The 115,343-nt window shown below is 41.5% G+C and carries 100 protein-coding genes and 1 pseudogene (2 of these 101 running past the window's edge); 16 read left to right on the top strand and 85 right to left on the bottom strand.

Translation table 11 applies throughout. The annotated features are described in order from the left end of the window. The 3 genes and pseudogenes from ACSR9O_RS12045 to ACSR9O_RS12035 all read right to left on the bottom strand — a co-directional run. Window positions 1-716 (bottom strand): annotated as a pseudogene (locus tag ACSR9O_RS12045) (CDP-glycerol glycerophosphotransferase family protein) (its annotated part extends 490 nt beyond the left edge of the window); the annotation flags it as partial. Between the two features lie 139 nt (window positions 717-855). After that, window positions 856-2,394, bottom strand: coding sequence for a glycosyltransferase family 2 protein (locus ACSR9O_RS12040; RefSeq protein ID WP_491724454.1), 1,539 nt, complete (start codon window positions 2,392-2,394; stop codon window positions 856-858). A gap of 102 nt (window positions 2,395-2,496) precedes the next feature. Beyond that, window positions 2,497-5,826: a CDP-glycerol glycerophosphotransferase family protein gene (locus tag ACSR9O_RS12035; protein ID WP_101223783.1), complete on the bottom strand. Its 3,330-nt coding sequence runs from the start codon at window positions 5,824-5,826 to the stop codon at window positions 2,497-2,499. A 928-nt stretch (window positions 5,827-6,754) separates the two neighbouring features. Here ACSR9O_RS12035 and tagD point away from each other — a divergent pair. The 4 genes from tagD (at window position 6,755) to ACSR9O_RS12015 (ending at window position 10,844) form a co-directional block, all read left to right on the top strand. Beyond that, complete coding sequence (gene tagD / locus ACSR9O_RS12030) at window positions 6,755-7,153, top strand: glycerol-3-phosphate cytidylyltransferase (protein ID WP_057278149.1); 399 nt, start codon at window positions 6,755-6,757, stop codon at window positions 7,151-7,153. Further along, the gene (locus ACSR9O_RS12025; RefSeq protein ID WP_491724453.1) at window positions 7,146-8,309 is read left to right on the top strand and encodes a CDP-glycerol glycerophosphotransferase family protein; all 1,164 of its coding nucleotides are present in this window, start codon (window positions 7,146-7,148) and stop codon (window positions 8,307-8,309) included. The genes tagD and ACSR9O_RS12025 overlap by 8 nt, the downstream gene beginning before the upstream one ends. A gap of 280 nt (window positions 8,310-8,589) precedes the next feature. Further along, a complete protein-coding gene (locus tag ACSR9O_RS12020) occupies window positions 8,590-9,630 on the top strand; it encodes a C40 family peptidase (protein ID WP_101223785.1) in 1,041 nt (346 codons plus the stop codon). A gap of 287 nt (window positions 9,631-9,917) precedes the next feature. Next, window positions 9,918-10,844: an LCP family glycopolymer transferase gene (locus ACSR9O_RS12015; protein WP_491724452.1), complete on the top strand. Its 927-nt coding sequence runs from the start codon at window positions 9,918-9,920 to the stop codon at window positions 10,842-10,844. Window positions 10,845-10,865: 21 nt separating this feature from the next. On the opposite strand, the gene ACSR9O_RS12010 is transcribed toward ACSR9O_RS12015, so the two are convergent. The 3 genes from ACSR9O_RS12010 to secA form a co-directional block, all read right to left on the bottom strand. Continuing rightward, complete coding sequence (locus tag ACSR9O_RS12010; protein WP_491724451.1) at window positions 10,866-12,662, bottom strand: LTA synthase family protein; 1,797 nt, start codon at window positions 12,660-12,662, stop codon at window positions 10,866-10,868. 244 nt (window positions 12,663-12,906) lie between these two features. After that, entirely contained in the window at window positions 12,907-13,356 is a 450-nt protein-coding gene (locus ACSR9O_RS12005; RefSeq protein WP_491724450.1) for an SLAP domain-containing protein, read from the bottom strand. A gap of 6 nt (window positions 13,357-13,362) precedes the next feature. Continuing rightward, complete coding sequence (secA, locus tag ACSR9O_RS12000) at window positions 13,363-15,738, bottom strand: preprotein translocase subunit SecA (RefSeq protein ID WP_491724449.1); 2,376 nt, start codon at window positions 15,736-15,738, stop codon at window positions 13,363-13,365. A 256-nt stretch (window positions 15,739-15,994) separates the two neighbouring features. Between secA and ACSR9O_RS11995 the strand changes: the two genes are divergently transcribed. Then, a complete protein-coding gene (locus tag ACSR9O_RS11995) occupies window positions 15,995-17,410 on the top strand; it encodes an alkaline phosphatase (RefSeq protein WP_491724448.1) in 1,416 nt (471 codons plus the stop codon). A 60-nt stretch (window positions 17,411-17,470) separates the two neighbouring features. Further along, a complete protein-coding gene (locus ACSR9O_RS11990; RefSeq protein ID WP_491724447.1) occupies window positions 17,471-17,689 on the top strand; it encodes a hypothetical protein in 219 nt (72 codons plus the stop codon). Between the two features lie 61 nt (window positions 17,690-17,750). Here the strand turns inward: ACSR9O_RS11990 and ACSR9O_RS11985 are convergent, their stop codons facing one another. The 3 genes from ACSR9O_RS11985 to ACSR9O_RS11975 all read right to left on the bottom strand — a co-directional run bounded on the left by ACSR9O_RS11985 (window position 17,751) and on the right by ACSR9O_RS11975 (window position 23,896). After that, window positions 17,751-19,820, bottom strand: coding sequence for a SpoIID/LytB domain-containing protein (locus ACSR9O_RS11985; protein ID WP_491724446.1), 2,070 nt, complete (start codon window positions 19,818-19,820; stop codon window positions 17,751-17,753). A gap of 258 nt (window positions 19,821-20,078) precedes the next feature. Next, window positions 20,079-22,085, bottom strand: a complete 2,007-nt coding sequence (locus ACSR9O_RS11980; RefSeq protein ID WP_491724445.1) for a penicillin-binding transpeptidase domain-containing protein — start codon at window positions 22,083-22,085, stop codon at window positions 20,079-20,081. 374 nt (window positions 22,086-22,459) lie between these two features. Next, complete coding sequence (locus ACSR9O_RS11975) at window positions 22,460-23,896, bottom strand: magnesium transporter CorA family protein (RefSeq protein ID WP_230176132.1); 1,437 nt, start codon at window positions 23,894-23,896, stop codon at window positions 22,460-22,462. Window positions 23,897-24,355: 459 nt separating this feature from the next. Here ACSR9O_RS11975 and ACSR9O_RS11970 point away from each other — a divergent pair, with 459 nt between their 5' ends. Further along, window positions 24,356-24,499, top strand: coding sequence for a hypothetical protein (locus tag ACSR9O_RS11970; protein WP_157831067.1), 144 nt, complete (start codon window positions 24,356-24,358; stop codon window positions 24,497-24,499). Window positions 24,500-24,527: 28 nt separating this feature from the next. On the opposite strand, the gene ACSR9O_RS11965 is transcribed toward ACSR9O_RS11970, so the two are convergent. Next, on the bottom strand, window positions 24,528-24,845 hold the full coding sequence (locus tag ACSR9O_RS11965) for a hypothetical protein (protein ID WP_101223795.1): 318 nt from the start codon (window positions 24,843-24,845) through the stop codon (window positions 24,528-24,530). 548 nt (window positions 24,846-25,393) lie between these two features. Here ACSR9O_RS11965 and ACSR9O_RS11960 point away from each other — a divergent pair. The 3 genes from ACSR9O_RS11960 to ACSR9O_RS11950 all read left to right on the top strand — a co-directional run bounded on the left by ACSR9O_RS11960 (window position 25,394) and on the right by ACSR9O_RS11950 (window position 31,577). Next, on the top strand, window positions 25,394-26,287 hold the full coding sequence (locus ACSR9O_RS11960; RefSeq protein WP_101223796.1) for a helix-turn-helix domain-containing protein: 894 nt from the start codon (window positions 25,394-25,396) through the stop codon (window positions 26,285-26,287). 699 nt (window positions 26,288-26,986) lie between these two features. Next, the gene (locus ACSR9O_RS11955) at window positions 26,987-28,612 is read left to right on the top strand and encodes a hypothetical protein (RefSeq protein WP_101223797.1); all 1,626 of its coding nucleotides are present in this window, start codon (window positions 26,987-26,989) and stop codon (window positions 28,610-28,612) included. Then, window positions 28,605-31,577, top strand: coding sequence for a DEAD/DEAH box helicase (locus tag ACSR9O_RS11950; RefSeq protein ID WP_491724444.1), 2,973 nt, complete (start codon window positions 28,605-28,607; stop codon window positions 31,575-31,577). The genes ACSR9O_RS11955 and ACSR9O_RS11950 overlap by 8 nt, the downstream gene beginning before the upstream one ends. Before the next feature lie 158 nt (window positions 31,578-31,735). On the opposite strand, the gene ACSR9O_RS11945 is transcribed toward ACSR9O_RS11950, so the two are convergent. After that, window positions 31,736-32,344: a LysE/ArgO family amino acid transporter gene (locus ACSR9O_RS11945; RefSeq protein WP_491724443.1), complete on the bottom strand. Its 609-nt coding sequence runs from the start codon at window positions 32,342-32,344 to the stop codon at window positions 31,736-31,738. A 31-nt stretch (window positions 32,345-32,375) separates the two neighbouring features. Between ACSR9O_RS11945 and ACSR9O_RS11940 the strand changes: the two genes are divergently transcribed. After that, window positions 32,376-33,938, top strand: a complete 1,563-nt coding sequence (locus ACSR9O_RS11940) for an aminotransferase-like domain-containing protein (RefSeq protein WP_491724442.1) — start codon at window positions 32,376-32,378, stop codon at window positions 33,936-33,938. A 134-nt stretch (window positions 33,939-34,072) separates the two neighbouring features. On the opposite strand, the gene ACSR9O_RS11935 is transcribed toward ACSR9O_RS11940, so the two are convergent. The 9 genes from ACSR9O_RS11935 to ssb form a co-directional block, all read right to left on the bottom strand. Then, window positions 34,073-34,489: a hypothetical protein gene (locus ACSR9O_RS11935; RefSeq protein WP_402943391.1), complete on the bottom strand. Its 417-nt coding sequence runs from the start codon at window positions 34,487-34,489 to the stop codon at window positions 34,073-34,075. 149 nt (window positions 34,490-34,638) lie between these two features. Then, window positions 34,639-34,968, bottom strand: coding sequence for a hypothetical protein (locus tag ACSR9O_RS11930; RefSeq protein ID WP_491724441.1), 330 nt, complete (start codon window positions 34,966-34,968; stop codon window positions 34,639-34,641). Between the two features lie 248 nt (window positions 34,969-35,216). Next, complete coding sequence (locus ACSR9O_RS11925) at window positions 35,217-38,954, bottom strand: S8 family serine peptidase (RefSeq protein ID WP_491724440.1); 3,738 nt, start codon at window positions 38,952-38,954, stop codon at window positions 35,217-35,219. Window positions 38,955-39,160: 206 nt separating this feature from the next. Next, window positions 39,161-40,063 carry an ABC transporter permease gene (locus ACSR9O_RS11920; protein WP_101223804.1) on the bottom strand — a complete coding sequence of 301 codons (903 nt, stop codon included), beginning with the start codon at window positions 40,061-40,063 and terminating at the stop codon, window positions 39,161-39,163. A gap of 12 nt (window positions 40,064-40,075) precedes the next feature. Next, window positions 40,076-41,080 carry an ABC transporter permease gene (locus ACSR9O_RS11915; protein WP_137016483.1) on the bottom strand — a complete coding sequence of 335 codons (1,005 nt, stop codon included), beginning with the start codon at window positions 41,078-41,080 and terminating at the stop codon, window positions 40,076-40,078. Window positions 41,081-41,195: 115 nt separating this feature from the next. Continuing rightward, the gene (locus ACSR9O_RS11910; protein WP_101223806.1) at window positions 41,196-42,812 is read right to left on the bottom strand and encodes an ABC transporter substrate-binding protein; all 1,617 of its coding nucleotides are present in this window, start codon (window positions 42,810-42,812) and stop codon (window positions 41,196-41,198) included. 42 nt (window positions 42,813-42,854) lie between these two features. Continuing rightward, entirely contained in the window at window positions 42,855-43,823 is a 969-nt protein-coding gene (locus tag ACSR9O_RS11905) for an ABC transporter ATP-binding protein (protein ID WP_491724439.1), read from the bottom strand. Further along, on the bottom strand, window positions 43,804-44,808 hold the full coding sequence (locus ACSR9O_RS11900; RefSeq protein WP_157831068.1) for an ABC transporter ATP-binding protein: 1,005 nt from the start codon (window positions 44,806-44,808) through the stop codon (window positions 43,804-43,806). Before ACSR9O_RS11900 ends, ACSR9O_RS11905 begins: the two co-directional genes overlap by 20 nt. A 464-nt stretch (window positions 44,809-45,272) precedes the next feature. Beyond that, window positions 45,273-45,635 (bottom strand): single-stranded DNA-binding protein, encoded by a 363-nt coding sequence (ssb, locus tag ACSR9O_RS11895; protein WP_101223809.1) that lies wholly within the window; start codon window positions 45,633-45,635, stop codon window positions 45,273-45,275. 360 nt (window positions 45,636-45,995) lie between these two features. On the opposite strand from ssb, the gene ACSR9O_RS11890 reads away from it, so the two are divergent. Continuing rightward, the gene (locus ACSR9O_RS11890; RefSeq protein ID WP_101223810.1) at window positions 45,996-46,430 is read left to right on the top strand and encodes a YwpF family protein; all 435 of its coding nucleotides are present in this window, start codon (window positions 45,996-45,998) and stop codon (window positions 46,428-46,430) included. A gap of 114 nt (window positions 46,431-46,544) precedes the next feature. On the opposite strand, the gene ACSR9O_RS11885 is transcribed toward ACSR9O_RS11890, so the two are convergent. The 8 genes from ACSR9O_RS11885 to spoIIQ all read right to left on the bottom strand — a co-directional run bounded on the left by ACSR9O_RS11885 (window position 46,545) and on the right by spoIIQ (window position 53,148). Then, on the bottom strand, window positions 46,545-46,838 hold the full coding sequence (locus ACSR9O_RS11885) for a hypothetical protein (RefSeq protein WP_101223811.1): 294 nt from the start codon (window positions 46,836-46,838) through the stop codon (window positions 46,545-46,547). Between the two features lie 289 nt (window positions 46,839-47,127). Then, entirely contained in the window at window positions 47,128-47,556 is a 429-nt protein-coding gene (gene fabZ, locus ACSR9O_RS11880; RefSeq protein ID WP_230176123.1) for a 3-hydroxyacyl-ACP dehydratase FabZ, read from the bottom strand. 129 nt (window positions 47,557-47,685) lie between these two features. Next, window positions 47,686-47,940 carry a DNA-directed RNA polymerase subunit beta gene (locus ACSR9O_RS11875; RefSeq protein ID WP_101223813.1) on the bottom strand — a complete coding sequence of 85 codons (255 nt, stop codon included), beginning with the start codon at window positions 47,938-47,940 and terminating at the stop codon, window positions 47,686-47,688. A 163-nt stretch (window positions 47,941-48,103) separates the two neighbouring features. Continuing rightward, window positions 48,104-48,946 (bottom strand): flagellar hook-basal body protein, encoded by an 843-nt coding sequence (locus ACSR9O_RS11870; RefSeq protein ID WP_491724438.1) that lies wholly within the window; start codon window positions 48,944-48,946, stop codon window positions 48,104-48,106. Window positions 48,947-48,999: 53 nt separating this feature from the next. Then, a complete protein-coding gene (locus ACSR9O_RS11865; RefSeq protein WP_260358782.1) occupies window positions 49,000-49,839 on the bottom strand; it encodes a flagellar hook-basal body protein in 840 nt (279 codons plus the stop codon). Between the two features lie 284 nt (window positions 49,840-50,123). Then, window positions 50,124-51,125, bottom strand: a complete 1,002-nt coding sequence (locus tag ACSR9O_RS11860) for a rod shape-determining protein (RefSeq protein ID WP_101223816.1) — start codon at window positions 51,123-51,125, stop codon at window positions 50,124-50,126. 307 nt (window positions 51,126-51,432) lie between these two features. Continuing rightward, window positions 51,433-51,705, bottom strand: a complete 273-nt coding sequence (gene spoIIID, locus ACSR9O_RS11855) for a sporulation transcriptional regulator SpoIIID (protein WP_034315767.1) — start codon at window positions 51,703-51,705, stop codon at window positions 51,433-51,435. 435 nt (window positions 51,706-52,140) lie between these two features. Beyond that, window positions 52,141-53,148, bottom strand: a complete 1,008-nt coding sequence (gene spoIIQ, locus ACSR9O_RS11850) for a stage II sporulation protein SpoIIQ (protein ID WP_491724437.1) — start codon at window positions 53,146-53,148, stop codon at window positions 52,141-52,143. Window positions 53,149-53,270: 122 nt separating this feature from the next. On the opposite strand from spoIIQ, the gene ACSR9O_RS11845 reads away from it, so the two are divergent. After that, a complete protein-coding gene (locus ACSR9O_RS11845) occupies window positions 53,271-53,696 on the top strand; it encodes a VanZ family protein (protein ID WP_101223818.1) in 426 nt (141 codons plus the stop codon). Between the two features lie 19 nt (window positions 53,697-53,715). Here the strand turns inward: ACSR9O_RS11845 and spoIID are convergent, their stop codons facing one another. The 46 genes from spoIID to ACSR9O_RS11615 form a co-directional block, all read right to left on the bottom strand. Beyond that, on the bottom strand, window positions 53,716-54,753 hold the full coding sequence (gene spoIID / locus ACSR9O_RS11840) for a stage II sporulation protein D (protein WP_230176120.1): 1,038 nt from the start codon (window positions 54,751-54,753) through the stop codon (window positions 53,716-53,718). A gap of 205 nt (window positions 54,754-54,958) precedes the next feature. Beyond that, window positions 54,959-56,260, bottom strand: coding sequence for a UDP-N-acetylglucosamine 1-carboxyvinyltransferase (gene murA / locus ACSR9O_RS11835; RefSeq protein WP_098371638.1), 1,302 nt, complete (start codon window positions 56,258-56,260; stop codon window positions 54,959-54,961). A gap of 32 nt (window positions 56,261-56,292) precedes the next feature. After that, on the bottom strand, window positions 56,293-57,042 hold the full coding sequence (locus ACSR9O_RS11830) for a YwmB family TATA-box binding protein (RefSeq protein ID WP_230176119.1): 750 nt from the start codon (window positions 57,040-57,042) through the stop codon (window positions 56,293-56,295). 158 nt (window positions 57,043-57,200) lie between these two features. Then, a complete protein-coding gene (locus ACSR9O_RS11825; protein ID WP_101223821.1) occupies window positions 57,201-57,443 on the bottom strand; it encodes a DUF1146 family protein in 243 nt (80 codons plus the stop codon). A 149-nt stretch (window positions 57,444-57,592) separates the two neighbouring features. Beyond that, entirely contained in the window at window positions 57,593-59,119 is a 1,527-nt protein-coding gene (nuoN, locus tag ACSR9O_RS11820) for an NADH-quinone oxidoreductase subunit NuoN (protein WP_491724436.1), read from the bottom strand. Window positions 59,120-59,122: 3 nt separating this feature from the next. Then, window positions 59,123-60,646 carry an NADH-quinone oxidoreductase subunit M gene (locus tag ACSR9O_RS11815; protein WP_491724435.1) on the bottom strand — a complete coding sequence of 508 codons (1,524 nt, stop codon included), beginning with the start codon at window positions 60,644-60,646 and terminating at the stop codon, window positions 59,123-59,125. Further along, the gene (gene nuoL / locus ACSR9O_RS11810) at window positions 60,643-62,514 is read right to left on the bottom strand and encodes an NADH-quinone oxidoreductase subunit L (RefSeq protein ID WP_491724434.1); all 1,872 of its coding nucleotides are present in this window, start codon (window positions 62,512-62,514) and stop codon (window positions 60,643-60,645) included. The genes ACSR9O_RS11815 and nuoL overlap by 4 nt, the downstream gene beginning before the upstream one ends. A gap of 34 nt (window positions 62,515-62,548) precedes the next feature. Continuing rightward, window positions 62,549-62,863: an NADH-quinone oxidoreductase subunit NuoK gene (gene nuoK / locus ACSR9O_RS11805; RefSeq protein ID WP_101223825.1), complete on the bottom strand. Its 315-nt coding sequence runs from the start codon at window positions 62,861-62,863 to the stop codon at window positions 62,549-62,551. Next, window positions 62,860-63,378: an NADH-quinone oxidoreductase subunit J gene (locus ACSR9O_RS11800; protein ID WP_101223826.1), complete on the bottom strand. Its 519-nt coding sequence runs from the start codon at window positions 63,376-63,378 to the stop codon at window positions 62,860-62,862. Before ACSR9O_RS11800 ends, nuoK begins: the two co-directional genes overlap by 4 nt. Continuing rightward, the gene (gene nuoI, locus ACSR9O_RS11795; protein WP_101223827.1) at window positions 63,375-63,794 is read right to left on the bottom strand and encodes an NADH-quinone oxidoreductase subunit NuoI; all 420 of its coding nucleotides are present in this window, start codon (window positions 63,792-63,794) and stop codon (window positions 63,375-63,377) included. Before nuoI ends, ACSR9O_RS11800 begins: the two co-directional genes overlap by 4 nt. 33 nt (window positions 63,795-63,827) lie before the next feature. Then, window positions 63,828-64,835: an NADH-quinone oxidoreductase subunit NuoH gene (nuoH, locus tag ACSR9O_RS11790; RefSeq protein WP_427573438.1), complete on the bottom strand. Its 1,008-nt coding sequence runs from the start codon at window positions 64,833-64,835 to the stop codon at window positions 63,828-63,830. Next, a complete protein-coding gene (locus ACSR9O_RS11785; RefSeq protein WP_101223829.1) occupies window positions 64,836-65,933 on the bottom strand; it encodes an NADH-quinone oxidoreductase subunit D in 1,098 nt (365 codons plus the stop codon). 5 nt (window positions 65,934-65,938) lie between these two features. Further along, window positions 65,939-67,171: an NADH-quinone oxidoreductase subunit C gene (locus ACSR9O_RS11780; RefSeq protein WP_491724433.1), complete on the bottom strand. Its 1,233-nt coding sequence runs from the start codon at window positions 67,169-67,171 to the stop codon at window positions 65,939-65,941. Next, window positions 67,172-67,648 (bottom strand): NuoB/complex I 20 kDa subunit family protein, encoded by a 477-nt coding sequence (locus ACSR9O_RS11775; RefSeq protein WP_170946902.1) that lies wholly within the window; start codon window positions 67,646-67,648, stop codon window positions 67,172-67,174. Between the two features lie 26 nt (window positions 67,649-67,674). Next, on the bottom strand, window positions 67,675-68,049 hold the full coding sequence (locus ACSR9O_RS11770; RefSeq protein WP_076368347.1) for an NADH-quinone oxidoreductase subunit A: 375 nt from the start codon (window positions 68,047-68,049) through the stop codon (window positions 67,675-67,677). Window positions 68,050-68,394: 345 nt separating this feature from the next. Beyond that, window positions 68,395-68,796, bottom strand: coding sequence for a F0F1 ATP synthase subunit epsilon (locus ACSR9O_RS11765; RefSeq protein WP_048685840.1), 402 nt, complete (start codon window positions 68,794-68,796; stop codon window positions 68,395-68,397). Between the two features lie 25 nt (window positions 68,797-68,821). Then, a complete protein-coding gene (gene atpD, locus ACSR9O_RS11760; RefSeq protein ID WP_101223832.1) occupies window positions 68,822-70,219 on the bottom strand; it encodes a F0F1 ATP synthase subunit beta in 1,398 nt (465 codons plus the stop codon). An 87-nt stretch (window positions 70,220-70,306) separates the two neighbouring features. Continuing rightward, the gene (locus ACSR9O_RS11755; RefSeq protein ID WP_101223833.1) at window positions 70,307-71,167 is read right to left on the bottom strand and encodes a F0F1 ATP synthase subunit gamma; all 861 of its coding nucleotides are present in this window, start codon (window positions 71,165-71,167) and stop codon (window positions 70,307-70,309) included. A gap of 37 nt (window positions 71,168-71,204) precedes the next feature. Next, the gene (atpA, locus tag ACSR9O_RS11750; RefSeq protein ID WP_048685849.1) at window positions 71,205-72,713 is read right to left on the bottom strand and encodes a F0F1 ATP synthase subunit alpha; all 1,509 of its coding nucleotides are present in this window, start codon (window positions 72,711-72,713) and stop codon (window positions 71,205-71,207) included. 24 nt (window positions 72,714-72,737) lie between these two features. Next, complete coding sequence (locus ACSR9O_RS11745) at window positions 72,738-73,274, bottom strand: F0F1 ATP synthase subunit delta (RefSeq protein ID WP_491724432.1); 537 nt, start codon at window positions 73,272-73,274, stop codon at window positions 72,738-72,740. Continuing rightward, window positions 73,271-73,792, bottom strand: a complete 522-nt coding sequence (gene atpF / locus ACSR9O_RS11740) for a F0F1 ATP synthase subunit B (protein WP_048685855.1) — start codon at window positions 73,790-73,792, stop codon at window positions 73,271-73,273. The genes ACSR9O_RS11745 and atpF overlap by 4 nt, the downstream gene beginning before the upstream one ends. 167 nt (window positions 73,793-73,959) lie before the next feature. Further along, window positions 73,960-74,184 carry a F0F1 ATP synthase subunit C gene (atpE, locus tag ACSR9O_RS11735; RefSeq protein WP_048685857.1) on the bottom strand — a complete coding sequence of 75 codons (225 nt, stop codon included), beginning with the start codon at window positions 74,182-74,184 and terminating at the stop codon, window positions 73,960-73,962. 64 nt (window positions 74,185-74,248) lie between these two features. Further along, window positions 74,249-74,944 (bottom strand): F0F1 ATP synthase subunit A, encoded by a 696-nt coding sequence (gene atpB / locus ACSR9O_RS11730; RefSeq protein ID WP_101223835.1) that lies wholly within the window; start codon window positions 74,942-74,944, stop codon window positions 74,249-74,251. Window positions 74,945-74,966: 22 nt separating this feature from the next. After that, a complete protein-coding gene (locus tag ACSR9O_RS11725; protein WP_101223836.1) occupies window positions 74,967-75,335 on the bottom strand; it encodes an ATP synthase subunit I in 369 nt (122 codons plus the stop codon). Between the two features lie 459 nt (window positions 75,336-75,794). After that, window positions 75,795-78,020, bottom strand: a complete 2,226-nt coding sequence (locus ACSR9O_RS11720; protein ID WP_491724431.1) for a S8 family serine peptidase — start codon at window positions 78,018-78,020, stop codon at window positions 75,795-75,797. 86 nt (window positions 78,021-78,106) lie between these two features. Then, window positions 78,107-79,249: a non-hydrolyzing UDP-N-acetylglucosamine 2-epimerase gene (wecB, locus tag ACSR9O_RS11715; RefSeq protein ID WP_452444705.1), complete on the bottom strand. Its 1,143-nt coding sequence runs from the start codon at window positions 79,247-79,249 to the stop codon at window positions 78,107-78,109. A 23-nt stretch (window positions 79,250-79,272) separates the two neighbouring features. Next, window positions 79,273-79,902 (bottom strand): uracil phosphoribosyltransferase, encoded by a 630-nt coding sequence (upp, locus tag ACSR9O_RS11710; RefSeq protein WP_101223839.1) that lies wholly within the window; start codon window positions 79,900-79,902, stop codon window positions 79,273-79,275. 237 nt (window positions 79,903-80,139) lie between these two features. Next, on the bottom strand, window positions 80,140-81,381 hold the full coding sequence (glyA, locus tag ACSR9O_RS11705; protein ID WP_434168148.1) for a serine hydroxymethyltransferase: 1,242 nt from the start codon (window positions 81,379-81,381) through the stop codon (window positions 80,140-80,142). A 370-nt stretch (window positions 81,382-81,751) separates the two neighbouring features. Further along, window positions 81,752-82,345 (bottom strand): TIGR01440 family protein, encoded by a 594-nt coding sequence (locus ACSR9O_RS11700; protein WP_101223841.1) that lies wholly within the window; start codon window positions 82,343-82,345, stop codon window positions 81,752-81,754. 69 nt (window positions 82,346-82,414) lie between these two features. After that, complete coding sequence (gene rpiB, locus ACSR9O_RS11695; RefSeq protein WP_101223842.1) at window positions 82,415-82,861, bottom strand: ribose 5-phosphate isomerase B; 447 nt, start codon at window positions 82,859-82,861, stop codon at window positions 82,415-82,417. An 84-nt stretch (window positions 82,862-82,945) separates the two neighbouring features. After that, on the bottom strand, window positions 82,946-83,071 hold the full coding sequence (locus ACSR9O_RS11690) for a hypothetical protein (RefSeq protein WP_260358792.1): 126 nt from the start codon (window positions 83,069-83,071) through the stop codon (window positions 82,946-82,948). 165 nt (window positions 83,072-83,236) lie between these two features. Continuing rightward, complete coding sequence (locus tag ACSR9O_RS11685; RefSeq protein ID WP_260358793.1) at window positions 83,237-83,680, bottom strand: low molecular weight protein arginine phosphatase; 444 nt, start codon at window positions 83,678-83,680, stop codon at window positions 83,237-83,239. Between the two features lie 144 nt (window positions 83,681-83,824). Beyond that, a complete protein-coding gene (locus ACSR9O_RS11680) occupies window positions 83,825-84,391 on the bottom strand; it encodes a manganese efflux pump MntP (RefSeq protein ID WP_101223844.1) in 567 nt (188 codons plus the stop codon). A gap of 75 nt (window positions 84,392-84,466) precedes the next feature. Further along, window positions 84,467-85,516: an L-threonylcarbamoyladenylate synthase gene (locus ACSR9O_RS11675; protein ID WP_491724430.1), complete on the bottom strand. Its 1,050-nt coding sequence runs from the start codon at window positions 85,514-85,516 to the stop codon at window positions 84,467-84,469. Between the two features lie 289 nt (window positions 85,517-85,805). Further along, on the bottom strand, window positions 85,806-86,738 hold the full coding sequence (gene spoIIR, locus ACSR9O_RS11670) for a stage II sporulation protein R (protein WP_101223845.1): 933 nt from the start codon (window positions 86,736-86,738) through the stop codon (window positions 85,806-85,808). A 152-nt stretch (window positions 86,739-86,890) separates the two neighbouring features. Next, window positions 86,891-87,760 carry a peptide chain release factor N(5)-glutamine methyltransferase gene (prmC, locus tag ACSR9O_RS11665; RefSeq protein ID WP_286141427.1) on the bottom strand — a complete coding sequence of 290 codons (870 nt, stop codon included), beginning with the start codon at window positions 87,758-87,760 and terminating at the stop codon, window positions 86,891-86,893. Further along, the gene (prfA, locus tag ACSR9O_RS11660) at window positions 87,753-88,823 is read right to left on the bottom strand and encodes a peptide chain release factor 1 (protein WP_101223846.1); all 1,071 of its coding nucleotides are present in this window, start codon (window positions 88,821-88,823) and stop codon (window positions 87,753-87,755) included. The genes prmC and prfA overlap by 8 nt, the downstream gene beginning before the upstream one ends. 160 nt (window positions 88,824-88,983) lie before the next feature. Further along, entirely contained in the window at window positions 88,984-89,439 is a 456-nt protein-coding gene (locus ACSR9O_RS11655) for a hypothetical protein (protein WP_101223847.1), read from the bottom strand. A gap of 210 nt (window positions 89,440-89,649) precedes the next feature. Then, window positions 89,650-90,255, bottom strand: a complete 606-nt coding sequence (locus ACSR9O_RS11650) for a thymidine kinase (RefSeq protein WP_101223848.1) — start codon at window positions 90,253-90,255, stop codon at window positions 89,650-89,652. Between the two features lie 138 nt (window positions 90,256-90,393). Further along, window positions 90,394-90,594 carry a 50S ribosomal protein L31 gene (gene rpmE / locus ACSR9O_RS11645; protein ID WP_034315847.1) on the bottom strand — a complete coding sequence of 67 codons (201 nt, stop codon included), beginning with the start codon at window positions 90,592-90,594 and terminating at the stop codon, window positions 90,394-90,396. Window positions 90,595-90,743: 149 nt separating this feature from the next. Continuing rightward, window positions 90,744-92,033, bottom strand: coding sequence for a transcription termination factor Rho (gene rho / locus ACSR9O_RS11640; RefSeq protein WP_034315849.1), 1,290 nt, complete (start codon window positions 92,031-92,033; stop codon window positions 90,744-90,746). 318 nt (window positions 92,034-92,351) lie between these two features. After that, window positions 92,352-93,314: a class II fructose-bisphosphatase gene (gene glpX / locus ACSR9O_RS11635; RefSeq protein ID WP_101223849.1), complete on the bottom strand. Its 963-nt coding sequence runs from the start codon at window positions 93,312-93,314 to the stop codon at window positions 92,352-92,354. 99 nt (window positions 93,315-93,413) lie between these two features. Then, on the bottom strand, window positions 93,414-94,697 hold the full coding sequence (gene murA, locus ACSR9O_RS11630; protein ID WP_101223850.1) for a UDP-N-acetylglucosamine 1-carboxyvinyltransferase: 1,284 nt from the start codon (window positions 94,695-94,697) through the stop codon (window positions 93,414-93,416). A 209-nt stretch (window positions 94,698-94,906) separates the two neighbouring features. Further along, window positions 94,907-95,557 (bottom strand): fructose-6-phosphate aldolase, encoded by a 651-nt coding sequence (gene fsa / locus ACSR9O_RS11625; RefSeq protein WP_063234171.1) that lies wholly within the window; start codon window positions 95,555-95,557, stop codon window positions 94,907-94,909. Between the two features lie 172 nt (window positions 95,558-95,729). Continuing rightward, window positions 95,730-96,587, bottom strand: a complete 858-nt coding sequence (locus tag ACSR9O_RS11620) for a class II fructose-bisphosphate aldolase (RefSeq protein WP_101223851.1) — start codon at window positions 96,585-96,587, stop codon at window positions 95,730-95,732. A gap of 246 nt (window positions 96,588-96,833) precedes the next feature. After that, window positions 96,834-97,205 carry a response regulator gene (locus ACSR9O_RS11615; RefSeq protein ID WP_101223852.1) on the bottom strand — a complete coding sequence of 124 codons (372 nt, stop codon included), beginning with the start codon at window positions 97,203-97,205 and terminating at the stop codon, window positions 96,834-96,836. Window positions 97,206-97,505: 300 nt separating this feature from the next. On the opposite strand from ACSR9O_RS11615, the gene ACSR9O_RS11610 reads away from it, so the two are divergent. Then, on the top strand, window positions 97,506-98,033 hold the full coding sequence (locus ACSR9O_RS11610; RefSeq protein ID WP_491724429.1) for a DUF2529 domain-containing protein: 528 nt from the start codon (window positions 97,506-97,508) through the stop codon (window positions 98,031-98,033). Between the two features lie 47 nt (window positions 98,034-98,080). Here ACSR9O_RS11610 and pyrG read toward each other — a convergent pair whose 3' ends face one another. The 10 genes from pyrG to ACSR9O_RS11560 form a co-directional block, all read right to left on the bottom strand. Beyond that, the gene (gene pyrG / locus ACSR9O_RS11605) at window positions 98,081-99,688 is read right to left on the bottom strand and encodes a CTP synthase (RefSeq protein ID WP_101223854.1); all 1,608 of its coding nucleotides are present in this window, start codon (window positions 99,686-99,688) and stop codon (window positions 98,081-98,083) included. A gap of 402 nt (window positions 99,689-100,090) precedes the next feature. Beyond that, window positions 100,091-100,681: a DNA-directed RNA polymerase subunit delta gene (gene rpoE / locus ACSR9O_RS11600; protein ID WP_402943309.1), complete on the bottom strand. Its 591-nt coding sequence runs from the start codon at window positions 100,679-100,681 to the stop codon at window positions 100,091-100,093. 210 nt (window positions 100,682-100,891) lie between these two features. Beyond that, window positions 100,892-101,053 carry a hypothetical protein gene (locus ACSR9O_RS11595; RefSeq protein WP_157831069.1) on the bottom strand — a complete coding sequence of 54 codons (162 nt, stop codon included), beginning with the start codon at window positions 101,051-101,053 and terminating at the stop codon, window positions 100,892-100,894. 138 nt (window positions 101,054-101,191) lie between these two features. Beyond that, window positions 101,192-104,458: a fused isobutyryl-CoA mutase/GTPase IcmF gene (gene icmF / locus ACSR9O_RS11590; RefSeq protein ID WP_491724428.1), complete on the bottom strand. Its 3,267-nt coding sequence runs from the start codon at window positions 104,456-104,458 to the stop codon at window positions 101,192-101,194. Between the two features lie 11 nt (window positions 104,459-104,469). Next, window positions 104,470-105,120 (bottom strand): TetR/AcrR family transcriptional regulator, encoded by a 651-nt coding sequence (locus tag ACSR9O_RS11585; RefSeq protein WP_101223857.1) that lies wholly within the window; start codon window positions 105,118-105,120, stop codon window positions 104,470-104,472. A gap of 112 nt (window positions 105,121-105,232) precedes the next feature. Next, window positions 105,233-106,372, bottom strand: a complete 1,140-nt coding sequence (locus ACSR9O_RS11580; protein ID WP_101223858.1) for an acyl-CoA dehydrogenase — start codon at window positions 106,370-106,372, stop codon at window positions 105,233-105,235. Between the two features lie 27 nt (window positions 106,373-106,399). Then, on the bottom strand, window positions 106,400-107,536 hold the full coding sequence (locus ACSR9O_RS11575; protein ID WP_491724427.1) for an acyl-CoA dehydrogenase: 1,137 nt from the start codon (window positions 107,534-107,536) through the stop codon (window positions 106,400-106,402). Window positions 107,537-107,571: 35 nt separating this feature from the next. Continuing rightward, entirely contained in the window at window positions 107,572-108,423 is an 852-nt protein-coding gene (locus ACSR9O_RS11570) for a 3-hydroxybutyryl-CoA dehydrogenase (RefSeq protein ID WP_402943298.1), read from the bottom strand. A gap of 39 nt (window positions 108,424-108,462) precedes the next feature. Beyond that, window positions 108,463-109,650 (bottom strand): acetyl-CoA C-acetyltransferase, encoded by a 1,188-nt coding sequence (locus tag ACSR9O_RS11565; protein WP_491724426.1) that lies wholly within the window; start codon window positions 109,648-109,650, stop codon window positions 108,463-108,465. A 200-nt stretch (window positions 109,651-109,850) separates the two neighbouring features. Beyond that, window positions 109,851-111,980, bottom strand: coding sequence for a (Fe-S)-binding protein (locus ACSR9O_RS11560; RefSeq protein ID WP_101224012.1), 2,130 nt, complete (start codon window positions 111,978-111,980; stop codon window positions 109,851-109,853). A gap of 293 nt (window positions 111,981-112,273) precedes the next feature. On the opposite strand from ACSR9O_RS11560, the gene cls reads away from it, so the two are divergent. Beyond that, on the top strand, window positions 112,274-113,476 hold the full coding sequence (gene cls / locus ACSR9O_RS11555; RefSeq protein ID WP_260358798.1) for a cardiolipin synthase: 1,203 nt from the start codon (window positions 112,274-112,276) through the stop codon (window positions 113,474-113,476). Window positions 113,477-113,505: 29 nt separating this feature from the next. Then, a complete protein-coding gene (gene uvsE / locus ACSR9O_RS11550; protein ID WP_101223862.1) occupies window positions 113,506-114,459 on the top strand; it encodes a UV DNA damage repair endonuclease UvsE in 954 nt (317 codons plus the stop codon). Window positions 114,460-114,507: 48 nt separating this feature from the next. On the opposite strand, the gene argS is transcribed toward uvsE, so the two are convergent. After that, window positions 114,508-115,343, bottom strand: the 3' portion of a protein-coding gene (gene argS / locus ACSR9O_RS11545) for an arginine--tRNA ligase (protein ID WP_260358799.1). Its footprint extends 835 nt past the window's final position; the window shows 836 of its 1,671 coding nt (coding positions 836-1,671); the start codon falls outside the window, past its right edge — the gene reads right to left on this strand; its stop codon occupies window positions 114,508-114,510.

Here is a 115,343-nt window from a genome sequence, read left to right as displayed (position 1 = left end):
TTGCTATAAAACTCATCGTCCCTCCAAGTTGGTGCATATAAAACGATCCTTTTCTCTATTGGTATACCCAACTTCTGTTTCAATGAGTCGATTGTATCACGATTATTCCCATTGTAAAGTATATCATTGCGAGGATAACCGGTTTCCAGAATTTTAGCAGTATCGACATTGAAGGCACGTGCAAAAATTTCACTTGAATAAGCGTTCGGTGAAATTAAATAATCCCATTTACTTGATTCGGCATGGAAATTTTCTTTATATTTATCCGTCGTTGTTCCAGGCATATGAACCTCATTCATATCCGCCGCAAGTTTCTTTAATGGAGTACCATGCCACGTTTGCAGATAGATCGTGTGCTTCGGCTTCGGAATCCAAAGCGGGAGCCTGCTGTTCGTTACCCAATACTGGGCTCTTGTCATTTTGAGCAACCAACTAATTGAAAAGCGATTGAGATATGGGATGCCTGCCTCTTCGAAATGAGCTGCATATCTTTTATCTACGCTCCAATACATTTTATATTCAGGATGGTTACTCTGCAAGTATTCATAAATCGCCCGGGGATTGCAGCTATACTGCTTGCCCAAAAAGCTCTCAAAAATAACCAGCTTCCGGTCCACTGGCAATACTGTCCCCACCAATGCAAAGGCCCTTTTATATCCTCTTAAAATAATTGCTTTAGCCTTATTTTTAACTAGCGATAGAAAGGAAGGTCTCTTTGAGGTTTGTATTTTTTCATTTGACATATCCGATCTCCCTTTTTATTGATTAATGATAAGTGAACCATGTTAATAAATCGAATTAAAAATAAGCTCGCCCAATAGAAGGGAGAGCTTATTTTTGGTGTGCTTCTAACAGCTACTCCAAAGACTTTATTGCCAGTCCCAAATTATTTGCCACTGTTGTATAAAACTCCACATTTTTCTTATTATACGTCATCTTATTTTTCAGGATCCTTTTAATATTCACCAATTGATAATCATTGTAGCGAATGAACAACGTAAATAAGGACTTTTCCATTTTATCAATTTCATCCAATGAAACAGTGAAATGGCCTCTATTACCTTCTATTTGAACTCCGCAATTGATTTCATTGTCGATTCTTGTCCTATCACGTATCAATACAGAATCTATGTTGTTTATATCATCACCATAAATCTCAAAACTTTGGTGGTAGACATTATCCATAATATAAGAATCCAGTGCACGGGCAAGCATCGGTATCCTGACAAAGCGATATTCACCTTCCAGAAATGGAAGTTCGTAATAAGGTAAACCATCTTTTATATGATATTTTTTATTGGAATCTCGCTTTAACCATTCAAACAACTTTATGAAATCATTAACACGATCCTCCATGAATAATTCAAGTGCCAATTTATAAATAGGTACTTTAAATTCATTCTTGAAGTCATATGACAAGTTTTTCGCTGTTTCGACAGCTTCCTTTAATATTTCTATAAAATCTTCTTTATTCTTGGCTTTCACAAAGGTTTGACTGTCGAACGTTTTTACAATATCGTACTCATAAATCCGGTTAAGAGCCACCTTTTTCAATTCAATGGCAATATCCTTGGATTGAATATACTTTATTATTTCAATATCCGCTTTCCTTTTGTCCAACACATTCGTGACACGTGTTAAAGAAGAGGGGTTTTCAGCCGTTCTATTGACATAATAAATAGGTTTTTTAGTAGTTGATACTGCACTAACTTTAAAGAAAACATCAGTAAAGAACCATTTATCCTCACCGAATTTCATATTCGGAAAACCAATTTCATTTTCTTTAACCATAGGCAGATTCATCATCCTTGCCGTTGGACCCATATGATAAAAAAAGTGCGGAACATCCAGAGGGGTGATGCTTCTTCTTTCTTTAATGGAAGCAAACTCACCGATGACGCTCTCTGACCCGGATTCGACTTTTACCGTTTTGCCCACCACATAATCATCACCGGTTTCCTCCAGGATGTTATAGAGGCTTTCCAATCCATCATGTGCAAGCCAGTCATCCGCGTCTAAAAAAGTTATATATTTGGATGTTCCCAATTCTATTCCAATGTTTCTCGGAGTCCCGGGTGACCCATTATTTTCTTGAAGGGTAACTGAACAGATATTCTTATATTTGGCTGCATACTCTTGAATGATTTTATTGGTGCCATCTGTCGAACAATCATCAATAATGATGTATTCAATCTGATCAATACCGATGGTTTGATTGATTACTGATTCAATCGTTTTTCTGATGAATTTTTCAGCATTATATGCAGCAGTGACTACCGTGACTTTTTTTTCTTTTCCTAAAAATTTATTTCTTAAGCTTACAGGACTATTTTTCAATTGAATATTACCGCTCTTTAAAAGTTCCCTCGCTTTTTGACGTACCAAGAAATTCATACGATTCCTCTCTCCTTTTATGTCTAGAGGTAACATAGACGTTTCGACTTGGGCAGCCAAATTCACCAGTTACTTAAGCAACAATACCCTTTATTTTAGGAATCAATCATTAAAAAATTTATCCACGATTCTCCGGGTAGCTTTACCGTCCTCTATTCCACAATACTTCTCTCTAAATAAACCATATCTTTCTTTATATTGCATGTTTATATCATCGATATTGGTAATAGTTTCGATAATCTCCTCAGTTGTACTTAAAAATGGACCTGGTGCTTCCTTTTCAAAATCCATATAGAATCCACGGATGTTATCTCGGTAATCTTCCAAATCATAAGTGTAGTACAAAATCGGCCGAGCAGTATTAGCAAAATCGAACATTACTGAAGAATAATCCGTGATCAATATATCAGAAATCAGGTAAAGTTCCTGAATATCTGAATAATTGGATACATTTATCACGAAATCCTCAAATTCACTCGGGATGCTTAGATTATTACTTATAACAACATGCATCCTTAACAACAGGATATATTCATCCCCTAATTCTTCCTTCATTCTTTCCAAATCAAATTTCAGTTCGAAAATGAATTTATTGTTTTTGGAAGTTTGATTATCCCGGAATGTAGGAGCATATAAGATGACTTTTTTTCCTTTTGGTATCTTCAGTTTTTCCATCACTGACTTGGAAATCATTGAAGCATCTTCCCTGTAAAACAAATCATTTCTTGGATATCCCGTTTCTAAAATTTCCCCTTCATACTTGAAGGCGCTTCTGAATGCATTGGATGCGTATGGACTTGGTGATATTAAATAATCCCAAGTTCTCGTTGCACCATGCACTCGATCTAAGTACCCATCGTCTCTTCCCTGAATATTATCTATATCAAATAGCATTTTTTTCAAAGGGGTACCATGCCAAGTCTGGATATATGTCGTTTCCTTCCTTTTGCTTAAATAGGTAGGGAAGTTTTGATTATTTATCCAATAACCTGCTTTGGCTAAATAATAATAGTATTCCGGACTTAAGCGTTTAATCAGCTTTGTGTTCTTGCCTTTTATTGGTAAATTACCATTATACACCCAAACTTTTTTATATTTATTATCCCTTTTGACCAGTTCTTCATAAATATACTTCGGGCTATCGGCGAATTGCTTCCCTATCCCACTTTCAAAAAGAATAAGGTTCCGGTCAACCGGGATAACCTTGGACATGATTTTATAAACCTTTTTCATGACAGGGAAATACTTATCACTTTTCCTGAACCGATTCATAATGAGTTTCGATATCGGATGGTTATATAATTTAATTATTGAATTTTGATCTTTTTCTGCATTTTGAATCACTTCGAATATCCTTGAATTAGAATGGACATCGCGATATTTAATAAAACGATTGGCCTTATCCATATACTTTTTCTTCATGACAAAATCAGTGTTGGCATATTCGGCTAATACACCTAACAATTCATCCAATTCATCAACGATTTCACCCGGAAGATCGTTATCCAAATCCAAATGTGACGGTCTTTTCCCTATGAAACGGTCTCTATCAAATTGATAGTAAATTACCGGTTTATGCAGAAAACTAAAATCAAACGCTACACTTGAATAGTCCGTGATCATAATCGCGCTTTCCTTAATTAATCTTTGGACATCCACTTCACCCTGACTGATCACCCTGACAGGGGCATCCTTGAAATAAGACGTGAACTTCTGCATATTAGGGTGAAGGCAAAAAATGATTTCGAATCCATTGTTTTTAGATAACTCATGTAAAACCGGGTGATTCACTAATTTCTGATACCGTTCAAAATACTCGCTTTCCAAAAAGATTTCATCGGATGTAATCCAATCTCTCCATGTTGGAATGATCAATAATTGCCGCTTAGTTAAAACATCATCCTTGAACAGCGAGTCGAACCTCGAAAGTCCCGTCGTGAATACTTCTTTTTCGTTGTATCCAAAATCTGTTACAATCATATCCTTTTCGAAATCTGAACTTACCAGAAAAACATCTGTACTAAAGCCTGAGACTGCATTTTTCCCGTAGTTTGCCACCATATTCTTCGTGCCCATAACACCATGTTGAAGAAATACCTTAACTCCCTTAACACGATTTTTAAATTCAGAAGTTCTTAAAGGATATAAATAATCCGGATGATGTGATGAAATGATACGGGTCGATTCCATAGTCTTTTTAATATGATCCTTTGATTTGAAATAAAGTATATTTCCAAAGGGCTCGACGTTCTTGGCTTCCACTGAATTTTCTTCTATTACATAATACACTTCTTTTTCTGGGTGATTTTCCCTCATATATTTAAAAAAGTGATATCCGGTATCCTGGGCTTTATACGTTCTTTCTCCAATTAGCCAGACATCCTTTTTCTTTTTAAATAAGGCCAAAAACCGCCTCCACCCCATCATCCTTTTTAAATATCGATAACTTTCCGTAGAGAAGTTAAACACTTCCAATGATAAATTGGATGCTTTAAAGGTATAGTATGGATTGACGATAGCAACTCCATTATTCGAGCTGACATCGGTCTCTTTAGTAAATAATTTAGTTCTGGTGGTTGGTCTTCCGACGCGTACCATTTTCGGCTCTTCCTGATCATGCAAATGTAATTTCATGTAAATGTCATATACATCATCTTCCAAATCCGCACTGACTAATTGTTCTAAATCCACTCTCAAATCATATATATAACGATTCAGTCCATATTTCTTAATATTCATTTCCTTATTATGAATAAAAGAGATATTTGCCTGATATTCTTTGTCACTTTGTCTTCCTTTTACAAGGCCCTCACCTTTTATGATCCTTGAATGCTTGGTGAAAATTTGACCATTAATTTGCATGGCCTTCGATTTGCTTTTGATTTTTTCAATTTGAGACTTAATCGAAATTTTAGGGGTTTTATTGAAGTAAAGAGATAAATTCCCTTTATTTGTTATAGAGAATATACTTTGTTTATCTTCATAGTTATAAATACTCAAATTGTTCATGTGCGTTTCCTGGAAACGCCCTAGACGAATTGGATATTCGATATTAACCTGTTCGTTCTCTTCTACATATTCAGCTTTATGCTCGATACTAAGTATCGCTTTTTTGCTCAGCTTTTCAACTGGAACGGAAACCTTTATATAACAGTCATAAACAGTCGGTTCATCACCGTCTAATTTCCGCATTAAATCTTTCAAATCTACTTTAAACTCAAATTTAGATGAACTCACCGATTCAGCTATTTTTATTTTTTGATCTTCGTACTCCCTAGAATATAACCATAGTTCTTTTGCGCAATAATGTTCTATTGAAAATTCCCCTTTTATCAACAGTGTATCTTTCTCTTGCGCAATGGTCAGAACTTGTTTCAGCTTAATTTTAGGAGTTTTTTTTGCTTTCCCTTTTCCAAGAAGCTTTTTAATCATTTTAGACCACCTATTACAAATTATTTAAATAAAAACGAATCATTCAATGTACATTAAAATCATAAACTTTTTTGGGTTTTTCCTCAATATCATTAAACAGACAGGCGAACTGCCCATATATTTACTATAAATCCTCTAATGAACAAAAAAGACAATATTGGTTAGTGCATAGTCGAAAACGAACATACTAAAACTTAAAAACATTCGTAAATATAAGACTTCCAAGGAGGTACTGCCGTTCTTCCATGTTGCCAGAATGGAAAGGGAATAGCAAAAACAATTCTCTTTATTGCAAAGAAGTCTTCATGACATCAAAGTTAACGCTTTCAAACCAATACTTGCACTTCATTAATTGGATACTTAAAAAATGTTAGGCGATAGATTTATGGCCAATATATGCCCATCATCTGTCCTTCATACAATCCTGTCGCTTCACCTACACCATTAGAAAACAGGGATTAATGAAGCTCCTCTAGTTGTTCTCTCCTAAACGTGGTAAAATTGTGGATGGCTTATTCTGATTGCAGCAAGAATATGAAATTTTTCTTATCAATCGTTCATCAGCTTACTTTAAGTAAAGTGAAGAGAAATTATTTTTAAATACCATTCAGTATAAACCATACATTCATATAGACACCTTATTATGCCCTACAAAATAGTCAACATTTAATTTTAGCTTAAAAAATAATATTTACAATAATCATCAATGTAAAAATTGTGGTTTATTTGTAAAAAAATTGTGGTTTATTTGTAAAGCTATTAAGTTATAATTAGTTAGAGAATGTCATTGCCTAAAAATATAGGAAAACAACAAGCAGAAATTTAAATGCCAGTTGCCTGTTTTATTGTTCCATTTCATATTCTAATAGACCAAATATATATTAATTTGATTGAATAACAGTTTAAGAGTCTTAAAGGAGGAATAAAGATGAAGAAAGTAATCACTTACGGAACCTTTGATTTGCTTCATTGGGGTCATATCAATCTATTAAAACGCGCTAAAGATTTAGGGGATTATCTGATCGTTGCCATTTCCACGGATGAATTCAATGCTTTAAAAGATAAAAAAGCTTATCATAGCTTTGAAAACAGAAAAATGATCCTTGAATCAATCCGCTATGTGGATGAAGTCATACCGGAAGACAATTGGGAACAAAAGAGGGAAGACATCGTTCGTGAAGGTGTAGATATCTTTGTAATGGGCGATGACTGGAAAGGCCAATTCGATGAATTATCCGAAGTTTGTGAAGTGGTCTACCTTCCAAGAACTATCGGCATTTCGACTTCCCAAATTAAAGATGACCTTTTACAAGTTACTAATGGCTAAAGAATTCGCGATAGGGATTTATCTTTTTTGTTTCAAAGTTTTATTCTCTATCTTTAAACTTTTCCCTTTATATGACAAAACGACCTTTGTCACATCATTCGGGGACAATTGCCAATATATCGCAGATGAAATGGACAAGCAGGATATTTCCGTTCAAAAAGTATTTTTAATGAAATCGAGCAGTTCCATGCAAGTTAAGGACGATGGGGAAACCATCGTCCTTCCGTTTGAATCAAAAAATATCATGGCCATGATCCGATCGATTTATCATCTGGCTACATCAAAATGGATCATCATCGATAATTATTTTGGCTTTCTTTCAGCCATTGCATTCAAAAAGCAAGTGACATGTGTCCAAGTGTGGCATGCAGCCGGTGCCGTTAAGCAATTCGGGGCAAAAGACCCTTCCATTCAAAACCGCTCAGCCGGTGCAAGGAAAAGATTTTTTGAGGTATATAAAAAATTCGATTATGTAACGGCAGGTTCAGAGAGAATGGCCGAGATTTTTCAAGAAAGTTTTCAACTGCCGGCATCGCATATCCTAAGGACCGGGATACCTCGGACCGATTTCTTTTTCAATGATGAATCAAAAAGAAATGCCCGTAATGCTTTGCTGGACAGGTATCCAGAACTTGAGCATAAGAAAATCATGCTGTATGCCCCTACATTCCGTAATGACGGTTTGAACAGCGGAGAGATTGCACTTGATTTGGAATTGCTCTACAAGGAACTTCAGGGCGAAAATTATGCGTTATTACTAAAACTGCATCCAGCAGTTAAAGCAGAGCATGATTTACAAGATAAATTTCCGGGATTCATTTATCCTGTCGATAGTGAATTTCACGTTAACCAACTGCTTATCAGTACGGATCTTTTAATAACCGATTACTCATCGATACCATTTGAATTCTCTTTCTTGGAAAGACCCATGATATTCTTTGCATATGACTTAGAAAAGTATGTGCAGGAACGGGGATTCTGGGAGGATTACTCCTCTTCCATGCCCGGACCCGTGGTATCTACCACAGTAGATCTCTTAAAGAAAATCCGTGCCGCCGATCATTCATTACTGAAGATCGCTTCCTTTAACCAAAAATGGAATGAATACTCCACAGGAAATTCAAGCAGGAATTTAGTTGATTTCCTTTTTAAATAAAAAACCCACTTCGTTTTACGAAGTGGGTTTTCATTTTTTAAACGGAAATGCGCATCCAAAAACAGGGTTATTTTTACATATAATTACAAACCAAAACGCAAAACCCCTCAATGTGAAAAAAGACTCACAATATAGAAAATATTGTAGATTACATTACTCAAAGTTCGCCAATATAAACCAGTAAAATACTACTATTTTCCCCTTGTAACAAAAATGTAATATGTTTAAACCTGTTTATTTTGTTAGAATAGGGAAAAAGACATATTAGAGGTGGAAAATTGTGAAAAAAAGTGTTGTCGCATTTTCGACATTAGCCATTTTATCTTCGACTTTTGTTTCTCCTGCCCTTGCCGGTACATATACTGTCAAAAGCGGTGATAACTTAAGTAAAATCGCCCAGAAGCATCATACGACGGTAAAAGACTTAAAACAGCTTAATAACTTAAAATCAGACTTTTTGAAAATCAATCAAAAATTAATTACACCCAACTCCAAAACAACATCCAATGCTTCTTCAGTTTCCGTGAAAAAAACAAAGAAAACCACATATACCATTGTTTCAGGTGACACCTTAACCAGGATAGCAAACAAGCATAACCTTACACTTGCTGAATTGATGAAACTGAATAACTTAAAATCCGATAGAATTTATGCAGGTAACAAACTTATCGTATCTAAATCAACCACTACCACTACCATTGATTTACCCGGCAGCTCCAAACCGTCCAATGTTACACAGACCCCAGTCAATTCGTCTACATACATTGTGGTAAAAGGTGACACTCTTTCCAAGATATCCAGAAAAACCAACTTGACTGTAACTCAGCTTAAATCAATCAACTCTTTAAAGTCCGATTTAATCAGAGTGGGTCAAAAGCTAAAACTAAGTAAATCGGCAAGTACTGCCCCAGCGGATAAAAACGATGAGGGAAAAGTGGAAGCCCCAAGTTCGGGGAACAAAGTGGCCAAGCTCGTTTCCGAAGCAAAAAAATTAATTGGTACACCATATTCATGGGCGGGTTCCTCCCCATCAGGTTTCGATTGCAGCGGATTCATTTACTATACATTCAAGAAGGCTGGGTATGACGTGCCGAGGCTTTCATCTTCCACATATTATGATATGGGTAAAAAGGTTACTTCACCGAAAAGCGGCGATCTTATCTTCTTTGCAACGGGTTCCAATAAATCAGTGATAAGCCACATGGGAATCTACTTGGGCGGCGGGGAATTCATTCATGCCTCATCAAGCAAGGGAGTAACAATCAGTACTACTTCAAACTCTTATTTCAAGAGTAAAATCATCGGTTATAGAAGTCTATAAGATTTACTTGCCAGACTTTCCCTTAAAGTCTGGCAATTTCATGTAAAAGAATCATAGCTTCTTTATCTCTGGCTATACAAATTACGAAACAATCGAATGATGTGCCAACGAAGGAATTCGGTTTCTCTAGAATCCTTCGTTTTTTTGGATAAAAAATGGTAAATATGCACTCTAACTACAAAAAGAAACTATTCTATTTTTGACAAAAAAAAGGTATAGTTAAAAATACCGACTAGGTACTTTTTCACACCTTCCATTTTGTGGGATGGTTAAGGGAGGAATATTAAATGAGATCCGAACATAAAAAAAAGAAAAAGAAACGCAAAACGTTTAAAATAATCGGCTTCACCCTTCTTATCCTTTTCATTGGCGCAGGTGTTTATGGCGCTTCAGTATATCAATCATTAGCCGGTGCGATCAGCACTATGCAGGGGACAGCCCATAAAACGGATAAACGGGTAGAGGACATCAAGTTCAAGAGCAAAGATCCATTTTCATTGCTGATTCTTGGTGTGGATGAAAGAGAAAATGACTCAGGTCGATCAGATACGATGATTGTCATGACGGTTAATCCTAAAAAAGAATCGATCGAGTTATTGAGTTTACCGAGGGATACGCGTACAGAGATCATCGGTAAAGGTATAAATGATAAAATGAACCATGCCTATGCATATGGCGGAGTTGCCATGTCGATAAATACAGTGGAAGCCTATTTGGATATTCCGATTGATTATTACGTCAAAATGAATATGGAAGGCTTTCAGGATATTGTGAATGCTGTTGGTGGCGTCACAGTCGATAATGATATGGACCTTGCCTATAAAGGCTATACTTTCAATAAAGGCACAATAGACTTAAATGGTAAGGAGGCCTTGATTTATTCCCGAATCCGTAAGGAAGATCCCCGCGGGGATTATGGACGGCAAATGCGGCAACGCCAGGTTATCCAAGCTGTCATGAAAAAAGGGTCAAGCCTATCGACACTTACCAATTATGACGATATATTCGAAGCTTTAGGTAAAAACGTGGAAACCAATTTAAGTTTCAATGAAATGTTGAGCATCCAAAATAACTACAAATCATCCCTCAAAAATATTGAACAATATACACTTGAAGGTGACAATCAACGGGTAGATGGCGTTTGGTACAACATCGTTCCGGGAGATACAAAGCTTGAAGCCCAAAATCGTGTGAAAACGCATTTGGGATTATAATGAAAGGGAGGATGGCTTTTATCAGTCATCCTCTTTTTTTTCACCTTTTTTCTCTTCCTTCATTTGTTTAAAGTAATCAGAGCGTATCACTTGATCACTCAGATCAATCTCCTTTTGGTCTTCAGGTGAAAATTCTTCGACCTTACCTTCCCCATTTATTTTCATTTGAGTACCATAATCCCCTTTTAATATCAAAGCATCACCATTTTCGCCATTCAGCATGCTCTCTCCAAAGTATGAAGAACTCTTAATATTGAACAGATCATATAGAGTTGGTAAAATATCGATTTGGCCCGCTACCTTATCAATCGTTCTCCCTTTCATATCCTCCTGATAAATGATCACAGGAATTGGCATATATTTTTCAATCCACTCTTCATCGCTAATTTTACTACCGTAATACGCTTCTACCTCGTGTTTATCTTTTAAAAATAGCCCATCATGATCTCCGTAAATGACAATCACGCTGTCTTTCAATTTCCCGTCATCCTTCAACCTCTTTACGAAATCCCCGATGGCTGAATCTGTATAATGAATTGCTTCAAAATATTTAGTCAGGTAACTGTTCTCTTTTCCAACTTCAGACTTCAATGTTATCTGTTCCTTTGGCAGTGAAAAAGGTACATGGCTGGTCAATGTAACGAAAAAAGCGTAATAGGGATTTTGTTTATCTTTTAGGAAATCATAGCTTTGATTGAAGAAACTGCGGTCTCCCAACCCCATCGAAATCATCTGATCTTGCGACATATCCTCTATGGAAAGATAGTCATCAAACCCTAGCGAGGGATATGCATGCTGCCTATTCCAAAAGTCTTCTTCATCTCCGTGGAAAGCAAAACTTTGATAATCCGACTTTTTTAATTCCTTAGCAAGACCCGGAAAATCATTATATGGGAATCGAAAAAAGGTCGCACCCTGCTTTAAAGGAAATAATCCGGTATTCACGATAAGCTCTCCGTCAGATGAATTCCCAAATACCGTCTGTGGATAAACATGGGGGAAGTACAACCCACCTTTCGCCAGTTCATTCATGAATGGCGTGACCTCCTGCCCGGCACTGCTTTGAAATAGCGGAAACGCCTGTAAAGATTCCACCTGGATGATAATGAGATTCTTCCCCTCCAAGGAGCCTGAATGCCCGTTTCCCTTTCTTTTCTTTTTATTGAAGTAATCAGAAACGGCCATCTTTTCTTGTGAAGACATTCCATGCCTTCCCGAGTCAGTAAAGTAGGCATACGTATCCAATGCGTGATGACCGATCGGGCCCCAGTTTCGCAAGAAGGTATTTGCCTCATAACGCCTGGTTATATCTACTTTGTCGATAAAGATGTTCTTGACCGGCTTCAAACCTGCTATCATCAGGAATATTACGACCGGTACAAGAGCCATATGCTTGAGGGGGTATTTTTTCTTCACAAATGACTCAGCAATTGGAATGCCTACCAGAAGAAAGATTGCATCCTTCACTTCCTTCATACTGAATATACTTTCACCAAGCCCATTCAGGTTGCTTTTTTGCATCCACATATAAGATGTTATAGGTGTCGAATAATAACGGTAAAACCAGATGTCCCCAAGGAAAAAGACCATGATCGAAAGAAGGAAAACTGAAAAAATGATGCCCTTTACGATTTGATTCGGTATCCATTCCTTCAGATAAACAATAAAACCGGCAACACCGATGATTATCGTAATTATCCCAATAGAAAGATCGTTACCCATCCTATCATTCGTATAAATGAAAAGTATGGCCACGATTGAGAATGACAATAACTCAAATAGTCTCTCCTTCAATCGTTGATTACGGTTATTCTTCATGCTCCTGCCACTTTCCTCTTCATTATTTCCAAGCCTTAGTTAAGCCTGATTGCGGAAGATTACTTATAAATATTACTTAGCGTTGCCATTTATGAGAAATTGCACACAGAAAACGGCATAAATATTTGGTACTAATGACTTCCTTTATAAACAAAAAGCCTTCATCACTAACAGGATGAGGGCTTTGCTTTGGATCTCCGGCAAAATAGCTGCCGGTTGCCGCTAGACTCATGCTGGTACTTCCCTATTTTCTCTTCCATTCGAAAGCAATCTTCCAACCTTCATCAGGAATCGATTCCGCCAACATATCCCCTTCCTCGAATAAGAAACGCCAGGGGGTGCTTGAAAGTGCTGGAAGCTCACCAAGCTCTGAAAGATCGAATGCCTTTTTTGCGAGGAATTTTCCATCTCCATCAACTAACAGTAAATCCACGATATCAAAACTGACAGCTTTTCCTATTGAATTTCGTAGAAAAGCCTCTATGATTACATCATCTTCCACCCTAGTCAGCTTGATGCCGGATAATGAAATTTGGTTCGGTTTTAATGCAGGAAGCCTTTGATGGTGGAATTTATATACATATTCCTCTTGCTTGGAAACTTCCCACCCCTTGTGAAACATCAAGGAAGTATGAACGGTGTCATCCTGATCTGATAACTTTTGTGTATTATCCCTTTTTTCAAATAAACTCATCACTCATCACTCCTCACCCTCCAAAGCAGCTTCATCTTCCTGATTGCTATTCATATATTCCATAAAGCGGATGCTTATCTCCGACTCAATTTTACTTAATAGAAGGTTAAATTGATTGAGAGCTTCTTTTTCAAACAACGTATATGGGTCCTGCTGACCATATCCGCTTAAACCAACGCCTTCCTTCACACTGTTCATTTGATCCAGGTGGTTCATCCAATTTGTATCGATATGCTGCAGCATGAAAGCGCGCAACTGGTTTCCCCATTCTGCATCGTCCTGAAAGATCACCAATCTCGATTCCAATTCACCTAAAGCATCCAACGCTTTTCCTTGGATCTGGCCATCTAAATCCTGCAAATCACTTGCCTGCCAACCTAACGCCTGGAAAACAGGGGAAAGCTCTTCAATTAAGGCAGAGGAATCAGGTTCCATCTTATGTTCAGGGGAATATTTCACTGTGAGCCGAGTAATGTATTTTTTGATATATTCAAGTAAAATGGCCGACATCCGTTCAGGCTCCATATCAAGAATACGATCTCTCATTGCATAGATGATTTTACTCTGCTCATTTAATGCATGCTCTAACTTCAATAAATGGTAACGGCTTGATTGATGCATTTGCTCTACCGTTTCCTGAACCAATTTAACGAATTTATCGGGTGCAGGGCTCAGCACCAATCCATTTTCATCCGTTTTGATTTTCTTGATATAACGTCCGATTTCTTCTTCATCATAGTAATCAAACAAATCATCTTCCAAACAAATGATGAATTGTGTTGAACCAGGATCACCCTGCCGGCCGGAACGTCCTCTTAGCTGCATATCGATCCGACGGCTCTCGTGTCGCTCCGTACCGATAATATGAAGGCCGCCCAATTCCTTGACATCATTTCCAAGTATTATATCCGTTCCTCTACCAGCCATGTTCGTAGCCAGCATCACTTGATTTTTTTGCCCGGCATTCGCGATGATTTCCGCTTCATCCTCTTCCGTCTTCGCATTAAGGATTTGATGTTTAATTCTCCCCTTCTCTAGTTGAACCGAAATTTTTTCAGATTGCTCAATGGAGGTCGTCCCGATCAGAATGGGTCTGCCTCCATCATGAATCCGTTTTACTTCCATGACGATTTTGTTGATTTTGCTTGTTTCATCTTTATAAATCAAATCAACCTCATCAACTCGAATAATAGGCTCATTAGTTGGAATTTCAATGACTGGGAGCTGATATATTTCCCAGAATTCAGACTTGGATGGCATGGCACTGCCTGTCATCCCAGACATTGAATGATATAATCGAAAATAATTTTGGACAGTAATCATAGCCTGTGTTTCATTCTCTTCGGAAATCTCCAAGCCCTCTTTTGCCTCAATCGCTTGATGAAGCCCTTCACTGAAACTTCGCCCTTCCATCACCCTGCCTGTGAATTTATCGATGATTGCAATCTTTTCATCGACGACAATGTAGTCGACATCCAATTTCATGATTGCATGGGCTTTTAGCGCCTGTGTAACATTATGTAATAGCTCTTGATGCTCCATCCCATACAGATTGTCGATACCAAAGGCCGCTTCAATCCTGGAAGCCCCTTGATCCGTGAAAAAGACGGACTTTGAATCGATGTAAATCTCGTAATCCTCATTTTCTACAAATGACTTCATGATTTGTGCCGTGATCTGGTGAAGCTCGGTTCCGTCGCTTGCCCTGCCCGCAATGATTAATGGTGTCCTCGCTTCATCAATCAAGATGCTGTCAATCTCATCGACAATGGCAAATCGGTGTCCTCTTTGAACCTTGTCTTCTTTTCGGTAGACCATATTATCACGCAAATAATCAAAACCGAACTCTGTTGCCGTCCCATACGTGATATCTGCGGCATACGCATTACGTTTTGCAGAAGTCTCCATTTGGGAAATGTTCAAACCAACCGTCAGTCCTAGATATTCTAGAATTTTTCCCATCAACTCTTTATCACGTCTGGCCAAATATTCATTGGCCGTAATAATATGCACACCATTACCGTACAGTGCATGTAAATAGCTAGGCAAAGTGGAGACAAGCGTCTTCCCCTCGCCCGTATTCATTTGTGCAATGCCCCCTTCACTCAGGACAAAACCGCCTGCAATCTGAACATCATGGTGCCTAAGATTCAATACTCGCTTGGAAGCCTCCCTCACGACCGCAAAAGCTTCGGCTTGTATATCCAATATATTGTCACCAGCATCCAATTTGCTTTTAAATTTATCCTTCATTCCGCTTAATTCCAGATCTGAATATCTTTCATATTTACCCTCTAGCCGATTCACTTCTTCTACCAACTTATAAATTCTCTTCAAGTCTTTAGAACCTTCTTTGAAGAACTTTTTCATACTGGATAGCATAGGGTTCTCTCTCCCATTATTTGAATTGACCTTTAGTGAAATTATATCAGTTAAGTATTTACTGTTTATAAATTATCAACTTCATATTGTAATTATATAGAAATTCTTTCTTTTTTTGAAAGATAAATTACGCAAAAACCGACTGGTTGCCGGTAACAGTGCTAAAAAGATTAGCTCCATCCTGAATATCAGGGAGGGGTTTTTTTATCGATTTAGACAAATAATAGGAAGACTTTCACCCAATGGAGGATTACAGATGAATAAAACATCCAGACATAAACCACATCGCTTTGGATTATTCGTTCTTATGATTTGTTTTATTTGCATGAGCTCCCCTATTCAAGCAGAATCAAAAAACACCCCCAAGAATGTCATATTGCTGATTGGCGACGGCATGGGGTTAGGGGCGATAGAAATTGCCCGGCAATTGGAATATGGAAAGACAGGTGCACTGCATTTGGAAAAACTGGAGCATGTTGCCCTGATGCGCACGTATTCCGCCAATAATTACGTCACTGACTCGGCAGCAGGAGGATCCGCGATTGCCACTGGTATAAAAACGAACAATGAATCGATCGGAGTCGATGCCAATGGTTCCGAGGTCGATAGTGTATTGGATGCCTTTCAGAACAATGGAAAAAAAGTCGGGATCATCTCAACCAATATGGTAGTCGATGCCACCCCCGCTGCCTTTGGTGCAAGTGTTCCTAACCGCTGGACAGGCGGCGCAAATATCGCGAGGCAGCTCTTTGATAACCGGATCGACGTCATCCTCGGCGGAGGTGCCAGCTATTTCGAGGCGGATAAGCAGAAAGGCGAGGATTTAATCGGTAAATTTAAACAAGCTGGCTATGGGATTACGACGACTAAAGAAGAACTTAGTTCCATAAATAAACCGGAAAAACTTTTAGGATTATTTCACCCTACCTATATGAATTTTAAACTGGATAAAGAAGTATTACATTCTCAAGAACCATCTCTAACCGAAATGACATCCAAAGCGTTGGATATTTTATCACGGGGTGATAAGGGATTTTTCTTGATGGCCGAAGGTGCGCGTATTGACCATATGGAGCATGCAGCTGATATCACTGGAATATGGAAAGAAACGATTGAATTTGACCAAACGGTGAAAGAGGTTGTAAATTGGGCAAAAAATCGAAATGATACGTTGATCGTTGTACTTGCAGACCACGAAACAATGGGGACCTCCGCTTCTGAAACAATGGATATCACGGCATTAAAAAAAATCAGGGTTTCATCTGAATATATGTCCAAACAGCTTACATTCGATAAAAATAATGAAATCAATCCAGAAAGCGTCGTTTCCACATTCAAAAAGTATGCACATATATCCCTTACGGATCAGGAAGTCGATCAATTCATCGATAACGTAAGAAAAAATAAAACGCTTGTCTATCCACAGCATCAAATAGATTGGGAAATCGGAAGCACCATCGCCAGGCATTATAAGGCGGGTATAGCTGATCGAAGCATACGGGCGGCCAGTTCCACAGGAGGGCACACAGCCAATATGATTCCCGTTTTCGCTTCGGGTCCAGGCAGTGAAGCCTTTGATGGAGTCATTGAAAATACGGATATTTCGAAAATCATCACAAAAGCCGCCGGTGTTCCGTTCACACCCGGGCAGCATAAAACAAAAGAGGAATGACATCATTACATTTCTTCCTCATTAACCGTCTGGATTTTTTCGATATTCCTTTCTTTTGAGATGTTTACTCAAGTTTTGGGGCATTTCTTTGAAGTTTTGGAGCATTTACTCATGAGGTTGGTGAATCTGCTCATTGATCTGCGATTTACTCGTGAATTTGAGGCGCTTACTCGTGAGTTTGGTGCTTTTACTCGTGAGTTTGCGCCCTTTACTCGTGAGTTTAGTGCATTTACTCGTGAGTTTGCGATTTACTCGCGAATTCGTGCTGTTTTCTTGTAAGTGTAGTGCTTTTACTCTTTATAAGGTCAAAAAAAGACGCCATACATGGCGTCCTACTCATTTATTTTTTTATGTGCTTTTTTAATACATACCCAATTTGGCTTCCCTTTTTCACTTTATACCATTCATCTTGTTGAGCCAGTATCGTTACGGCTTGTTCCCTGTGAAGAGTGCCAATCGTTTCAGAAGCTGCATTTCTACTTTCTTTAATAGATAATTCGTTTGCTTTCACTATTCCCGTCGTCTTCCTAATCGAGATTTTCGTTGAAATGGTTTTCTGATTGTCACTCTCATCCTTAGCGGAGATTTTTACCGTAAATATCCCGTTGGACATATTTTTGAAATCCCAGGTTGCCGATTGACTGCCTTTATGGAACTGCCTTTCAGAAAGGATGCCGACAACCTTACCTTTACTGTTCTTGATTTCCACCGTTACATTAGCGTTTTCATTAATTGAATACGTTATGTTCGCTTTCTCGGTACTGTAATCACCCGATGTTTTGACATCCGTGATTTTAGGTGCCGACGTATCTCTACTGATTTTTATCGCCATTGTTTCCAAACCTTCATTCCCGCCTCGTTCCATTGCTGATAATTCTGCTTCATATGTCCCGTTACTTACCGCTATTATGTTCCAGATAGCTGAATGGGTACCCTTTTTCATTGTTTGATCACGGACTGGGCTAGCTAAGGCATTACCTTTCCTATCTTTAATCGTGAGAGTTACCACAGCATCTTCTTTTAGGGAGTATGTGATTCCAACCTCATCATTTAAATGATCCGTCTTCGCTTTCATGTTTACTGAATTCGGTTCTTCCTTTACAACAATATCCGTTTTAGATCCAGCGCCTGGTCCATATTCCTTTTCTATAATTGTGTCAGGATAATAAAAACCCAAAATATCTTGATATGAGTGTCCTGCTTCCGCTCTGTTTTTCGCTCCAAACTGACTTAGTCCGACCCCATGCCCATATCCTGATCCTTCGATTGCAATTTTGGAAGGATCGGAAGATGAATGGTCAACCAAATAGCTTTTCATCACCTCTTGCCCCACCATGCCCCTGATTTTGGAAGCCGCTACATTAGTAAGCTTAACCGTTTGCTGCAAAAGTTTTCCCCTATCATCAACGAGATCCCTTACATAGAAATTCATTTGTATGGAGCCTTTCGTAACCCGACCTCCCGTTTTTTCATCTGTAAAAGTTAACAAGGGAATCTCCGTTATTTTAATATCTTTCTTCGCATATCCATTATTCGTCAGCCAAGCCTTCAGCTTCGGCACAACCGTTTTATCTTTTTCCTCTACACTTGTCCACCATTCTTCAGGTTTAGATAAATCCATTTTTGACAGGTCGATTTGCTGCTTGTCCAGCGTTATCGACCAATTGGTTTTTGAATCATAGAAATCTTTTTTGATAGATAAATATGCAAGAGGGTTGCCTCTTGACCAAACATTTGAATTCGATTCGGTCATCCCTCCATTGCTTGATGAAAAGAACGCTTCGATTATTTCGCCATCATGTTTGATTACCATGCCCTTTGTCTGATCAATGGCTGAATCAGTTCGATAATGACCGGCAGCCCCGCCATATACTTGGTAAGAAACTGTATCATCAATGATTGACGATTGATGGCGAAGTGCATACGTCCGGGCGGCAATCGCCTGTGCTTTTAAGGCTTCGGCATGCCATAGTGCGGGCATCTCCAGCGGGACAACGCCCTTTAGATAATCTTCAATGTAAACAGCATTGATTGGCCGGATGTAACCGTCCTCCACTGTAAATGTCATTGAGCCTTGATACGGACGGCCGTTTATGGACAATGAAGCTTCAGGTTTAACTGGCATTACCTTAAAGGAAGCATAAGATCCCGTTTTCTGAGAACCTTTGTAAACGGCAAGTTCAGCCGACTCCGCTTTCAGAGTCAGACTTTCACCCGCCTTGATGAATATCTCTCCCCCTGAATTACGGTAGTCCCCGGTTGCCGTTATTTTAACACTGGTTCTATTCCCCAAATAATTCTTCAGTTTCACTTCCATTGTTGTATTCTCTTCCACAGCCGTTGCTTCATGAGAAGGAAATGCAAAAAAAGTGATAAAGAAAGCGATAAACAAATACTTTAAACTTCTCATTCCCCTTCATCCTCATTCCTTTTCTATTTATCTTTTCAAGACTTTTGAATTAACCCTGTTCAATCTATTGGCATGAGAAAACTATTTACTTGTAGGTTACTGAACTCTCTTTTTACATTCTGTATGTACGCCGCATTATCCTTCAAATCCGGCTTTATTGTGTAATCGGAATCCACAACCAAAATAAAAGCAGGACATGGAAGAAACCATGTCCTGCTTTTATTTTGGTAAATGCTTGCTGATGGGTGACTTTTTTCTTTACTTCAAATACTTCTTCAACACCGGTTTCATTTGATCGACAACGACATGGCTGCCGCCTCGGCCTTTTACATCTTCAATCATCCATGCCATGAGAAGTTCCGGGTCTTCTGTGTCCATGGCAACGAACCAGCCATTTTCTGTTCCGTCCGCATTTTTGGATGCCTTGATTTCAGCAGTTCCTGTTTTAGCAGCGATTTTGATGCCAAGATCATCTATTCCATGTCCGCTTCCCTTAGGATGTTCCACTACTTGTGCCAGCATCTTGGTGACCTGATTTGCTTGGTCAGCTGATATCGCATTTTCTTTCCATATTTTCTTTTCTATTTTATCTCCTGTTATTAACGAAGGTGTCGGGATGTTCCCTGCATTCAAAAAGGCTGAATAGGTCATGGCGAGATGGAGCGTACTCATTTGGACTTGCGCTTGACCATATCCAGCGTCAGCCAAACGTCCCTCACTATCGATCTTACCGATGCTCGATGCTTTGATCGGATAATCGTAATTCAAAGGCTCATCAAATCCGAATGCCTTGAGTCCATTTGTGAATTTTTCCTTACCAAGCCCCAGAGCTTTTTGGGCAAAGTAAATATTGTCTGAATAAATTAAAGCCTTTTCCATATCGATTGGAACCCCAGGGTCCGAAACCCTTGTAATGGAATGATCTTTCCATGTCGATTTGGCCCATGTTTTCCCTTGAATATTGATCGACTCTTTCGGATCCACGCCATTTTTCAAAGCGATTGCCGCAGTGATGGCCTTAATGGTTGAACCAGGTGCAAACGTCGAACTGAAACGGTTCAAAAGTGGTTTTTCCGGGTCTTCTTCAAGCGCTTTTTGTTCCGCATTCGTTATTCCGAAAATATATTTATTAGGATCGAATGACGGACTTGAAACAAGTGCAAGCGTTTCGCCTGTCTTCGGATCAATTGCCGATGCCGATCCGGCTTCGTTCTTATATTGTTTGAAGATATCCTTTTGAAGCTCGGCGTCGATGGTCAATGTAATTGTTTCTCCCTCTTCAGCAGGCTTTTCAGCAATCACTTTTTCTTCGCCATCTTCGGCTCTAATAAAGATTTTACCGCCAGGTTTGCCTTTAAGCCGCGCTTCCAAAACTTCCTCAAGACCGCGTTTGCCAATAACATCACTTGCTGTATATCCTTTTCCTTTCAATTTCTCCAGATCTTCGGCCGATGCCTCACCGACATATCCAATTAGATGGGCAGTAGCCTCTTTATATGGATATATGCGTTCTTCCGTATTATTGACAGATACACCAGCAATGCTTAATAGCTTTTCCAAGGTTGCATTATTATCATTTGACATTTTCTTGATGGGCACGAAATAGCTTGGCTTTACCCATGTTTGTTTTAATTTCTGATTCACTTCGTCGGTGGACATATTAAGGATTCCAGCGACCTTTTTAACCGTTTCGGATTCATTGGCCATTTTCTCTGGCACGATTCCCACTTCTGCAACCGTTCCATTCATGGCAAGGCCGCGTTCATTTCTATCGACAATTTCCCCGCGAATGGCTGGATACGATTCAACCGATACCTTCTCGCCAGCTTTCAATTGAGGGAATATGTAGCTTTCATCCCACTTGATATACCAATTTTCTTCCTCGCCTTCCCCTTCCTTGACAAGTGTCGCTTTATGATCAGAGCTGACAGCACCCGCCATAGTGGACATATCAACGGTATATGAAAGGCTTACCTTTTCCCCATCTTTATGGTCTTTCTCTTCTTTTGGCTGTTTATAGTCCACCTTTAATTGGTCGGCTTCTATGCCCGTATAGATTTTCTCATAACGCTTAGCAAATTCATCCGCACTGATTTTCTTCTTTGTCTCAGGCGACAGATACTCGTACATCTTCGCAAAATCCTGTTTATTCCAAAGCTTCGTGTATGCCGCAAAGCGATCTTCCGGACTTGGCTCATCCGAGCATCCGGCCAGAAACAATACGCTCAACAACAATAAGCTGGAAACTAAAGCTAGTTTCTTCATGATTTCCTCCTAATGAATAGTTAGAATGATATACCTATAGTTTAGCAAAATATTAGGGGAATGGGGGATTTTACATGCCGAATTTCTTCATTTTTCTAATGAACCATGTTTTTTCTAAAACAAAAGTCCTGTACATTATGTACAGGACTTTTGTTTTAGAAAAAATAGATGAAGGTCCAGTTCACAAAAAAGATCAAGTTGATTTAAGGAATCAGCTCCCTTTCTGCCGGGTCTGCTAACAAAGGAAACCCGCAGGCGGAAAGCCAGCGCCTAGAGACAACGTTCAAAATTGTACAAACCCTAAAAAACGTAGGCAAACTCAATCTTCATCGAGTTTGCCTACAGCCTGGGTCATGTACATAATGTTCAGGATTCTAGAGCATTCTTTTTTTTCGGCTTTTTTTCTCTTGGAGCCATTTTTTCAGGAAGATAAAGCCCAGGATGGCCGAAATGATGAGACCGCTTGTCGTTACAATAACAGCTACCCATTCGTATAAGGTGTAATCCATATACGCTTTCCATGGTAATTTCCCTTTCCAATCTTCAATATATAGATTCATTCCGAATATCCCGGAGACTACCGTATAAATCGTTAGTATTTGCAAAAGATAATTACTTCTTTTCCCAGACAGTTTATCCTGATTTTGATAAAGGTAGGAAAGTGTTTCCTTCACCTCACTGTAGAGAGGGGCAATCCTGAAGGCTTCATCCGTTTTTTTGAAAAGCTCTTTACCGATTGCCGTACTATTCACTTCAGTGAATAAGTACTTTGCAGAAAACTGAGTGATCATGAAAATCAGCTGTTCTGTATCCGATTGATCTTTTTCCACATCTATCTGGGAATGTTCATGAGCCAATTTGAGCAGTACGATTTTATAATAGAAGAAAAGCAACAATGAATAAAAATGCTGGCCATACATTTCGCTTGCCAGTTCCTGTTCCAGTTTACCTGTAGCTTTCGTGACACACGCGAAATGATACATGCTAGTTACATAATAGGTTTCCTTGCCCCACCTGTCATATACTCTTTCTTGATAATACTTTTCTATATAATCAGGATTTAATGCACCTATATATGGTTCACCATCATTGTCATACCCGTTCAGTTCACTGATCCGGAATAAGTCATTTTTAGATATATCACGATCCTCAGGGAATGCCGTATAACTGATCACGTACATCCTTTCATCGATGAAGAAGGGCAAACTGCCAAAATAGGTCGGGTCCGCTTGTTCTTCATCCATATATTCCTCAATTGGCGGCAATAGTTCATTGAAGATGAAATCCTTCACTTGTTCATACTGATTTTCCCGACAGCCGACTTTCGTTTTTTCCTCATCATCAGCAATCGGTTCAAGGATTCGGAATGTATCGCCAAAATAGAGCACATCATCATGTGAAAGCCCTTCAGGTAAAGTAACACGAAGGTTCATCATGCCAATATGAAATGGGCATATGAAGATATCGATAGAGTTAATAATAAATGGGGTATTTAGATAGGGTGATTCGAAGGTACAATCAATATCCAGTTTTTTCGTGAAACGCCGCAAGCCTTCCTTCTGTTTGGCATTACTCGGAAATAAAATTGGCTCGATGTAAGGCATGAAATACTTTTCCAGTTTACGGTGCGAAACTTTATGGCCACCGTAAAATTGATTTTGTTGTTCCATATCTTTCAAGTTCAAAAAAACGAAATTGTCCTCAAACAACTTTTCCACAAACTTTTCAATCTTATTTCCTTCAAGCGTAAATGGAAAAATGTACTGCTGGAAAGTTCGCTTCGTCGGATCATTCTTTACTTTCACATCCATAAAATATATTCCTCCGATTAAACTGCGATTAACACAGGTTTAATTCATCTTGTTTCTTATATTTACCCATGTATATACAAACAAAACGAAACATATTATAGAAAAAAAGTGGACAAATTATCCAAATAAAAAAGATCCCCCAAGCATATACATGGGGGCCATCGAAAAGAGTTCTTCAACCCTCTTCACTTTAGGGTACTAGAAACTGATGTTTCTAATGAAAAATCCGATATTCGGACCATTTTAACATTTATTTTAAGTATGATAAAATACGAAATTCCTCCATATTTGGGCTTTACCTCTTATAATCATCTAATAAATCCTTATATGCAGGGATTCACAGAAGAAAATATAACTACAGGAATATTTGCAAGATCTTCTGTTCATCCTTTTATCATTAAAATCACGTTTTAACTAAGAAAAAAATGGGTAAATAAAAAAAAGCAAAGGAGAGACATCATGAAATCCGATAGCAATAAACAACACTTTAAATTTTTTGAAAGAACAAATAACGCTAAACCAAGTAAGCGGAAACAAATGAGCGATTTCATTAAAAAGAAAATGAATGCTCAAAACAGTCATTTAAATGGCAAAAACTCATGACATGTGGGATGTCATGAGTTTTTATCTTTTAAAATGCGATTTCATTACCTTGAAGATTGTGCTTCACACATTTCTTGATACCGATTACATTCAAAAAATGTTGAATCTTCTTCATCGAGGTCGCCTGATATTCATCTACAATGGAAAACTCTTTAAGATAAGCGATTTTTTCTTGTACATCTGTATCTATATGATCTTGGCTGGATTCTTTATCATCTGATTTTTTGCATGTGTACACCACAGCTTCACCAATTTTCCTGGTTGCCTTATCAAAATAAAAAGAAAACACAATGGCACATTCATCATCGTAAAAAGAGGGTTGAACTTTCATATTAATATCAATCATTAACCTTACACCTCTCTCCGTTTTGTTATATACACTATAACAAAAGCATTAAGAGGAAATAGGCGTTACAAACTACGCTCACGTTTCTTCAACACCTACCAAATGGACCTTACACCCCCCATTCATAGATAATTATAACTACAGGAATATGCGCAAAAGAATAATCATCATTTAATAATAATAAAAAAAACATCTTCAATTGAAGATGCTTGAATGATTGATAAGAAGCTTCATTTATTTATTTATATAAACCTGGAAGTTCTGCGTAAAGGCCTGGTAATTCGCTTGGGACTATAACAAAAGCAGCGATGATAAGAAAAGATACGACTAATGCTTTAGTACTTTTTTTCATAGGTCATTCCTCCTTTTCTTTTAAAAAAATATTGGTTAAAATAGAAAATAATTCTATAGTTATATTTAACCACAATTCTTAAAGTCATATATTTCGACTAAAGAATCTATTTAAACCGTTCAGGACCTGTACATACCGCTTTCACCGATTTTTCATAACAAAATATAACTCTAGGCATATTTTAAGGAGAATCAAAATGGATTTTTTTGCAGTTGGACAAAAGATCAAAGAGCTACGTAAACAAATCGGGCTTTCCCAGGAAGAGTTGGCAACCGGTATTTGTACACAAGCACAGATCAGTAAGATTGAAAAGGGCGATGTCTATCCATATGCATCCACTCTCTACTTAATTTCCCAACGTTTAGGCGTTGATGTAAACTATTTTTTCGATATTGGAATGACCCCTAGGCTGGATTACGTGGAAGAAGTGATTTATCAATTAAAAATAGCCAGAAGAACCCGAAATTATGAGGAAATGCAGCAAATTGTAAAGGCTGAGGAAAACAGTCCCCTCTTTCTTCAAAATAAAAAGAATCATCAATTGATTCTTTGGCACAAGGGAATATACGAATATGAAAAAAATAAAGATTTAGATAAAGCCATAGAATTCATCAATAAGGCCATCTCCATTACTCATACGACCGATAAAATTTATTCGGAACGGGAGCTTGAAATCCTAAGCAGTCTTGGTGTAATGTATGTTGCCGAAGAACAATACGAAAATGCATTTGCCTTGTTAAGGAAAGCTTTAGATCACTTGAAAGCCCTGCCCTTCTTGACGGATAAAACGCTAAAGACGCGCCTATCCTATAATTTTGGCAGAGTGCTAACACGCCTTGGCCGATACGGAGAGTCCATTGCCTGCTGCCAAGATGCCATAAAGTGGTGCCTCGAACATGATCAATTATATGCTTTAGCGGATTTACATTACCATTTAGGATACAATTTTGAACTCGTAGGTAACTTTGAAGAGGCAAAAGAGTACTTGGAAAAATCTGCGTTTCTATTCAAATTACAAAAAAACCATACCTTTGTTACATTCATCAACAAAAAGCTGGACAGTTGGAAGAACGAAATGAAAATAAACTAATTCTATAATTTGGAGCCATTTCCCCGGGAATGGCTCCAAATTATAGACAAACTCGATGCCTCCAGTCACTCGCTTTCCGCGGGCGGTCCGTTCTCGGGTCCTATGCGCCTGCGGGTCTCCACTTGACGCTCTTCCCCCGCAGGAGTCTCGCACATTGTTCCAATCTACTTTGTATTAAATTTATATATAGAACCCCTTTTGTCTACAAATTGAGCCATTCAACAGGAGTATATAATTTCTCACACTCATCATTTCCAAAACCTCTAATCTACATTTTAAATTCCAAGCCAAAATGAAGTATAATAAAGAGATGCTTCAAAAAAGCAATTTTAAAAAAGATTCCTGCCTCATCACTTGGTATTGTGAAGCGTGATGAGGATGAAGGTTTTGAGGCATGTTAAAGTGATTGCCAGTTATTCCTGTTTATATCCGAACCGCTTATATTCAAGGGGATTTTTGACGATATTGACTTTTACAGGGTCTTTATGAATATACGGCTAGAAGCATTGATGGTTTGTTCGATTAAATGGATTAGAACGTACAGAGAACGGCCATAGTCCGGCATTCGATCTGGGATGTAATTTATGCACCCAAAGAAATAAGCCCAGGCGGGATTACGATAAGTTAAAGAACTGATGGTTCATGATCATACAAAAATATAATTTTGGTATACAGGGCTTGTCCCTGAAGGAGGAGAGTATGGAGCGGGAGTTGTTGTTAGTTGGGGAGCGGCTGGCGGAATTTTTGGAGGCCGGGGATCCGGAAGATTCGGATGTGGTGAATCAAGGGCTCCAGTTATACCGTCAGGGGCTCGTTGATATTAAAGAAGAAGCGGCGGATACGATTGCAGCTGAGGTACAGGATGTGACACGCTTTAAGGCCAGGCTGAATCTGCTCTTCCCTCAGGATGGAAGCTGTACATGTGATTCAAGGTTCATTTGCCGGCATCAAATGGCCGTTTTCTTTTCTGCATATTCTGAACACGCTAGTGTTTCCGAATGGCTGAGCGATTGGAAAGCACCAAAAAAAACCTCAACGGCCCAAGCACTGCAGCAAGTGAAACCGGCAAGTGAATTACTTAAACAGGCGGCAGGGAAATCCATCATCTTAGATAAAAGCTATCCATCATGGAAGCAATTCGTGAATGATGAATTTGCTGAACATGTGGAGCCTCATATAGGCGAGGCTACTTATATGATTGAAAATCACATACAAACTTACTTTAAACGCCTTAGCTCAAAAGCTCCAATGGAAAGGGAATGGAAATTACTTTATCATTTCGTTACCCAATTTTGCACGATGCAGCAGACACTGAGAATGATTCAGCTGCATAAAAGTGAGACGCAAACGATCAGGGTCTTTTATGCACTTGCCGTCGACCTTGCAGAGGAGCTTCATGAAACGGTACAGCCGCTTAGCAGGCAAGCGAGGCCCTTCGCCTTTGATCCCTTCGTTTTTAGCATCAAGGAAGATGTAGCTAAACTGCTGGATGGAGGAGAAGGCCTCGAATACGAAAAGATCGACCTTTACCGGGAGATATGGAGCTACTTATTCTCCAACTCCTCATGGCGTAAAGAGGAACTGGAACGAATCAATAAAGAACTTCCCGAGAAGTATATGGGCACCACTGAGAGGACGTCCTATTCCCTCGCAGCGATTCACCTATCCCTTTTGGAGAACCATGATAAACAAGCAATTGGGCTTCTTCATGAATTGAAGAACGAAGCCTGTCCATACATTTTTTATTGGCTGAATCTCTTGGCTGAATCCGACAACCGGGCACGGGCTATCCCTTTCATTGAATTCATCAATAATAATGTCCAGGAGTTCCTTGCCGGTTTATCCGATTATTATAAACGGGTAGATTTCGTCCGTACCTTTACGACTTTAATTAACAGTTGCTGTTATAAATTAAAACGGACCGATTTGCTTGAGAAATTTTACAGGGCCACCCTTCCGCACAGCTATTGGAACTATGCAAACTTCCTTTTTGAACAAGGACAATATAAAAAATGGGTGGAGATGCATATTTACTCAGAAATCAGCATTGACTTAATCAGCAGTGAATCCATCAAAGAAGTGGTCTCAAAAGAACCGGAACTAATCCTGCCGCTTTATTATCATGCGGTCCAGGAAAAAGTTTCTTTGAAAAATCGGCCTGCTTATAAGCAAGCTGTCCGTTATTTGAAAAGGATGCGCACCATCTATAAGAAGAGCAAAAAGGAAGACGTATTCGAACGTTATATACTTTATGTAGCAGATTCGACCAAACGGCTTCGCGCTTTCCAAGAAGAACTAAAAAGGGGTAAGCTTATCGATGTTTAATCCAGGGAAATTAAAAATCAAAATAGCCGCTCTCGAAAACGGAACTTACGCCCTTGGTGTCGTCAATGAAGAAAGTACCTTCCTCACCACGAATTATATACGCAGGCTGTTATTCAACTGGGATGACGCAAGCTTTTATGGCACTAAAATGACTACGGATATAGTGGATGGAAATCAAGTATTCATTCTTGACGCTTGGGGACTTCTCAATTTTTTTGCGAGGGAAAGCTTCAACTCCTTCATAGAATGGGAATGGTCCGAGATATCCTCCCTTTGCCTGTCAGCAGCTCCCGTTCTTCATGAATCCATTGAAGCTGGAATCCCCGTACCGGATTTCACCAATCTTCAATTGGACTCCATCGGCTGGAAGCTGCCGGAGGAAGTGGAAGAGGAATTCGTCCCTTCCTTTTGGGAAGAAGAAATATCTTTGGATCTTCCTTCACCTGAACTGGAAACCAACCGTACTTTTATCGAAAAGTGGTATAACGGTGCCGCTAATATGTATTTAAAAAACTATTCACCCATGCAGCATAAATGGAGTGAAGCCGTCGGGGCATTAAAGGATACTCGACTTTCTCCCGAAGAATTGCAGGCCTTTTTTGACAAGGACAGCTGGCAGGAATGGCTCGGTACCCTGCCCGATCCCAAGCCATTCACTATAGGTCTCCGTTTAACTGAGCCTCCAGATGGCAACGGGCCTTGGATGCTCGATGTTACCCTTCGTTCCAAAAGGGATGAGAATATCATTGAAACATATACAGGAAAAAAACTTCCGCGCGGCTGGAATAAGTATGCAAGTGATGTGGTGCGTGCTACGAAACGCTGGCAACTCGTCGTGCCCTGGCTTGGGGAGAATGGCCGTCTGAAAAGGGAGATTTCAGAAACGGATGCATGGGAGTTCTTGACCGATGCAAGCGAAAAGCTCCTGTTTCTTGGCGTCGAAATTCTCCTTCCATCGTGGTGGCTTGCCTTGAAGGAGTCCTCATTGAAGGTCAAAGCGAAAGTGAAGAGCCAATCGAACCGCGGCCCTTCTTATGTCGGGTTAAAAGCTTTAATGGACTTTGATTGGCGGTTCTCATTAAATGGCAAGGAGCTCACTGAGGCGGAGTTCGAGGAGCTCGTCAATGAAAAAAGGCGGCTTGTCTTCATCCGCGGCCAATGGGTCAAGCTTGACCCTGCTTTCATTAAGCAAATTCAGGAGCTGATGGAAACAGCGAATGAAAAAGGCATCCAACTGACTGACTTGCTGCAGCAGGAACTGTTGAATGGCATGAATGAAGATGGCGATGTCGATTCTGAAAACGACGAAATGCTCCGGATTCAATTTGAATTGAACCAGGAGCTCCGTAAAATGGTGGGAAGGCTCCGGGAAACCAAAAACATATCCATCCTGCCCGTCCCTAATGCACTTCAAGGTGATTTACGCCCCTATCAAAAACTGGGCATGAGCTGGCTCCTTTTTTTAAGGGAGCATGGTTTTGGTGCTTGTCTAGCCGACGATATGGGACTTGGAAAAACCGTCCAGATGATTGCCTACCTACTTCATGTTAAAGGCAAAGAAATGGTCGGTAAAGAGCTGCCCACTGCGCCCAAGGATGAACAAAAGAGTGAACCGATCATCGTCGAAGAGGATAGTAGCGCGGAGAGCAGTGATGAGGGTGAAGTCATTACCACTGCCCCTGAATCCGTCCCTGTACAATCGGCGCTCATCGTCTGCCCGACATCGGTACTTGGCAACTGGCAAAAAGAATTGGAAAAATTCGCTCCATCACTTAAAGTTCACCTACACTACGGATCGAATCGTGCTAAAGGTGAGGCATTTACTAAACTGGCAGCCGATCATGATATTGTCTTAACATCATATGGACTGACCCACCAAGATGTGGCTGAACTGACCTCCATCCATTGGAGCAGTGTTATCCTTGATGAAGCACAAAACATCAAGAATGCCCAAACGAAGCAATCCAAAGCGGTCCGCAAGCTAAATGGCAGACATCATATCGCCCTATCGGGTACGCCGATGGAAAACCGTTTAAGTGAGCTATGGGCGATTTTCGACTTCATCAACAAAGGTTATCTCGGAACGCTAGGTCAGTTTCAGGAAAAATATGTGGCGACCATCGAGCGTGATGATCAGAAGGATAAAATCAAGGAATTGCAGCGTTTGATACAGCCATTTTTGCTTCGCCGTACAAAGCGTGATAAAGAAGTCGCTCTTAATCTTCCGGATAAGCAAGAACAAAAGGAATTCGTACCGCTTACCACCGAGCAAGCATCGTTGTATGAGCAACTGATTAAAGATACATTCACTGATATCGAACAACTATCTGCCTTTGAAAGAAAAGGCATCATCCTCCAGATGCTGAATAAGCTAAAGCAGCTTTGCAATCATCCAGCTCTTTACTTAAAAGAAGTGGAAAAGGAAAACATCATGAAGGCAACTAACCGATCTGGCAAACTCGAGAAGCTGACCGAGCTTATCGATGCTGTCCGCGAACAGGATGAAAGCTGTCTCATTTTCACACAATATATCGGGATGGGCAATATGATTAAAGAATTGCTGGAAAAACGATATGGCTTTGAAGTGCCATTCCTGAACGGGAGTGCGAACAAGAAGCAGCGTGATGAAATGATCACGCGATTCCAAGATGGGGATTTCCCTATTTTCATACTCTCGTTGAAAGCAGGCGGCACTGGGCTTAATCTTACAGAAGCAAACCACGTGATTCACTATGATCGCTGGTGGAACCCAGCTGTTGAAAATCAAGCCACCGACCGTGCTTACCGAATTGGGCAACAGCGTTTCGTTCACGTTCATAAGCTAATCTGCACAGGGACCCTGGAAGAAAAAATCGACCAGATGCTTGATAAAAAGCAAGCCCTGAACGACGAGATCATCAGCAGTGACAACTGGATCACCGAACTTTCCACAGAGGAAATCAAGGACCTGGTTGCTCTTCAATAAACCCGCTCTCACGATTTGAAGAAGAATGAGGTCAGGTTGTTAACTTATAAGGAAAAAAAGGGGAATGCAATTCGATATGCATTCCCCTTTTTTATACATACGCGTCCTGTAACTTTATTGAATACCTGGTATGGCCAGGTTCAAATGCATGTCTTTTATCAAAAAATCGATTTAACCATATAAAGAGCTGTGATCCAAATGATGATTGCAGAAATTTTATTTAATATTCCAAGGAATTTACCAGATGTATCAACCTTTTTCAGCAATCGTCCCGCAAGACATAATCCATGGAACCAGCACCATGACACAAAGATGCACGTTGCGGTGAAAATCATTTTATCTTTTCCTGAATAAACAAGTGAGCTCGAACCGATTACACCTATCGTATCCAAGATTGCATGCGGATTCAGTAATGACACGGATAGAGCAAATACAATTTGTTTTTTGGTCGACATCTGCATGGATTGGTCACCTGACTGTGAGTTCGATTTGGCAAACCAAATCTGAAAACCCATATACAATAAAAATATAACTCCGATTATGATTAATGTAAGGCGCAACCAATCATATTGCATGACAACCAACGAAACACCTAAAATAGCTAACAAAATGAGCAGTGTATCACAAATTGCAGCTGTTATCGTTGCTGGCAATGCTTTTTTTATTGTAGGTTGGATTGCTCCTTGATTAAAAATGAATACATTTTGCACTCCCAACGGAAGTATCAGCCCCAATGCCAATAATAATCCATGAAAAAATGGCCCCATACGAATACCCCCTCCTTTCAAATTCAGTATAATGAAAAAAACAAAGGAATTGACCATCCAATTGGTTGGCTTTCAAACCATCCAATTGGTTGGCTTTCAAACCAACCAATTTATATTGAATACAGAACATGAAAGGAGTGGTTTTCGTATGTTTATCGAATGGAGACCAAACCGTACTTCCGACCAATCACTTCACCTGCAAATAGTGGATTGGATCAAACAACAAATTACACGAGGGGAATGGCCAGTTAGTACCAAGCTTCCATCACAACGTTCATTGGCCGACTCATTTGGGGTAAACCGAAGTACCATCATCACAGCCATTGATGAATTGATTGCTGATGGATTATTGGAAACTAAGGTTGGGGCCGGCACATTCGTTTCCAATAATACATGGAATGTGCTCGTCTCAAGCAAACAGCCCGACTGGAAAAACTATGTCCGGAATGGACTCTATGAACCTAATTTAAAAACGATTCAGGACATTAATCAGTATGAAACGGACACTGCCATCATCAGATTAGGCACGGGCGAACTATCTCCAGCTCTATTGCCTGCAAAACAAATCGAAAAGACGTTGCGATCCACTTCTTTTGATGCCCACTCTTTAGGCTATTCCGAACCCAAGGGTGATAAGAGACTTCGTCAATGTATAAGTGCTTATTTAGAAACAAAAGGGATCAACGCGAGTCCCAGCTCCCTCATGGTCGTTTCTGGCGGGCTTCAGGCACTCCAGTTGATATCAGTCGGTTTACTTCAAAAGGGATCGATGATTTTACATGAATCCCCTTCCTATTTAAATTCCGTTCACCCTTTTCAATCTGCGGGCATGCACTTAGTAGGTTTATCAATACAAGGCCGGGAAAGTATCCCGACACAAATAAAGCACATCAACGGAAGGAAGAAAGCGTCACTATTTTATACTGTTCCAACGTTTAACAATCCAACGAATACTACATGGTCAAAAGAAGAAAGACTTAACCTCCTATCACTATGCAAAAAGGAACAGATCCCGATTATTGAAGATGACGTATATAGTGATTTGTGGTTTGATAATGAACCACCGCCTCCATTAAAATCCCTTGATGCAGATGGCCTTGTATTGCATATTGGCAGCATGTCCAAAACATTAAGCCCAGGATTGCGTATCGGATGGATTGCTGGCCCAATAACTGTGATTGAACGTTTAGCGGACATTAAAATGCAAATGGATTATGGTTCAAGTGCACTTTCCCAGCACCTTGTGGCGGAATGGTTAGCAAATGGGCAATATTCAAAGCATTTAAAGTGGCTAAGGCATGAGTTGATAGGACGCAGAGATTTTACATTAACTCTTCTCAATCAATATTTTAAGGGACTGGCTGAATGGCAAATACCTCAAGGCGGATTTTATATATGGTTAAAATTATGTAAACCAATCGTGAATTCAAACCTTTTCAGGCAAGTGTTAAAGGAAAACATACTTCTTAATCCGGGATACATATACGAACCAAATAACCATACACATATACGGCTTTCATATTCATACGCCTCGGAGGAACAATTAGCTTATGGCATCCAAACCCTTTCAAAGATCATCCGGCGGTTGGTTTGACATCTTGAAAGATTGGAGAGGCATTAATGGAGCTGCCGTGGCAGCTCCATCCTTATTGAGTAAAGTAACTTTTCGTATGAATTATTCGGAAATCTCATACCTTACAACGTCCTGCCTAAAAATGTTAGGGATTTTCATGGGGTAGCAGCTTTCATCTTTACGTTCCTCTCTTTTTGCTGGATGATGAAAAAAGAATGGTGATAGCCATGATTGATCATGATATGATCGAGGATTGCAGTAAGCGCCTCACCCTTATTCGGCTGATATGTCTCTGAACTTTCTTCAATGATGATTTTTTCTTGGTGGGGGTCATAATTAATAGATGTTTTAGCACCTTCTTCAAAAAAAGAAAGGGTTACCTCCTGACATAGAGGAAAATCCTGATAAGGTGAATCAGAGCGGAGATCCTTTTCAAAGGGAGAATGGACGTGCTGAAGTGCATCAAAGAAACTCGGTTTTGTAAGATATGACCTGTCGCTTCCTCTCCTTTCGAATTTCACTGTAATTGCAATACTAGTTACTTTATTGCTAGATTTCTTCTTATAATTCATAGATACCCTCCTTTCAATAAGACCTTTATACCTAATTCTTTTATCCTATTCGATATACCTGCCGGATAATGAAAAAACTTCCTCACTAAGAGATTTCCATATTAGCACGGTGAAAACGCAAGGAACTACACCATAATCTACTAAAGAATTCATTCATCAAATCCATACTCGGGAAATCTTATTACGCAAAAACAGCCCTCTTGGATAAGAGGGCTCATACTGTAGACAAATTCGAACGAGTTTGCCCGCAGTTTTTTCTTTGAAAACGTCCAGTTTATTTCAGAAATCCGCTCCCTTTCCGCCGACTGTCTGCCAAGCCTCCTCGACGCAAGCGTCTGTGGGGTCTCGGCTAGCCAGTTATTCGGCAGGAGTGTCGCAAATTTCTTCAATTTAATGGTGGTTTCATTCCATATTAAAAGGTAAAAATTCATGAAGGATAACCAAGTCTTCTTTTTATAATCATGGTTCGGGTAGTCCATTCGGAACCCCCTTTTTGTACGAAGGAAAGCAAGTTTGCCTACAGTATTATTTTAGTAAACAACTCCAGTTGATTGGAGCGGGTGTACAAGACTCATGCGGGAATGGCGTGTCCAAGGCGCAACGAGCGCCGAGAGCGGACCGTCCGCTGAAACCAATGTTCAATTGTACAAACCCTCAAAAAAACTGTAGGTACAAATCAATTATGTCTACAAACTGAAGCCCTCTTGGGTAAGAGGGCTTCCTTTCGTTATTTTTTTGCTTTATTGATGTTAAAGGATTTCTTCATTTCATTTCCTGCAAGATCGGTCACCTTAAACTCAATCTTATTGTTGCCTGTTTTAAGCGGCAGTTCCAAATCCTCTATCTTCTTCTTATAGGCACGCATTTTGTATGGTTCCTTGAATTCATGATAGAATACTTCGCTTCCGTTCAGGTAAAGGCGGATTTCATCGAAATTATCTTCCACCGTCACGTCCACTTTTGGATTTTCCCCTTTGGCTCCCACAGTTTTCGGTACACCCTTCACTTTTAAACCTGGCTTTGTTGCATCGACCATAATCGTCCGTTTAAAGGAAACCGTGTTATCCCATTTATCTGTTGCTTTAACAGTGAAGCTTTGAACACCCTCTTCAAATTTCTTTTCATATGAGAATTCATATTTGTTATTTGCCTTGTTATACGTTGCAGGTACCGTTTTATTGTCGATTTTAAACTCCTTTATTTCCGACGCTTCTTCAATTTCCCCTGTTATTTTGATTTTATTTTTATTGTTCACGCTCAAGGCTTCAGGACTCTTGATCTTTACAGCTGGTGCATGATTATCGATTGGAGCTGAATCACTGGCTAATTCAGTTTCAGCCGTTTTTTCATTACCTGCATAGTCAATTGCCACAACCTGAACCTTTTCCCCTTTTACATCAGGTAAAGTGAATTGCTTCGCATTCGCCGGGAGCGGCTCTTCCATGATGGATGCTCCATCGACTTGTACATCGTAATAAGCAAGTCCTGAACCATTCAAATTATCCTTGCCTTGGATGGTTAATACATTGCCTTTTTTCGAAATTTTGACTGTCGGCTTTACCGTATCGATTTTGATAGGCATTTTAAACGTCTGCCATTTTGCACCCTCGTAATCTATCATCGCTTTGATTTCAAAATAATAGACCCCATCCTTAGCGAGTGCATTATTGATTTTACCGTCCCATTTACGGGCCGGATCAAGGGTGTACGCGGTCCCTTGTCCGCCATCATAATAGTCCTTGCGTACATTATTCTCTGTGCGAAGTTTCCGGATTGATTTGTTTTCACCATTCAATATATTGTATTCTACCTTTTTCGCATTCCTTAAGAATGATAGGACAGGCACGAAGTCATCCTGTGCACCATCATTATTTGGGGAAATCGCAATATTTTTGCCATTGAATGTTTTTCCCGCAGGGTCATAGCCAAGATAAGTGAAATCTTCACCTGCTGTAGAAACTCCACCTGCCATGCCATAGAAGGACTCTTTATCATATTTAGTGCCATCCAGGATAGGGGCTTTGTCCCACTCCCCTTTAAACCCTACATACGGTACATTCAGTTCCGGATTCGTATCGGCTGGATCCTTCAATGAAATGAACCCTTCAACAAAATATCCGTTTGGAAAGACCTCGTCAATGTCTACAAGAGTCTGAAGGTCATCACCGAGTACCTTTGCATCGGATATGTCAACTTTCACTTCGAATGTAACCGATTTTTTTGCGGGAACGGTAATCTTATTTGTGCTTTTATTATTGATTTTAATCGAAGCGTTCTTAATTTCCTGTGCTTCCAGTTCGTTAGCGGTATAACCGAGTTGTCCCTGGATTGCATAGTCTGTTTGGATATTACCTTTTACATCATACTTGACCGCTTTGTTGCTGAAGTTTTCAACCTTTAAAGTAAAGGCGAACTTATTGCCGATCTCCTTCATTGCAACCTTCGCTTCTTTCGTGAATGCCTCGGTCACGACAGCAGGTGTGGACAATGCGGATTGCAGCTGCATGACCCCGGCTCCCTGCCTGCGAGGCGAGTAAGGGTTTTCCCAGTCAAGGGCTTTATTGACGACACCTTGATCCGCTAGTGGTTTTGAAGTATTCATCATCAGGTTCTTCGCTAAATTTGCCCGGGCAGAACCATTTAATTTAAATTCTTTATCCACTCTTTCAAGAACAAGTGCCGAGCCGCCGGAAACATGTGGTGCCGCCATCGAAGTACCACTCATCATTCCATATTCATCGTTGTTCAGCGTCGAATAAATTTGTCCTCCCGGAGCAGTGATTTCCGGTTTAAAATCCAGGTTAGGTGCGACTCCCCATGAACTGAATGAGCTCATTTTCCCTGCTTCTGGATTTACAGCTTTTGTTTTATCACCATTAAAGGTAATCTTCACCTTTTCTCCATCCGTTAAGGCCGCTTTCAGCTTTGCACCATCCGATTTCAACATGAACAGCTGGGGAATGGTGATGCTTGGATCTGTGGCCATGGAAATATATCCGTCAGCATTATTGTAAATAATGACTCCTGTCGCACCTGCTGACTGGGCATTTTGCGCCTTTTCTATAAAAGAAAGCGTGCCGCGTTCGATGAGGGCGAACTTGCCTTTAACATCCACTTTGGAAAGCTCCTCTGGCGTCCCAAGACCTGCAGCCACCAAGTCATGTGTTTTTTCCTTTAAAGTATTGGGATGTACGCTTGAAGCCGACATGAACGGAGCTTTCCCTACTTGTCCGTTTATATCATAAGTCGCTGCATCCAAATCCATATAGTTATTCTCTACCGACGCCACTTGTACAGAATCGTATGCAAGTCCAGGTGAACCTGAAACGCCAATATCCGGGTTCGACGCTGATGGGTTTGCAAATCCATTTCCAAAATGTGCTGAGTTTCCTGCTGAAATCGACATGAGGATCCCATTATCAACAGCCCTGGATACCGCCTGCTGCTCCGGATCTTCTGCAGATACAAAACCTGCAGTGGAGCCAAGGCTCATATTCAACACATCCGCCCCAAGGATGATGGCATCGTCAATTGCCTTGATATATATATCGCCCCATGTTGTCTGCATGTCGGGATCATTCCCGAAGACCTTTAAAGCAAGCAGCTGGGCTTCAGGAGCAACCCCTTTAATGCCGCCATTCTCTTCATCTCCATTGGCACCGGCTGTACCTGCTACATGCATTCCATGCATTGACGCCCCTTCACCAAGATCAAGGATTTCTTCATTTTCATCCATGTAATTGTATCCATAAGGAACCTTCGCCGTATAATAATTGCCTAATAGATGGTTAGATTCCTTCATTCCGCTAATTTCATTTTCAGTCAGTTCTGCCTTATTATCATTATTCAGGACCATATCACGGTGAGATGGGTCGATTCCAGTATCGATAATCCCGACGACCATCCCTTCCCCTTTATATCCATATTCCCGCCAAGCTTCCTGGGCTTGGACTAGTTCTTTACTATAAAGCATTTCAGGTTTTTCTAGAGGACGTTCATATTCATTCGCAATATGTACTTCAGCAACTTCCGGCATGGCTTCCACCTTTTTGATTTCACCATACTGAAGTTCACCGCTGAACCCATTGACGACTGTCGTAAAACTTTCAAGCTCCTTGAAAGCTATTTTTTTCTCTTTCACCTTTTTTTTCAATTTCTTCTGATTAGCTAGCTTTTCGGACTTTAATTGTTGTTTCTTATTTTTCGATAACTGTTTAAAAAGTTTCCCTTCGTTCGAAGCTGTTTCTATTGCCGGGGCTTCCTTCATCTCTACGATGACCCTGACCTTCTCATTGCTTTTGTATTTCTTATCCAAATCATTTTTCTTCAGCTTTATAATACTTTCCTGATTCTTCTTACCTGCACCGCCCGAACCTGCCGGGGGGTCTGGGAGCTTGGCTGCGGAAACGCTTGCAGTAAATACTAATAGAAAGATTGCTAGAATGGACAAGCTACGTTTAATCAATGAACTTTCCTCCTCTAAAATAAGCAATTTTTGGAATATTCTTACTGAGTATAAAAGTATCACAACTTTTGGGGTGATTTTAAGAGATAATAGTCACTATTTTCCTATTCTGAACTAGGATTTTGTTATTATTTTTCATATTTTGATAGATTTACAGATAAACGACAAAAAGATGGTGATGTTAATCTAACATCACCCTTTAACTTCTAGTTTTTCATTCTTGGATCCAAAGCATCGCGCAGCCCATCCCCCATTAGGTTAAAGCCGAGTACCGTAAGCATGATTGCAAGCCCAGGGAAAAGAACCGTCCATGGTGCTTGAATGATGAACGCCCTGGAATCGGCGAGCATTTTTCCCCACTCTGGTGCTGGCGGCTGTGCACCAAGACCGAGAAAGCCGAGTGCTGCACACTCAATTATGGCAGTTGCAATCGCTAACGTACCTTGAACGATAATCGGTGCAAGGCTATTCGGAAGGACGTGGTGAAGGAGAATGCGGCCATCCCCCATTCCAATTGCCTTTGCAGCCGTTACATATTCCTCTTCTTTCACCGTTAAGACCCGTGAACGTAAAAGCCGGCCGAATATCGGGACATTGACGATGGCTATGGCGATAAGTGCGTTGCGAAGGGAGGGCCCCAAAACGGCAACGACAGCAATGGCAAGCAAGATACTTGGAAAGGCCAGAATAATATCAAAGATCCTCGATATGATCGTATCTATCCACCTGCCGTAATAACCGGCAATGATTCCTAAAAAAGACCCGACCACAACAGATCCGGCAACAGATAAAAAGCCGACCCCTATTGATATGCGCGAGCCATAAATGACCCTGCTCAAAATATCCCGGCCAAATTCATCCGTTCCGAACCAATGCTCCGCAGACGGGGCCAAATGTTTATCACTTAGCTTTTGCCCCTCAAATGAATAAGGTGCTATAACGGGTGCGAAGATGGCGATTAGGATGAAAAATGAAACAATCCCCAGACCCACAAGGGCTACCTTATTTTTCTTAAAACTTTTCCAGCCTTCCTTCCAGGGAGAGATGACTTTTTCCTCTGCCTCTTTTGGAGGAAGGATTGGCGAAGTATTCGTTGCTATTTCAGGCATGAGTTTCCCTCCCTATTTATACTTAATCCTAGGATCGATCGCTGCATACAACAAGTCCACAACTAGATTGATCATGACAAACAAAAAGGCGATGACGAGAATTCCGGACTGTATCACCGGATAATCCCGAGATAGGATTGCATCATAAATATATGTACCGATACCTGGCCACCCAAAAATGTTTTCCGTCAATATGGCGCCGCCTAAAAGTAATCCTGTTTGCAGTCCGATAACCGTCACCACTGGAATCAGGGCATTCTTAAAGGAATGCTTGTAAACAACCCAAAACATTCTCATTCCTTTAGCACGAGCCGTACGAATGAAATCCGATCTCATAACTTCCAGCATGGACGAACGTGTCATCCTTGCAATAATGGCCATCGGAATGGTCGCCAGCGCAATTCCCGGCAAGATGAGATGTTTTATCACTTCGAAAAACTGATCCACCCTGCCCGCCATGAGTGTATCTATCAAATACAGTCCGGTTATGGCCTCAACGGGATCCCTGATATTGTCCCGCCCTGTCGTCGGAAGTAAATCCCATTGAATTGAAATGATATATTGTTCCATTAATCCCAGCCAGAAAATAGGCATGGACAAACCAATCAACGCAATCACCATGGCGACATAATCAAACCATGAGTTTTGGAACCAAGCTGATATAATCCCTGCATTAACGCCTATGACCACGGCGATGATCATGGCGATCAAGGCCAGTTCTATCGTAGCCATGAGGTATGGCCCAATTTCTTCGGAAACCGGACTATTCGTTTTTAAGGAAACACCCAGGTCTCCCTTTAACAGGCCTGATAAGTAATCCCAAAATTGAATGAACCAAGGTTTATCCAGACCAAGTTCCTTTGTCATTGCAGCGACTGCCTCTTCCGTTGCTTGCTGCCCTAAAATTACCTGTGCTGGATTTCCTGGAATAGCCCGGATCATCATGAATACAATAAACGCCATTCCTAGTAACACTGGAATGAGAGATCCTAAACGTCGTACGGTATAGGAAAACAAAACAATCACCCGCCTTTTAAATAAGGGGCCTTAAAAGCGCCCTCGATCATTTTGAAATGCATTCCATAACAAAACCGGGAAGCATGCAAGACTCCATACTACCCGGTTCGTACGGTTAATTTTCTAGAGAAACATTAACAAGGGATTGTGAACCAGTTGGATGTGGAACAAACCCTTTGACCGTCTTAGATCCGGCTAACTGCGGTAAAGAATGTACAAGCGGAACCCATGGAGCTTCATCATGAATGATTTCCTGGGCTTTTCCATACAACTCATTACGCTTGGCTTCATCTGCCGTGGACTGAGCTTCGATCAGCAGTTTATGGACTTCTTCGTTAGCGTAACGGGCATAGTTGTTGGAGCCGATATTATCTTTATCCAATAATGTATAAAGGAAGTTATCCGCATCTCCATTATCGCCTGTCCAGCCCATCATGAAGGATTGGGCTTCACCGGCCTGCACTTTCTCTAAATATGCAGCCCATTCGTATGAAACGATATTCGCTTCGATGCCGACTTGTTTTAGGCTTGCTTGAATGGCTTCAGCCACTTTTTGACCATCTGGCATATATGGGCGCGGTACCGGCATTGCCCATAGGTCCATTTTAAATCCGTCTTCAAGTCCAGCTTTTTTCAGCAGTTCCTTCGCTTTTTCTACATCGTAATCATAGTCTTCGACTTTGTCATTGTAGCCAGAAACGGATGGCGGCATAGGATTCTTGGCAGGCTCTGCTGTGCCTTCATAAAAATTATCAATGATTTCCTTTTTATTGATCAAATGCGAGATGGCTTGACGCACTTCTTTCTTGTCGAATGGTGCCTTCTCAACATTGAAAGCAAAGTACCCGACATTCATGGATGCACGTTCGAATATTTGCAGGTTTTCATCTCCTGTAACTTTACTGATATCACTTGGGTTCAACCCGTCCATCAGGTCGATTTCACCTTTGATTGCAGCATTTAAACGCGCAGAGTTATCTTTAATGACCTTAAACGTGATACCATCAAGTTTTGGCAGTCCATCTTGCCAATAGTCATCGTTTTTCACCACTTCAATCGTATCGCCAGGTTTCCATGATTTGAATTTGAAAGGACCTGTACCAGATGGATTTTTAGTGAAATCGTCACCCTCTTTTTCAATTCCAGCCGGACTGGCTATTGCAAATGTAGGCATGGCAAGGTTTTTCAGGAACGGCGCCTGCGGACGGTTCAAAGTGAATTCCACCGTGCTGGCATCGATCGCTTTTACTTCTTTGATAACATGGCCTTCATCACCTTCAAATCCTCCGAACATGGAGGCATAGTACGCAAATTTACCCTCATCCTTACTTTGTGCCCAACGTTGAAAGTTTTTTACGACAGCATCTGCATTGAAATCCGTACCATCATGGAACTTGATTCCGGTTTTCAATTTGAATGTGTATGTTTTTGCGTCATCGGACACTTCCCATGATTCTGCAAGACCCGGATTGATTTCCGTATCATCTTCCCCATATTTCACAAGCGTTTCAAAGATCTGCTGTGTGACGATGAATGATTCACCATCGGTTACGATGGCTGGGTCAAGACCGACAGCGTCTCCGCCTTTACCGTATATCAATACGCCGCCCTTCGCTTCACTCGATCCCCCTTTACCATCATCTTTCTCTTTTGATGTAGACGAGGAGCATCCCGCAAGCGCTAGTGAAAGAGCAAGGATACCAGTCAGCAATAATGCCCATGTTTTCTTCATATTCTTCCCCCTTATTATTTGCGAATTTATGTATACGTCGTGTCAATTGTATAAATGACAAGCAACGTAGTGACCAGGTTTATGTTCATTCAGAATTGGCTTTTCCGTTTTGCATTCTTCCATCGCCTTCGGACATCTCGTATGGAATGGACAGCCGCCGGGCGGGTTTGATGGGCTTGGAACATCTCCCTGCAGGATTACCCTATCCCCCTTGTATTCCACATCCGGGATCGGCACCGCTGATAATAAAGCCTGCGTATATGGGTGAAGCGGATCTTCATAAAGTCCTTCACTTTCCGTCAATTCAACTATATGTCCAAGATACATGACGCCGACACGGTCGGAGATATGCCTTACCACCCCAAGATCATGGGCAATGAACAAGTAGGTCAAATCAAAATCCTCCTGCAAATCCTGCAACAGATTCAAGACCTGGGCCTGGATCGACACATCCAGTGCAGATACCGGCTCATCTGCAATGATCAGTTTAGGGTTGACTGCAAGTGCCCTCGCGATGCCAATACGCTGCCGCTGGCCCCCGCTGAATTGATGAGGATACCTTTTAGCATGGTAACTGCTTAAGCCAACAACCCTAAGAAGTTCCTGTACACGGGCTTTTCGTGCCTTTTTATCTTTAACCCCATGAACGATGAGCGGTTCTTCCAATATTTTTTCAATTGTATGCCTGGGATTGAGAGAAGCGAATGGGTCCTGAAAGACCATCTGCATTTCACGGCGCATCTTTCTCATTTCACCGGCAGATAAAGCCGTCAGGTCCTTTCCTTCAAAATAAACATTACCCTCACTTGGCTCAAGCAATCGAAGCAATAATCTTCCCGTCGTCGACTTTCCGCAACCGCTTTCACCGACAAGGCCTAAAGTTTCCCCTTTATAAATGGAAAAAGACAAACCATCAACTGCCTTGACCTCTCCAATGGTCTTTCCCAGAATCCCTCCTTTAATCGGAAAATGCTTCTTTAGGTTTTCTACCTTAACCAATGTTTGACTCATGCAAGGCAGCTCCTTTCCCATCTTCATACAGCCAGCAACGAACATGCTGACCCTCATCGAATTTCAATAGAGACGGGGTCTCATTTATACATTGCTCCATGGCATGTGAGCATCGAGGGGCAAACTGGCACCCGAGGTTGCTTGTCCCAGGTTTTGGCACATTACCAGGTATTGAGTAAAGGCGCTCTTTCTTTATTCGCATATCCGGAATCGATTGTAGTAAACCGACCGTATAAGGGTGCTTAGGATTTTGGAAAATCGTTTGCACATTTCCTTCCTCTATTACCTTGCCGGCATACATGACAATGACACGTTCACACATTTGCGCAACTACCCCAAGATCATGGGTAATCATCATGATTGCCGTGTCTGTTTCTTTATTTAAATTCTTCATTAATTCTAGAATTTGTGCCTGGATCGTCACATCCAAAGCCGTTGTCGGTTCATCGGCTATTAGGAGTTTCGGCTCACAGATCATGGCCATTGCTATCATGACCCTTTGTCTCATTCCGCCTGAAAGCTGATGAGGATATTCATCGAGCAATTCCTCGGCACGGCCAAGCCCAACCAGCTTCAACATTTCCACCGCTCTTTGGCGGGCCTGTTTTTTGTTCCATTTTTTATGTATCCGAAGCGTCTCAACCAACTGCTCGCCAATAGTGAACACGGGATTCAAGCTTGTCATCGGTTCCTGAAATATCATCGCTATATCATTCCCGCGAATTTTTCTCATTTTCGCTTCAGAGGCATTTGCGATGTTCTCTCCTTTAAAAAGGATTTCTCCCTCCACCTTACCAGCCGGTGAAGAAACGAGACCCATGATGGACAGAGAAGTAACGCTTTTTCCGCACCCCGATTCTCCCACTATCCCTAAAACCTCACCAGGATTGACATGAAAATCGATTGAATTCACGACAGGGATCACCCCATCGTCCGTACGAAAACTGGTTTGCAGCCCATTCACCTTAATAATTGGTTCGTCCATCAAATCACTTCCTATATATAACTTTTTTTCCAATTATATTATTGGGTTTATTATTGCATCAAAATTAAAATATTACAATATATTTTCTAAAAATTCTAATTTAACAGAATTATTTTTTATTTTTTCCTATTTACGCACTTTTTGGCACAAAAAAAATGACTGCAAATTTACAGTCATTACAAGAGGGGAAACAGATAAATCGATTTTATTGAGGGTAAATCGGGGTTTCCAGCCGAGGAAGAGGCTATATTAGCTTAGGGGGAATGAATTGATGAAAATGAATTTTATAAATATTGTTGAAATTCTGTACAGTTATTTTTCATTATGGTCATATAAATACTTTTTTTGTTCCCTATGTTTTAAGCATAAAATTGATCGTTCCTATTATTGACGGAATATATCACTAATGTTTTTTTCCACTACTGCATAACAATCTTGCTTCTGTCCTGTCGTCATGCCCAAAACTATAAACCAATATGTTCAAATTCCTTGGGCTTAACATCATTTTGTTTAGACCCAATGAATTGAACCCTCTCGGCGACCACTTCAGTTACATATACATATTTACCCTCCTGATTTTCATATCTCCTTGTTTGTATTCTGCCAGTTATGCCGATTATGGCACCTTTTTTACAATATTGAGCAGTATTTTCAGCAGACTTTTTCCATATGATACACTGTACAAAGTCGGCCTCATAGTTACCGACAGTATTACGAAAGTTCCTGTTGACTGCTAAAGTGATATTGGAAACAGCCTTGCCATCAGGTGTGTGTCTTAATTCGGGATCCTTCGTAAGCCTGCCGACGAGGGTAACTTGGTTAATCATTTTTTCACTCCTTCCTCTTTAATATGCTTTTATCATACTCTTTCTTCCATCGATTAAAAAATGAAGGAAATAGCCTTAATACACCATTTTTCTTCATAAAAAACCGTTTGAAATGATACAAAACCATTTTTTATTGATTAAAATTAGGTGAAAAACGAATAGTTAACAAAATTAAATATTTTGCAAATTTTTATTCTATCCTTCATAATTTAGACAAATGTTGGGTATTCATTTCATTAAGGAACTTTTTTTTAGTATGATATAATTACCTTTAAAAGGATTTATCGATATGTACTATTTCAAAATTTACGTTTAAGAGAGGTAATTACCGCTCTTTCTTGCAAGAAACGGAGGAATTAGATGAAATCATTTAAATTGATCTCGTTGCAAATTGTAACTGAAAATTTTAACTTGATTGATATTGTATTAACAGATGGATTGATTATAAATAAAGAAAACGACGCTAGATCGTGGTTACTGGAAGCCTTTGTAGATGAAAATCATTTCAAAGAGCTTGAACCTTCACTTCCCGATATAAACGGAGAGGTGTATATCCAGGCCGTCATTACCAACAAGGATAATGAACCGGCTTTGTTTCACACTGTACTACGCACAATAAGAAAAGTCGGCAGCCATTATAGCCTTCTATTCGTTGGTCACATCCAAAAAACACGGAGCAAATATGCAGAACTTCTTCTTGAAGATTTGGTTCAAAAAGGTCTCGTCGGCGATGAATTAATAAATGAGTTCAAGCAAAAAATCCGCTCAAAGCCTAAATTAGCAACCAATAAATAAAAACCTTCCTTTAATTCCCATCCCCTAAACGAATGCATATAAAAAGACTGACTTAGCTGAAGAAGGATATTAATCCTCTTCTTACCTAAGCCAGTCTTTGTCATTCCGTGCTAATTACTTATTGTTGTCGCCTTTTTTCTCAGCGTCTTCAATCAAGTCATCGGCATCATTATCGACGTTATTATCGTCGTTTTCAAGGATGTCATCATCGTTATTGTTGTCGTTATCAAGCATGCCATCATCGTTATCGTTGTTGTTATCATCTGTACCGTTGTTATCATCTTCAATGATGTTGTTATCTTTTTCTGGAGCGGGATTGTTGTTGTCATCATTATCCGTTCCACATCCAGCAAGGAACATAATAGATAATAAAGATCCCCCAATTAGTGCAAAAATTTTCTTCATCATTTTTGGCAACCTCCCTTCTTTCTTTATCATTAGTTATTTTGCCCGAATGTGAAAATAACTTGCGTCCTATTTTAAATTTAAAAAGAAAATCCTCTAATTTGAATTTAATCATTAAAAAATGCCGGACATAAAAATGTCCGGCATTCAAAGGGAGATAGATAGTTCTTAAAACCGCGTTTGCTTTAAAAAAGCATGCGGCGCTATTTATATACACCGCTTCACGATTCCTTAAACCATTTTTGAAATATATAGTTAAAATACCCCATTTCCCTTTCGCGTAAAATGAATCCTATTTGTCACCAAAAGCAAACATGATATCGGCTTCACATGCTGTTTCTCCATCTACCGTTGCCACTGCTTTCCCTTTACCCATTGAACCTCTCATACGCACTATTTCCACTTCCAGACGCAGCTGATCACCTGGTTTTACTTGCTTTTTAAAGCGGCAATTATCTATCCCAGCGAAAAATGCAAGCCGCCCTTTGTATTCTTCCTGTTTTAAAACGGCTACAGCGCCAACTTGCGCTAATGCCTCTACAATCAAAACTCCAGGCATAACTGGATAATCGGGGAAATGGCCATTAAAGAATTCTTCATTTGCTGTGACATTCTTCAATCCTACCGCTCTTTTCCCTTCATCTATTTCAATGATCCGGTCGACTAATAAGAATGGGTAACGATGCGGAATAATTTCCTTTATTTGTGTGATATCAAGCATACTTTTTCCTCCTATGACTTAAATATTTCAAACATAACGTAAACTCGCCCCTGTCATGAAGACAGAGGCGTAGTTGCCATGTAATATAAATCCGCTAACGACAGCAACTACTTCAAAAAAAACATGGAACTACGCGCCCTTGTTCACTATATCAATAATATGGGTCCATGTGGATTTTTGGAAAACATCCATTGCATGTCCTCCACCAATCACACTGTATCCTAATAGTGCCCCGGATAATACAGCAATGAAAATCAATCCGATAACAATGAGTAAACGAAGCCAAATCGGTAAAAGACGGACCTTGACTCTACGATTCGGTTTCGCCTCAACTTCCTTTATCTCTTCTTCAATTTGTTGTCTCATTACACGATTTTGTTCCATATAGAATGTGAAAGCTCCTTTTAAGAAAACTCGCCGACTGATTTTCACTATCAGAAATTCAGCAGCTATGCAAAATGATCGGCACGATGATTTCCTTTGTTATGAATTCATTATAACCGATTTGCTCTAATTCCGCAGGGAGACATTTTATTTACCAGATACCTTAACGGATTCCATTGACTAATCCGCTCATTTGATCAGCCATCGTTACCGCTCGGGATTGAAATTGGTAAGACCGCTGAACATTGATTAGATCCGTCATTTCTTTGGAAAGATCGACATTCGAGGACTCCAGAGTGCCTTGTTGAACTGCTGCCTGGTTACGGGAATCCCCTGTTAGTGCAGTCATGATATCGTCTTCAGTAACACCCAAGGCATTGAAGTTTTCGGGCATACCAAGTAAATTTCCGCCTAAGCGGTCAAGAAATTGGGGGTTTTTTACCGAGACGATCCCGAGACCAAAATTTCGTTTTCCATATTCTTCCGTATCCACTATCAATAAACCAGTTTCCGAAATCTTAATGTCTTTAATATTTCCCTCAATGAGGATCGGTTCACCATTTTCATCAAGGACTTTATGTCCTGCAGAGGTAACGAGCAACATTTGGTCGTTACCATTAGGAGATAAATAAAAGGCACCATCCCTTGTTAGCCTTGTATTGACCCCATTTTCACCCTGAACGCTTACTGTGAAGAATTGGTCCTCACGGGTGAATGCAGCATCAAGGTTGCGATCCGTCGTCTTTAAGGGTCCCTGTGAAAGCACCAATTGAGATTGGCTTATCTTGGCACCTGTTCCCTGCCGGATGCCCGGTGTGGTCAACCTTCCTTTTTCCTTGGTCTCACTCGGTTGATTATTGAAACTCTGTGTCAATAAGTCATTGAAGTTCGTTTGGGTCTTTTTGTAGGCAGTCGTGTCCACATTCGCGATATTATTACTTATATGATCGATTTTACTTTGAAGTTGGTTCAGCGTATTCGTCGCCGTCATCATCGTCCGATTCATGGTTTTTCCCCTTACATGTTCAAATTTCCAAAATCATTTTTTCTACTGTTCAATTAAAGCCTGCCAACCTCATTGACTGCTTTATCCAAACTTTTATCATAGGCTTGAAGAACCTTCTGATTCGCTTCAAAAGAGCGGTATGCCGACATCATTTCTGTCATCGTTCTCGATTGGTCAACATTGGAGCCTTCAAGAAAGCCTTGCTTAGTAGAAAAACCGACATCTGCAGCCACGTATGCGCTAGGTAAATCCCCATCATTCACAGCCTTATATAGGCCTTCCCCATCCTTCATGAGCTGTAATGACGGAGCATTCGAATAACCGATGCCCATACGTGCGGTTTGAACATTTCCTTCTAAAATAACACCGTTTTCCGCTACTGTGAACTGATCGCTATCAAGCTTGATCTTTTCATTATTTTCGTTCAATACATAATGACCCGAAGGCGTGGTCAGATAACCTTGCCCATCCAGGGTGAAACTGCCGTTACGCGTATAACGGATAGCACCATCCCCATCCTGGACAGTAAAAAACACCGATCCTTGCCGACCCGTTTCTTCATTGATCGGCAGATTGTCATCAACTAAGGAAATATCCGTATTAAGCTGAGTTTCCTCCAATGTACCCTGGGTAAATAAAGGATTCGCCTCCTGTACGTAAACACCCGTACTGAGCCCTCCAACCTGGGATAAGTTAGTCATGTTCAATTTGTTCTCCGTAGGAACCGTTTTACCACCTATGTTGCTTATGAGCATTTCCGGAAAAGACCTTACGCTCATTTGATCCGCTTTATACCCTGTTGTATTCGCATTGGACATATTGTTTGTGAGCAATTCTGTGCGCCTTTGCTGTGTAAGCATCCCGGAAGCAGCCGTATAAAAACCTCTTAACATCTTCTTCACTCCTCAATCTACATAATTTATTCCGTTCGATTTCTCATATCTATCTTATCGGACATGAACATCAGTATGTTAAGGAAAAGGAAAAGGAAAAGCATTAGGCAGAAGAATTTGTCTATATCGTAGGCAAGGTCAAATTTAAAGGAATGGTGTTAAATTTTCGACTAAAAGAAGAGGGCCTATTGCTCATCAGTACTAGAACTGCACGACTTTCACTATGCCTCACGTTTGTCTGAACCTTAGACCCCTATCTTATGATGCGGATTTCCATCCGCTTTTTAGTTGAATTTGTGCCGTGGCAATTTATCCATATTATCAAGCATGATACCGGTTCCGATTGCTACACAATCCATTGGCTGCTCGGCAACGAGTACTGGGACCTTAAGCTCTTCGGCAAGAAGTAAATCAATCCCGTGAAGCAATGCTCCCCCGCCTGTTAAAATGACGCCGCGGTCGATGATATCAGCAGAAAGTTCTGGCGGCGTCCGCTCAAGTACGCTTTTTGCAGCTTGTACAATGATGGAAACCTGCTCGCGGAGAGCCTCCTCAATTTCTTCTGAATTGACCGAAATGGTTCTAGGCAATCCCGATACCATATCGCGCCCACGGATATCGATGACTTCATTACGAGATCCAGGGAAGACGGTCGCAACCTGGATTTTAATGTTTTCCGCTGTACGTTCACCAATGAGGAGCTTATACTTCCGTTTGACATAATTTAAAATTTCATTATCGAATTTGTCACCGGCCATTTTGATAGAAGAAGATGTAACGATATCCCCCATTGAAAGAACGGCAATATCCGTTGTACCTCCGCCAATGTCCACGACCATATTGCCGCTTGGTTGAAAAATATCCATGCCGGCACCGATTGCAGCCACTTTTGGTTCTTCTTCAAGGAATACTTTCTTTCCACCGCTTTTTTCGGCAGCTTCTTTAATCGCCTTTTGTTCGACACTTGTTATGTTGGTCGGGCAGCAGATTAAAATTCTAGGCTTTGAAAGGAAGCCTTTCACATTCAATGTATTGATAAAATGCTTAAGCATCGATTCTGTTACATCAAAATCCGCAATGACACCGTCTTTTAAAGGTCGGATTGCGATGATGTTTCCTGGAGTACGGCCTACCATTTTACGAGCTTCCTCACCGACGGCAAGAACACGGTTCGTATTCTTATCAATCGCAACTACCGAAGGCTCATTTAACACAATTCCTTTACCTTTGACATGTATAAGAACATTGGCTGTTCCAAGGTCTATCCCAATATCTCTAGCAAACATTTCTTAAATCCTCCTTGAATATCCTCACATATAACCTACTTCTGTCCTAATTGTTTATTTTACCATATTGCATTGACACAAGTAAGTATGAATTATAAATAAACACTAATATAGACTATTATTTCCTAATTTGCCAATATGTAAAAAAATCCGGTGCCTTATGTACTACATTTCCTTATTTCCCCATAAAAAAATCCCGGCATGGAACCGCAACAAGGTTGAGAAAAGAGCTGACACTCACTTTCATGTCCCCTCATTCATTACCCGATTGCCCGATTCACTTCCAATTGCCGGAATGATTCAAGTATCATTTAACGATTTCTTCTTCTCTTTCAGAACGTTTATATTTTAATTTTGTCGCTTCTCCGCCTCTAAGGTGACGAATGGATTTATGATAATCCAATATATCCTTCACTTCGTTAGCCAAATCAGGATTAATTTCTGGCAGCCTCTCAGTTAAGTCTTTATGCACTGTGCTTTTAGAGACCCCGAACTCTTTTGCAATGACGCGGACTGTTTTTCTAGTTTCCACGATATACTTTCCTATCTTGATAGTTCTTTCTTTGATGTAATCGTGCACACCACTCGACCTCCCCAAATTGGATGTGAGAAGTGTGAAATGAGATTCGTATTTTTCGAATCGAATACCGCTGCCCTATAAACAATGAAAGATAGAATTATTCACCTATTAGATAATTTGTAATAAACGATTCCTCACCTCAAACACTCTCTTTGCATGGTTTATAACATCTTATTAGCTTGGTTAAGAATATATGCCTAATGGGACAGGAGGTTTGGATTTATTTATGATTTTCATCTGTTTCTTTTCCTTAAGAGCAAATTATTTCCCGAGAAATTTGTCAGAAATTCAAAGGTTTCAGCATATTGTCCAATATTTCCTCGAAAGAAAAAAAGGAAGCCGTTCAAAGTGAACGGCTTCCTTTTACCAAATTTTCAGTTGTTGTCATTCGTAACGTTCTAGGTTTTTGTTTTGATTTTATTAAAAATCTTAATTTTAATTAGATTGATTTAACGAATCTTTTAAGGAATCGCTTTCTTCAGTTGTATCTTCACCAGGGACAGAGCCTTCCTCATCAGTGCCATTCTCTAAATCAGTGCCCTCTTCAGATTCGTCAACTGCAGGAGTTTCTTCTGTGCCAGTTTCAGACTCTTCGACTGCAGGAGCTTCTTCTGTGCCAGTTTCAGACTCTTCGACTGCAGGCGTTTCTTCTTTATCAGCTTCAGATCCTTCGACTGCAGGTGTTTCTTCTTTATTACCTGAATTTTCAAGTTCACTGCCCTCGGCTTCAGTTGCCGATTGGATCGCAGAAGCTTGTTTATCAACAAAATCAAGTGGGTTTAACGCAATGTTATCTTTTCTGATTTCGAAGTGGACATGTACGCCAGCCTCTTCATTGATTTGGCTTTTTCCAGCTGTAGCAATTGCTTGTCCTTGTTTCACTTTGTCACCGACTGCAACCTTAATGTCTTTAACAGATTGATAACGGGTAACGACACCATCTTCATGCTCAACTTCAACTAAATTTCCAAGCAACGCATCGTCTTGAACTTTCGTTACATTTCCACTTAAGGAAGCTTTTACATCGAAAGACTTTCCATCTTCCATTGCAATGTCTATACCTTTATTTTGCTCATATCTATTGTTGTAGAAAACCAATGCTTCTTCTTGTGCCTTTTCATCCGCATTCACATCATAAAACTGTTTCTTGATAACCGTTTTATCTGCATTGGCTACAGGCATCTTGATTGTCTCAAGATTACTATTAACCTCTACAGAAGGCTCACCATAGTTTTTTCCTGTTTCAGCTGATTCCTCATTGCCATCTTTAGCTGAATCATTAAAACTATTTTGTAATAAGAAGGCCGCGGCTAAGATTATGGCTGCACTTGCGATATAGATTGCTGATAATGCCCAACGTTGTTTTAGTATACGTCGGATTGTGGAAGTTGGTTTCTTTTCTTCCTCTCTCATATTAATCACCTCAGCAATCATTCTGAACATTTTGCCAAGATTATATACATTCAGGAAAAAATTTTTTTAGATTTATTTTGTGGAAATGAAACCGATTTTATTCGCAGAATGGTAAAATGTTTGATATCTTACTGTTGAAGGATGTTTAAATCATGAAAAAAGCTTTTAAACTTGTGTTAACGTTATTGCCTTTCCTATATATGATTGCCATTTGGATAATGTCGAGCAACCCCGATGATATGATTCTTGATCTTCCCTCATCCTCAATTGACCGATTTATCAAAGAGGCACTTCATCTGGTCGAATTTGCCCTTTTGTATATATTATTAGTTTCGGCCCTTGCCGCAAACCAAAAAATGAAAGCAGGTTTAAGCCTGTTGGCTGCCCTTGTAGCTTGCCTTTACGGTGTTATTGATGAATACCACCAATCTTTCGTCCCATACCGCTCCTCTACCTTAATAGATGTCATTAAGGATATCATTGGAGTGGCTGCAGTCTATTTTCATGTCCAATATCATTATTTCAAGCGTAAACGGGGCTTTTTGACGATTATAGAAAAATTAAACGAAAAAAAATGAGAGATGGGATCCCCATCTCTCATTTTTTTGCCGTCATCGTATTCAGCCACTTACTTGAAGACTGAACTTTGACGCCTTTATAATAATATTTAACGATGTCTTCATAGGTTTTTCCTTCCCTGGCCATGCCATTAGCACCGTACTGGCTCATTCCAACTCCGTGTCCGGACCCTTTTGTCGTGATGACAATCTGGTTGCCTTGACGCTCCCAGTCAAAATCGGATGATGTCAGCCCGAGCTTCTCACGAATCTGTTTTCCTGTCATTTTCTTTCCTCCGATTTCCACTACACCTACGCGATTACCCGATGTTCTTTCAATGACAGTCCCTATAGATGTTCCCGAAGAAAGACTTACACCCAGCTTTTTTTCAAAATCTGCAGTATCGACGACAACTTTATTATAAAATTTTGGTGATTCTTCTTTATCCCATGGACTGGATACACTTTTTAAATAGGGAAATTCAGCTTGCCAATAGTCCTCTGAATTCTCCGTATAGCCATTGCTGGTCGAAAAAAAAGTGGCAGTAATCGGTTTTCCTTCATAGGTTAAGATTTGACCGGCCGTTTCCTTTATAGCCTTGTTGATTTTTTGCATCTTCGATTTATAATCAGAGCCCCACTGTTTTTTCAGCTCATCATTATTCTTATAAACTTGGTGCATGACCGTATCGCTTACATCGGCACCTTCAGGCAAGCCTAATCGACTTTCGCTTATGAGCTGATTGACAATGTAGGTTCTCGCTGTCAATGCTTGTGCCTTCAGCGCTTCTTCTTCAAAATCTGCTGGCATTTCAGCTGCAACCACACCAGTCAAGTACGATTCAATCGGCAGTTTTTCAATCTTTTTTGCAGATGTGCGGTAAACGGCAACTTCTACGGAACTCATTTCATTTGCAGCTACCTCTTTACCCTCATTCTTCACTTTCTTTTCCAACTCTTCGGTCAATTGCCCACTTGTCTTTTCATTTGAAAATGGAAGCACAAGCACTGCTGGAATCATGATAATTACGAATGCTACTGCTATGAATAGTACGATCATCGGTTTGATTGCTTTCAAATTCCTGAGCCTCCCTACACTTGTTTTCTCTGCCGTAAATCGCATTCAGCAGGTATCATCTTTACATAACAAATGTATGTCGAAGGACAAGCTTTTATGAATAGAAAAACGACAACTATTTAACTGTAGGCGATGAACCAGGAACAAGACAAAAAAAACCATTCACGGTTCAATGACTCGAACGTGAATGGTTTTATAAGCTAACTTATGCGTTTAAATCTGCGATTTTTTTTGTTTCAGCAGGTACATCTTCGTTAATACGTTCCACATCAGCACCTAGAGACGCCAATTTACCATGGAAATTCACGTACCCTCTGTCAAGATGCTTCAATTCTGTAACACGTGTAATGCCATCTGCAACCAATCCAGTCAGGATGAGCGCTGCCGCGGCACGTAAATCTGTTGCAGCTACTTCAGCACCTTGAATGTTAGTTGGTCCGTTAACGATAACGGAACGACCTTCTATTTTAATATTGGCATTCATGCGACGGAATTCTTCAACATGCATAAAACGGTTTTCGAAAACGGTCTCCGTAATCATGCTTGTTCCTTCAGCACGAAGTAGTAATGCCATCATTTGCGATTGCATATCAGTCGGGAAACCAGGATGTGGCATTGTTTTGATATCAATGGCCTTCAAGGTTTTTGGACCGATAACGCGTAATCCATCTTCTTCTTCAAGAATTTCAACACCCATTTCCTCCATTTTGGCAATAAGGGAAGTAAGGTGTTCAGGTACAGCTCCTTGAACAAGAACATTGCCGCCAGTAAGAGCGGCCGCAGTCATGAATGTACCAGCTTCGATACGGTCAGGTATAATCGTATGTTCAGTGCCATATAATTTATCGACACCTTCGATTCTCATCGTACCAGTACCGGCACCTCTGACTTTGGCACCCATTTTATTAAGGAGATTCGCAAGATCTACAATTTCAGGCTCTTTGGCCACATTTTCAAGAATAGTTATACCTTCAGCAAGTGTTGCTGCCATCATGATGTTTTCAGTGGCACCCACACTCGGGAAGTCAAGATACACTCTTGCACCCTTAAGTCTGCCTTCAACCTCGGCATCAATGAAACCATTGCCGACCTTCACTTTTGCTCCCATCGCTTCAAAGCCCTTTAAATGCTGGTCGATAGGACGTGATCCGATGGCACAGCCACCAGGAAGAGCAACTCGGGCCCGGCCATTCCTTGCTAGTAATGAGCCCATCACTAAAACGGAAGCTCTCATTTTGCGTACATATTCAAATGGTGCTTCTTCTAATAACTCTCTTGATGCATCTACAGTTACTTGATTGTCATGAAAGGCAACATCTGCATTTAAGTTGCGCAATACTTCATTGATTGTATATACATCGGAGAGCGTAGGAACATCTTTAATGATACTTTTCCCATCACTTGCTAATAATGTTGCAGCGATAACTGGCAAAACGGCGTTTTTAGCACCTTCTACTTTAACTGTCCCGCTAAGCCTTTTTCCGCCGCGGACGATGATTTTTTCCAAAAGTATTCCCCTCCGCGTCCATTTTCTCTATATTAATATTCAAACGTTATGATTGGTGTGCCAACTACAAAGTTCGTTCGGTCACCCAATCCTTCTGTCCGTAGCCCAAACTGCAAATTTAATTTTTCTTTTGTCAAAGGTTGTTTAAACAATGTTGAATGTGCAGATATAGATGTAAAGTTTGTTTCATGCACACTCTCAATTTCCCTTGCTTGGAACATATCTAACAGGTCTTCAGTTTTAGAGCTTAAAACCGAATCCATATTATCATTGATAGACCCTTTAATACAAGAAAAAATTGAAGGAGTTCCTATAAATAGGTCATTCACCCTGTTTTGGAACGTAGCAGTAAAAAATGCCGCATTGGCTTTCTTCCACTTTTTCCCCTCCACTTCGTAAATAACATAGGTAACTTTATCAAATTTCTCTTCCGTTGTCATTATTTTGATAGACTCGGTCAGACCTGAATCGACATTGTAAGTTAACGCCTCTGCCTTCCAGCCGGAAGCATCATCTTTCCGGTGCCATTGAAATTGAGGGTATTTTCGTTTTAAAGCTGTAACTTCGTTTTCAAACTCTTGTTTAGTTGTAATCTCTTTATTTATTTCTCTAGTGAGTACAGACCAATCGCCTATGTCTAAATCTTTATCTTTTTGTAACAGTCCCACCAATTTAACTATATCTGGTTTGCTTTCTGCCACAATCGTACTATTCCCTATTAAAATCACCATCAAACCGAGAAATACTATGTATGATAACATTTTTTTGTTTAAATTAAACATGTTAAATCCCTCCCCTTTTACACATTCTTTCCATAAGGAGAGAGATCATACTTCGAGTTTTCCGACAATTGGTGACAACTTCCCCTTATACTGGCAGGAAGCAAAAGCGAATACAAGAGTAGAATCATATTTTGCTATAAGAAAATTCTTACAGCATATCAGTCATTACTAAACATATACGGAAGTTGATTTGCAAATCCCAGGTAGTCGAGGAAGAAATTACTTACAACTGAACCGATGGCAACCGTTAATAAAATATATAAAACCCTTGCCTTGATGACAGAATTGGATCTTAATATTTTATCAAAATGTAATGCCTGGAGAGCCCACCAGGTAACTGCGATGAAAAACAAGTGTGCAATTATTCCTGTTAAAGCCTGCTGTCCCATTGCTGAAAACATGTACATACCTCCTAAAAGACACCCGAATTCTATTCTAACACAAAACCCCTTCATATTTGGAATTTAAAAGGAAGAATTGCAAAATATCTTTTTAAAACTGTAAATAGAGGCTTGATCCAATGGAACAAGCCTCTGATACAGGCATTATATCATTTACTTGAAATAAAGTCTGTAAATTCGCCAAATTGATCATGAATAAAATCAAAGGCAATATTGGGCGCCACCCCGAAAAGTATGGTGCCTATTACGCAAATGATCAACACAATGTAAAGACCCGGACGGATTTTAATGACCTTCTCTGAATGAATCGGTCTGAAAAAGACCTGAACCAATAAGCCGAAATAATACACATAGGATACAATGGTACCTGCAATCATGATTCCCGCAAGGACAAAATGTCCAGGCTCCGTTATGAATGTTCCAAGAAAAATATTAAGTTTGCCAATGAAACCTGTCGTACCGGGGATTCCAGCAAGCGACAGGATAAATACGGTGAATGCCATGGCAAGATAAGGTGATTTCCTCCCCATTCCTGCAAGAATGCTAATATCTTCTGACCCACTTTGGCTGGATAGAAGCTGAATGACTGCGAATACACCGATATTCATTAATACATAAGCCATCAGGTAAAACCAGACAGTATCCAGGAGAAAATATCCCCCGCCCAATGTGGCCACTGCTACAAGCAGGTAACCCGCATGGGCGATGCTTGAATAAGCGAATAATCGTTTTAAATTTTGCTGCCTTAACGCAACCACATTTCCAATGATGATTGTCAGGCCCGCCAACGAAGCTATATAGATATTATTTTTTTCCAAAAAGTCGAGCGCTCCGAACGTATCACCGGAAGCTGTTAGGAACAATGAGAGAAAAATGCGCAGGATGATGACGAAACCCGCCATTTTCGAAATTACACTCAAGAAGGCTGCGACCGGTGTCGGTGCCCCCTCGTACACATCCGGCGCCCACATATGAAATGGAGCGGCAGCTATCTTGAAGGCTATACCTACAAACACCATGAAGAAAGCGAGGCCCATGATGTATTGCAGCTGTCCGTCCGTCATCGCAGCCATCGTCCGGCTCATTTCGCCTAGATTGACGGAACCGGTCACTCCATATAAATAGCTCATCCCAAATAAAGTGATCGCTGTGGAAATGCCTCCGTTTATTACATACTTCATGGACGCTTCGTTGGACTTCCGATCATGCTTGCGTATTCCGACCAATATATAAGATGAAAGTGAAAGCAGTTCCAGTCCAACGAACAGCGTTATCAAATCACCGCTTGAGGACATGACCATCGCTCCAAGCAAAGCGGTCAGGAACAGATAATAAAATTCCCCCCGGTGCTCCCGCAGCCCCTCTTGCGGTTCATATCCTTCAGCCAGAAGGATGATTAGGGCCGCTCCTAATAACAGCAGCAGCTTAAAAGCTTTTGCAAATGAATCCAAACGAAACGTATCGGATAAGATACTGACTGTCTCAAAGGATAGCAGGCTAATCAGTGACAAACATGCTAAAATGATTCCGGTTAGCGCGAGCCATGCCAGTTTTCTCCGATTAAAGTGCTTTGGCCAGAATAAATCCAATATCGAAAGAATCATGGTTGTTCCAAGGATGATGAATTCTGGCATCATCGCTCCCCAATCATAAGAAAGCATCGTGTTCCAATCCATCCTTCATCGCCCCCCTAGAGCAAGCATCATGGCTTCAATCGTTCCTTGAAGAGGCCCGCCTAACAAATTTGGGTATACCCCAACAGATATTATCAAAGCGAGAAGAACCAACGCGGGAAAAAACTCCCAGCCCCTTAGGTCCCATTTCTCTTTTTCTATCAAGCTATCATTTTCCCCGAAAGTCATCTGCATGACCGCCCTCAATACATAAACAGCGGTTAAAACCAGCCCGATCACCCCAATTGTCGCAAGCAACGGCTGACTCTTGAATAAGCCAAGAAATACCATGAATTCACTGATGAAGCCCGACATGCCAGGCAAACCGAGTGAAGCCATCCCGCAAGCTAACATAAACCCTGAAAAAATCGGCATCGACTTGGCCAGCCCCCCAAGCTTAGGAAGCATCGTGGTTCCCGTACGCTCATACAACACTCCCACCAAGAAAAACAACAAAGCAGCAATTAACCCGTGTGAGATGACTTGAAAAATAGCTCCCTGAATGCCCGCTTCATTCAAGGCTCCCAGACCCATCATGACGATACCCATATGTGAGATTGATGAGTAGGCTAAAACGAGCTTGAAGTCCGTTTGTACCAAAGCTAGAAATGCACCATATAAAAAACTGAGGACCCCAAATAGGACAATGGTAAAGGCCAAGCTTTTATATTGTTCAGGAAATATCCCCATTCCAAACCGGATGATTCCGTACGCCCCTATTTTCAATAGGACACCCGCATGTATCATGACTATGGATGGAGGTGCTTCTGCATGGACCCGCACCATCCAGCTGTGAAAGGGAAAGACGGGCAGCTTTATCGCAAATGCTACGAGAAAGGCGAGACATAAACCATATTTCATCGAACCGGATATTGGTGCAAAAAGTGAAACACCGCCCATTGTCATCATCTGTGTCAATGCTGCAATGTTGGTCGTACCCGTCCTGGCAAACAAAATCAAAATAGCCACTAATAAAACAGCCGAACCAATGCCATTATAAATCAGAAAACTATAAGAAGCTTTCTCCCTCTCCAGGAAGCCCCATCTGCCAATTAAAAAGAAAGCAGGAATCAAAGTCATTTCAAAAAAGATGAAAAAAAGGATTAAATTTTCTGCGGTGAAGACACCGAGCATCCCAATCTCCAGGATCAAAAATAACAAATAATACCCTTTCCATTCCTTTTTTATATAAATGGATGCGATTGCGGCCAGTGTTGAAATGATTGTTGTCAGTAATATGAAGATGAGACTTAATCCATCCAGCCCCAACTCAAAGTCAACCGTGAAGAGCTTGGGATCATACATCTCCAAATTCCCAAACCTGATCCAATTCAACTTAATGTCGAATAAGGATAGGGCCACACCCGAATAATATTGACTGCATAGAAAGAACGATATGAAAAGAGGAGGCAGTGTTCCGAAAAAGCCAAATTGTTTAATCGTCCTTCCCTCTTTTTTTGGCATGAGGGCAACCATCACTATGCCCAGCAGCGGTGAAAACACTAAAAGCGAGAGCAAATAGACATTCATCTTAGATACCCCCCAGTTACTGCAAAAATCACCAACAGTACCGCAAGTCCCAGAAAGGCTATCATGCCATATTGCTGTACCTGTCCTGTTTGCAGTTTAGACCCTATTTTTCCTAATCCTTCTATCGAACTTGTTACAGTGGAAACCAGGCCGCCGACAATGAACCTTTCCATATAAGATAGGAATATACTAAAGCCCTTGACTGCATAGCCTGCAGTGTAATAGTAAATCTCATCAATATAATACTTATTTTCCAAAACCCGATATACCCCGGAGTTTTCTTTGACAAGCCAGTCCGGAGGTAACTTCTTTTTAGCGTATATCATATAAGCAAGGTATATCCCGGCCAGCGATACAAGCACGGCCAGCAACATTATCCAAACGGGTCCCTCACTATGGCTGGCGCCTAGAGCAGCTTCATTTCCCTCCACAAGCCACTCCCCAAGGAAAGTTCCAAACCACGGTGTTTGGATATACCCGCCGATTACAGCAAGCAAAGCCAATGCGAGCATGGGAATTAGCATGATGGAAGGTGATTCCTTGACCTGTTTTACTTGACTGCGCGAATCGCCTGCAAACATCATGAAAAACAGCCGGAACATATAAAAAGCAGTTAAAAAGGAGGTAACCACCGCTAGACCAAACAATATATAACTACCATTCTCCCAGGCTGCCATTAGAATTTCATCTTTACTGAAAAAACCTGAGAGTAACGGAAACCCCGATATCGCCAACGTGCCAGTCAAGAACAGCGGCCCAGTCCAATTCAACTTACCCCATAGGCCGCCCATCTTTTCCATATCCTGTGTATGTATAGCGTGAATAACACTGCCTGCTGCCAAAAACAGCAATGCTTTAAAAAAGGCATGGGTCATTAAATGGAACACCCCGGCCACATATCCCGAAGTACCCAAAGCAAGCATCATAAAGCCAAGCTGAGAGATTGTCGAATATGCCAATACACGCTTAACATCCTTTTGCACGATGGCAATGCTTGCGGCGAATATGGCTGTAATTCCACCTGTTATCGCTACGACCTGCATCGCAGCAAAACTTGCCATGAATAGCGGAAACATGGCCGCCACCAGGTAAACCCCTGCAGCAACCATGGTTGCTGCGTGTATCAATGCGGAAACCGGAGTCGGTCCTTCCATTGCATCCGGAAGCCACGTGTGAAGAGGAAATTGCCCAGACTTCCCAACCGCTCCGATAAAAATCAAAATAGCGATTAAAGTCAGTTTTTCGCTTGATATCATGCCCGATTGAACGGCTTGAAAGATCTCTCCATATTCAAAGCTGCCTGTTTCCCAGAATAGCAGAATGATGCCGATTAAGAGCCCTACATCCCCAATCCTGGTCATGATGAATGCCTTCTTCGCTGCAGCCTTAGCTTCATGTTTATAAAAGTAAAACCCAATGAGCAGGAAAGAACCCACCCCGACCAATTCCCAGAAGATATAAAGTTGTAATAAATTGGGTGCCATGACAAGTCCAAGCATGGCAAAGGTGAAGAAGCCCAGATAAGCATAAAAAATGGAGAATCGCACTTCACCCTTCATATACCCCTTCGAATATATCTGGACAAGCAGGCTGACAAGGGAAACGACCACAAGCATCAAGGCATTAAGCTGATTGATTTCGAATCCAACTGAAAGTTGCGTCCCCCCGAAGGAAAGCCAATCTATCGATATATTATAAGTAGGTTCTTTAAATCGTTCCATCAGGACGAGCAACGATAAAACAAACGAAGCCAATGTACATATTATTCCTATAAATGCCCCTCGTTCCCGCAACCGCCCGCCTGATAGAAGCAGAACCAGAAACGTGACGAGTGGAAAGACCGGTATGAGCCATGCGTACTCCATCATCGTATCAAATCCCCTTCTTCATTTATATAAACCTTCAATTCTTCATAATTTCCATTTCATCGACATTGACCGTCTTCCGATTGCGATAAAGGGACATTAGTATAGCCAGCCCTACAGCCGCCTCGGCCGCAGCGATCGTAATCGTGAATAAGGAAAAAACTTGACCCGTAATGGATGGTGTTACCCCCAATTTACTGAAGGCAACTAAATTGATATTTGCAGCGTTCAGCATCAGCTCGATTGAAATCAAAACAATGACCGCATTTCTTTTCGTCAAGGCACCATACAGCCCTATACAAAATAAAACGAGTGCCAATACAAGGTAAGCCGACAAGGGAACTCCCGTCATGATCGATCTCCCTCCTCATCATCTTTTTTAGCCAATACGATGGCACCGACTAAAGCAACAAGCAGGAGTACCGACATCACTTCAAATGGAATTACATATTTTGAAAAAAGTTCGATTCCTATTTGCTTTGTATTTTCCTCATGCAAGGCCGTTGGCTGTACAGGTATATCAAGATTATAAATCCCCAGATACACCGCCACGGCAAATCCAGCAATCGCCGCCAGCAAGGAGAAATTCCCCCAGCCCCCTTTAGCGGGTGCATCATTTTCTTGGTGTTTTGTCAGCATAATCCCGAATAGCATCACGATCGTAATAGCCCCTGAATAAATAAGGATTTGAACAATGGCGACAAACTCGGCCGAAAGCAACATATAAATGCCTGCAATGCCCAAGAAAGTAAAAACAAGTGCAATTACCATGTGCACCACTTTTGTTAAGGTAATCAGCAGCACCCCGCCTACTATCGAGACGAGTGCCAAACCAATGAAGGCAATTAATTCACCCGACAAACTCATACTTTATTCACCTTCCGGACATTTTCATCATTTTCATCCAGCCACTCCAGATTTTTAAATAGATGATCACGGCTATATTCGGCCAGCTCGAATTGATTCGTCATCACGATTGCTTCTGTAGGGCAGACCTCCGTACATAAATCACATAAAATGCAAATCTCGAAATTGATGTCATACGTATCGATGATTTTCCCTTTTTTCGACGGGTCCGGATGCTTCTTACCTGTTAATTGAATACAATCCGTTGGGCAAATCGTCACGCACTGATTGCATACAATACATTTTTCAGGATAGAATTTCTGGATTCCGCGGAATCGGTCAGGAAGTGGAAGCGGCTCATTCGGGTAGTCATAGGTCACTTTTTTCCTCGTCAAGTTCTTTAATGTATAGGTTAAACCTTTTGCTAAACCAAGCATATAAATCCCTCGCTTTCCGACCAGCTTAAGTTTCTAAAAAAGGTTAATCAATTCTTTTATAAGTGCCGTCAAAAATATATTAGCCAATGCGACCGGAAGCAGCACCTTCCATCCGAATTCCATCAATTGATCGGCCCTTATACGAGGAAAGGTTACACGAATCCAGACCAATACATAGAATACGGCACTGAACTTCAGACCGAACCAGATGGCTGCCGGAATAAAATCCAAAAACGGAATAGAATTCCATCCCCCTAAAAATAATACAGTGGTTAGCGTTGCCATTGCAAACATATACACATATTCAGATAACATAAAGAAGGCCCAGCGAAATCCAGAGTATTCAACATGATAGCCTGCAACAAGTTCGGATTCCGCTTCCGGAAGGTCAAAAGGAACCCTGTTCAACTCGGCAACCGATGCAATGAAAAACACGATGAACGCAATCGGCTGAAGAAAAATGAACCAAACCCTTTCCTGGGCTGCAACTATATCATTCAAGTTTAAACTGCCTGTTAGGAGGACAATTCCCACTAGTGACATCACCAATGGGATTTCATAAGATATCATTTGCGCGGCTGCCCTCATCCCGCCAATCAAAGAATATTTATTATTGGATGCCCAACCCGCAGTGACGATGCCGATGGTCGATATGCCGGAAATCGCCATATAATAAAGCAGTCCGACACCTATATCCGCAAATTGGAAGGCATCGGTGAACGGCAAGGTGGCAAGGACCATGAAAGCAGGAGCAAAAGCAATTACCGGAGCTAAAATATATAACGGCTTATCAGCTTTTTTGGGTATCGTATCTTCCTTGATCAGAAGTTTCAAAACATCGGCAACGGTCTGCAAGAGACCCCATTTCCCCCCAATTTGGTTTGGGCCGACACGCATCTGCATGAATCCCATGATTTTTCGCTCTGAAAGGATTCCATAGGTTACAAACCCTAATACGACGAACAGGAGCAAGACTGCCAAACCAAAAAAAATGCCAAAATTCAGCAGGCTTGGAGCGGAGTGGAGAAGGTCCTTGATCATTTATCCATCCACCTCCCCTAAAACGATATCGATTGCACCTAATATCGTTATCAAGTTCGCCATATTTTCCCCTTCCAATAATTTCGGAAGAATTTGCAGATTATAAAATGAAGGTCTGCGAAATTTCAAACGGTATGGCTCCTTTTTCCCTTCACTCGCGATATAACAGCCTATTTCCCCTCTTGGCGATTCAATTCTGACAAATGCTTCACCCTTAGGAACCTTTATTATTTTAGGGACCTTAGCGAGGATAGGCCCTTCTGGAAATTGCTCAACCGCCTGCTCGATGATTTTCAGTGATTCCTCGATTTCTTCCATTCTACAGTGATAGCGAGAAAAGGCATCACCCTCTTCCCTTGTAGGAACATCAAATGTGAACCTGTCGTAAATGGAATATGGCTCATTTTTTCGTAAATCCCATTTCACACCTGTACATCTTAAGTTGGCACCGCTAAGCGAATACTGCAGGGCTTCTTCCTTCGTATAGATGCCCACCCCCTTAACCCGATTAACAAAGATTTCATTCCCTGTCACAAGCTCATGGTAACCGGCAAGCTGCTCCCTCATATAAGGGACAAACTCGGCAACCTTCGCAATCCAGTCTTCAGGAGCATCCCATTTCACGCCTCCAACACGCATATAATTGAATGTAAGGCGTGCCCCTGACAATTCAGTCAATAAATTAACGATCATTTCACGTTCTCGAAAGGCGTATAGGAAAGGGCTCGTCGCACCTATATCCAGCAAGTATGTACCCCACCAGACAAGGTGGCTTGCAACTCTGCCCAATTCCATTGCGATAACCCGCAAATATTCTGCCCTTTCGGGGATCTCCACTCCCATCATTGTCTCAACAGCATGGCAAAGCACATAATTATTTGTCATTGCCGCTAGATAATCGAGCCGATCGGTATATGGGATTATTTGTGTATATTGCAGATTTTCCGCTAATTTTTCCGTACCGCGATGCAGATACCCAATAACAGGTGTAGCCTCTTTTATAATTTCACCGTCAATCTTGATGACAAGCCGAAAAACACCATGTGTACTCGGATGCTGCGGCCCGACATTGAGAAGCATTTCTTCCGTCCTTAACATTGGGCTTACACCTCCACATCATAAGGCTGATAATCTTTTCTAAGGGGATACCCTTTCCAATCATCACCAAGTAAAATCCGTTTTAGATCAGGGTGTTCATAAAAGTTAATCCCTAATAAATCATATGCCTCACATTCTGGCCAATTTGCTCCTGACCATAATGAGACCAAAGATGGAATAACGGGAGATTCCCTATCAAGCTTCACTTTCAAGGCAACTGATTGGTTCATTTTGAATGAATGTAAATGCACATAAATTTCCATATGGGATTCAAAATCCGTACCATGAAGTTCCGATAAATACGAAAAGTCAAGCTGTTCATCGTATCGCAGAAATTTTGCTATTGAGAAATATGTATCCGGATTAGCCACTAAAGTGGGTACATCTTTTGATAATCTATTAATATAGTGCTCTAATAATGCCCCTTGTCCTACATGGCTTTCAATAGCAGAAACAATTTGATCGAGTTTTGACTGATTTGGGGAAAGCTCGTTAGGGATGATAACTTCTTCGCTTTCCTTTACAGCAGTCCTGTTCTTTGCAGCAGCAGCAGCTTTCGCTTTGGCCGCTGCCGCTGCCTTTTGCTTCGCTACATCCATTTCGCCTTCCGGTTTTTCAGTCGCATCCTCTTTCGACCGTTTTCGGGCCAATGCTGCTGCTTTCGCCTTGGCCGCCGCTGCCGCCTTTTGCTTCGCTATATCCATTTCATCTTCCGGCTTCTCCGCACTTTCAGCTTTCGCCTGTTTTCGGGCCAATGCTGCCGCTTTCGCCTTGGCCGCTGCCGCCGCCTTTTGCTTCGCTACATCCATTTCGCCTTCCGGTTTTTCAGTCGCATCCTCTTTCGCCTGTTTTCGGGCCAATGCTGCTGCTTTCGCTTTGGCCGCCGCTGCCGCCTTTTGCTTCGCTATATCCATTTCATCTTCCGGCTTCTCCGCAGCTTCTTCTTTCGCCCGCTTTCGGGCCAATGCTGCCGCTTTCGCCTTGGCCGCTGCCGCCGCCTTTTGCTTCGCTATATCCATTTCATCTTCCGGCTTCTCCGCAGCTTCTTCTTTCGCCCGCTTTCGGGCCAAAGCTACAGCCTTCGCTTTGGCCGCTGCCGCTGCCTTTTGCTTCGCAATATCCGTTTCATCTTCTGCATCCGCACTTTCAGCTTTCGCCTGTTTTCGGGCCAAAGCTACAGCCTTCGCCTTGGCCGCTGCCGCTGCCTTCTGTTTCGCTAAGTCTTCCTTTTCACTCATCTATATCACCCGCTTTCCGGTTTTCGCCTCGTAACGGATTTTTTCTTTTAACTTATTGATTCCATAAATAAGTGCGGCTGGGTTTGGGGGACAACCCGGTATATATACATCGACAGGTACAATTTGATCTACCCCTTTGACCACTGAGTATGAGTGAACATAAGGCCCCCCAGCAGTTGCACAGGATCCCATTGCAATTACCCATTTAGGTTCTGGCATTTGTTCATATAATCTACTTATTATTGGAGCCATTTTTTTCGTTACAGTTCCTGAAACAATCATGACATCCGATTGCCTGGGTGATGTCCGAAAAAATGAACCGAATCGGTCCAAATCATAATGTGATGAGCCGACACCCATCATTTCAATTGCACAGCATGCCAAACCGAAAGTCATTGGCCAGAGTGAGTTACTTCTAGCCCAGCCTTTTATTTGTTCAAGTGTGGATAAAAAAATACTGTGTCGCATTTCTTCCATTTCTGCGGGGGTAAGTTCATCCAATTTCAATTCCACTTTAACACCTTCTTTTTCCAAGCGTAGATTAGCCCTAGCATAAGGATCAGGACGAAAAACAGCATTTCAATCAATGCAAACAGTCCGAGTTCATCATAAGCGACCGCCCATGGGTAAAGAAAAACCGTTTCCACATCAAATATGACGAACATCAATCCGAAAAGATAATACCTGACATTGAATTGAACCCTCGAATCCTGAAAAGGTTCGATTCCACTTTCATAAGTCGTATATTTCATATCTGTCGGTTTATAAGGCCTTAGCAGTCTACCAAGAAATAAAGCAATCACAGGCAATAAAATGCCGAGACAAAGGAAAACAAATACAATTAAATAATTATTTTGGTAAATATGCAGCTGTCCCATGTTCATCTCCCTTTATGGATAAATCATGTTAAATGGGTTCAATTTAGATTTGCTTGTCTTCTTTTTGGATACCTTTTAAATATTATGCAGGGTGACATTCTTTTAGAAGCAAAGTGAAAGGAGGGGGTATGAAGCAATAATTGTAAGCGTATACATTATAACATTAGGCTAAAAGCATGTCGACGAGTTAAGGATTAAAATGGAAAATACTTTACTCTATAATTCGACTTTTTTTTCATCCTACAACCTTTTTTATTAAAATTACTATCCTCAAAAACCTTTTGGTAAAAAAAAACACCTAATCTTACCACGAATGGCTCGATCAGGTGTTTTCATCAATTAAAGTTATCGCATTTCTGCAATTTGGATTCGGTTGATGGCACGTTTAAGCGCTAAATTAGCTCTTTTGGCATCATTTGATCCATCATTGTTCTGCAATCTTTGTTCAGCACGGGCTTTTGCTGCTTGAGCACGTGCAAGATCGATAGTTTCAGCTCTTTCAGCAGATTGAGCCAAAATGGTTACCACATCAGGGCGAACTTCTAAGAAGCCACCATTTACAGCTACATAGTCTGTGTTGCTTCCATTTTTAAGACGGACAGCACCAATGGTAAGCGGGGCTACAGTTGGAACGTGTCCAGCCATGATTCCCAGCTCACCGCTTTTAGCTTTAGTGCTTACCATTTCAACTTCTGCATCATATACTGGGCCATCGGGAGTAACAACATTGACTTTAATGGTCTTCATTTCATTCCCTCCTAGGTCCCTTTAATTAAGCCATTTCTTTTGCTTTAGCAATAACTTCTTCGATGCGGCCAACTAGACGGAAAGCATCTTCAGGAAGTTCGTCATATTTTCCAGCTAGGATATCTTTGAATCCTTGGACTGTTTCTTTAACTGGTACATAAGATCCTTTTTGACCAGTGAATTGTTCAGCCACGTGGAAGTTTTGTGACAAGAAGTTTTGAATTCTACGAGCACGGGCAACGATTACTTTTTCGTCTTCGCTTAATTCGTCCATACCCAAGATGGCAATAATATCTTGAAGTTCTTTATATTTCTGTAAAGTTGATTGCACTTGACGAGCAACTTTATAGTGCTCAGCGCCAACGACTTCTGGGCTAAGGGCACGAGAAGAAGACGCCAATGGATCAACTGCAGGGTAAATACCCATTTCAGAAAGCTTACGCTCAAGGTTAGTTGTTGCATCCAAGTGAGCGAAAGTTGTAGCTGGAGCCGGATCCGTATAGTCATCGGCAGGTACATAGATCGCTTGAATGGATGTAACAGAACCTTTATTTGTTGAAGTGATACGCTCTTGTAATTGACCCATTTCAGTAGCAAGCGTTGGTTGGTAACCAACCGCTGAAGGCATACGTCCTAGTAGGGCAGAAACCTCAGAACCTGCTTGTGTGAAACGGAAGATGTTATCGATGAAGAAAAGAACATCTTGTCCTTGCTCGTCACGGAAATATTCAGCCATTGTCAAACCGCTTAGGGCAACACGCATACGTGCACCTGGTGGCTCGTTCATTTGTCCGAATACCATCGCCGTTTTCTTAATAACACCAGAATCAGTCATCTCGTAGAAAAGGTCATTCCCTTCACGAGTACGCTCACCTACACCAGCGAATACCGAGATACCGCCGTGCTCTTGTGCGATGTTATTGATAAGTTCTTGAATAAGTACAGTTTTACCAACACCGGCTCCACCGAAGAGACCGATCTTACCACCTTTGATGTAAGGTGCAAGTAAATCTACTACTTTAATACCCGTTTCAAGAATTTCAACTGATGTTGATAATTCCTCGAAAGTTGGTGCTTGTCTGTGAATTGGATCACGACGCACCTCTGCTGTAAGTGGTTCAAATAGGTCAATGTTTTCACCTAATACGTTGAAAACACGACCTAGAGTAACTTCACCTACAGGTACTGAAATTGGAGCTCCTGTATCAACAGTCTCTGCACCACGAGTTAAACCATCAGTGGAAGACATTGCTACAGTACGAACTGTATTATCACCTAGTTGAAGGGCCACTTCAAGAGTTAGTCCTGTACCAGACGCTGTATTTTCGATTCTTAACGCGTTATAGATCTTAGGAAGTTGTCCGTCTTCGAATTTCACGTCAACAACCGGACCCATAACTTGAGTAACGCGTCCTATATTCATCGTTTTCCCTCCTAACGTTGCTTATAACGACTATCGAGTTTATGGAACGGCCAAGCTTCGTCCGGGCCGACCGCCCCTTTAATGATTTTATTCTAAAGCTGCTGCACCGCCGACAATCTCTGTAATTTCTTGAGTGATCGCTGCCTGACGTGCACGGTTATATTGTAATGAAAGTGAGTCGATCAACTCTTTTGCATTATCGGTCGCATTTTTCATTGCAGTCATACGTGCAGAGTGCTCACTTGCTTTACCATCTAATAAAGCACCATAAATCAAACTTTCTGCGTATTGAGGCAGTAATACCTCAAGAATTTCTTCTGCATTCGGTTCAAATTCATAAGAAGTCAATGTTGCATTGGAAGTATTGAAGTCAGCTAACGGAAGGACTTGCTTTTCCGTTACATCCTGCTGGATTGGGCTGACATAATGGTTATAGTACATATAAAGCTCATCACACAGTTCATTCAGATATAAATTCACTGTCGATTTTGCAAGGGAGCTAATGTCAGCGAAAGACGGCTGATCAGGAACCCCAATTACTTCAAGCTCTACGTGCATGTTACGGCTGACAAAGAAATCACGGCCAACCCTTCCGATTGCGATAATGACGAACTCATCATTGGATTTATGGCGTTCAAGAATAGTTTTATGAACGTGGCGAAGGATGCTACTATTGTAAGCCCCAGCCAATCCACGGTCCGATGTGATTACCAAGTAACCGGTTTTCTTAACTGGACGTGAAGTAAGCATTGGATGAGATGCATCCGTGCTTCCGTTCGCAATACTAGATACCACTTCTTGAATTTTTTCCATATATGGAACATATGCTTTAGCATTAGCTTCTGCACGGTTCATTTTAGAAGCAGATACCATCTGCATCGCTTTTGTAATTTGACTCGTCTTTTTCGTTGAAGTAATCCGAGACTTAATATCGCGTAAAGAGGCCATTCATTCTCACCACCCTTTATAAATTAGTTAGACCTTATTATTCAGAAATAACGAAGTTCTTTTTGAATTCGTTAATTGCAGCAACGATAGCAGCGTCTTCAGGAAGACCTTTTGTTGTGCGAATGTGATCTAATAATTCCGGATGAGAACGATCTAGGAACACATAGTACTCTTCTTCAAAACGAAGGATATCCGATACTGGAATATCATCTAAATGGCCTTTAGTCAATGCATAGAAAATCATGACTTGTTTTTCTACTTTGATCGGTTTGTTTAGATCTTGCTTAAGGACTTCAACTGTACGGGCACCACGGTTAAGTTTTGCTTGTGTAGCAGCATCCAGATCAGAACCGAATTGAGAGAATGCTTCCAATTCACGGTATGAAGCCAAGTCAAGACGTAATGTACCGGCAACTTTTTTCATCGCTTTAATTTGTGCAGATCCACCAACACGGGATACGGATAGACCAGCGTTAATCGCAGGACGTACACCTGAGAAGAACAAATCGGATTGCAAGAAGATTTGTCCATCAGTGATGGAAATTACGTTTGTTGGAATGTAAGCAGAGATGTCGCCTGCTTGTGTTTCAACAAACGGAAGCGCAGTGATTGAACCGGCACCTAAAGTGTCATTCAATTTTGCTGCACGCTCAAGTAAACGGGAGTGCAAGTAGAATACATCCCCTGGGAATGCTTCACGACCTGGAGGACGGCGAAGTAGCAAGGAAAGTTCACGGTATGCAGATGCTTGCTTAGAAAGATCATCGTAAACCACAAGAACGTGCTTGCCAGCGAACATGAACTCTTCACCCATAGTCACACCAGCATATGGAGCTAGGTATAAAAGTGGTGCTGGTTGAGAAGCTGATGCAGATACAACGATTGTGTAATCCAAAGCACCATTTTTACGTAGCGTTTCAACAGTTCCACGAACCGTAGATTCTTTTTGACCGATAGCCACATAGATACAGATCATATCTTGGTCAGCTTGGTTAAGAATTGTATCGATCGCAACTGATGTTTTACCAGTTTGACGGTCACCAATGATCAACTCACGTTGTCCACGACCGATTGGAACTAATGCATCGATTGCTTTAATACCTGTTTGTAAAGGTTCATGTACTGATTTACGGTCCATTACACCTGTTGCAGGACTTTCGATTGGACGAGTTTTTGTCGTAGCGATCGGGCCTAGGCCATCTAAAGGCTGTCCAAGCGGATTCACGACACGTCCGATTAATTCTTCTCCAACTGGCACTTCCATGATGCGGCCAGTACGGCGTACTTCACTGCCTTCTTTAATGTCTCTGAATGGTCCAAGAATAACAACACCCACGTTATTTTGCTCAAGGTTTTGTGCTAATCCCATTGAACCATTGGAAAATTCTAAGAGCTCCCCAGACATTGCATTATCTAAACCATGAACGCGTGCGATACCATCACCAACAGTGATAACCGTACCAACATCGCTTACTTTAATTTCCGACTGATAGTTTTCAATCTGCTTTTTAATCAGCGCACTGATTTCTTCAGCTTTGATGCTCATGAATTTCACCCCTATCTGTGAATATTAACCTAATAGTTGTTTGCTAAGGCGATCTAACTTACCGCTAATCGTACCGTCATAAATGCGGTTACCGATTTGTAATTTGATGCCGCCAAGGATATTGCTATCCGTAATATTAGTAATGCGTAAATTTCTTTTGCCTATTTTCGCTGCAAAAGATGAAGACACAGCTTCCACTTCCGTTTCAGTCAATGGACGTACTGTATAGACCGTTGCATCAGCTACTGAGTTTTCTTCATTCGCAAGTTCAATGAACTCTTGTGCCATTGCTGTCACGTCATCTGTACGATGACGCTCCACCATTAACATCACAGTGTTTTGAACGGAAGAAGAAAGGCTTGCAAATGCATTAGCAATCAAAGCGGCTTTTGCATCTTTAGTCATTTTAGGATGAGCCAGAAAGCTTAATAGCTCATTATCATTTGTAAAAACTTCATTCACTATGCGAAGCTCTTCTTCAAGTTGGTTAATGAGATTTTGCTCTTTCGCAATTTGGAAAAGGGCAACGGCATAACGCTTTGCTACTGTTATATCGCTCATTTCCCTTCTCCTGCCTCTTGAATGTAGTCATTAATCAATTGCTCTTGATCTGCTTCGGATAATTCTTTTTCTATTACTTTAGAAGCAATAAGTACGGATAAAGATGCCACTTGCTCGCGTAATGCCGTAATGGCTTTTTCTTTTTCCTGTACGATTTCACGCTTAGCTGTTTCTTTGACGCGTTCTGCTTCAAGACGTGCTTGATTCACGATCTCTTCACGCTGTGCTTCACCTTGAAGTTTCGCGTTTTCTATAAGTTGTCCCGCTTCAGTGCGAGATTGTTTTACGATTTCACGTTGTTCTTCTAAATATTTAAGTGCTTCTTGTCTGCTAGCTTCAGCTGCTTGAATTTCATTTGCAACATGTTCTTCACGTTGAGTCATGATGCCCATTAGAGGACCCCATGCAAATTTCTTCAGCAACGCTAACAAAATGATAAACATTACTAATTGGTATAACATGTCTCCGCCATTAAAGCCATGAGACGTTGACCCAAGTACAAAGCTGCTTGTTAACACGCTTGGTTCACTCCCTTCACGAGTTTCACTTCTTAAAGCGTTCATTATATATGAACTTTAGAAAACTATGCTCTTAAACTGTATAAAAACAGGATTGTGGACATAAAGGAAAGGCGAAGGTTCACATGGAACGAACTTCGCCATTTTTGAACTTTTTGAAGGTTCTATTAACCACCATATACCATAAACGCAATTACTACCGCGATGATAGGCATCGCCTCAACTAAACCTACCCCGATGAACATTGTTGTTTGAAGCATACCGCGAGCTTCTGGTTGACGAGCGATACCTTCTACTGTTCTTGAAACGATAAGACCATTACCAATACCTGCACCTAGTGCTGCTAAACCAATTGCAATTGCTGCTGCAAGAAGACCTACTGAACCTGTCATTATAAATATCCTCCTTAGATTGTATCAAAATTTATTATTTTTTTAGTTCTAAATGAACTTATAATTAATGGTCGTCACTGACTTTATGAGACAGATAAACCATTGTTAACGTGACAAAGATAAACGCTTGGATACTACCGACGAAAATACTATAGCCTTGCCATACTAATGTAGGCACAATTGCACCAATAAATCCGGCAGCTCCACTAAATGCTAGAGATCCCGCTAATAGACTCAGCAAAACTTCACCAGCATAAATGTTACCATATAGACGCAGACCAAGTGTCAAGGAGTTTGTAAATTCCTCTACAAGTGTCATTGGGTTTTTATAAGCTTTAAAGTAACCCTTGGCGCCTTTCATTTTTATAGCATAATAATGCGTTAAACCTAAAACCATGACTGCAAGAGTCAATGTGATAACTGGGTCGGCTGTTGGTGATTTCCACCAAAGCACACCATCGTAACTAATTGCAAACGGAAGACCTAGCATATTGGACACAAAAATGTACATCAGCAAAGTCATACCAAGCAGTTGAAACTGACCACCTGTTCTCCAGTCCATGTTACTATTAATAATACCCTTAACGAAATCCATAATCCATTCCATGAAATTCTGCATGCCAGTTGGCTTCATTGCAAGCTTACGTGTACCAATCACAGCAAGTATGAACACAACTAGGCTGGCAACTGTAATCATTAGGACGTTACTCAAGTTAAAGGTAAGACCCATAAATTCTTGTAAGGGTGCTTCATGATTCAACTATATTCACCTCTCTTCCCCGCTATCGACGTATTAATTGGATGAAAAAATCTATAAAAATGACAATATAAGCTGTCATTAATCCCCATACAACACTTATCAGATGAAAATGCTCCGGAAATTCCAATGCAATGAGTACCGCTAGACCTGCGGATGCCATTCGAGTCATCGTCCCAAGAGATTTAGTTTTCTTTCCTTCATCGAGCGCCTGACTGAACTTTTTCATTTTCTGATTGATCAGCCATAAATTGTATAAACTCAAACCCGTACCCAGTATAAGCCCAGCAAAAACGGCTTGATAACTCGTAAGTCCCCATCCAACAACATAAACCGCCAGAAGAAAAATTATATATTTACTCTGCCTGTTGAACATGATTTTCATTTCTGGCATTTTTCATTTAATCTCCTGAGAAATATTTTCGTACTGAATGAAGCATTGCTTGTAAACATAGCAAGTCCACAAAGAAGGCCAATTACTAATAGCAGCGGTTCGAATCTTAGGTTCTGACAAGTAAATGAAGATACCGAACAAAACTGATCCGACTATTTGAGAAAGAATCGCTGACATCAAAGTCATAGCCATTTTAGACGGCAAATCATTTGACGCAAGTTGCATCCTCGCGGTTGAATTTGGTGGAGGATAGAAAACATTTCATGCTGTAAAAATCTGCATGCCGGGCTACTGAAAACCCTCTCATTTTACATCCTTTGTTAGCATACAATAGGCTAGAATCAATGTCAATGAGTGGTTAGTGAAATTTGTCACAGGTTTGTAATTATTAACGAATTGTTCACAAATTATCTTTTTTCTTCTATTGACATCCGTTTTATTTTACTTATTGTCCTCTGTTCACTCAATAAGTAACGTCTTTTCTATCCGATCTTCCCTTCCGCCCCTTCTCGCAAATATTATCGCTTTATACACTCCTTTAGGCGGCAAGTCCTTTTTCAATACATCTTTTTTGATCAAACCGGAAGGTGCCGATCTCGACCAATCCAAATATCCAGCGAATTTCAAGCTATCCTCCTCATATAGGGCAATACCGAATTCTTCAGCCCCCCGCGGAAGGTACATTTCGTATCGATATGTGCCAGCCTGGTCCCCTTGGCCAAAATCAAATCCCATTACCCTTGGATAATCAGGCTCTTCTTTTACATATAAATAAGGAAGTGATATTCTTTTGGTTCCTTCCATTATTATGAGGTATCCATCAAAGACTCCCTTTTTAATCTCGGCTGGGTTGACCTGCAGTCCCACTTTAATCTGTTTCTTTTCCTTTGGATTCAATGTAAGGGATTTCGGCAATTCCCAAGTGAGCCCTGTCTCTTTTAATGGGACCATAAAAGAGTACTTCCTCATTTTCGTTCCGGAATTTTCTATGACTATCGTTTCATGATGCTCTTCAATTCCATCTTTCTTTGTGTACATTCCAAAGGACAATGAGCTAGGATTCAAGAGCGTGTCCGCTTTTAATGCTTCGTCGACCTGAATGCGTCCAGCCCCCTGTTCATATGTGTGATAAAATTGATTCGCAGATTTCCTCAATGGCTTTGAAGTGCTCATCAATGCAGATTTCACTTGATCAGGAGTCCAATCCGGGTGTTTTTGCAGGATTAACGCGACTGCCCCTGCAACATGCGGTGCGGACATACTTGTTCCATCCAAGGACATATATCCTTTAGGAACGGTGCTTTCAATTTCCACTCCCGGTGCCAATACGTCAGGCTTTATTCCCCATGATACAGTTACCGGTCCCCTTGAGCTAAAATCAGCGAGCCTATCCTGCTCGTTCTTATAAACAAATTGAACGGTTTTGCTTTGCCCTTGCTCCATGATTTGCTTAAGCTGCATTCCATCTCTTCTATTAATAGAAGCAGCTGGGATGTTCATTTCCTTTTCCAAGCTTCCAGTAAAGGTACCGCTCGTATTATTATAAACAATTACCCCCTTTGCACCTGCCTTTTCTGCATTGGATACTTTCTGCTGGAAGGTAAGTGTGCCTCGTTCCATCAAAACAATCTTATCCCGAACATGTTTCAGGTCCTTTTCATTACCCAGTCCCCCATATATGACATCCTCGGAAAACGTCAGGTTCCATTTTTTAGAGCCTTGAAACAAGGTTAAATGCGATTGATGCTTTTTCGATCCAAGTCCGTAAATCATATACGGAACCCTTAAGGGAGGAGTCGATGCCCCAACGGAAATCGCTTTTTCCGCTGTTCCGGGTGAGCCGACGGTCCATACAGCCGGACCGGAATTCCCATTTGATGTCACGGCAACTATTCCGCTTTCCACTGCCTTATTCAATGCAAGGGAGATAGGCAAATCAGGGCCATTGACGTTATTGCCAAGAGAGAGGTTCAATACATCCACCTTATCCTTCATGGCTGACTCAATAGCCGTCAAGACTTGATCCGTATCTCCTGCTCCACCTGGTCCCAAAGCTCGATATGCATATATCTCCGCCTCTGGTGCGACACCTTTCATTTTTCCATTGGCTGCAATGATGCCTGCCACATGAGTACCGTGTAATGTATTCAGGTCGCCTTGATTTTTGGTTTCCATCGGGTCTTCATCACCATCAACCAGATCCTTGCCACCTTTATATGCTCGTTGCAAATCTGGATGTGTATAATCAATGCCAGTATCGATTATCCCTACTTTTACCCCTTTCCCGGTTATCCGGTGATTCTCCTTATCAAAGAAACCCCTGACCCTGCCTCCTCCTATGTACGGGACACTTTCATCCAACACGGCTTGATAAACGGATACTTCCGTTACAGCCTGAATTTCGTCCTCCTTTTTAAGTTGTTCTATCTCATTCATCTTCCCATGAAGGGAAAATCCATTCAGGGCAACCGAATAAACATTCCGTAATTGAAGGGATGGGTATTTTTCAAGCAGTTTTTCGATCTTTTCCCGTTGAAACGCCTTATCCATCGTGACAACAACCGTTACTTCCTTAGATTCTGATAGTTTTGGTAAAGGCGGCAGTATGACGGATGCCAATCCCTTTTCATTTTGATAAATAAATACAAAAAGGAAAACAAACACTAGAAACGTTTTCTTTCCCAACATAATCATCCCCTTAGCAGTTATCTTTTCTCAACAACCTTGGAGTATGCAAATAAAAAAAGGAAAAGCGCATGGCTTTTCCTTTTTTATGAGTCAAATCTAGTTGGTGGCATATTTATTTGCTTAAAATAGTAACGGATGGCTTCAGCTATGCGGACCGAAGCGTTTCCGTCCCCATATGGATTTGAAGCTTTGGACATTTTTTCGTGCACCTCTTGATCCGTGAGCAATTCATGTGCCAAATTATAAATGGTTTGTTCATCAGTACCCGCCAACCTTAAGGTTCCAGCCGCAATCCCCTCAGGACGTTCCGTCGTATCCCTTAAAACCAGGACAGGTACACCAAGTGACGGTGCCTCTTCCTGGATTCCTCCAGAATCAGTCAAAATCAGATAGGCTCTTGAAGCGAAGTTATGGAAATCCAGAACATCCAGCGGCTCGATCAAATGAATCCGCGGATCGTCGCCGAGAATTTCGTTCGCCAATTCTTGAACAAGAGGATTTAAATGGACCGGATATACCACTTGAACATCATCATGCTCAGCAATGATTTTCTTCACGGCCCTGAAGATATTCCTCATGGGTTCACCTAGATTTTCCCTGCGATGGGCGGTAAGCAAAATGAGCCTGTCTTCTCCAAGTCCATTTAAAACCGGATGTGAATAAGTGGACCGTACAGTCGTTTTTAAAGCATCGGTTGCCGTATTTCCCGTCACGAAAATATTATCCTTCTTGTTTTCGTTAAGCAGATTCTCCTCCGCCTTCGAAGTCGGTGCAAAATGCAAATCCGCCAGCGTACCGGTAAGCTGGCGATTCATTTCTTCCGGATAAGGGGAATACTTATTCCAGGTGCGCAGCCCTGCTTCTACATGCCCAATGACAATCTGATTATAAAAGGCAGCCAGACTTGCGACGAACGTTGTGGTTGTATCTCCATGTACAAGAACAATATCAGGCTTAGCTTCCTTCATTACGGAATCAAGACCATTTAATGCTCTTGTTGTAATGTCAGCAAGCGTTTGCCTTTCCTTCATTATGTCCAAGTCATAATCCGGCTGAATGGAAAATAGTTCGAGAACTTGATCTAACATTTGACGATGCTGAGCCGTAACAGCAACGATCGGCTTGAAATGTTCTGGGTGTTTTTGAAATTCGAGTACTAAGGGAGCCATTTTGACAGCTTCTGGTCTCGTCCCGAAAATGGTCATGACTTTTATCGGTTTGTTCATTCGTGACACCTCAGCTTCTTTCCTTATTTTGTGCCGAATAAACGATCTCCTGCGTCTCCAAGACCTGGAACGATATAACCATGTTCATTCAGTTTTTCGTCAAGGCCAGCAATATAAATATCAACATCTGGATGGGCTTCTTTTAATGCGTCCACACCCTCTGGAGCTGCAATCAAACACATGAATTTAATATTCACTGCACCGCGCTTTTTAATGGAATGGATCGCTTCGATGGCTGATCCGCCAGTGGCTAACATCGGGTCAACGACAATGCATTCCCTTTCTGCCAAATCACTTGGCATTTTCGCATAATATTCAACAGGTTTCAAAGTTTCAGGATCACGGTAAAGGCCAACATGTCCGACCTTTGCAGCAGGAATCAGCTTAATGATTCCGTCCACCATCCCTATGCCTGCACGTAAAATCGGGACGATTCCCACTTTTTTACCAGAAAGCATTTTCACTTTCGCCGTGCTTACAGGCGTTTGGATTTCCACCTCTTCGAGCGGCATATCCCTCGTGATTTCAAATGCCATCAATGAAGCGACTTCATCCACTAGTTCACGGAATTCTTTTGTTCCTGTATTTATATCACGTATATAGGCTAATTTGTGTTGAATTAACGGGTGATCGAAAACATAAACTTTTCCCATTTAGCATCTCTCCAATTCCATTGCTTAGTTTTGCGCTTTTTTATGATTTCCCTAATCGAATAGAAAAATTTTCGTGTCTTTTTAAATTCACTTCAACCTATTTTACAGAAAAACGATTCAATCTTCAATAAAGGTTTAGATGTCAGACCTATTTTCACTATTCGGATTCTTCTCACATACTGACTCCCATAAGGTATAAAAAAACCGCTCCCTTTAGAAGGAAGCGGCTCAAGAATATTACAATGAAGGATATAATTCAAATTTGTTCGCTAATGTTTCAACACGCTGTTTTGCTTCTTCAAGTTTAGCTGCGTCCTCATTATTTTTCAAAACAAGTCCGATGATTGCAGCTATTTCATCCATGTCTTCCAATCCGAAGCCACGTGAAGTCACTGCCGCAGTCCCAATACGAATACCACTTGTAACGAATGGTTTTTCCGGGTCATAAGGAATCGCATTTTTGTTAACGGTAATACCGATTTCATCCAAAACATGCTCTGCGATTTTTCCCGTTAATCCAGTAGAGCGCACATCAAGAAGAATCAAGTGATTGTCCGTTCCATCAGAAACAAGTGTGAACCCTTCTTTCTTCAAACCTTCGCCCAAACGTTTAGCATTGTCGATGATTTGTTGTGCATACACTTTAAAATCATCTTGAAGCGCTTCTCCGAATGCAACAGCCTTAGCTGATATAACATGCATCAATGGACCGCCTTGAATTCCAGGGAAGATGGATTTATCGATCTTCTTACCGAATTCTTCTTTACAGATGATCATTCCGCCGCGTGGTCCGCGAAGTGTTTTATGAGTAGTTGTCGTTACAAAGTCAGCATAAGGAATTGGGCTTTGGTGTAAACCAGCCGCAACCAAACCTGCGATATGTGCCATATCGACCATTAAATAAGCACCGACTTCATCTGCAATTTCGCGGAATCGCTTGAAATCAATTTCCCGTGGGTATGCACTTGCACCCGCTACGATCAATTTCGGTTTGTGCTGACGAGCTTTTTCCAAAACATCATTGTAATCGATACGGTGATCTTTTTCGTCTACACCATATTCAACGAAGTTGTAGTTAACACCACTGAAGTTAACTGGGCTTCCATGTGTTAAATGACCTCCATGCGAAAGGTTCATTCCAAGCACTGTGTCGCCGGTTTGAAGCACTGTAAAGTAAACGGCCATATTGGCTTGAGCTCCAGAGTGCGGCTGTACGTTCACATACTCCCCGCCGAAAATTTCTTTCGCACGCTCACGTGCTAGATCTTCAACGATGTCTACATACTCACATCCGCCATAGTAACGTTTTCCAGGGTATCCTTCTGCATACTTATTAGTTAAGACCGACCCTTGTGCTTCCATGACAGCTTCACTCACGAAGTTTTCAGAAGCAATAAGCTCAATTTTACTTCTTTGACGCCCTAATTCCAGTTGAATTGCGTTAAACACTTGCTCATCTTGCTTTGCTAAACGATTCATTCCGTAATTCCTCCTCAAATTGTGCGTGATTCGCTTTTTAGTATTTATGTGCAACATGCCTTCAAAAAAGCATGAAAAAGCCATACCAATAATTATTAGAAAATTCTACTCCATTTTAACATGTCTAATTTAGAAGTGATAGTCTAATTTTATCGAACATTAAATGTTTTTTTATTTAAAAATGTTCGTATTTTACATCAAAATCATGGTAAATAGCCCTTTCACCCTATATTTAACGAGCGAAATCTCCATTCTATTAGCGCTCCCAAATAGAGATTTTTCTTGTGAACCTTAGCTTTAGCTTTACGATTTTGAACAGATTCTATTAAAAAACAGCATTCCCCATCCGAGAAATGCTGTCTCACTTACCTTAAGTACAACTCTTGTTTTCAGAGATGTCCTGATAAACGGCCCGTTCCCCGCCAATCAGTTTCGGGCGGGTTTTGGCCATGGTCACATGTGCATGCCCTATTTCTTTAATGGCAGAGCGGATTGGAACCGCCACATGCTTCAGATGCATGCCAATGAAGGTGTCCCCAATGTCTATACCCGCATCCGCTTTAATATGTTCAACGACGACAGCATCTTTCCATTGCTGATAGGCGTACGTCGCCATCGATCCCCCAGCTGTTCTTACAGGTACAACCGAAACTTCTTCATAATCATATCGAATCGCGGTTTCCCTTTGCAAAACCAACGCCCTGTTAAGATGCTCACAACATTGATATGCAACCTGAACACCCGTTTTCACTTGAAAATCCCTCACTACGGAAAAAATCATCCCTGCAACATCGAGCGTCCCTTCAGTACCGATCCTTTTCCCGATCACTTCACTTGTACTGCAGCCGATTACCAGTAGCTGTTTCTCTTTTAAAGCCGTCTGTTCTTGAAACTCATGTAAAAGCTCCCGAAACTGGTTTTCCCATATCTCAAGCTCATTTGAAAATGTAGCATCACTTATCATGAAAACGCATCCTTTCAAAAAGAAAACTTGCTATCAAAAGAAAAGGGGTCTCTCCAAAAACCATAAAAATTAGCTTTGTTTACCTTCATACTCCGCAATCTTACCGATCCTGTTTTGATGACGTCCGCCTTCAAATTCCGAAGTCAGCCATGTTTGTGCAATTTCCCTGGCCAGACCCGGGCCAATGACACGTTCCCCCATCGCTAACATATTGGTATCATTATGCTGGCGGGTCAACTTCGCACTATAGACATCATGAACTAACGCACATCTAATTCCTTTGACCTTATTAGCAGCGATGCTCATTCCGATTCCAGTTCCACAGATTAAAATGCCCCGATCGAACTCACCGCGTGCCACTTTTTCAGCAACCGGCAAGGCATAATCAGGATAATCCACCGAAGTAGTGCATTCACAGCCAAAGTCCTCAAATGGAATCTGTAACTCATTCATTAAATTCTTTATTTCTTCACGGATATGTATACCACCATGATCAGAAGCAATCGCAACTTTCATCATAATCCTCCTCTAGCTTTTTCAATTGATTTTATTGTGTCACAAAATTATGAAAAGATAAAGGATGTCCATCCTTTTTCCCCCTCAAAGAAGCAGGAAACCGCCTTGGGTTTCCTGCTGTAAAATGTCAAGAGTGAAGCGGGTAATGATCCTGTTCAACTTTTCCGCTTGCACTTTAAGTTCCATTGCCGATTTTTCGACATTTCCCATGACTATGAGCTTGTTCGCTTGTCAGCTGTCACTTCTTCCGCTCCAGCAGATGTTTCTTCTGCAATAGCAGCAACTTCATGTGCTGCCTTGATCGTACACTTTCCAATTGACGGTCAACAAGCTTAGTAATATCTTTTACTGCAGCGACCACATTATGTACCCTGTTTACTTTTTAAGCCTTAAGACTAATTCTTCAATTAATTCCTGCAGCTCCCTGAACGTTTCCCGATAAATGCCTTCAGAACCGCCAAACGGATCTATTATGTCCTTATCATAATTATCATCAATAATGAATTCTTTTAAAGTAAAAGTCTTATCGGCCATCTGGGGATATGCACGGGTAATGACCGATTTATGCCCTTCCGTCATGGTGAAAATATGAGTCGCCCATTCCATTTCCTTCTCGGATAAAGGCGTTGAATGATGATTATGCACTATATCATTTTCAACCAATACATTTTTTGCATGCGTTGAAGCATCCTGGCCTGATGAAGCATACACGCCAGCGGACTTCACTTCAACGCCCGCAATATTCTTATTTTTCAATATCGCTTCTGCCATCGGGCTTCTGCATGTGTTGCCTGTACATACAAATAATACACGGATCATTTATGACGCCTCCTTTTTTATTCATTATAAGCTATCGCCCGTTTATTATAGTCAAAAAAATCACTCTCAACATGTCTTAGGAAAAAATAAAACCGCCCCGGTAATCGGAACAGTTGAGGAAGGATAGATATGAAGTCAAGCGGCTCAAAAAGAGAACAATAATTTCAATCCAAACGCACATAGAATGCTTCCGCCAAGAATCTCACTATACACGCCTAGCAAACCCTGAATTTTTCTACCCAGCAAAAGCCCTGCCCACGTTAATAGGGTGGCAGCAAACCCAAAGCAGAGAATGGTTAAAATCGTTTTTGCACCGTAGATCCCCAGGGTCAATCCTACCGAGAAGCTGTCCAGGCTTACCCCTAAAGCAAAAATGAATAGACCTTTCCCGACAGGAGCCAGCATCTTATTTTCCCTGATACCAGCTCCATCCTTTTTACCAGGGATAAACATCTGTATACCAAGAATGATCAACAATAGACCGCCGGCGTATGTAGCGAAGGTCCCGAATTTTTCTGAAATGAAACGGCCTGCCCCCATTCCAAGCAAGGGCATCCAAATATGAAAAAAGCCAACTGTCAGCCCTATAAAAAGAATTTGCCTCAACCTTAGCTTAAACATTCCCATTCCAAGGCCGACTGAAAAGGCATCCATTCCCAACGCGAATGCCATTAGCAATAAGGTGATGATTTCTCCAGCAAATGTATTCATTCCAATCCTCCCTCGGACGTGCCTACTACATGTTATGCATGTCCGAAAAGAAATAGAAGAATAAATCAGTCCTTATTACACATGTTCCTTGATGATTTGATGACCTGCAGCCTTCTCAAGCCGGTTCATGACCGCTGCTCCTATTCCATGGTCAGGAAACATTTCACTAAAAATGACATCGACCTCGAGCTCATCAAACTGTCTTAAAGCATCATATAAGCCTGTCGCAACAGTATGTAAATCAGCTAATGAACCTGGGACGACCACATAATCGGCCTTATAATCCTGTTGATGTTCATAAGCAGTTAGGATGCCCACCTTTAACCCGTCACTTCTTTTCTCATCCACAAGCTTCTGAAGGAAAGCTTGATTACCCTTGACTAAATATAGAGGGGCCTTCGGAGCATAGTGGGTATATTTCATGCCCGGGGCTTTTGGCGCCGTTTCCTGATTCTTCAAAGCGACATCTTGCCGGACTTCCCCTATCACAGCTTCCAGCTGTTCCAGGGTCACTCCGCCGGGCCTTAATATAACAGGGATTTCAACAGTGCAATCAAGTACTGTGGATTCTACGCCCACACCGGTAGTCCCGCCATCGACTATGCCTGCAATCCGGCCCATTAAGTCAGCTTCAACATGTTTAGCTGAAGTGGGACTCGGTTTCCCAGAAGTATTTGCACTTGGAGCCGCAATGGGCAAATCACTCGCACGAATAAGGCCGAGGGCAACCTGGTGATCCGGCATCCTGACAGCCACCGTGTCCAATCCAGCTGTCACAAGATTTGATAGCTGGCCCGGTTTTCGTTTCATGATCAAAGTCAAAGGACCCGGCCAAAATTCTGCCATTAGCTTCCTGGCCTGTTCCGGAATCTCTTCTACAATACCTGACAGCTGCTCTTCAGAGGCTATATGAACGATTAAAGGATTATCACTTGGACGCCCCTTTGCTTCGAACACTTTTTTGACCGCCTCGTCATTTTTGGCATTCGCACCTAGTCCATAAACAGTCTCTGTAGGAAAAGCAACCACTTGGTTAGCCTTTAATAATTCAGCTGATTGTGTAATCTGGGGATAACTTTGTAAATTATCCACATTTTTATCCACTGACCAAATTTCCGTTTTCATTTTGAACATCATCGCCTTTTAACATTTCTTATTTTATATAATCGCTTTAATATGAAGGATATTTTCAATTTAACGTACTAATTTCACTTAAAAGATACTTTGAAAGTATAAAAGAAGTATACACATAATTCAAGTGTTATCCACAAATTGGGGATAACCATATCGAATCCGTGGATAAGTTTGTGGATATTAAAGATTAATGACAGATTTTTTTGATTTTTTGTTAATAACCCTGTGGATATGTTTTTATAATTATCTGAAAGTAAAAAAAAGGGCCGCTGCCCCCTTTTTAAAATAGATCATTGAAGATTTCTGCAAACAAGGACTTCACTTCCACCTCAGGCTCCTTTTCCCCTTCATATAATTGCTGACCTTGTTCATTGGATGCCGCAATTTCAACCTTGTTATCTTCAACACTCCCATCATTGACTTCCTCCGCCACTTGTTCCTTATCTTTTACTGCCATCACTTCTTCTTTTACCTCTTGCTCAGCAACCTCTTCTTTTACCGTTTCTTCCGTTACTTCCTCTTTTACACTCTCCTCCATTACCTCTTCTTCAACTTCTTCCTCGGGCCCTTTTTCTTTTTCAGCCAACACTACTTCAGTTTCTCCCTCTGCAACAGGTTCACTCTCTTCATTCGTTGCTGCATACGCCTTCCCATCCGAAGTCAGGGATCCTTCATCTTCTTCCTCGACAATCGGACTTTGACTTACAGCCGTCCCATTTGAAAAATCCAAGAAACATAATGGCGGAAATAGAACACACCACCAATTAGCGCCTTCCCCTTCACCAAGTGTGATAATCACCGCTTCATAATCCCCTGCCGGATATAAATACTGCCCGTAGAGTTTTGTCGGAAATTCCGCTTGTCCAAAATCGACTTTTACTGACTGCTCCAAACCCTGTTCCTTTATAACCGCCTCAGCTGTCGCCTGGATATCCGGTAGATGCGAGGTGATCACATCCCTCGCTTCATCCAAAGAAGTAAGCTCCTCGACCCACTTTGTGATATCTTCATTTACCTCATCCCTAATAAGACGTTTAACCGCTTGATCCTTTTCTGCATCACTATTAGCAAGTATCCGCAGACGAATCGCCTCATCCGGGATCACCTTCGTATCTTCTGCACCGACCATCTCCGCTTTAGGCATATATATACTTACGATCGTTCCTATAGTTAAGATTAATAGATAGATAATGGCTAAATGTTTTGTTTTCATCGCCTTCGCCCCCTCACATGAATTAGTCTCACCATTTTCGAGCTATCTTAAACTAGTAAAAATAAAAAAAGTTGATAGCTGGAAATATAGATTCCAAAGGATAATGAGGGTGGTGCCCATAAAAAAAAATCCGTCTCACGGAAGGAGACGGATCACTTTAATGCAGCAAAGACCATTCGATCTTTTTCATTTATGTCATTTACAATGGATACTTCTGCAGCAGGAAAGGTTCGCTTCAATAAATCGGCAACCGCCTTACCCTGTCCAGTGCCCACTTCAAAACCGATCAGTCCAGGCACCTTCATGATCAAAGGTAACTGCTCCATAAAGCGGCGGTAAAAATCCAGCCCATCGATACCGGCAAATAATGCACGATGTGGTTCATGTCCTGTCACGACTACTGACATGGATTTATGATCATCATCTGGTATATATGGCGGATTCGATAAAAGGATGTCCACCTTCTGGTTCATGTTCACGAAAGGCAAAAGCAAATCACCTTGCATGAACTGCACTTCGGCACCAAGTGATTCTGCATTTTTCCTCGCAACCTCAAGTGACGTTTCCGCTATGTCCGTGGCCGTCACCAACAGGTTTGATTTTTCAAGTTTCATCGTTATGGCGATTGCGCCGCTGCCGGTCCCAATATCAGCTAAATGAAGCTTCTGCCCCTCCAAAAAAATGGCTGGGAGTTTACGTAATGTATAATAAATCAATTCTTCTGTTTCAGGTCTCGGTATGAGCACTTCTTCATTAACAAAGAAGGTCCGTCCATAAAATTCTTCACTGCCGATTATATATTGGATTGGCGTCCCCTCAGCATGCAGCTCAATAGCGGCCTTAAATTGCCCAAAATCCGCTTCACTAAGCTCATCATGAAGGTTGGCCAGCATTTGGGAACGAGTTTGGTTTAAAAAGTGCTGTAACAGGATTTCCCCAGCATTGGCATCACGATCATTTTCCTTTAAAAAAGAAGAAGCCCATTTAAGGGCTTCAAACACTTTCACGGCAGAATTACTCATCTGCATTTTCCAGCCTTGAAGATTGGTCTTCCATGATTAATGCATCAACCACTTCATCCAGCTTACCTTCCATGATTTGATCCAACTTTTGAATCGTTAAACCAATACGGTGATCGGTAACGCGGTTTTGCGGGAAGTTATAAGTGCGAATCCTTTCAGATCGATCGCCCGTTCCAACAGCAAGCTTCCTATTTTGATCATACTCTGCCTGTACTTCGCGTTGGATTTTATCGTACACCCTGGCACGCAAAACCTTCATTGCTTTTTCTTTGTTCTTGATTTGTGATTTTTCATCTTGACAGGATACAACCGTATTCGTCGGAATATGAGTCAAGCGCACCGCTGACATTGTCGTATTGACACTTTGCCCTCCAGGACCGCTCGATGCAAAGGTATCGACACGAATATCCTTATCATGAATTTCAACTTCCACTTCCTCAGCTTCGGGTAAAACAGCAACCGTGGCTGTAGATGTATGAATCCGTCCGCCTGATTCAGTTTCAGGTACTCGCTGAACGCGATGTGCTCCATTTTCGAACTTCAATTTTGAATAAGCGCCATTGCCATTAATCATGAATATGATTTCCTTATAGCCGCCAAGCCCTGTAGGACTTGCTTCAATGACTTCAGTCCGCCAACCCTGCACCTCGGCAAAACGACTATACATGCGGTATAGACTACCAGCAAATAAGGCTGCCTCATCTCCGCCTGCCGCTCCGCGGATCTCCATGATTACGTTTTTATCATCGTTAGGGTCCTTCGGAATAAGCAATATTTTCAGTTTATCCTCAAGGCCTTGTATGGTATCTTCAAGTTCATTGATCTCTTCTTTTACCATTTCACGCATTTCCGCATCAAGCTTCTCCTCAAGCATCGCCTTCGCTTCCTGGAGTTGCTCACGAACCGCTTTATATTCTTTATAAGTCGAAGCAGTCTCTTGTATGCTGGATTGCTCCTTAGAATATTCCCTTAGCTTCTTGGAGTCATTAATGATCTCCGGGTCACTTAATAGCTCATTCAATCTTTCATATCTATCTTCTACTGCTTGCAATCGATCAAACAAATTATTCACCTCATAAATTTTCCAAAACATCTGAAACGAATTGGAAGTAATCCATCTTTTCTAACTATAAATAAGTAGTTCAGTGCCCCAGCTCAGTTCACTTCTAGGTTAATTATAGTATAGGTGAATAATCAACGTCAAAGAGGATTCAAAAATGTCGTTATTTCTTTAATTTTACATCTATATTATATTGAGGCACAGCCCTGTTTATAATGCCTTGTATTCGCTGCATTTCCTTATGTCTCTCTTTTTCCGTCTTGATTTTGCCTTTATCATGGACCGTAACATGTATGGTATTTCCATTAAACCAAACGGAGCCCGCCTCATAATTGGTTTCCGATTCAATGGCCCCGCGGATATCATCAATTTGCTGCCCCATGGATGGTGAATTATTGGATGTATGATGCGGTGTATTGAGGATTTGATCTGATGGCCGTTCCGCTTCATTGTCCCAATCATTATTGGATACACGTTTTAAACCATTGCCAACAAAATCCTTGCCATCCCGGGATTGATCCCCATATTCCGAATCATTATTTATCGCATTGTCATTTTGACCGCATGCCGTTAGTGCAGCAAGTAAAAAGGCTGTCATGATAAGCAGTTTTGATTTCATATTTTTTCCCTCCATTTTGACTGGTTAAGAAGAACATTTCCTCGTTAGCCTGCCCAAAATGGGGCAATATTTATCTTTTATTTCGCTTCCATGTATTGGTCATACCACTTGAATAACTCCAGCAGTTTTTCCACCCTTATTATAATTCCCAACCATTTCTACATAAAAAAAAGCACCCTACGACCACATTGGATCATAGGGCACCATCATTCAAATACGTTCTTTAATCCCAACAGGCTGCTTACCCGGAACTTCGTGATGATGGCGGCAGCGGGGCTCGTATGATTCCGATGCACCCACAAGGATGATCGGCTCATCATAGGAGGCCGGCTCCCCATCTATCAAGCGCTGTGTCCTGCTTGCAGGTGATCCGCACACTTCACACACAGCCTGCAGCTTAGTCACCGATTCTGCCAGCGATAATAGAACAGGCATAGGACCGAATGGTTCACCTCGGAAATCTTGATCGAGTCCAGCCATAATCACTCGATAACCGCTGTCCGCAAGATGCTGGGCAACCCCGATAATTTCATGATCAAAAAATTGCACTTCATCTATTGCAATAATATCCAGGGGCTTGTCCAAATACTTAAAGATATCCGTTGAATGGGCAATCGGTTTTGCCATCACAGAAGAGCCATTGTGTGATACGACAGCCTCTTCCGCATAGCGATTATCAATAGCTGGTTTAAATACAGCTATTTGCTCTTTAGCAAATTGAGCACGGCTGACTCGTTTAATCAATTCCTCGGATTTACCCGAAAACATGCTTCCGCAAATAAGCTCGATCCAGCCTGTTTGTTTCATTACATACATGGAAACAGCTACTCCCTTCCACCTGTCGATCCCTTGGCCATAATTGAAGTCGACCCGGCTTTATATAAATTCTTACTTGTTTATGGAAAAGAAAAAACAGGCAAGAAAAATACTTGCCTGTTTTTTAAAAAGTCCGGCTTATTTAATACCGTATTTTTTGTTGAAACGATCAACACGTCCGCCAGCTTCAGCGAATTTTTGACGACCAGTGTAGAATGGATGGCATTCTGAACAAGTCTCAACTTTGATCTCTTCTTTAACTGAACCAGTTTCAAAAGTGTTTCCGCAAGAGCAAATTACTTTTGAAAGCTTATAATTTGGATGAATTCCAGTTTTCATTCTTTTCAGCTCCTTATGCCCTGAATCATTCGAAACAGAGTTATATACTTCAAGTTGAGGGAAAAACACCCTCACATTTATTGTAAAAACACATGAACTCATTATAACAACTTAAGACTAGTTGTGCAACTGTTTGTTTCTTACAGGGTTTAAGAACGTTTTACGCTCGCCGGCCCCTTTTTCATTTCTGACATCTCTTCATCCAGCTTACTGAAAAATTCTTCATTACCCTTTGTCTGTTTTAGACGGCGAAGGAATTTCTCCGAGAAATCAGGCGAATCCGACATTGTTTTCCTGATGGCCCATAGTTTATCCAGGCGATCTTTCGGAATTAACAATTCTTCTTTACGAGTGCCTGAGCGGCGAATATCGATTGCCGGGAAGATGCGTCTTTCGGCAAGGGCACGATCTAAATGCAGCTCCATATTACCCGTACCTTTAAATTCTTCATAAATGACATCGTCCATTCTTGAACCCGTATCTACCAATGCTGTAGCAAGGATCGTCAGGCTGCCGCCTTCCTCAATATTCCTCGCCGCACCGAAAAAGCGTTTTGGACGGTGGAATGCAGCCGGGTCAATACCCCCTGATAGTGTACGTCCGCTCGGCGGAATGACAAGGTTGTAAGCTCGGGCAAGTCGAGTGATGCTGTCCATTAAAATGATGACATCACGTTTATGCTCCACAAGGCGCATGGCTCGTTCTAACACTAGCTCAGCCACCTTGATATGGTTTTCCGGCACTTCATCAAACGTTGAACTTACCACGTCCCCAGCAACGGACCGTTCAATGTCAGTCACTTCTTCCGGGCGTTCATCAATCAACAGCACGATCAATTCCGATTCGGGATGGTTTGTGGTTATTGCATTGGCAATTTCCTTGATGAGCATCGTTTTACCGGCTTTTGGCGGTGCGACGATTAGCCCACGCTGTCCAAAACCGACCGGTGCCAGGACATCCATAATCCTGGTTGATAAGTTCTTCGGTGTCGTTTCCAGTTTAATTTGCCTGTTTGGATACAGCGGTGTTAGACCTGGAAAGTGGACACGCTCTTTTGCTGATTCCGGATTATCGCCATTGACTGCTTCAACATGCAGTAATCCATAATAGCGCTCGTTTTCTTTTGGCGGCCTTACCTTACCGGACACTTTATCTCCATTCCGCAAATCGAATCTGCGGATCTGTGAAGCAGAAATATAAATATCCTCCGAGCTTGGAGAATAATTAATTGGACGCAGGAAACCGAAGCCCTCTGAAGGGATGATTTCTAAAACGCCCTCCATGAATAGGAGACCATCCTGCTCAGCTTGTGCTTTCAGGATAGCGAAAATAAGTTCCTTTTTTGAAAGTTTGCTGTAATAGGAAACTTTATATTCACGCGCGTGCTCATAGAGATCCTTTAGTTTCATGTTTTCTAAATTAGAAATAGTTAAATTCATTATGACACCACACTTTTATTAATTAAACGTTTTCACCCATACTGAAAAAGAAATGGTTTGTTAGATGGAAGAAAAACCGCAATCCATGTACCCGACCAGAGTTTTCTTAGAAAGGATGATACATTTTTACATGTAAAGAAGAAAATTAATTGAAGGCTTCTTGAAGTTTGGAGTGAAAGGGCAGATTCTAAATTATTAATAGTAGACCAAGCTTTATTTTACTTTTTTTATTTTAATTATTCAACTTAAATTTTTTAAAAGAGAAAGCGAGCGATGAAACCGCTCGCTTTTTAAAAGTGATTTTTCTAAAAAACGCTATCAGTCAATCAAACCATTCGGTTTAATCTTAAGACTGTGACGACCATCAATGAAACGAACTGTACCAGATTTAGCACGCATGACTACGGATTGTGTTTCGCCGTAATGCCCTTTGAATTGTACGCCGCGTAAAAGTTCTCCATCTGTCACACCTGTTGCTGCAAAAATTGCATCATCTCCGCGAACAAGGTCTTCCATTCTGAGGACTCTTCCTAATTCAAGGCCCATTTTTCCACAGCGCTCCACTTCTTCATCACTTTGAGGAATGAGCTTGCCTTGAATTTCCCCTCCAAGGCATTTCAGGGCAACGGCTGCAATAACTCCTTCTGGAGCTCCGCCAGATCCGAATAAGATGTCAACACCGGTAAGATCGAAGGCCGTATTTATGGCTCCCGCTACATCTCCATCGTTGATCAACTTGATACGTGCCCCTGCCTCACGAAGTTCATGAATGATCTTCGAATGACGATCGCGGTTCAATACTGTTGCAACCACGTCTTGAATATCTTTATTTTTTGCCTTGGCTACCGCTTTCAGGTTGTCCAACACGGAGGCATTGATATCAATCTGACCAACAGCCTCTGGTCCGACAGCTATTTTATCCATATACATATCCGGGGCATGAAGCAAGTTCCCCTTATCGGCTATCGCCAATACAGCCAATGCATTCCAGCCGCCGGATGCAACGATGTTCGTTCCTTCTAATGGATCAACCGCAACATCCACCATTGGCCCAAGACCGGTACCAAGTTTTTCGCCAATATAAAGCATTGGCGCTTCATCCATTTCCCCTTCACCGATTACTACCGTTCCTTGCATGGGAATAGTATTGAAAACATCCCGCATTGCAGTTGTTGCTGCATCATCTGCTTCGTCTTTCTTTCCTCTTCCCATCCAACGAGCTGAATTCAGTGCCGCCGCTTCTGTTACGCGGACAAGCTCCATCGATAAACTTCTTTCCATTTCCGGTTCCCCCTCATGTACACTAGCATGATTTATTTATATATTAGTATAACACATTATATCATATATAGTAACACAATGAGGTAACAAGAAAAGGGATCAGCTTTTAAGCTGCTCCACTTCTTCTTGCGTCATTTCTTCACGCCAAATCGTTGCTCCCAAACCTGAAAGTTTTTCAACAAGATGGCTATATCCGCGATCTATATGTTCAAGCCCGGTCACTTCTGTAATCCCTTCAGCCATTAAACCGGCTATTACAAGAGCCGCTCCGGCACGTAAATCGCTAGCCTTCACTTTTGCCCCATGAAGTTGGACAGGACCATCGACGATGCCCGCTCTGCCCTCGACCTTTATCTTCGCATTCATGCGTCGCAGTTCATCAATATGCTTAAAGCGGGCCCCGTATATCGTATCGGTGACCATGCTAGAACCAGTTGCTTTTGTTAAGAGGGAAGTGAAAGGTTGCTGAAGATCCGTTGGGAATCCAGGGTAAACCAATGTCTTGATATCAACGGATTTATATTGTTCTCCCGGAGAGACAAATATCTGGTCATCACCCGCTTCAATATTAATCCCCATTTCCCTCAACTTGGAAGTCAATGACTCCAAATGCTGGGGAATGACATTATCAATCAGAATTCCTTCTCCGACAGCAGCCGCTAGAATCATGAAAGTGCCGGCTTCAATCCGATCCGGTATGATCGTATGCTTGCACCCGTGCAAACTTTCCACACCATCAATACGAATGATATCCGTCCCTGCACCCTTTATTTTCGCTCCCATATTGGTCAACAATGTGGCAACATCGATGATTTCAGGTTCTTTCGCAGCATTTTCTATCACAGTGCGGCCTTTGGCCAAAACGGCGGCAAGCATGATATTGATCGTTGCCCCTACACTAACGACATCCAAATATATGCGTGCTCCCCTTAGCTCGTCCGCCCTAAGGTAAATGGCTCCTTGTTCATTCGTCACCTGTGCGCCCAGTGCTTCAAACCCCTTAATATGCTGATCTATCGGGCGAGGTCCTAAATGGCAGCCACCAGGCAAGCCGATCACTGCCTTTTTGAATTTACCAAGCATTGCCCCCATTAAATAATAAGAGGCACGTAACTTCTTGACCCTTCCATTGGGAAGAGGCATTGAAATCATCCTGCTGGGGTTGACTGTCATTTCTCCTTCATCAAAGGATACCTCGCCGCCAATCTCCTCCATTAACGCTTTCAGCATCTGTACATCCGAGATATCAGGCAGGCCTTCAATCGTTACGGGAGAGTCCGCTAAAATTGTTGCAGGAATAAGGGCGACCGCACTATTTTTTGCTCCACTGACACGAATGCTTCCCTTTAGAGGATAGCCACCGGCAATTTTAAGTTTTTCCATAATAAACTCCCTTCCACGCTAAGCACTTAGAAGCTACTTCCAAAAAGTAATATTTTACCACAAGAAAATTGCATAATCCGACAACATTTACTATCTAGTTCTTTAGTTTACACAAAAGTAGAAAATTCATGTAAAAAAAAGAGAAAAATTTCTAATTTATGTTAATTTTATTTAAACGGTGCAATCTATAGCGACTTAGCGGCAAGGCATTATGCTTCAGTACGTGAATTCCAATCGTTCAAAAAAGCTTCAATTCCTTTATCCGTTAATGGGTGGTGGAATAATTGTATTAAAACTTTATAAGGGATCGTTGCAATATGCGCCCCTTTAAGAGCCGCTTCAGTAATATGCATCGGATGGCGGATGGAAGCTGCGATGATTTCGGCATTGATATCATGGATCGCAAAAATGTCAGCAATATCCGAAATTAGATCCAAACCATTTTGGCCGATGTCATCCAAGCGACCTAAAAATGGCGATACATAAGTTGCTCCTGCCCTAGCTGCCAATAATGCTTGGTTTGCACTGAAAATAAGGGTGACGTTTGTTTTGACACCTTGTTTTGTAAGTGCTGAAACAGCCTTCAGGCCGTCCGGAGTCATTGGCACTTTAATCGTGATATTCGGTGCAATCGCAACTAGTTCCTTGGCTTCAGCCATCATTCCTTCAAAATCAAGCGCAATGACTTCAGCAGAAACGGATTCCTTAACAAGGCTTGTGATTTCTTTTAGCCGATCATGGAAAGAAACTCCCTTTTCCCTAGCAACAAGGGATGGGTTAGTCGTAACACCTGCTAAAACGCCAAGTTCATGCGCTTGTTTGATTTCTTCCATGTTTGCTGTATCTATAAAGAATTTCATAAAATAGCCTCCGTATGTAATCGATTTTTATTTTCCTATATGCATCTGAATTCTAATTGTTCTAAAAATAGAGCCCGGATTCAGCCCTGCATCTAAAAGAAACCATTAGGGGGGAGCCCCCCAATGGGAATATTGCCTTTATCATCTTACATTTAAAGGGATGGAACCCTTATTATGCTTTGCCGTTTGAACCGAATTCACGTATTTTGCCGATGACAGTTTCTTTAATCGCTTCACGGCCAGGAACGATGTATTTACGAGGATCGTACACTTCAGTATCATTATTCAGAATTTCACGAACCGCTTTTGTGAATACAATTTGATTTTCCGTATTCACATTGATTTTTGATGTTCCAAGCGAAATCGCTTTTTGGATATCTTTCGTAGGGATGCCTGTACCACCATGAAGAACAAGAGGTTTTTTCGTTAAATCACGCACTTCTTCCATTTCTTTATACCCAAGGTTAGGTTCACCTTTGTATGGTCCGTGAACGGATCCCAAAGCTGGAGCAAAGCAGTCGACATTTGTTTCTTTAACCAACTGTTCACATTCTTGAGGGTCTGCATATACGACTCCATCAGCAATTACATCATCTTCTTGTCCGCCAACCGTGCCCACTTCCGCTTCAACAGAAACATTCCGTGCGTGAGCGAATTCGACAACCTTCTTGGTTGTTTCGATATTTTCTTCGATCGGATGATGTGAAGCATCGATCATTACTGAAGTGAATCCGGCTTCGATAGCTTCCTTACATTTATCATAACTTGAACCATGGTCAAGGTGAATGGCCACAGGAACAGTGATTTTCATGTCTTCCAACAATCCTTGAACCATCATCACAGTCGTTTTAAAACCACCCATATGGCGGGCAGCACCTTCGGAAACACCAAGGATGACTGGAGATTTTTCTTGTTCTGCAGCAGCTAGAATAGCTTGAGTCCATTCAAGGTTGTTGATATTGAATTGACCTACTGCATATTTTTCATCAAGGGCTTTATTCAGCATATCTTTCATAGAAACTAAAGGCATTTGATTTCCTCCTACTAGTGGATGTTATTATTTTAAAGTTAATTCTTTCTAGATATTCCCTAAAACGAAAGTAGCATACGCTTATAAATCAGAATATCTCTCCTCTTTTAGCATATCAATACATCAAAAAAACAGCAACAAATACACTATACCGAGCCTCAAATTTTATTCCAAAAAAACACGGCCCATCTAAAAAAAGATAGCCGCAGCAATTACTCCATCAGTAATATTAAATTTTCAAGACATTTAACTTGATTGAATCGGTAAGTATTCACGAACCGCTTTTCTAATATCATCAATATCAAACGGCTTTGCAAAGTGTGTCATAGCACCTAAATCCTTTGCTTCTTGAATCATATCAAGTTCACCATATGCCGTCATGATTATGACCCGGATGTCCGGATCGACGACTTTCATTCTTTTCAAGATCTCAATGCCATCCATTCCCGGAATCTTCATATCCAGCAATACAAGATCAGGTGAATGATTATTCAGCACATCCAAGGCTTGAATTCCATTAGCGGCTTGAAATGTTTCATACCCTTCTTTATGTAAAACCTCGTTCAATAAAATACGAATCCCGAACTGATCATCAACAATCAATATTTTCCCTGGCATTTTATCACCTCTCCCCTTCCCGATTCATCCATTAAATATACTGGCCTATACGGCCATATTACCCGAAAAAGGGTAGTTACATAGATTGCGTCATATGACTTTTAAGTCCAACGCATTTATTGTTCATATTCGATAATTGTAACAAAATTCCTGCTGTATGGCTAAGAGGAATTTTAATTTTTTTGTTTTTTCGACCGATTTAGTAAATTCGGACCTTCCGGATCAAAATCCCAGAAACCTGTCATTGCAAAGGAAAGTCCTTTATAATGGGTATATTATTTTTTAAAGGAGTCCCTGACCATGTTAAAAATTTTTTCGACACAGATAAGCGGTTTATTTAAGAAAATGATTGAAAATGAAGCCTTTGAAATGGAGGATGCCGGACGCTTGCTGGCTCAGGCTGCGGTTGGGGACGGTGCGGTGTACATTCACGGTTTTGGTGAAATGCAGGGTGTCACTGCCGAGGCTTTGGATGGGGCAGAACCCTTTCCGAAGGTAAAAAGATATGAATCAGGAGAAACTATTTCCAGGGAAGATCGGTTTCTCATATTCAGCCGCCATTCGGATGATGCAGAAGCATTGTTGCTGGCAAAACAACTCAAGGAAAAGGATATCCCATTTGTTGCGGTTTCTACATCCGTCCCTTCTGAAGGGGATTCTCTTTTGGAGTTGGCAGACGTTCATATTGATTTACGTATCCAACGGGGCTTGATTCCTGATGAAACCGGAAATCGATATGGGTATCCTATCCTCATTGCCGCTCTTTTCGCTTATTATGGGATTAAATTCACTCTTGAAGAAATCATAAAAGAGTATGAAGAAGAATGATTATTCATCTAAAAAAAAACAGCCACATTGGGCTGTTTTTTTGTTTGTTAAAGTTTTTCGCTGCGCTTTAAAGACATGCCGACAAAATCACGGAATAGCGGCTGCGGACGGTTAGGACGTGACGTGAATTCCGGATGGAATTGAGAAGCCACAAACCATGGATGATCCTTCAATTCAACGATTTCAACTAGACGGCCATCCGGACTAGTACCAGAGAAGATGAATCCTGCCTCTTCCATTGCTTGACGGTAGTGGTTATTGAATTCATAACGGTGACGGTGACGCTCATAAACAACCTCGTCATTATACGCTTCGTATGCTTTAGTTCCTTCGATAAGCTTACATGGATACAGACCAAGACGCAGTGTACCGCCCAAATCTTCTACATCCTTCTGTTCAGGAAGAAGATCGATGATTGGATCTGGAGTATCTTCATTAATTTCAGCTGAATGAGCTTCTGGCAATCCCAGGACGTTGCGAGCATACTCAATTGACGCCAACTGCATGCCTAAGCAAATTCCGAAGAATGGTTTTTTCGTAGTGCGGGCAAATTCGGTAGCAGCAATTTTCCCTTCGATTCCACGATCTCCAAAACCGCCTGGAACAAGGATTCCATCTGCATCTTGCAGAAGTTCAGCAACATTTTCTTTTGTTACATCTTCGGAATTCACCCAGTCGATTTCAACATCTGCATCAAATGCGTAACCTGCATGCTTAAGTGCTTCCACTACAGAAAGATAAGCATCTTGCAATTCAACATATTTTCCGACTAAAGCGATTTTTGTTTTCTTTGATAAAGAAGTAACCTTTTTGACTAGTTCCTTCCAATCTTCCATATCCGCTTCGCCGCAGTCCAATTGCAAGTGATCACAAACGATTTGGTCCATATTTTGTGCTTGAAGCGCAAGTGGGATGGAGTAAAGAGTATCCGCATCAAGACATTCTATAACGGAATTTTTATCGATATCGCAGAATAAAGCGATTTTATCCTTCATATCTTGTGAAATTGGACTTTCTGTACGTGCAACGATGATATTCGGCTGAATGCCTAGACTGCGTAATTCTTTTACACTATGCTGTGTCGGTTTTGTTTTCATTTCACCAGCAGCTTTGATGTAAGGAACCAGTGTACAGTGGATATACATAACATTATTGATTCCGATATCACTCTTGATTTGGCGAATCGCCTCAAGGAATGGAAGAGACTCGATATCCCCTACAGTACCGCCGATTTCAGTGATGACTATATCGGCATTCGTTTCATTGCCTGAACGGAAAACCCGTTCTTTAATTTCATTCGTGATATGCGGAATGACTTGAACTGTTCCACCTAGATAATCGCCACGGCGTTCTTTTCTCAGGACCGTTGAATAAATTCTGCCCGTAGTCACATTGCTGTGTTTGCCAAGGTTGATATCAATGAAACGCTCATAGTGCCCCAAATCCAAATCCGTTTCAGCACCATCATCCGTTACAAACACTTCACCGTGTTGGTATGGACTCATCGTACCTGGATCCAAGTTAATATAAGGGTCAAACTTCTGGATCGTAACATTCAATCCCCTATTTTTTAATAATCTACCTAAAGAAGCGGCCGTTATCCCTTTTCCCAAGGAAGAAACTACTCCACCTGTCACAAAAATATATTTTGTCATTTTATATCCTCCTATAGAATGTTTTCTTCCAATTCTGTTCTTAATCGGAACTGAATCAAATCTTCCGCCACATGAGCGGTTAAAAGCTAAAAAATCGTAAACCAGTACAAACCATTAATCACTTAAAGGTCTTTAGTGAGAGTCATGCAGGATACATGAACAAGAATAAATTTCCTTAAATGACAGTAAACAAAAATATGTTCTCTATAGTTTTTACAATTCTACGAGAAATCATTTTTAAAAATAAAAAAATGATGTCATTTATTCATTCCATCATTAAAAACAAAAACGCTCCGCTTACAATAAAAGTAAGGGAGCGATATAATTTAATCATTGTGTCCTTTTTTAAGGAGCCCAAAAATGATTCTACAAATTTCGCCTCAAAAAGTCAAGGGCGATTATTTATTTCTCAGCCTCTTCATCCAAGTCATCCAAGTCATCTTCATCTTCGTCTTCGTCCTCATCATCTTCCAGGACAAATGCATCATCTTCAATTATTTCTTCTTCCAGATCATCGTCATCATCCACGTCATCATCCAAAAGCACTTCGTCGATGACTGGAGAACCTAGAATATCATCATCGTCATCATCTTCATCCTCGTCCAGATCATCGATATCTTCTTCAAAGTCAAGATCTTCGTCTTCAAGTTCATCGAAATCGTCGATAACTGCAGCAGCCTTTTTGGCTTTCTTTTTCTTTTTAGGTTTTACAACATGTACGACTTCTTCCTCGATTTGGTCAACCGGGTACCATGTTTTCAATCCCCAGCGGTTGTCCCCAAGTGAAGTGAAGCGGCCATCCACATTTAAATCCGTATAGAATTGTGCAATTTTCTTTTCCACTTCCGCTTTAGATAAATGGTGCAGCGAAGCTAATTCACTTATTAAGTCTTTAAATGGAATCGGTTCATTTCTTTCCACTAACAAATCATATGCCATCTCTATTAAGGACATTTCCAATAACTGCTCTTTTGAGTATTGTTTTAAACTCAAATTCCGCACTTCCCTTCTCTATTCAAACACTGAATTCCGTGTTTTTTCACATAAAAAAATAATCTAAAACAGTAGTTCGATAAAATAACGACAATTCCTGCTAGACATATACTCCATTATAAACAATCTAAATGGGTTTATGCTAGTTCTATCTGATACTTTCACAGATTTACCTTATTGTCTATCATTCAGGAAACCAAAAGCTAAAAATCATTCACTTTCTTTTTTCGATTTCTGTCGATAGGCTGCCGTAAAAAAGACAATAGTCAGGATAAAAAAAGAGATGGCACCCAATTGATGCTCATACAGCTCAAATAAAATAATGATGGCAAGAATGTACCCTATGATCGATCCAATCATTTTCAGGTTCATTTTCTCAACTCCAATAGGGCTGATTCTTCATTTTTGCCCCTTTTCCAAATAATTATAAGGTAAAATCTTCATTTTGTTAAAAAATGCGGAAATTATTTAAAAAAGAGGGCCCTAAACGTTCGGAGCCCCCTTCTCAGTTTACATATTCCTTCGATATTGACCGCCTACATCATATAGCGCCCTCGTTATCTGACCAAGACTGGCCACTCTGACGCAGTTCATGAGTTCAGCAAAGATATTTTCCCCATTCATGGCTGCCAATTTCAGTTTAGTTAGCGCCTCATCCGTGAACTCCTTATTTCTTTCTTGGAATGCCCGGAGATTTATGATTTGCCCTTCCTTTTCTTCCTTTGTTGCACGGGCAATTTCCATGCTGTTCACCGCTTCTTCGGAAGGAGGATTTGGATTCAAATACGTGTTGACACCAATGATCGGCAATTCTCCCGTATGCTTTTTCATTTCGTAATGCATCGATTCATCCTGGATTTTCCCGCGCTGATACTGCGTCTCCATTGCACCCAGCACACCGCCCCGATCATTGATGCGATCGAACTCTTGCAGTACGGCCTCTTCAACGAGATCCGTCAATTCCTCTACGATGAAGGCTCCTTGCATCGGGTTTTCATTTTTTGAGAGCCCATGCTCCTTTGTAATGATCATTTGTATGGCCATTGCCCGGCGCACGGATTCTTCAGTAGGCGTCGTGATGGCTTCATCGTACGCATTAGTATGCAAGGAATTACAGTTGTCCTGCAGCGCCATTAAAGCCTGAAGTGTCGTTCTGATATCATTGAAATCAATTTCTTGCGCATGAAGTGAGCGCCCTGAAGTCTGTATATGGTATTTGAGCTTCTGGCTGCGGTCGTTCGCACCATATTTATCCCGCATGACCGTAGCCCAAATCCTTCTTGCCACTCTCCCGATAACCGTATATTCCGGGTCGAGCCCATTTGAGAAGAAGAACGACAAATTCGGGGCAAAGTCATCAATATTCATTCCGCGACTTAAATAATATTCGATGTAAGTAAAGCCATTCGCTAATGTAAAAGCAAGCTGTGAAATGGGATTGGCACCCGCTTCTGCAATGTGATAGCCGGAAATGGATACAGAGTAGTAGTTCCTGACTTTTCGATCAATGAAATATGCTTGAATGTCCCCCATTAGCCTTAAAGCAAATTCCGTAGAGAAGATGCAAGTATTCTGGCCTTGGTCCTCTTTCAGAATATCCGCTTGAACAGTTCCGCGTACCGTTTGAAGGGTATAAGCCTGCACTTCTTCAGCTTCTGCGTCCGTAAGGGGACGGCCTAACTCTTCTTCTTTCCGTTGAATCTGCTGATCGACTGCCGTATTCATGTACATTGCCAAAATGATTGGTGCCGGTCCATTGATGGTCATCGATACAGAGGTTGAGGGGTGGCAAAGGTCAAAGCCTGCATACAGCTTTTTCATGTCATCCAACGTACAGATGCTGACTCCGCTTTCCCCTACCTTTCCATAGATATCAGGCCGGTGATCGGGATCCTCGCCATATAAAGTTACCGAATCGAAAGCCGTACTTAGCCGTTTTGCATTATCATCCTTTGACAAATAATGAAAACGCCTGTTGGTTCGGTCGGGTGATCCTTCACCGGCAAATTGCCGCTTCGGGTCCTCTCCTTCACGCTTGAATGGAAAGACTCCCGCTGTGTAAGGAAAGAAGCCCGGAACGTTCTCTCGGAATACCCATCCTAAGATCTCTCCATAATCGACATATTTAGGCAATGACACTCTCGGAATCATTAAACCTGATAAACTTTTAGTTTTCAGCTTTGTGACGATTTCTTTATCCCTGACTTTCGTTACAAACTGCTCTCCTGCATACTTTTCTTTTAATTCCATCCATCCAGAAAGTATTTTTTTAGATTCAGGTGATAAATTCGAAGCGGTTTCCTTTTTCAGTTTTTCTAAAGAAGCCACCATACCTTCGTTGTTATCATTTTCCTTAATTGCATCAATTGCTCCTTCAAGCTGGAAAAGCCTGCGGGCAATACGTACTTGTTCAGCCGCACGCTTATGATAAGATCTGACCGTATCACTGATTTCACGTAAATAATACCGACGGTCAGTAGGGATGATGACATTTTGCTTGTAAACATCCGCTTCCTTCGAAAAGGCGGTACTCCAAACCGTCCCTGATTTTTCATTAAGCTTTTCAATCAGTGCAGCGAATAATGCATTGGTGCCTGGATCATTGAATTGAGAAGCGATGGTACCGTATACCGGCATTTCAGATGGATCTTGATCAAAAAGTGTACGGCTTCTTTGGTATTGCTTTTGAACTTGGTTTTTTGCATCCTCTGAGCCTTTGCGCTCGTATTTGTTAATGACTATCAAGTCTGCATAATCAATCATATCGATTTTTTCAAGTTGCGAAGGTGCTCCGAATTCACTCGTCATTACATACATGGATACATCGCATATCTCAGCAATTTCTGCATCTCCCTGACCAATTCCGCTCGTTTCAACGATGATTAAATCGAAGCCAGCTGCCTTCACGACTGAAATGGCATCTTTTATCGCCAAAGACAACTCACTTTTTGAATGACGCGTGGCCAGGCTCCGCATATAAACACGCTCTGAAAAAATCGAGTTCATTCTAATCCTGTCACCAAGCAGGGCACCGCCCGTTTTCTGTTTGGTCGGGTCTACAGATAAAATGGCTACTCTCTCGTCTGGTATTTCGTTAATGAACCTTCGTATCAATTCATCAGTCAATGAACTTTTTCCAGCACCGCCAGTTCCCGTAATCCCTAGAACAGGAACCTTCATTTCGGAAGTCTTGATCTGCTCAAAAAGACTCTCAACCGCTGCCGCTGATTCCTGTGAAGCATCGAGTCTGTTTTCGGCAAAGGTAATGAATTGGGCAATGGCATTTGTTCCCCCAGCAACCAATTCATCAAAACGTTCCTGTAAAGATGGTTTGACTGTCGAGAAATCACACTCCTCCATCAATACGTTTATCATTCCTTGAAGCCCATATTCCCGCCCTTCATCAGGAGAAAAGATCCGGGCTATCCCATAATCATGGAGTTCTTTAATTTCCCTTGGGATGATGACCCCGCCGCCGCCGGCAAAAATACGAATGTGCCCGGCTCCCTTTTCCTTCAGCAGGTCATACATATATTTAAAATATTCCACATGTCCGCCTTGGTAAGATGACATGGCTATGCCTTGAACATCTTCCTGGATGGCCGCATTCACGATCTCTTCCACCGAACGATTATGACCTAGATGAATGACTTCTGCACCGCTGGACTGAAGGATTCTCCTCATAATATTGATAGATGCATCATGTCCATCAAATAAACTCGAAGCAGTAACGAATCTAATATGGTTCTTCGGTTTATACACCTCAACTGTACCCATTGAGCTCCTCCTTATTGAAACGAATTTAACTCAGTATTTTTCTGAAGCGATATATTTTGAATCAATAATTGCGTCTGCAGTTCAACATATTCTTGAAGCGTATACTCTTTGTGTAAAGCCCATCTTCTAAAACTCCACATTTGTCCCTGAACGAAAATATTATGAGAAACAAGGCTTATTTGTTTTGCCGTCAACGATAGCTCCCCGTTCTCAACACATTTCGTAATCACCTTTTCAAACATGCCGACCATCCGAAGTTCTTTATTCAATACATAAGGTAAAGCATCTTTCGTCAGTGCCTTCACCTCTTGATACATGACCAGCACTTCGTCCTGCATATCATCCATCACTTTATAAAAATAGGCGATCGTAAGCTTCAAGCTTTCAAGTGTCCCATCGCTCTGATCTATTTCTTTCTGAAGCTTTTCCTGTACTTCATCGTAGATAAAGTCGCAAACGAGATATAATATATCTTCCTTTGTTCGGATATACTCGTATAACGTGCCGATACTAAAGCCGGCCGCTTTGGCAATTTCCCTGGTAGTCGTACGATGAAATCCCTTTTCCTTAAAAAGGGTCACCGCCCCTTTAATCATTTGTGTACGCCTTTTTTCAACCAGGCGTTCATCCTTTACAGATGCAAGAACCTCTCTTTTTTCCATTTTCAAACTCCTTTTAAAAAGCCCATCATTTAATTGCCAAAGACATTCTAAAGAAATTGAAAAGGGAATTCCGGTAAAGGCAATGCCTCATCGGAAAACCTCAATTTCAATCCTATTTAGTAATCATCCGTGAGATGACCAGCTTTTGAATTTCCTGTGTACCTTCATAGATTTGGGTGATTTTCGCATCACGCATATACCGTTCTACAGGATAATCCTTTGTATATCCATAACCTCCAAAGACCTGCACGGCTTCTGTCGTCACTTTCATGGCTGTATCTCCAGCAAAAAGTTTGGACATGGCCGACTCTTTTCCATAAGGAAGGCCCACTGATTCCAACCAGGCAGCCTGATAGGTTAATAGCCTTGATGCTTCAACACCCGTTGCCATATCCGCCAATTTAAAACCGATTCCTTGCTGTGCAGAAATCGGCTTGCCGAATTGGACGCGCTCTTTTGCATAATCAACTGCGGCATCCAATGCACCTTGGGCTATGCCCACTGCCTGGGCTGCAATCCCATTACGGCCGCCATCTAGCGTCATCATCGCTATTTTAAAGCCCTCTCCTTCTTTTCCAAGGAGATTTTCTTTAGGCACTCGGCATTCATCAAAAATGATTTCCGTGGTCGGTGATGAACGGATTCCAAGCTTCTTCTCTTTTTTGCCGACACTAAAACCCGGGAAGTCCTTTTCAACGATAAAGGCACTCGTTCCTTTTTGTTTGGATTCTGGATCCGTCAATGCAAAGACGACATATGTATCCGCAATCCCGCCGTTCGTAATGAAGATTTTTGAACCGCTGATAATATATTCATCACCTACAAGCTTAGCAGTCGTTCTCATACCGCCTGCATCAGAGCCTGAGCTAGGCTCGGTCAGCCCATATGCACCGATTTTTTCACCCTGTGCCATTGGACGAAGGTATTTTTGTTTTTGCTCTTCAGATCCAAACTTATATATTGGCCATCCTGCAAGGGAAGTATGGGCTGATAAAGTCACCCCAGTGGAAGCGCAAACGCGGGAAAGTTCCTCAATCGCTATGCAATACGCTAAATAATCACTTCCAATACCGCCGTATTCCTCAGGCCAAGGAATCCCAGTCAATCCAAGTTCGGCCATTTTATCGAAGATTTCACGGTCGAATCGTTCTTCTTCATCCCTCTCGGCAGCTGTCGGAGCCACTTCATTCTGGGCAAAATCGCGCACCATTTTCCTGATCATTTCATGTTCTTCCGTTAGTTTAAATTGCATGTCTATGCCTCCTAAGCATTTCGTGAATTAGAGATTCTTACTGATGACCATCCTCTGTATTTCGCTGGTACCCTCATAAATTTCAGTTACCTTTGCATCCCTGAAATAGCGTTCGACAGGATATTCCGTCGTGTATCCATAGCCTCCGAACACCTGGACTGCTTCTATCGCCACATCAACAGCCGTCCTCGAAGCGAATAGCTTAGCCATTGCCGCCTCTTTACCGCACTTCAATCCCTGTGAGCGTAAATACGCCGCTCGATAGACAAGTAACCTTGAAGCTTCTATACACGTTGCCATTTCAGCAAGCTTGAAACCAATCCCCTGTTGTGCTGCAATAGGTTTGCCGAATTGAACTCTGTCTTTTGCATATTTGACAGCATGTTCCATGGCGCCTTCTGCAATTCCCAGCGCTTGAGCAGCAATGCCTATCCTTCCAGCATCCAAGTTGGCCATTGCGATTTTAAAGCCTTCTCCTTCTTTTCCAAGGAGATTGGCTGCAGGCACTTTCATATCCTCGAACGTCACCTGTACGGTGCTCGAGCCATGAAGGCCCATTTTACGTTCATCTTTACCGATGATTAAGCCTGGCGTCCCTTTTTCTACAATAAAAGCAGAGATTCCCTTGCTTCCCTTCTGAGGGTCGGTTGAAGCAAAAACAATGAATACATCCGCTTCCCCGCCATTGGTGATAAAAACCTTGGACCCATTTATTCGATATCTTCCGTCTTCCTTTACTGCCACTGCCTTCGATTTCAAACTCGCAGCATCGGAACCTGAGCTTTGCTCAGTCAAGCAAAAGGCGCCTAAATATATACCAGCGGCTAACTTAGGCACATACTTCCGCTTCTGCTCTTCCGTTCCAAAATAAACGATTGGATTTGTTCCAACAGAAGTATGAACGGACAGTATGACACCGAGAGTTGGACTAACTTTGGAAATCTCATTGATGGCGATGATATAAGACATGAAGTCCATACCCGCGCCACCGTATTCTTCTGAAATCGGGATTCCCATCAAACCAAGCTTACCCATTTTTTGCAGAATCGTTTTTGGAAACACGCCTGTTTCCATTGCCTCGATATGAGGGGTAATCTCATTCTCCGCAAAAGCGCTTACCATTTTCCGCATCATTTCCTGTTCTTCTGTAAACTTGAAATCCATCCTTCATCCCTCCCTAGCTGCACATCTTTCTAAGATTAGTTATATTCGTAAAAGCCCCGTCCTGATTTCTTGCCTAGCCATCCAGCCTTTACATATTTCCTTAACAGCGGACACGGTCGGTATTTATCGTCTCCGAGACCTTGGTGAAGCGTTTCCATTATATACAGGCATGTGTCCAGTCCAATGAAGTCAGCTAGCGTAAGCGGGCCCATCGGATGGTTCATTCCCAGCTTCATCACGTCGTCAATCGCCTCTTTAGTGGCGACGCCTTCATAAAGGGTATAGATGGCCTCATTGATCATCGGCATCAAAATCCGGTTCGCTACAAAACCTGGAAAATCATTAACTTCCACCGGTACCTTGTTCAAGGATTCAGCCATCTCTTCAACTTCTTTATAAACCTCATCCGCTGTAGCCAGGCCACGGATGATCTCAACCAGCTTCATGACTGGAACGGGGTTCATAAAGTGCATGCCAATTACCTTTTCCGGCCTTTTCGTGGCAGCGGCTATCTCGGTAATCGGAAGCGAAGAAGTATTGGATGCAAGAATGACGTGTTGTGGCGTGATTTCATCCAAATCGGCGAATATTTTTGTTTTTATTTCCATGTTTTCCACTGCAGCTTCAATCACTAAATCCACCGCAGCCGCATTATTTAAATCCGTCGATGAAGTCAGCCGGGAAAGGATTGCACCTTTTTCTTCAGCTTCCATTTTTCCTTTTTCAACCTGCCGGGAAAGGTTCTTGGTAATTGTCCCTAACCCCTTTTCTACATATTCATCTTTTAAATCATGTAAAAGAACTTCATAACCGCTCATTGCACAGACCTGGGCAATGCCAGATCCCATCTGTCCAGCACCAATGACCATCACTTTTTGAATGCCCATGAAAAATCCCTCCTCATGTATCTATCTATGAAACTATTATCATTGCTTAGGCACTTCAATTAAAATGGCATCTCCCTGACCGCCGCCACTGCAGATCGCTGCGATGCCCAATCCCCCTCCGCGGCGTTTCAGTTCATGCATCAGCGTAATGATGATGCGGGCACCACTCGCCCCGATCGGGTGACCTAATGCTACAGCCCCTCCGTTTACATTCACTTTTCCCGGCTCGATGTTGGCAATTTTCCCACTGGCCAGCGCAACCGCAGCAAATGCTTCGTTCACTTCAAACAAATCAATTTCCTCTATCGATTTACCTGTCTTCTTCAGGAGTTCATTTATGACCAAACCTGGCGTTTTAGGGAAGTCCTTTGCTTCCACTGCCACTTCTGCATGAGCTAAAATATAGGCAAAAGGCGTTTTCCCTTCCTTTTCCGCACGTTCCTCACTCATCAATACGAGTGCACCTGCCCCATCATTGACACCTGGTGCATTACCTGCCGTAATGGTCCCGTCATTACTGAAAGCTGGACCTAATTTAGCTAACTTCCCGGCAGAGGTATCTTTTCTTGGGGCTTCATCATGTTCAACGGTAATTGGCTCGCCTTTCCGCACAGGCACCTGTACGGAAATGATTTCTTCTGCAAGGATACCGCCATCGATTGCTTTTATCGCTTTTTGATGACTTTCGTAAGCCCAGCTATCCTGTTCCTCACGGGTGATTTCAAGGTCCTCGGCAGTACTGTTTCCGTAAGTCCCCATATGCACGCCCGTAAAGCTGCAGCTAAGTCCATCCGAAATCATCGTATCCTTAAGCTCTCCATCACCCATCCTTAGGCCCCACCTTGCTTTCGGAAGGATATAAGGAGCATTGCTCATCGATTCCATTCCGCCTGCAACAATGATTTCTTCTTCACCTAAACGAATGATCTGATCAGCCAATGTCACACTGCGAAGTCCTGATGCGCATACTTTATTAATGGTTTCCGTTTTTACTTCCCATGGCAATCCAGCATGGCGGGCTGCCTGGCGGGACGGTATTTGGCCTTGGCCAGCCTGAAGCACATTCCCCATGATGACCTCATCTACTTGGCTGCCTTCAATCCCTGCCCGAACAAGTGCCTCTTTGATTGCTATTCCACCAAGTTGTGATGCCGTCAAACTGCTAAGGCCACCGCCAAATTTACCAAAAGGTGTTCTCACACCGCTAATAATCACTGTTTTCGCCATCATTATTTCCCCCTATAAGTAACATTGATTGAACGCTCGCTCAATTTGGAGTTAAAAAAATAGTGTTGTAAGCGCTTAATATTATAATATATTACACATTTTTCTCAAAAATGAAAATATTTAGTTTATAAATATTGAAAAAAATTGCCTGCTCCCTTTTGTTTCATCTTTTATAAAAGAAGCAGGCAATTCAATTAAAATTAAGAGGCAATCGATTTGTTTTCACCAATGACCGCTTTTTCGAGCAGTTCTGCTACATCATACGTTTTAACATTTTCCTCAACCTCTTTTGCTTTCGTCCCATCGGATAGCATGGTCAGGCAATAAGGACATCCTGAACTGATCACTGTTGGACTGACGGCCAGAGCTTGTTCGGTACGGGCCACATTAATGCGATTTCCTGTTTCCTCTTCCATCCACATCAAACCGCCTCCTGCTCCACAGCACATACCCTTTTCACGGTTACGCTCCATTTCAATAAGTTTCACACCAGCAATGGATTGCAAGATTTCACGCGGCGGGCTGTAAACTTCATTGTACCTTCCCAAGTAACAGGAATCGTGGAATGTAATCGTCTCATTAACAGGATACTGAGGGACCAACCTGCCTTCACTGACAAGTTTGGCTAACAATTCAGTATGGTGATACACTTCAGCTTCCAAGCCAAAATCCGGATACTCATTCTTAAAGATATTGTATGCATGCGGATCGATCGTAACGATTTTCCTGATTTCATTCTTCTGGAATTCTTCTATATTTTTCATTGCAAGCTCCTGGAAAACAAACTCATTACCCAATCGACGCGGAGTATCCCCTGAGTTTTTCTCCTTATTTCCGAGAATTGCAAATTTAACGCCTGCTTCATTCAACAATTTAGCAAAGGAAAGGGCAATTTTCTGGCTCCGGTTATCATACGACCCCATTGAACCCACCCAAAATAAATACTCGAATTCTTCGTCTGCCTTTTTTAATTCCTTTACGGTTGGGACGCTGACATCTTCCCGAAGGCTTCGCCAATCTTCTCTCTCTTTACGATTCAGTCCCCACGGGTTCCCTTGACGCTCAATATTCGTCATGGCACGTTGCGCATCAGGATCAAGTCTGCCTTCCGTCAACACTAGATAACGGCGCATATCGATGATTTTGTCAACATGTTCATTCATTACCGGGCATTGATCTTCACAGTTCCGGCATGTGGTACAAGCCCAAAGTTCTTCTTCCGTAATGACTTCGCCAATCAGGCTCGGACTGTAAGCTTCTGTTGCTGCAGCTGATTCCTGCGCCCCCTGCGCGGCACCAGCCAAAGCGATCTTATTTCCTTTCGTATTCCCAAAAACAAAAGATGGCACCCATGGCTGCTTCGTAGTAACGGCAGCGCCTGTATTTGTTAAATGGTCACGCATCTTGATTATGATATCCATCGGTGACAGCATTTTACCGGTACCTGTAGCAGGGCACATATTCGTACAGCGCCCGCACTCCACACAGGCATAGAGGTCCACCATTTGATATTGCGTCAAGTCTTCGATATATTTGGCACCATAATATTGATTTCCTTCTTTGTCGAGAATCTCTTCTTCCAAATCTACCGGTTTCAATTTCCCGGGATTGTCCAGGCGATTCAGGAATACATTTATCGGACCGGCAATCAAGTGAGCGTGCTTAGATTGCGGGATATAAACAAGGAAAGATAATATGATCAGTAAATGCAGCCACCAAGCTACATAAAAAACGACGGTTGCCGCTGTTGTCCCCATCCAGCCGAATAGGAAAGCGATGCTTGATGCGACTGGCTCTGACCAAGTTGCATCGTGTCCATGCCAGATCATTCCCATTCCATTCCCCAGCAATACGGTAATCATGATTCCGGTAATGAAGATGACAACCAGGCCTGCTTTGAAATCCCTTTTCAAGCGAACGAGCTTTTCGACATAACGACGGTATGCCGCCCATAGGATTGCAACAAGAACGGTAAGCGTCACAATTTCCTGGAAGAAAGTAAAGGCCGGATAAACAGGTCCAAACGGTAAATGCCACCCCGGTCTTAAGCCTTTAACGAAAAAGTCAAGTGCGCCAAATTGCACTAAGATGAAACCATAAAATAACAAGGCATGAATGATCCCGCTTTTTTTATCTTTAAAGAGCTTCTTCTGTCCAAATACATAAACCCCAATTTTAACAAGACGATCCTTCACACGGTTATCGAATTCCACTTTTTTGCCAAGTTTTATATAAGCTATACGAGTCTTTATCAAATAGACAAATAAACCGGCGGCGTAAGCGGTTACAAGCAGGAATGCAACTAAGTTGATCCACAGTAAGCCATTCATTTCCATGCAGTCTTTCCCCCTCTTTAGTAAATTGTAAAATGCCAGGTACCATTATGGGAAATTTGGCATTTTTCTGAAATTTGATTAACTCCATTATATAATGAATGAGCATTCAGTCAACTTTTTTCTTTCTAAATCAATTTAATTTTTCGGTTACTTGATTATATAATTCGACAATTCTGTGTATTACCCTTCTTCATTCTGAAAAAATGAGGACCCTTTCTCCGCTTTTTAATGGTTACTGACAGGGAATTAGAGCCAAACTAAATATAATCATTTAGGGGGGATTTTTTTTGAAGATAATCACTACGATTGCCTCTATATTTTTATTGATCTTCTCTTGGTGCTGGGTTGATCTTAAGGTAGGGCATAAGCGTTATTTGAAGCACGCAACCAACATTAAATATCCGCCTCGGAAAAGCGAAATGACTGTATTCACATCAGGGAAAATCCTGTTTGAAGATTATATTGAGGAAGTCAGGCAAGCTCAGGATTCCATCCATATCCTTTTTTATATAGTAAAAAATGATAAATTCAGCAAGGACTTTTTGAAGTTACTGCAGTCAAAAGCGGAAGCGGGCGTGGAAGTGCGGCTTTTAGTCGATTGGATAGGAAGTAAAAAGATGTCCCGTCAAACCATTCAGGAGCTGACTGAAAGCGGTGTTCATTTTTCTTTCAGCTTTAAACCGAAGCTCCCCTTCCTTTTCTATACAATACAAAAAAGAAACCACCGTAAGATTACGGTGATAGACGGAAAAATTGGCTATCTTGGCGGCTTTAATATCGGTAAGGAGTATATTAACCAGGGGGAGAAGCTGAACCCATGGAGAGATTACCATTTAAAAATGACCGGTGAGGGTGTAAAGGACCTTCAGGAAGTCTTTCTTTCGGATTGGTTCTATGATACAAATGAGGATTACAGAGGAGCACCTGCCTATTTCCCGACATTGACTCCCGGGACGCAGGCACATCAGGTTTTCGTCACGAATGGCAGTGATCTTGAACAGTCACTGACAAACATGATTCGTCAAGCCACTAAGAAAATCATTATCGGGACTCCATACTTCATTCCCAGTGAAACTTTATTTCAAGAATTAAGGGAAGCACTTGCACGCAATGTTTCCGTTACGGTCATCGTACCTGAAATTTCAGACCACTCCCTTGTCAAGGAAGCTTCTTTTCCCTATTTCCGGGTACTAATAAAAGACGGGGCTGAAATCATGCAATTTCAAAGAGGGTTCTACCATTCTAAAGTGATACTGATCGATGATATAATGTGTGATATCGGTACGGCTAATTTTGATAAACGCAGTTGTTTTTTAAATAGTGAAATAAACTGCATCATATTTGACCGGACATTTATAAAAGGTGTAGAAAAGGAATTGGCAGTGGACCTGGCCGAATCCAAGCCGCTAAACGGGGACGAGCTTTCCAGCATGAATGTAGTCCGTTCTGCAAAAGAATCGCTGGCTTCCATCCTTTCTCCTTTTCTTTGACAACCTGTTGCTCAAGGAGAAAAAATATAATGAAAATTAGATTTGGATTCGTATCCAATGCCACCTGTTTATGGGAAGCTTCTCCGGCTAAGACACTTACTTTCAAGAGATATAGCACACTTGGCCCAGAAAAAGGAAAGGAAAAACTCCTAGATGTGACCAGGCAGAACATTGAAAATACCTTAAGGGTCCTTCAATATAACACGGCACACCAAATTGAAATATACCGGATGTCCAGTTCCATTGTTCCTTTAGCCACACATCCCGAAATAGAATGGGATTTCGTTACTCCTTTTAAAAAAGAGTGGAAACAGCTTGGCGATTGGGCCACTGCTCACAAGATGAGGCTCAGCTTTCATCCGAATCAGTTTACGCTATTTACCAGCCCAAAACCCGAGATTACACAAAATGCCGTAAAAGATATGGAGTTCCATTATAAAATGCTTGATGCAATGGGCATAGCGGACACCTCTTTCATCAATATCCATGTCGGTGGAGCTTATGGTGATAAAGAGTCCGCCCTTGTAAGGGTTCATGACAACCTTAAATCGCTGCCTATGCACGTCAAGGAAAGAATGACTTTGGAGAATGATGATAAAACCTATACAGCATCTGAAACCCTGGGTGTATGTAAGAGGGAGGGCATCCCACTTGTATTCGATTACCACCATCATCTCGCAAACCTTTCAGATGAGCCGCTTAACGAGCTGCTCACCGAGGTGTTCACCACTTGGAGTCAGGCAGGGGCGGTACCAAAGATTCATATTTCCTCCCCAAAATCGGCAGGTGAATTTCGCTCACATGCAGATTATATCGATTTGGAGTTCATCATGCCCCTCTTTAAAGTGCTTAAGGATCTTGGACAGGACGTTGATTTCATGATCGAGGCCAAGATGAAGGACCGGGCGATGCTGCAGCTGATTGAAGATATAGCTAAGGTTCGTGGTGTAAAAAGGGTGAGCGGCGGTGCCGTCGAGTGTTAATTAACCTAAAAAAAGCGGCTGTTTCGCAAGAAACAGCCGCTTTTTCCATTACATTTTTTCCGGTGCCGAAACCCCGATGATGGCCAATGCATTCTTTAAAGTAATTTGGACGGATTTGACCAGTCCTAGACGTGCCTTACTTCTTTCCATCTCTTCAACATCCAGAACCTTATCTGCATTATAGAAACTGTGGAATGTAGAAGCCAGGTCATATATATAATTCGTCATGCGGTGAGGCATCCTTTTTTCGGCTGCTTCCGCTATTGCCTGCGGGAATTCTCCTAATTTCTTCAAAAGTTCCACTTCTTTTTCAGTAGATAGGGAAGAGAAATCAGTTACTCCTTCATAGCTGATCCCTTGTTCCACACCTTGGCGCAAAATGCTGGAAATACGGGCGTGGGCATACTGTGCATAATAAACCGGGTTTTCATTGGATTGTGAGACCGCAAGATCCAAGTCGAAGTCCATATGAGTATCCGCACTTCTCATCGCAAAGAAATACCGTGTTGCATCCAGACCTACTTCATCAATAAGGTCACGCATCGTAACTGCTTTACCTGTACGCTTGCTCATCTTCATTTTCTCGCCATCCTTGTACAGGTGTACAAGCTGGATGATTTCGACTTCAAGCTGCTCGCGATTGTACCCTAATGCTTCGATAGCCGCTTTCATACGCGGGATATAGCCGTGGTGATCTGCACCCCAGATATTGATCAGTGTTTCAAAGCCGCGTTCCAATTTATTACGGTGATAAGCAATATCCGGTGTCAGATATGTGTAAGACCCATCCTGTTTAATAAGCACACGGTCTTTATCATCGCCTAATTCCGTAGAGCGGAACCATGTAGCACCATCTTCCTCGTAAACATGGCCCCTTTCCCTCA

This window comes from Peribacillus sp. B65, assembly GCF_058513295.1.
Note: the sequence above shows the minus strand (reverse complement) of the source record. Positions and strands in the feature narration are given on the sequence as shown.

Coding starts and splice junctions, on each gene's coding strand:
- ACSR9O_RS12040 (WP_491724454.1), bottom strand. CDS start 2,394: ATGAATTTCTTGGTACGTCAAAAAGCGAGGGAACTTTTAAAGAGCGGT.
- ACSR9O_RS12035 (WP_101223783.1), bottom strand. CDS start 5,826: ATGATTAAAAAGCTTCTTGGAAAAGGGAAAGCAAAAAAAACTCCTAAA.
- tagD (WP_057278149.1), top strand. CDS start 6,755: ATGAAGAAAGTAATCACTTACGGAACCTTTGATTTGCTTCATTGGGGT.
- ACSR9O_RS12025 (WP_491724453.1), top strand. CDS start 7,146: ATGGCTAAAGAATTCGCGATAGGGATTTATCTTTTTTGTTTCAAAGTT.
- ACSR9O_RS12015 (WP_491724452.1), top strand. CDS start 9,918: ATGAGATCCGAACATAAAAAAAAGAAAAAGAAACGCAAAACGTTTAAA.
- ACSR9O_RS12010 (WP_491724451.1), bottom strand. CDS start 12,662: ATGAAGAATAACCGTAATCAACGATTGAAGGAGAGACTATTTGAGTTA.
- ACSR9O_RS12005 (WP_491724450.1), bottom strand. CDS start 13,356: ATGAGTTTATTTGAAAAAAGGGATAATACACAAAAGTTATCAGATCAG.
- secA (WP_491724449.1), bottom strand. CDS start 15,738: ATGCTATCCAGTATGAAAAAGTTCTTCAAAGAAGGTTCTAAAGACTTG.
- ACSR9O_RS11995 (WP_491724448.1), top strand. CDS start 15,995: ATGAATAAAACATCCAGACATAAACCACATCGCTTTGGATTATTCGTT.
- ACSR9O_RS11990 (WP_491724447.1), top strand. CDS start 17,471: ATGTTTACTCAAGTTTTGGGGCATTTCTTTGAAGTTTTGGAGCATTTA.
- ACSR9O_RS11985 (WP_491724446.1), bottom strand. CDS start 19,820: ATGAGAAGTTTAAAGTATTTGTTTATCGCTTTCTTTATCACTTTTTTT.
- ACSR9O_RS11980 (WP_491724445.1), bottom strand. CDS start 22,085: ATGAAGAAACTAGCTTTAGTTTCCAGCTTATTGTTGTTGAGCGTATTG.
- ACSR9O_RS11975 (WP_230176132.1), bottom strand. CDS start 23,896: ATGGATGTGAAAGTAAAGAATGATCCGACGAAGCGAACTTTCCAGCAG.
- ACSR9O_RS11970 (WP_157831067.1), top strand. CDS start 24,356: ATGAAATCCGATAGCAATAAACAACACTTTAAATTTTTTGAAAGAACA.
- ACSR9O_RS11965 (WP_101223795.1), bottom strand. CDS start 24,845: ATGATTGATATTAATATGAAAGTTCAACCCTCTTTTTACGATGATGAA.
- ACSR9O_RS11960 (WP_101223796.1), top strand. CDS start 25,394: ATGGATTTTTTTGCAGTTGGACAAAAGATCAAAGAGCTACGTAAACAA.
- ACSR9O_RS11955 (WP_101223797.1), top strand. CDS start 26,987: ATGGAGCGGGAGTTGTTGTTAGTTGGGGAGCGGCTGGCGGAATTTTTG.
- ACSR9O_RS11950 (WP_491724444.1), top strand. CDS start 28,605: ATGTTTAATCCAGGGAAATTAAAAATCAAAATAGCCGCTCTCGAAAAC.
- ACSR9O_RS11945 (WP_491724443.1), bottom strand. CDS start 32,344: ATGGGGCCATTTTTTCATGGATTATTATTGGCATTGGGGCTGATACTT.
- ACSR9O_RS11940 (WP_491724442.1), top strand. CDS start 32,376: ATGAAAAAAACAAAGGAATTGACCATCCAATTGGTTGGCTTTCAAACC.
- ACSR9O_RS11935 (WP_402943391.1), bottom strand. CDS start 34,489: ATGAATTATAAGAAGAAATCTAGCAATAAAGTAACTAGTATTGCAATT.
- ACSR9O_RS11930 (WP_491724441.1), bottom strand. CDS start 34,968: ATGGACTACCCGAACCATGATTATAAAAAGAAGACTTGGTTATCCTTC.
- ACSR9O_RS11920 (WP_101223804.1), bottom strand. CDS start 40,063: ATGCCTGAAATAGCAACGAATACTTCGCCAATCCTTCCTCCAAAAGAG.
- ACSR9O_RS11910 (WP_101223806.1), bottom strand. CDS start 42,812: ATGAAGAAAACATGGGCATTATTGCTGACTGGTATCCTTGCTCTTTCA.
- ACSR9O_RS11905 (WP_491724439.1), bottom strand. CDS start 43,823: ATGAGTCAAACATTGGTTAAGGTAGAAAACCTAAAGAAGCATTTTCCG.
- ACSR9O_RS11900 (WP_157831068.1), bottom strand. CDS start 44,808: ATGGACGAACCAATTATTAAGGTGAATGGGCTGCAAACCAGTTTTCGT.
- ssb (WP_101223809.1), bottom strand. CDS start 45,635: ATGATTAACCAAGTTACCCTCGTCGGCAGGCTTACGAAGGATCCCGAA.
- ACSR9O_RS11890 (WP_101223810.1), top strand. CDS start 45,996: ATGAAATCATTTAAATTGATCTCGTTGCAAATTGTAACTGAAAATTTT.
- ACSR9O_RS11885 (WP_101223811.1), bottom strand. CDS start 46,838: ATGATGAAGAAAATTTTTGCACTAATTGGGGGATCTTTATTATCTATT.
- fabZ (WP_230176123.1), bottom strand. CDS start 47,556: ATGCTTGATATCACACAAATAAAGGAAATTATTCCGCATCGTTACCCA.
- ACSR9O_RS11875 (WP_101223813.1), bottom strand. CDS start 47,940: ATGGAACAAAATCGTGTAATGAGACAACAAATTGAAGAAGAGATAAAG.
- ACSR9O_RS11870 (WP_491724438.1), bottom strand. CDS start 48,946: ATGAATCGGACGATGATGACGGCGACGAATACGCTGAACCAACTTCAA.
- ACSR9O_RS11865 (WP_260358782.1), bottom strand. CDS start 49,839: ATGTTAAGAGGTTTTTATACGGCTGCTTCCGGGATGCTTACACAGCAA.
- ACSR9O_RS11860 (WP_101223816.1), bottom strand. CDS start 51,125: ATGTTTGCTAGAGATATTGGGATAGACCTTGGAACAGCCAATGTTCTT.
- spoIIQ (WP_491724437.1), bottom strand. CDS start 53,148: ATGTTCAGAATGATTGCTGAGGTGATTAATATGAGAGAGGAAGAAAAG.
- ACSR9O_RS11845 (WP_101223818.1), top strand. CDS start 53,271: ATGAAAAAAGCTTTTAAACTTGTGTTAACGTTATTGCCTTTCCTATAT.
- ACSR9O_RS11830 (WP_230176119.1), bottom strand. CDS start 57,042: ATGTTTAATTTAAACAAAAAAATGTTATCATACATAGTATTTCTCGGT.
- ACSR9O_RS11825 (WP_101223821.1), bottom strand. CDS start 57,443: ATGTTTTCAGCAATGGGACAGCAGGCTTTAACAGGAATAATTGCACAC.
- nuoN (WP_491724436.1), bottom strand. CDS start 59,119: ATGGATTGGAACACGATGCTTTCTTATGATTGGGGAGCGATGATGCCA.
- ACSR9O_RS11815 (WP_491724435.1), bottom strand. CDS start 60,646: ATGAATGTCTATTTGCTCTCGCTTTTAGTGTTTTCACCGCTGCTGGGC.
- nuoL (WP_491724434.1), bottom strand. CDS start 62,514: ATGATGGAGTACGCATGGCTCATACCGGTCTTTCCACTCGTCACGTTT.
- nuoK (WP_101223825.1), bottom strand. CDS start 62,863: ATGACGGGAGTTCCCTTGTCGGCTTACCTTGTATTGGCACTCGTTTTA.
- ACSR9O_RS11800 (WP_101223826.1), bottom strand. CDS start 63,378: ATGAGTTTGTCGGGTGAATTAATTGCCTTCATTGGTTTGGCACTCGTC.
- nuoI (WP_101223827.1), bottom strand. CDS start 63,794: ATGCTTGGTTTAGCAAAAGGTTTAACCTATACATTAAAGAACTTGACG.
- nuoH (WP_427573438.1), bottom strand. CDS start 64,835: ATGATCAAGGACCTTCTCCACTCCGCTCCAAGCCTGCTGAATTTTGGC.
- ACSR9O_RS11785 (WP_101223829.1), bottom strand. CDS start 65,933: ATGTTAAGGACGGAAGAAATGCTTCTCAATGTCGGGCCGCAGCATCCG.
- ACSR9O_RS11780 (WP_491724433.1), bottom strand. CDS start 67,171: ATGAGTGAAAAGGAAGACTTAGCGAAACAGAAGGCAGCGGCAGCGGCC.
- ACSR9O_RS11775 (WP_170946902.1), bottom strand. CDS start 67,648: ATGGAAGAAATGCGACACAGTATTTTTTTATCCACACTTGAACAAATA.
- ACSR9O_RS11770 (WP_076368347.1), bottom strand. CDS start 68,049: ATGGGACAGCTGCATATTTACCAAAATAATTATTTAATTGTATTTGTT.
- ACSR9O_RS11765 (WP_048685840.1), bottom strand. CDS start 68,796: ATGAAGACCATTAAAGTCAATGTTGTTACTCCCGATGGCCCAGTATAT.
- atpD (WP_101223832.1), bottom strand. CDS start 70,219: ATGAATATAGGACGCGTTACTCAAGTTATGGGTCCGGTTGTTGACGTG.
- ACSR9O_RS11755 (WP_101223833.1), bottom strand. CDS start 71,167: ATGGCCTCTTTACGCGATATTAAGTCTCGGATTACTTCAACGAAAAAG.
- atpA (WP_048685849.1), bottom strand. CDS start 72,713: ATGAGCATCAAAGCTGAAGAAATCAGTGCGCTGATTAAAAAGCAGATT.
- ACSR9O_RS11745 (WP_491724432.1), bottom strand. CDS start 73,274: ATGAGCGATATAACAGTAGCAAAGCGTTATGCCGTTGCCCTTTTCCAA.
- atpE (WP_048685857.1), bottom strand. CDS start 74,184: ATGACAGGTTCAGTAGGTCTTCTTGCAGCAGCAATTGCAATTGGTTTA.
- ACSR9O_RS11725 (WP_101223836.1), bottom strand. CDS start 75,335: ATGCCAGAAATGAAAATCATGTTCAACAGGCAGAGTAAATATATAATT.
- wecB (WP_452444705.1), bottom strand. CDS start 79,249: ATGAACAAACCGATAAAAGTCATGACCATTTTCGGGACGAGACCAGAA.
- upp (WP_101223839.1), bottom strand. CDS start 79,902: ATGGGAAAAGTTTATGTTTTCGATCACCCGTTAATTCAACACAAATTA.
- glyA (WP_434168148.1), bottom strand. CDS start 81,381: ATGAATCGTTTAGCAAAGCAAGATGAGCAAGTGTTTAACGCAATTCAA.
- ACSR9O_RS11700 (WP_101223841.1), bottom strand. CDS start 82,345: ATGATAAGTGATGCTACATTTTCAAATGAGCTTGAGATATGGGAAAAC.
- rpiB (WP_101223842.1), bottom strand. CDS start 82,861: ATGAAAGTTGCGATTGCTTCTGATCATGGTGGTATACATATCCGTGAA.
- ACSR9O_RS11690 (WP_260358792.1), bottom strand. CDS start 83,071: ATGGGAAATGTCGAAAAATCGGCAATGGAACTTAAAGTGCAAGCGGAA.
- ACSR9O_RS11685 (WP_260358793.1), bottom strand. CDS start 83,680: ATGATCCGTGTATTATTTGTATGTACAGGCAACACATGCAGAAGCCCG.
- ACSR9O_RS11680 (WP_101223844.1), bottom strand. CDS start 84,391: ATGAATACATTTGCTGGAGAAATCATCACCTTATTGCTAATGGCATTC.
- ACSR9O_RS11675 (WP_491724430.1), bottom strand. CDS start 85,516: ATGAAAACGGAAATTTGGTCAGTGGATAAAAATGTGGATAATTTACAA.
- spoIIR (WP_101223845.1), bottom strand. CDS start 86,738: ATGAAAACAAAACATTTAGCCATTATCTATCTATTAATCTTAACTATA.
- prmC (WP_286141427.1), bottom strand. CDS start 87,760: ATGAGTAATTCTGCCGTGAAAGTGTTTGAAGCCCTTAAATGGGCTTCT.
- ACSR9O_RS11655 (WP_101223847.1), bottom strand. CDS start 89,439: ATGAAATCAAAACTGCTTATCATGACAGCCTTTTTACTTGCTGCACTA.
- ACSR9O_RS11650 (WP_101223848.1), bottom strand. CDS start 90,255: ATGTATGTAATGAAACAAACAGGCTGGATCGAGCTTATTTGCGGAAGC.
- rpmE (WP_034315847.1), bottom strand. CDS start 90,594: ATGAAAACTGGAATTCATCCAAATTATAAGCTTTCAAAAGTAATTTGC.
- rho (WP_034315849.1), bottom strand. CDS start 92,033: ATGAATTTAACTATTTCTAATTTAGAAAACATGAAACTAAAGGATCTC.
- glpX (WP_101223849.1), bottom strand. CDS start 93,314: ATGGAAAGAAGTTTATCGATGGAGCTTGTCCGCGTAACAGAAGCGGCG.
- murA (WP_101223850.1), bottom strand. CDS start 94,697: ATGGAAAAACTTAAAATTGCCGGTGGCTATCCTCTAAAGGGAAGCATT.
- fsa (WP_063234171.1), bottom strand. CDS start 95,557: ATGAAATTCTTTATAGATACAGCAAACATGGAAGAAATCAAACAAGCG.
- ACSR9O_RS11620 (WP_101223851.1), bottom strand. CDS start 96,587: ATGCCTTTAGTTTCTATGAAAGATATGCTGAATAAAGCCCTTGATGAA.
- ACSR9O_RS11615 (WP_101223852.1), bottom strand. CDS start 97,205: ATGCCAGGGAAAATATTGATTGTTGATGATCAGTTCGGGATTCGTATT.
- ACSR9O_RS11610 (WP_491724429.1), top strand. CDS start 97,506: ATGTTAAAAATTTTTTCGACACAGATAAGCGGTTTATTTAAGAAAATG.
- pyrG (WP_101223854.1), bottom strand. CDS start 99,688: ATGACAAAATATATTTTTGTGACAGGTGGAGTAGTTTCTTCCTTGGGA.
- ACSR9O_RS11595 (WP_157831069.1), bottom strand. CDS start 101,053: ATGAACCTGAAAATGATTGGATCGATCATAGGGTACATTCTTGCCATC.
- icmF (WP_491724428.1), bottom strand. CDS start 104,458: ATGGGTACAGTTGAGGTGTATAAACCGAAGAACCATATTAGATTCGTT.
- ACSR9O_RS11585 (WP_101223857.1), bottom strand. CDS start 105,120: ATGGAAAAAAGAGAGGTTCTTGCATCTGTAAAGGATGAACGCCTGGTT.
- ACSR9O_RS11580 (WP_101223858.1), bottom strand. CDS start 106,372: ATGCAATTTAAACTAACGGAAGAACATGAAATGATCAGGAAAATGGTG.
- ACSR9O_RS11575 (WP_491724427.1), bottom strand. CDS start 107,536: ATGGATTTCAAGTTTACAGAAGAACAGGAAATGATGCGGAAAATGGTA.
- ACSR9O_RS11570 (WP_402943298.1), bottom strand. CDS start 108,423: ATGGGCATTCAAAAAGTGATGGTCATTGGTGCTGGACAGATGGGATCT.
- ACSR9O_RS11565 (WP_491724426.1), bottom strand. CDS start 109,650: ATGGCGAAAACAGTGATTATTAGCGGTGTGAGAACACCTTTTGGTAAA.
- ACSR9O_RS11560 (WP_101224012.1), bottom strand. CDS start 111,980: ATGAATGGCTTACTGTGGATCAACTTAGTTGCATTCCTGCTTGTAACC.
- uvsE (WP_101223862.1), top strand. CDS start 113,506: ATGAAAATTAGATTTGGATTCGTATCCAATGCCACCTGTTTATGGGAA.